We start from the raw sequence: 115,343 nt of genomic DNA, 5'->3' as shown, positions 1-115,343 counted from the left end.
GCGGGTGAAGCTCTTTAGGTTGGTCGACCCCAATAATAAATATTTTTTCAGCCCCTAAATGAATTGATGGGCTGAGCGGCGAAAGCTGATGTATAGAGCCATCACCAAAGTAATGGTTATAAATATTTACGCTTGGGAATACCATAGGAATAGCGCTCGATGCCATTAAATGCTCAACGTTAATACGCGTGGCTTGGCCTTCGCGTTTAGCGCGTTGCCATGGTGTTTGTGTATTTGATTGAAAAAACGCAACAGAGTCGCCCGTGGTATAACTAGAAGCCGTAATTGAAAGCGCATCTAAATAATTTCGGTGTAAGTTACGCTCTATCCGGTGTAAGTCTAAAATCTCATTGAGCAAACCACGTAGAGGGCGATTATTTAGCAAACTCGCTGGTGGGTGATTAATATGCTCTGACTGAAAGCTGGTTAAAATATTACGCGCAATATGACCAAATACACTTAAAAAGTCACTTTTATAAACCATAGAGGTCGAAAAGTTTTTCCAAACTGATTCAAGTTTTCGTACAGCTAAATGAGCACAAGAGGCGTAACATGCTAAAGCCGCAGAGTTAATAGCCCCTGCAGAGGTGCCATTTATTACTCTAAACGGTAATGGAGCTGTACGCGGCATGCTATGAGCGAGCGCTTTAAGTACACCCACTTGATAAGCAGCTCGTGCGCCACCGCCCGTTAATAATAGGGCTATTTTTGGTTTTTTTGGATCGACTTGCTTGATTTTCATATTGGTGTTTAAACAGTTCAACGTCTTTACTTTATTTATTAACTGTAAGTCTTTAAGCTAGAAGAATCAAAGGATAACTGAGTAATAGTAAGTACAGTAAGCTTATGTTTATATTTGTAAGCTAAAATAGTTATGTATTTATAGTTACTACTCATAATGAATTTTTTCCACTCAGGGTACTCTGAGTGATAACGCACTTTTAATTTTTATGGAGTTTGTATGTCAGATAAACCAGAAGCGTCAGATGTTCAAAAACGTCCGCCTAATAACAATTTTCTTTTCGCCGTTATTATTTTAATAATAGTTGTGTGCGCAGCCGCGTTTGTACTATTAAAACCAAGTGATGAGCCACAAACACGCACAGAGGTAGAGCAAGCACCAAAAGAGCAACCAATGATGGAGCTTAAACCTGAAAACGATCCCGTAGTTGACGCGCCATCAGTTATGCCAGAAAAGCCAGCAGAGCTTGAAGTACCAGCACAAAGCCCAAGTGAGCCTGTGCCTGAAGTAAAACCATTACCAACGCTTGATGAAAGCGATGCCGTTGTAGTTGCTAAAATGGACGAGTACCTAAGTGATTCAGTAATGAGCTTAATGGTAACTGACGACGTAATTCGCCGTGGTGTTGTATTTGTAGATAACCTAGCTAAAGGTAAAGTAGCTAAAAAACACACGCCTGTCGTTCAACCAGAAGAAACGTTTAGCGTAAATGAAGGTGATATTTTAACAATTAATCCTAATAGTTATGAGCGTTACACACCGTATGTAAAAATATTTACCAGTATGAGTGCAGCGCAAGCCGTTCGCATGTACGAAGAATATAAGCCACTTATTAATAATGCATACAGTGAAATTGGTTACGGCGATGATGAGTTTAATCAAACGCTAACCGATGCAATCGATTTATTACTTGATACGCCAGAGCCAGAAGGTGACTTACCGTTACTTCGTGATTCAGTAACGTATCAATATGCATTCTCTGAATGGGAACAGCTTCCTGACGCACAAAAGCAGCTTTTACGCATGGGCCCAGAAAATATGAAAAAGGTAAAAGCAGCACTTCGTAATATAAAAGCGCAGTTAGAGAGCAATTAATACGCACTAAAACAGCTAAATACGCCGCGATTGTATATGAAGTATGCAATCGCACTTTCTTTTTAGATTATCCCTTGAATAACAGAGCAAAAGTAGAGATAATCCTTCCCGCGCCAACCAAGGCCCTCAATGGTAGTCTTATTGGTCCTCTCGCAACACTAGCAGGCGAACCTGGTCAGGCCCGGAAGGGAGCAGCCACAGTTTGTGACGTGTGTGCCGAGATGTGGCTGGTAAGACTGCCACCCAAATTCCTCATTTGGGTGTTGTTTGAAGTATAAGTTGACATATTTGTACTAAAAGATGGCATAAATTGGAAGTATAAGGTGGCATAGTCTAGTATTTAACCAAATGGTTAGATGGTTGACTCACATGTACAGAAGAAAACTCAAACACTCCCGTGTAAAAAACCTCCACAAATTTGCTAGTCAAAAAAATAAATCTACCTGTTTAGTTGAATCTTCTTGAATACCCCAACGTAACTCAAGCCTAAATTTCTCAACACTTTTTATATCTAAACCACGCTGAATTAATTCAATTTCATCAAAAGGGTTTGAGCTTAAATTAACTTTTTCATTGCTGAGTGTATCTACAAATTTATGATTAGCATTAGGTCGAATATCGCTATGCATACACGCCTTAAAGCTAGGGAAAGTTATATTTAATAACAGCACTTCTGTTACCCAGCTGATAGTTGGTTAAAGCGATAACCAGTCAGTCAACAATTGTGTTGTATGAATAGGAAATTTGACCGCTATGTAATTCATTGTTGCAATAAAATGATTGCAGTTATTCGGTGTGTAACGTATATAATTGCACCTCAATAGTCTATTTGCTATTTTACGCGCTAATAAAAGGAAATTTTAAGGATTTAAGGATGATTCAACTACAGCACTACCCAATGCCAGATCGACCAAGTAACCCCAGCCCTTTAGAAATGGCTATTTATAATTATGAATTACTAGCAAAAAAACACTACGACGATAAACGCCGTAAATCTGCTGCGTCTAAGGAAAAGCTGCAAAGAGATTACGACCACTTACAAAAAGAACGCAAGCGTTTAGAGCACTTGCTTATCGCGCAACAAAGCTTAGAGTCTTACCGCGCAGAAAACGAAGGTACTTCTGTTAAAGAGCTAGCAGAAGAAGAGCATCATCCAACGGAAAAACTTGCTAAGTTTTTACGAGCGGCAGGCGAGCCAAAACCGACTTCATATCATGAAGCACATCATATTGTGTGTGGTAAGGGACGTTATAGACAGCGCCTTACATATGCTGCGCGTTTAAGAATGCACTCGTTTGGTATTGGTATTAATGATCCAACGAATGGGGTATGGCTAAGAAACTTTGAAAAAAATAAGTCAGATGATTGGGCTACGCCTGACACTGTTTCTCACAGAAGGCTGCATCGCCATAATTATGAAGTGTGGGTGTCTACTAGTTTAAGAACCAAAGTAAATAAGCTCGATTTCATAAATGCATTACGTGGCGTGAAAATAAAAATTAAAAATCATATTATGCCAGCCAGCGTTATGATGCGTAAAAATGCTAATTGGGATGGTAAATCATGAAGTTGTTCTCATTAAAGCCTGTTACTAATTCTTACGACATGGTTGAGTGGGACATACTTTCATTCGCTGAAAAAATACAACCGATGTTGCCAGCTAATCAAGATGCTTGCATGTTTCTACTTGATATCCATATGAATAATGACTCTTTATTAGAGTATTGGCCTGAAGGTTATGAGTTGTCTTTTTTACCTGGGTATCTAAAAGATAACTACGATATAAGTATCATGGATGGATTTATCGCTCTTCGGATGAATGCTTATGAAGCTTTAAAAGATTTATTAGCGCCTTTAGGTGAGTTTATTGAAACAAAAGCTGATGGTGAACCTATTGTAATCTTTAACTTGCGTACATTTGGACAAGAAGATGAAGCAAAATGTGAACGCGAATATTTAGACGGTTATCCTTTAGATTATATCAAGATTGCTTTCATAAATGATGATGTAAAAAATAAGCCTGTTTTTAAGAGTAAATTTACAGGTGGTTCTCGTTTGTATTGTACAGATAAATTTAAATCTGCTGTAGAAGATAATGGATTAACGGGTGTTTATATTGACGAAGATCTCGATAATATTTTTTCTAATTAAGTTAATTTAGATAAAGAAAACATTATTTAGGTAGCGTTATATAAAACGAAAATCAAAACTACCTTTTAAAAACCAACTATTATATTTTAGTAATTTCAATACTCACATGGATGCGGGTATTTTAATGACTGAAATAAATCGGATGCTATATGCCAATAAACTTTAACAGCTTATCCGGTGGTTGTTTTTTACCAATTTTTCTTACATAAAAATTTAATAACAAACTTGTAGTAGTCCAGATCTCAGTTTGAAAAGAGTGTTTTTATTTTATCTGATAGTCCCTAATGAGCGATAACCGGACGGTCATCTTTTTATATCAAATGCATTTAAGATTTCCCTGACTTGATGTAAATAGTAATTTGACTCTTATATAAGGAATGATATGAGTATCGTGAGATAAGGTTTACTTAGCTACTTTATGTTAATGTAAATAAGGTAATAATTAATTTTTAAGGTTGAAGTAATGGAATATAACAATCTATCCAAGCTTGTAAAAAAAGTTCTCAAAACAGATCAAAGTGGTAATACAACAATGCCCTCAAGACGCGAAATGACAAGCAAAATTTTTGCGTTTATTATGCTTATTCCTGGAATTACTAGCATTGTGATGACAGTCACAAGCGAAGGAGGTGAAAGTATTTTCTTCGCGATTTCGGCAAGCTTCTTTTTAGGTATATCTATATTGCTTTTTGGTCAAAAGAGCCGTTTAGAGTTTAACGGGATAGAAAAACAGCTTAATTTAAAAACCGCATTATGGGGTTGCTTTCAAAGAAGTAAAGTTGTTACATCGTTTGATACACTATCATTTGAATTAAGTAGTATAGGCGCGCAAGGCCCTTATCAAATTAAGTTTGTTGATCAGTTATATGAATTTAAACAGTATACAGATGCTAAGATGTTCATTTCGTTTTTATATACGAAATATAATACTACTGCTGTTGAAACCATATCGGATTGGCCTAATAAAACACCGATAAGGTTTGCTCAAAGAGAATTATATAGCTCACCTCAAATTACTCATGATACTAAAAAAGCTAATTCAAACTCTCATCTGGAAGATGTAGATTTTAATAGTGAAGATCTTGTTTTCATTGAAATATGGGATCGCAAATCGCTAATAAAACTATCCCTGCCATTTTTTGTTTTTACAGCCATTGCCGGCTTAGTTAAATACGGAGTGCTGTAATGTATTTTAAAGAACTATCTAGTGAGCTAGCTATTTATCGACAACCAAAGTTAACTAGATTATTGCTAGTTTTGTTGTGTGGTTTCTTTTTATTTATCGGGCTAATTAATGTGTTCAATTCTGATGAAGCAAAATCATTACCGATATGGGTATCTGGGTTTATATGCTGGCTAGGGTGGAGTGGTTCGTTTGGTGGTTATGTATGTCGTTTTGATCTCGCAAAACAAACCTTGGAATTAAAGTCGACTAGTTTATATACTATTTTTAAACGTGTTTATAAATTATCAGATATTAAAGGTTTTAAAGCTATACCTAGAAAAGGCTACACACATAACTATAGATTATATGCAGTGTTAACTGATAATACTCATATTGCTTTCGCAAACTACAAAGGACGAGGATTTGCAGTTAAGGAGTGTATAAAAATGGCTGACTTTGTCAGTAAGCCTTATCAAATCAATATTGATACAGCTCCATTATAATTTTATTAGAACAAAGTAGCGTAGATTAACATATTTTTTAGGAACCAACGCCAGACGCTTACTTCAGGTCTTGCATTGGTTCAAACTTAAGCATCGATCTGTTCTGATACTTCTAACGCATCATCAACTTCTATTCCCAAGTACCTGACAGTGCTCTCTAGTTTTCTATGGCCAAGTAGAAGCTGACAGGCTCTTAAATTTTTAGTTTTTTTGTAAATTAGTGATGGTTTGGTACGTCTCATTGAATGAGTACCATATTGAGTCTTATCTAACCCAATTGAGGTGACCCAAGAGTCAACTATACGTCCATATTGACGGGTTGAGAGGTGTGCAGAAGAATGAACTCGTGACTTAAACAAGTAATCATAAGAATTGAGACTAAATTGCTCTATGAGCGCCACAATTGAGATCCTTGTATTTCCAGTAATTTCAAATTGAACAGGCATACCAGTCTTTTTTTGAACGACTATTGCCCTTGATTGGATTGTTTTACCATGTGCGATGTCGTTAACTTTTAGTGAAACTAAATCACATCCTCTTAGTTTGCTATCTATGGCTAGGTTAAATAGTGCTAGATCTCTTATTTTATGAAAAAGTTCCAGTCGTATTCGGATAGCCCATATTTGCTGTAATTTTAGTGGTAACTTTTGTCCTCAAGCTTATTTTTATTCCAAGGCTCTTTAGGCTGATATATAGTTAACTGGTGCATTAGTTGTACTCCGGTGTTTATGGAGTTTTAAGCTTAGCTCGCTACAAAAGAATTCAGGTATGAGCGATAAGCAGACGGTCGATCAAACTCATTTTTGGACAATTATGAGTTAGAGTCGACGGGCGGCTCTGTGCCAATTTCTAATAACATGTACCTGTATAGCAAACAGTGCAAGACGCGACTCCATGCACCCCTGCACCACATCTAGAGTTCGTTTCGACATCGCTATTTACACTATAAATGCAGCACAACGCCTAACCGGGCTTGTTCAACACCCAGATATGCCCGCGGTTTCGCGCGGCCTATCCTTATTTGCTATGTTCAGTTTGGGCAATGAACTTATGTTCCGGCAATATCTCTTTGCATGCATTTCGTAAACTTTGAAATATGACTTTTAGCCCCTTTTCTGTCTCTAAAATATTTGTTTCCAGTGCTTCTACAGACTGGTATGCAGCCTTAAATATTGGGTGTGGTAGCGCATCTTCATACTCACCAATCGTTGCTTTACGATCAAGCAAACCCAATTCAAACATCTTAGGCTGCAAGATATTTAAGTAGTGCTCATTTCGTATTTTAAAAGATTCAATTGTTTGAATATAACCATCTTGTTCATTATTAATCTCTAGTAACAACTGAGGTTTGGAGGTTAATATTAAGGCAATTTCATTTATATCAACAATGGCATTGTCGTTAAAGTTTTTCTCAGCATTCATCGAAAATGCTTTATCATGTATCGTATTGTACTTATACAACTTTTTCTTCATGTTGCCGATAGTATTCAACTGCATAGCGATGTTTAATAAGGCTTTGTTCAAAATAGCTGCATGTTGTGCTTTCTCTTTTAAATCAATTCTTTCATTTTTAATACCCTCAAGTCGATTGTTAAACTTGAACGCAAGAGTTGCACCAAAGCCAGCGCTACCAGCGACAGTTAAAGCCCGTATAATGTGCTCATAATATATAGGCACTACGCCTTGCTCGATCGCAATACCAGATAAATACCATGCATTTATGAGTAACAATGCAAATAAAACACCCAAAAATTCGGGTAAATAGTTTTTCAAATTCACTTCCTGAACATAACAATTTTAATCTACGAGCGATTCGGTCGTTTTTCTACCGTTAACCGTCTCGAGTTTCCACTTGATGAATTTTTATCACATTGGATAACTTATTGCTACAAATAGCTTTATGCCTTTAAAGCTTAAATTGCTTTGGGATAAAAACGACCAAATAGCTCGTTTTCCTGACTATACGAGAAACTTGTAAATGGACAGCCGACCAGGGAAAAGGTCGAGCGTCTACAAGTCGCTCGATTGAGAGCCTTACTCTAACTCATTTTGGGGCAGAAACTACTTACGCTTTAATGTCCGCTGTTGGCACATAGCAGCCAACTAAACTTGACAGTATTTTTAAGTGGTTGGCTTCATAAAGCCTGTATTTGGTAACTTTATGCCATTATATGCTTCAATATTATGCCAAGTTATACTTCACTTGTACCGTTGTAGCTCAATGAAATCGTATGTGATTATGTCAGCTTATGCTTCAAACAACATTGGGTGTTATAAACTCTTCTTTGATATTACCTAATTTAAATCCCAAGATTACATTTTTACTTAACGATAAAATTTATTTTACTGTCGATATTCGTTCCATCTTTGTTGCTAGACAGTACTTAACTTGTAAGTAATAATGTAAATATTATATAAATAATAATACAGCATGTTAATTATACCAATTGTTTTAAATGAATGAATCACTCAGCGCGTAGAGCGATTATACTTTTAATCAGATTAGTATTCGGTGCCAAAGGTTGATGTAATGCCTCAAAGAAGTAAGTGGATACTCGCTGTTTTACTAGGTCTGTTAGGCGGTGTAGTAAATCTCTCACCGCTATATTTTTTCGACAGTTCTGAGTTTTTATTCGGGCAAGTATTTGTATTATGTAGCTTAGTGTTCATTGGGCTTCGATATGCTTGTTTGAGCCTCGCGATTGTCTCTGGCTTTTTATTGTATAGGTGGGGCCATTGTTGGCCAAGCATCGTATATTTACTCGAGCTTTTTTGGCTTTATGCTTTTTGCTTACGCCGCTCTAAACCAATACTTCCTCTGGGTACTGTATTTTGGCTTTTAATTGGCCTTCCCATCGTGTGGTTTATTGGTCAAATTATAATAGACCTACCTTCGTTAACACTCACCGTTGCAATATGTAAATACCTTATAAATGCGCTAATAAGCTTGGCGTTGGTCGATTTATTTAGTGTGTTTGTACCCCATGCTAGCCGTGCGTATCAGGGCAGGCCACTTGCGCGTATTCTTAGCTATGTAGTAAGCGTAATTATTATATTGGTTGTATTGCTTACTAGTGTAATTTTAGTGAACGATCATCATTCACGTTTAGAATATGAGGTAAACGCGCAGCTTGAAGAAAAAGCTGAGTCTATTAGCACGCAATTAAACGATTATTTAGTGTTTCACAAAAACGCTATTGTAATGAGTAGTGATGTTATAGGAACTGGAGGTTCAACAGCGCAGCAGCTTGAGCGGCTCATGCTGTTATTTCCTGGGTTTACTACCAGCTTGTATGCAAACTCAAACGGTCTGGTCGAAATGAGTGTGCCTAGTGATTTATTAACAGGGCTGAGTGAAGCGCAGCGCTACATAACCGATCGGGAGTACTTTACGCTGGCTGAGCAATATCCTCTTGGCTATAGTAGTGGCGTATTTCAAGGCCGAGGGCTTGGCAATGAAGCCATTGTTGCTCTTTCTGCCCCAATATACCGTGATGGTGAGTTTTACGGTGTAGTTGAAGGCTCATTAAAGCTTGGACGATTAGAGCAGTTTATTCCTAATTTATTTGAATATACCGGTGAATTAGTTGTATTAGATGATCAACAAAAAGTGGTTTTTAGCTCGCTTGAGCAGTTTAAAATATTAACCGACTTTAACGAAGGTGGTTTTAATACACGAAATATGGGCGATAAAAATTTATTTCGTTCCAATAATAACGAGGTTTACCATAGTTCTAAATATGTAAGTCCGCAGAGTAAATGGCAAGTTATCACCTTTTATAACCGCAAACATTTAAGCATGGCAGTGGCTAAAACGTGGTTACCTACTTTTCTTCTTAGCGCAATATTAATTTTAATGGTGGTGCTGTTTATACATCAGCTAGCAAACTTATTAGTACAACCTATAAGCGGTTTAACTAATTTAATGCAAAGCTTTGATAAAACAAAAAAACATACATTTAGTACTGACTCAAGTTGGCAAGAAGTACTGCAACTTCAACAGCAGTTTGAAATGCTGGCAAATGCATTAAATAATTCTATAGAAAATCTGCAAACCTCTAATGTAAAAAACCAAGGTCTAAACAAGCAGTTAAGTGAGTTTAACCAACAGTTAGAACAAAAAGTGGCAGAGCAAACTAACAAACTTAAACAAGCAGTAAGCCATGCTAACTTAGCAAACGTGGCTAAATCGCAGTTTTTAGCAAATATGAGCCATGAATTACGTACCCCTATGAACGGCATTTTGGGTATGGGAGAGGTATTGCTACGCGATAGTTCGTTAACCGACGAGCAAAGAGATCTTTTAAATACCCAACAAAAAAGTGCCCAAAATTTATTAAAAATCTTAAACGATATTTTAGATTTTTCTAAAATTGAGGCTAATGCAATGCAAATTAGCCCGCGTCCAACAAATTTAGAACCTTTCATCGAAAACATTAAGTCGTTGTTTTCACCTATTATAAGTTCTGACGATGTGCAGTTTATAGTTGAGTGCAGTAGTACTTTGCCTGATTGTATTAACGTGGATGATTTACGCTTAAATCAGATCATCATTAACTTGTTATCTAATGCGCGTAAGTTTACCGAGCGTGGGTTTGTGCGTTTATCGTTTGATTATAGTGCCCAGCAGCTATTTGTGAGTGTATCTGATAGTGGTATAGGCATAGCAAAAGATCAGCAATCATTATTATTTAGTGAGTTTACACAAGCTGATGTAGGCGTTGCACGTAAATATGGCGGTACAGGGCTCGGTTTAGCAATTAGCCAAGGTTTGATTAAAAAAATGGAGGGCGAAATTACCCTCAATAGTGCACCTGGCAAAGGCAGTATGTTCAAGTTTTATGTAAATGCACCTAAGGCTGAATATGTTAAGCCTGTTGCTTTAGTTCAGTCGCAATTACTACCTATACTCGGCGATAAAAAAATACTCCTTGTGGAGGACAACCCAATAAACCGTCAGGTTATTGCAAAAATGCTAGAGCCAAGCAAAGCAAAGCTAACAACGGCAAACGATGGTATTAAGGCACTTAAAATATTAGAAAGTCAGTCGTTTGACGTAATTTTAATGGATTGCCAAATGCCGAATATGGATGGTTACGAATGCACACAAGTAATACGTGCCAACGAAGGGCAAAGTGGCAAACACGTGCCAATTATTGCCATTACTGCAAACGCTTACGAAGACGATAAACAGCGCTGTTTAAGTGTCGGCATGGATGACTTTGTATCTAAACCGGTTAATACACAAGATTTGTACGCGGTGATCATTAAGGTTTTAAATTAGTAATACCAATCTGCTTAATTAAGTGATCTATTTTGAGGGCGGAAAAACGAGTTGGTAGCCAGGCAAAAAACTCGCTATTTAGTTGTTCTAATTGAGAATTTTTTAACGCAGGTAGCGACACGTTTAGCCCCGCAAAATGATTAAGTATTATTGCGGATTGGTATAATAAGTTAATATACAAAGCACAAAGCCTGCAGTTGCTAAAAAAATCGGCTATAAGCGACCATAAATATGGGCATTACTGATTTGTATTTGATGCTAAATTACGCCTTATGTTTGCTGTGTACACTACGAGCTAAAAAGTACTCATAAATACCTAATTATTCAAAAAACTATTTATTTAAAAAATAAAACATCATTATTTTAAAGGCTGGTGTGTATAAAATATTGCAGGTGTTACTTACTTGGTTTCTTATTGTAATTTATATGTAAAAGATTTTGTGTTTTTACTGTATTTTCATCCTAATGGCGTAAATGCGACTTAAGTCTATATTGTGTAGTACGAAGTAAGGATTAGAATAATGCCAAATTTAGAAAGGGGCTCAAAATGAACTTGGAACGTATTCGCAATAGTAATCTGCATAATAAAGTTATGTCTGCTGAGCAGGCAAGTCTGTTTATTAAAGATGGAATGACTGTAGGGATGAGTGGCTTCACTCGTGCCGGAGAAGCTAAAGCAGTACCCAGAGCATTAATTGAGCAAGTCAAAAAAAATCCTATCAAAATAAATTTAATGACGGGTGCATCACTAGGTAATGACTTAGATAAGCTATTAACGGAAGCGGGCATTTTAGCGCGTCGTATGCCTTTTCAGGTAGATAGCACTTTACGTAAAGCGATTAATAACGGTGAAGTAATGTTTATTGATCAACATTTATCTGAAACGGTTGAGCATTTACGTAACCACCAATTAACTATGCCTGATGTAGCTGTTATTGAAGCGGTTGCCATTACCGAAGAAGGGCATATTGTGCCTACTACATCGGTTGGTAACTCAGCAAGTTTTGCTATTTTTGCAAAAGAAGTCATTGTTGAAATTAATATGCTGCATAACCCTAATCTTGAAGGTTTGCACGATATATACATTCCATCGTATCGTCCTACTCGCCAACCAATGCCGTTAGTTAAAGTAGACGACCGCATTGGTAGTACTGCAATTGCTATCGATCCTGCAAAAATTGTTGGTATTGTTTTTACTAACCAAAGCGACTCGTTTTCTACCGTAACCGACCCAGACGAAGATACCGCATCTATTGCGCGCCATTTAGTTAACTTTTTTAAAGATGAGGTGGCTCAAAATAAATTGCCAGCTAATTTAGGTCCACTACAAGCAGGCATTGGTAACATTGCTAATGCAGTGATGATGGGGCTACTCGACTCTGACTTTAAAGATTTAACAATGTATTCAGAGGTACTGCAAGATTCGACGTTTGACTTAATTGATGCAGGTAAGATGAGCTTTGCATCAGGCAGTTCAATTGTGTTGTCTGAGCGTTGTAATGCACAAGTATTTAATAATTTAGAAAAATACAAAGACAAGCTAGTGTTACGCCCTCAAGAAATTTCGAACCACCCTGAAATAGTGCGCCGTTTAGGTATTATTGCCATTAATACTGCGCTTGAGTTTGATATGTATGGCAATGTAAATTCAACGCATGTGTGTGGCACACGAATGATGAACGGTATTGGCGGCTCGGGTGATTTTGCTCGTAATGCCCATTTAGCTATATTTGTGACTAAATCGATTGCTAAAAATGGCGCTATTTCAAGCGTTGTGCCTATGGCGAGCCATGTTGATCATAACGAACACGATGTTGATATTTTAGTAACTGAGCAAGGCTTAGCTGATTTACGTGGCTTAGCACCGCGTGAGCGTGCTGTACAAGTTATTAAGCATTGTGTGCACCCAGATTATCGCGAAGCAATGTTAGATTATTACAATCGCGCTTGTGAGCGTGGCGGGCATACGCCTCATTTACTTGAAGAAGCGTTTAGCTGGCATATTCGCCTAGAGCAAGAAGGCAGCATGAAAAAAGCATCTGCAACAGATATTCCAGTGCAACTGTCTGCATAAGCATTTTGGTTTATTAAAATTGAATCAGTAATACCAATTCCATTAAGTATGTGATCTAAATTTTACGCCGAAAAAATAATTCAGTTCTAGGCGTAAATTGATGTAAATGGGTTCCCTTTACGAAATTTACAACAAAGAAATGGGTTGTTTTAGCAAGTAAAATAGATCAGCTATTTGTTGGAATTGGTATAAGTTTTATACTTACTTTTAAACCGTACTAGTGTCAGCTCAATCAGCTGTGATTAGTGCGGTTTAATAAAAACTTTAAGCCCAAAATAATTTTATACCTACTCTTTGCATACCTTTCCCAGCTACCTTTTATTTATATAATCCTACATATACAAAAACATTGGTTTGAGCGGTGGCTTAACTAATACCAGTCTGCTTATATATGGGGTCTATTTACTGTTAAGAAAATTACGCTAGAACTAGGCAAAAGTTTTTATATCTAGTTGTTCTCGGCAATTGCTCCCTGCATTGCTCTACCTCCTGCATCCATGCAGTCGTAAATAAAAACTTTTAACGACGTTATAGTGCAATTTAATTCGTTAAATTGATCAAAGATTTATGCAGGTTGGTATAAGGCTATCTAAATTTAATAACATATCCTTAAGTTTTGCTTGTTCTTGCATAGATAGAGGTAAAAGTGGCTTTCTAGGATCACCAACGTCAATCCCTTGCAGTGAAATGCCTGATTTAACGGCTGCAGCCAAACCCGATTTAACAATAAACTCTAAAAAGTCGTACTGTTGATAAAATAACTCTTTTGCTTTTTTGCTATTACCACTTTGAACAGCTTCAAATAGTTGCTTAGGTTTATCGCCAATTAAGCATGGGGCGGCAGTGCACCAACCAATGGCGCCAGCGTTTAGGGCCTCAAGAGCCATATGATTACAGCCATTAAAAAATGGTACCGCGCCATTGGAAAGCTTATAAATTTTGTGCATACGTTGTATGTCGCCAGTACTTTCTTTAATCATGACTGCATTTTTTATGTTGTTGACCATGTTCAGCATAAATTGAGGTGACATATCAACTCCACACGTCGCAGGGTTGTTATATATCATAATAGGAAGAGGAGTCGCGTCGGATACACTTTGATAATGTGCATAAATCTCATCTTCATTCAATTTATAATAAGAAAATGGCGAAAGCATGATCACATCAGCACCAATGCTGTGCGCATACGTCGCGCGTTTTAATGCTTGCTCAGTGGTTAATTCTGCAATTCCAATAACAACGGGTACTCTACCTGCTACATATTTAACTGTGTAACTGGCAACATTTTCCCATTCGGTTTGGCTCAAATAAGCGGCTTCGCCTGCACTGCCTAAAGCGGCTATAGCATCTACTTTAGCAATAAGTAATGTGTCTATAACAATTTTTAATTTTTCAAAATCAACACCTTGGCCGTTATTGTGAAAAGGGGTTATTGGATAACCTATAATTCCTGATATCTTCATTTTATGCGCCTTAAATACAGTTAGTATGATTTTTTAATGCCTGTCTTGCGTAGTACGCAAAATTGACTTTATTTCGTTTGTCGGTAGAAACCCAGTCGTGAGCTTCTTGAGCTAGTTTGTGAGGAAGCGGCTTAATTTCACCTGCAGCCATTGCGAGTAATTGCAATTTAGCGGCTCGTTCAATCAATATTGCAAGGTTGCACGCCTCTTCAATATTTTTGCCAATAACAAGCTGCCCGTGATGTGCAAGAAACACAGCACGGTTTTTACCCAGTGCTTTTGAAATAAGCATTCCTTCTTCGTTACCAACCGGTACGCCAGGCCAGTCAGCCACAAAAGAACAATCGTTATACAACCCACATGTATCCATTTGAGATATGATCAAAGGGACTTCTAGCATCGATAACGCAGCAATATGTGTTGGATGTGTATGAATAATGCAGTTTACTTCTGGGTGCTCTTTATAAATCCATGTATGAAAACGGTTCGCAGGATTAGCCATTCCTTCTCCATCCAAAGGTTTTAGATCTTGGTCTACTTCAATTAGATTCTTAGCACTTACTTCGTCAAAACCTAATCCAAATCGTTGTGTTAAAAAGGTATTATTTTTCTCTGTACGGCTAGTAATTTGCCCCGCTAACCCAGAGTCGTGGCCTTTATCAAATAAAATTCGGCATGTTAGCGCCAGTTTTTCGCGATCTGTTAAGTTGCTATCTTGAATGAGTGTTTGCATGTCTTGCTGCGCATTTTGCATCAAGGCTTCTTTAGTTGTATTTAGTGTTTCCATGTGGGTTATTCTCTTTTTATATTTTGACAATGGCAGTAAGATAGCGATAATCTGGATTAAAAATAAGAGCCAGAAATGTAAAGTTAAGGGGTCCAGTTATGAGGTGTTTATGTTAAGACCTTGGGATATTCAGTTCACTTTTGAGGATAGCTGCGGTAAAACGCTCCATTCGAAACTATTGAACCATATAACAAAGGACATACAAACTGGGCGTTTAACGCCAGGAAGTATGTTGCCTGGTTCTCGCTCATTGGCTAATCAGTTAGGTATTAATCGAAAAACAGTGCAACAAGTATACGAAGAACTTGAGGTTCAAGGCTGGTTGAAAAGCAAACTGAGGCGCGGTACGTTCGTATCTGAAACACTACCAGAGCAAAGTTTGTCAGCTGCAAATACCAGTTTGATCAGCAGTACAATAAAAACGAAGCCATCATCTAAGTTGGTCGAAAATTTATATCTTGATGCTTTGGCGTTAGCAGATTGTGTATCAATCACAAATGATGGCACACCAGATGCTCGTTTAATTCCATATGAGTTATTGGCGCGTACCTACCGGCGAGTATGCGTTAATTTAAGTCGTCATTCTAAGCTAGGTTACGGCGACCCTCGCGGCGCTATTGAACTTCGTAACTCAATTCAAAAAATGCTCTCCAGCGATCGATTCATGAACTGCTCAGAACAAGAAATATGTATTGTGAGGGGTAGTCAAATGGGCATCTATTTAGCATCTAGGGTATTAGACTCCAAAAAAGGAGTCATTATTATGGAAGATTTATGTTACTTACCTGCAAAAGCCGCGTTTGAATCAAATGGCTTTAAAGTCGTTAAATGTAAATTAGATGACCAAGGACTTGATATATCACATTTGCGCGAAATACTCGAAAATCATAGTGTATCGGGTGTTTATGTTACTCCTCATCATCAATATCCTACAACGGTATGCTTGCCTATGCACAGAAGGCTAGCTTTGTTGGAGTTATCTAAAACACATCAATTTTCTATCATTGAGGATGATTACGATCATGAATTTCACTACGAGGCGAGTCCAATCCCGCCATTAGCGAGCCTTCCTAATTCTGAAAATGTAGTGCATATTGGCTCTATGTCTAAAGTGTTTGCGCCTGGACTTAGGCTTGGATACATCGTATCGGATATTCAGTTTATTGAACGTGCGGCACAAGAAATAGTACTTATTGATAGGCAAGGCAACACAATAACTGAACATGTAATATCTGACTTAATGGAATCAGGTGAAGTAAAACGCCACATAAGAAAAGTAAGGCGTGAATATAAACAAAGAAGAGACTTTACGGCACAAGAGTTTACTCGAGTATTTGGTGAAAAAATCTCTTTTATACTGCCCACTGGAGGTTTAGCTATTTGGGTTGATATTTCTAAACTAGTTGAGGGGAGAGAACTTTCTGACTTTAAAAATAACGATTCGACGTTAAGTACGTTTTTTACTATCGATCAAGAGTCACCGACTCACATACGTTTTGGCTATGGCGCTATTAGTATGAATGAGATAGCTGAATCGATTAAAAAATTATCGCAGCTACTAATAAAATAACGCTTTTATTGAAAACATTAAGTCGTTGTTTTCACCCATTGTAAGCTCTGACGATGTGCAGTTTATAGTTGAGTACAGTAGCACTTTGCTTGAATGTATTAACGTGGGTGATTTACGTTTATCGTTTGATTATAGTGCCCAGCAGCTATTTGTAAGTGTGTCTGATAGTGGTATAGGCATAGCAAAAGATCAGCAATCATTATTACTTAGTGAGTTTACACAAGCTGATATCAGTCGTTTGACCTTATTTTAATGGATTGCCAAATGCCAATTGTTGCCATTCCTACAAACGCTTACGAAGACGATAAACAGCGCTGTTTAAGTGTCGGCATGGATGACTTTGTATCAAAGCTTGTTAATACACAAGGCCTGAATAGCATTATTAGTAAAGTGATTAACGTTGGTTAAAGGCCAACGTCAATTATTTATATATTAAATAAAATCTAGGGTTAGTAATAAGCGTTGCTCGTTTGCAGCTACCGGTGGTGAGCGGTGCACTAAACCTGCACCTTCGTTGTCATCCCAGTACTCTCCTTTAAGCAGGGCAACATCACCTTCAGTTAGCTGGTTAATATTATTTAAGCTTTTAAATAAGCCAGACTCTTCATCTGGTTTACCTAAATTACCGGCACCGAGTTTTGAGCGGTTTACATCGCTGTGATTTAACCACTGCGTAGCAACGCCTTGGTAGGTTGTAACTAATCGGCACGGAATTTTGTCTACATGAAAGCGCGGACACATGGGTTTATCTAGCACTTTTAGTCTTAAACCTGCGCGCTTTAAATCAAACAGGCAGCAAAACATTTCAACAAGTAAAGCAATGTCTTCACAAAGTGTATTAACCTCATCACGGTTATTATCTTCTGGCTTTAGTACCTTTATTAACTGATCAAAAGCGTCATCGGGCGATACAGCAAGTTCTAATGGTTTTAACGCGCTGGTGGCAATGAGTGTATTAACAGCTTTTGTTAGTTTTTCGGCTGCGCTTCTTTGCCAAATAACAATGTTGGTATCTTCGTTATAAATTTGTGGCAAAACACTGGCATCACTATCTTTTGCCGCTCTTCGGTGGAGTTCTTCAGCTGGTTTTATTTGCGCTGTTAACGGGGCTAAGGCGTTCATTATTCTTCCTCCCAAATAGGAAATGGGTCGTTATAGGTTCTCCAAAAGTCCTTACCTTTAAGTACGGCGTCTTCTGATAATAAGCAGTCATCAAGCGCTTTAATCATCGCTTGTTGATTCAAAGACTGACCAATAAACACCAGCTCTTGACGCATATCGCCAAAGGGTTCTACCCATTTATTATTTATGTCAGCAAGCAATTCGGGCTCTGTAGGCCACTCTTTTTGAGGGATGGCTTTAAAAAACATACCAGCAAATCCGTAGTGAGCAATACCGCCTGCTTGGCTCCATTGTCCGCAAAATAAAGGCCGAGTAGCCAGCCAAAAGTAACCTTTTGAGCGAATAAGCTTGCCATATTGTTCGGTACTGTGAAGAAAGTTATAAAACTTTTCAGGATCAAATGGGCGGCGCGCCGTATAGTTAAAGCTGCTAATACCATACTCTTCGGTCTCGGGAATATGTTCACCGCGCATTTCTTTAAGCCAGCCTGGAGCTTGTTGGGCTCGCTCAAAATTAAACAGGCCGGTGTTTAGCACTTCATTAATATTAATATTGCCGTTTGATATAGGAATAATTTTAGCTTGAGTATTAAGCGTATTTAAAATGGCAGTAAGTCGATTTAATTCATCGTTTGTAATTAAATCAGTTTTACTAATTAAAATAACATCGGCAAATTCAACCTGATCAACAAGTAGGTCAGCGACGCTTCGCTCGTCGTCTTCTCCTAACGATTCGCCAGTATCTTGTAAATCGTTTGCTTGTTCGTAATCGTTTAGAAAGTTAACCGCATCAACTACCGTTACCATCGTATCAAGGGTGGCAACATCACCAAGTGAAATACCGTTTTCATCGGCAAAGGTAAATGTTTCGGCAACCGGGAGGGGCTCAGATATACCCGTTGATTCAATGACGAGGTAATCAAAGCGGCCCTCTTTTGCAAGTTTGCCAACTTCAACAAGTAAGTCCTCTCGTAGAGTGCAGCAAATACAACCATTACTCATTTCAACGAGCTTTTCATCGCTGTGACTGAGCGATACACCACTTTTAATTGTGGCGGCATCGATATTTATATCGCTCATATCATTAACTATAACGGCGACTTTTTTACCTTGCCTGTTATTAAGGATATGGCTGAGCACGGTTGTTTTACCAGCGCCTAAAAAACCAGATAATACTGTGACGGGCAGTTTATTTATCATTTTAGAGTCTTGCTAAATTACATTTGTCGGTATGTTATATTATATCAATTTTATATTCTAGTAACGCTAGCCATTTTATTAACCTCTATATAGACGAGAATAAAATAACTCATTGTTTTAAATGCTATTCGTTCTAAAACTTAGGAGGTTTTCGCAGAGCACCTTCATTGATTGTGCAAATAATAAGAGTTATCATTTTTGTTGTTATCTTCTTGCATTCTTCTAGGGACTTTCATGTTTAACCGAACTAATTTGGCGCTGAGTATTGCCGCGTCTTTATCTGCTTTTCCTCATTTGGCACTTGCCGAGCATAATAAAGACATTGAAACAATAGAAGTAACCGGCCGTGCTCAGCAATTTTATCTTGAAACCGAAAGTAAAATTGGAACTAAAACTAATTTAGATCTTATTAAGCTACCTCAATCTGCACAGGTATTAACAGAGCAGCTTATAATTGACCAAGCAGCGCGCGACATTACCGACTTATATCGCTCAATAGCGGGTGTAAGTGAGTACAGTTACTCAGGCGTAACGTTTCGTGGCTTTAGAGATGACGCTAACGTATTTTACGATGGCGTGCGCGGCGACCCATATTCGGGCTTTGGTGTACCGCAGTTATTTAATGTATCGCGCGTAGAAGTATTAAAAGGCCCTGCATCTGCCTTATATGGTGGTGGTGAACCTGGCGGAATGATTAACTACGTCACTAAAAAGCCAAGTTACACGCAAAGCAAAGAGTTAAAATTAACACTTGGCAATTACAGCACGCGTGGTGCATCGCTTGATATGACCGGCGGTTTAAGCGACACAATGGCCTATAGATTAGGTGGTTTTTATGAAGAGCAAGACAGCTTTCGTAACAATGCAGATTCAAAAAACACCGAGCTAACAGGTGGATTGCTATTTGATTTAAGTGATTCAACAACCTTAACCACAAGTGTTGACTACATTAAACAAGACCTAGGCGGAAACCGCTTACGTGGTGTACCGGTAGATGACAACGGTAATTTTTTAGTTGACCCAAGTTATAATGCGAACGAAGCGAGTGACTATCAAAATATGGAAGCGTTGGTGCTTCAAGCCGAGATAAGTCATTACTTCAGTGATGATTTTTCTGTAAGTAGCACATTGCGTTATATGGATAACGAGCGCGACCAAGCCTACCATGAGTCGCAAAGTTGGGTAGATGTAAACGGCGATGGCGTTGCCAATATTGATGACGAAACTATTAAACGCGAATACCGTAAACAATATCGCGCAAACAAAGAAACAAGCTTAACTACCGACTTTGTTTATAGTTTTGAACATGGCCGATTAGCACACCAAGTATTATTTGGCGGTGATTATCACACCGTAGATACCGAATACGATTATCTGCGAGCGCGTTATGAAGCCGATGGCGTTACTAATTTAAACATATTTGACTTAAATTACGGCGAAACCGACCCAAGCACTTATAACCTAACCGACATGAACCGCGATGGTGTAGATACAGACCGCTTTGGAATATACGCACAAGACGTAATAAGCATAGGCGAGCAATGGACAATTATTGCAGGCCTGCGTTACGACCACTTTAAAGAGTTTAACCAAGAAACTGGCTTTAGTTACTCAGATAACGGCGTGACTCCACGTGTTGCTGTGACCTATCAACCTGTTGAAAATACGTCGGTATATATTAACTACTCAGAGAGCTTCAACCCAACATCATCGGCCGATCAAGAAGATGTAGAAAGTGAAGGTAACTTAGAGCCAGAAACAGGTAAACAAACCGAAATTGGTATGAAAAACCAATGGCTTGACGGCAAAATAATGAGCACCTTTGCTATATACCAAATTAATAAAGAAAACGTAGTAATGAGCAACCCCGACGACACTGGTGCAGGGGATGGGATTGCTGCGCTTTTAAATATAGGTGAGGTAGAAAGTCGCGGGTTTGAAACAACGCTCGTAGGCGATTTAACCGAGCATTGGACGGTAACTGCAAACTACGCTTACAACGATACAAAAGTAGTTAAAGGAGTAACGGGCGATACGCTTTCAAATACATTTGGCGATGGCTCGCGCTTTGCTAATGCACCACGTCACCAAGCAGGTTTGTGGACTCGTTATGCTATTGATTCAATTGACTCATCAATTGCATTTGGTGCAAATTATGTAAGTGAACAACTTAGTACAAGTGGTCAAAAAGTTAAACCATTTACTGTATTTGATATGAGCTGGACGAGTCGCTTTGACGATGTGTTATTAAGCGTAAATATTAATAACTTATTTGATAAAGAATATGCAGTGAGTGGCTTTAGCGAACGAAATGGCCACTTTCCGGGGAGCCCGCGTGAAATTGTTGGGCAAATAACCTACAAGTTTTAATACTTATTTAGCGCGAGAGTCACTCGCGCTTTGTTTTAGGTATCGCCTTGCACCTTTTTATCGCTATTAAATTTAGCCGCTTCTTGTGTGGTGTTAATAGCCGTAATAGGGAAGGGGATTACGATACCTTCTTTTTTATAGCGTTTATGTAGGGCTTTAATAAACGCCGATTTAACCCAAAAGCGATTAAAGTATTCTTTAGCTCTAAGCATTACCGTAAAGTTAATGCTTGATCTATCAAAGGTATGAAAAACCACAAAGGTATTGTAATCATCAACGCCCCATTCGTGAGAAATAAGTATTTCACGAGCTACTTCAAGTGTTACTTGCTCAACAAACTCTAAATCTGAATCGTAATGCACACTTATATCAACAGGCACGCTTAGCTCTTTTTCAGGGTAAAAGTAATTAATAATACGTGATTTAGATAATTGGCTATTAGGTATAATAATCATATTATTAGGTAGCATTCTAACCCATGTAGATCGCCAGCCTATATGATCAACAAAGCCTTGTTCTTTTGATTCAAGCTCAATAAAATCACCCACCCTTATCGGTTTATCTATGACTAGCTGTACGCCAGAAAAAAAGTTTTCAAGGGTAGGTTGCAAAGCAAGGGCAACAGCCAGTGATGTTATACCTAACGAGGCAATAATAGGCGTAATAGAAATACCTAACGTGCCCATTAACACCAGTAATCCTACTGACGATAATGTAACGCGTATCACGCCTTTAATTATGCTTTTTGAATTAAAAACCACGGCAGATTGTTCACCATAGTAATTAATAGTGCCAATAATAAAGCGGTCTAAAAACATAATAAGTGCAAGCAGCGCTAATACAATATTAATGCTATTAAAGGGGATCTGTTGAGAAATAGAAGTACTAATAATGAAGGTGTCGTGCTCTAAAATGGTGAGTAGCACAATAATTGTGCACAGTGTTAGCGGCTTAGATATTGACTCTATTAATAAAGTATCGAATATAAACGTGGTTTTTGAAGTCCATTTTTTCAGCCAGTACATTACAAAAAAACGAATTAAAAACAGTAGTATAGCTATAAGTAAAAGGGAGGATGCTGCGCTTAACCAAGGTGTGCTGTTAGAAAATTCCAGCGCTTTATCTAGCATAACTTTAACCTGTTCAATATAGTTTTATATATTGCAGCAAGTTATGTACCTTTGTTTGGAAAAAGTAGCTGCCGATTTTTAGTCGGCAGCAAATATTATACTTTTTTGGCTAACCACATACCGCCTAGTACGGCTGCAAAAAATAATAAAAAATCCATTTTAAGAGACACTAATTGAACCAAGCCCGGGCCTGGGCATATACCACTTAAACCCCAGCCTAAACCAAAAAGTACTGAGCCAATAATTAAGCGCGAATCAACTTTTTTTAAATCACTTAAATTAAACGTTCCTGAAAGAAGTGGCTTCTCTTTTTTTGCAACCCATAACCATGTAAGCATCATTATTAGCATGGCAACAGCCATCACTATAATTAAGCTTGCGTCCCATTGGTTCCCGTAGGTAAGAAAGTTAATTACTTTAGCGGGGTTTGTCATCCCACTAATAATAAGCCCTAAGCCAAATATAAAGCCTATAAAAACCATCATAATTGCTTTCATTATTTATCCTACAAGGTTTGCTGTAATAAAGGCGACGAGCATAAATGTACACGTTGCAACCCAAGAGCGAGTAGAAAAACGCGACATACCACACACGCCATGGCCACTAGTGCACCCATTAGCTAAAGTTGTGCCTGCGCCAACTAAAAGCCCTGCAACAACAATAAGCCAAGGCGGCAACTGTAATTCGCCTTCTAATAAAGAAGGGGCAAATACTCTTACAGCTACACCTGCCAACAACAATCCTAAAATAAAGTATAACTGCCAACGCGAGCCCGAATTTGCTTTAGCAAATACAGATTTAACAATGCCCGATATGCCTGCAATTTTTCCGTATAAAACCAGTAATAACGTACACGCTATACCAATTAATGCACCGCCTATTGCAGCCGATACGGGGGTGAATTCTGTTACCATTTTTTAAATTTCCCAAACAATAGAAACACCTAAACCGGTTTGTTTCATTTCGATTGATATTTGTTGATTAGGCGCTAAGTAGTTAGCACCCGTTACTTTTTTAGCTGGCGAATAAAAAGCCATAGCGTTTAATTGTACCTTGTTGGTAAAAGAATGGCTAAAGCCCGTAGTAAAATGCCACTCTTGAACGCCCGGCGCTAAAATATTTAATATAACTTGTGACGAAGGAATAGGTTGCTCGGTGTAAGACACCCCAAAACGAATTTTTTGTTGCGATGTACGCTGCCACTGATAACCAAGCTTATAAATAGTCATATCGTTCCAGCCAAATCCCGCACCTGCGTTAGCTCCTAAAGGCGCTGACATCAAGTTATCGACTGGGTTTGAAATACTTTTTACTTCGCTGTAATTTATTTTTTGCCAATCAAATACTACCTGATTACTAGGTGTAAGCTTATAAGCTGCACCAATTTGAAACGAACTTGGCAGATCAAATCCGCCTTGCTCTGCAAACAAACCTTTATAGCTATCAAACTCTTGCATAGACACTGATGAGCGGTAACTTGCCCCCCAGCTTAATGACGAATTTATATCTTGGCTAATACCTAGTTGAATGCCCAGGCCTGTGCTTGTATCGGTGCCATTATTTGTAAGCGCTTCTGGTGACTGCGAAAAAGGAGCAAAGTTTCCAAGCCCTTGCGCTTCAAATTGTTGCACCACGTAAATAGGGGATACACCAAGGCGTGTTTGTTCATTCAACTTATAGCTTACTATTGGGCTAATAAAGAGCTGCTTTAAATCAACGCCTGCCGTACCACCATAAAAGGTTCCTTCAGGAGCGGACTCTGCGCCGTACTCAGAATTCATACCGCCATTGCCATACACTAATAAGCCAATATTTACTTTTTCATTTAATTGGTGGCCAATAGCAAATTCTGGAATTGCGAATACGGAGTTGTCGCTTTTTTGTGTTTTTGCTTCAAGATAAAAAGCGTCAGGGTAAAAAGTATCTACTTTCGATGCAGTGTATTTTCGCTCAGGTGAAAAAATTTCTAAGCCAAGAGATAGCTGTGTTCCGTTTGGCAAAAAAGTAGCAGGATTATTAGCGCCAGACATTAACTCTTCTGACAGTGCTACACCTGCGCCAGCCATGCCTTTATGGGTCATGCCGTAGCCGTGAGTAAAATAACCATTAGTAGCAAATGCACTGAACGAACCTAAAGCACACGTTAAAGCTAAGCCTGATATTAACTGTTTTTTCATTTTAGTAGACACATAAAGTTGGAATGGGCGGACAATAGCTAATTATTGATATTCTAAAAAGGAATATAAATAGATTAGTTATAACAAAAGGTAATAGAGCAATGGCTATAAATTAAAATAAATGAACAAAGATTGCTATTTAACCTTTAGGTTATTTAAACAGGGAGTCCATATAAGACCCTAGATAACGCTGCTTTATACAAAGGCAAAGCGGCGACTAGGGTCTGTTGATCTTTCAAGGTTGAATTTGCAGCAGTCTGTTTGGTATTTAGGCAAGGCAGAGCCTATGTAGTGTGGTTATTCCCCATAAATGGGCGATAACGTAGCATTAATGCCAAACAGGCGCTGCCCAAAGGGTTCTTCCTAGGGGCTATTTACTCTTTGTTGCTCGGTTTTTACTTATTCTTACATGGATGTAAGCCAGTAGAATAACGCAGGAGCAGTTATCGAGCCCACTAGGTTACAAACCTCGCGCCGCGATTAAATAGCCCCTAGTTTGAACAAATTTTAATCCGCAAAGAGCAACAGACCCTAGTATCACCGCTTTTAACAATCACATAGATTCGAGCGTTTTACCGCGCGTTTCTTTAATGTATTTAACAACAAAAAAGATGCTTATAAGTGCCGATAACGCATAAAAGCCATAAGCACCGGCAAGGCCTATATTGGCAAGCATAATAGGGAAGGTCATGGTGATTGCAAAGTTAGCAATCCACTGCGCACTGGCAGCAACAGCAAGCGCTGCACCACGAATACGGTTATTAAACATTTCGCCTAATAACACCCATACAATAGGGCCCCAACTTAAACCAAAAAATACCACAAATAAATTAGCCATAATAAGTGCAAACGTACCCATGTTATCGCTAAGTGCAAGTTTGCCTGCTTCATTAAGGCCTGCGCTGCCAAATATATAAGTAAGTGCGCTTAAACTAATAAACATACCAATACTGCCCACTAGCAACAGTGGTTTACGGCCAATTTTGTCAACTAATGCAATGGCAATAAAGGTCGATACAATATTTGTAGTGCCCGCTAATACATTTATAAATAACGATTGCGACTCATCAAACCCAGCTGCTTGCCAAAGCTCAGAGCCGTAATAAAACACTACGTTAATCCCTACAAATTGCTGAAATACACTCAGCGCCACACCTACCCAAACAATAGGGTGTACTTTTTTACTGCCATCAATAAATAAATCGCGAATACTTGGTTTTGTATCGCTATGCAAGGAGCGTTTAACATCGCTTATTTGCGCATCAGCATTATCGTTCGATATTTTACTAAATACCGCTTTTGCATCATCTACTTTACCTTGCGCCACTAAATAACGAGGCGACTCCGGAATAAACAACACACCGACTAAAAACAGTACAGCAGGCACAAGCTCAGCCCAAAACATCCAGCGCCAAGCGGCTATATCAAGCATTAAAATATTTTGCGCACTACCTGCTGCATCAGCTATTAAATAGTTACTTAAAAACGCAGCAAACAAGCCCAGTACAATAGCGAGTTGTTGTAATGTCGCCAAACGACCACGAAGGGCTGGTGGCGCAACTTCAGCAATGTAAGCAGGCGCTAATACCGATGCAGCACCAATCCCTAAACCACCAAATAAACGATAAAAAATAAACTCCGCAGAGCTTTCGCTAATGCCTGAACCAAACGCACTAATGGCAAAAATAATCGCAGTGATAATCATAATTGCACGGCGGCCAAACTTATCAGCCAGCGGCCCTGCAGCAAGTGCACCTAAGGCACAACCAAGTAGCACAGACGCTACGTTAAAGCCCGTAGCCACATTGCTTGAGTTAAACGCATTACCCAGCGCCGACACCGTGCCGTTAATAACGCCCGAATCAAAACCAAATAAAAAGCCACCAATAGCAGCCACGGCCGATATAAATATTACGTAAAAAAGAGAGGTGTTTTCAGCTGTGTTGGCTGAGTGGGAAGGCGGTGTGTGCGTTGTCATTATATGCCCTGAAATCTAAATTAAATATAAAGGAGCATATTATCGTAAAGCGCTATGGCTGAATATGTTTTTGCAGGTATAACTATTTAGCGGGTATAAATTAAGCAAACGTTTTTTTAAATAACAAAGGCTGAATTTCAATAAATAATATGCTTTGTATAGGAAGTGCCTGTTTTTCCAATATCATTGTTCTCACCCTTTTGGTGTGTTTTTGCAATTACATAAATTGATTTTAAGTTAAGTAATGGTTTACATGTGGTTGCTTGGTGGTTAATGTAAATATATTGAATATAGGGACATTATCGGTTTATAAAACGACAAATGTTGTAGATTAGGTTGTTAGAGTAACAGTAATCAAGCATGGATGAACATATGAAGTTTGGTGAAATTTGGGACAAATTCGAATTATACATAATGTCACTTTGGTTCCTGTTTTTTTTAATCATTGTGATAACAGTAGATATTCCAATGTGCTTTGGAGATAGCTGCCAATTCATTGGATTTTGGGAGGTGATTAAAAAGAACACAGTTCCTGTTGTTTCTTTGCTGTTGGTTTTATTCGGGGTTATTTTTTATTTTCGCTTTAATTATAGGGTTTCGGGTAGTAAGAAATTACCCGTTGAAATTATAGATATTGAAGACCTAAATTACGAGCACCTTACATTTCTAACTACTTATATAATTCCTTTAATCTGTTTTAACCTGACAAGTACAAGGTATTTGATAGCTTTAGCCTTTTTATTAATTGTCATAGGTATTATTTATGTAAAAACAGATAAGTTTTATGCCAATCCGACTCTTGCCGTTTTAGGTTTTAGACTATACAAAGTGACGGTCAGAACAAGAACTGGCATAAAAGAAAATATTGTTGTAATTACAAAAGATAGGTTAAGTGAACTTGATCAATTAAAAACATTAGATTTAGATAACAAAGTATATTTTGCGAGGAAAGTCGAATGACTATTGAAAACTTAAAGGAAGAAATTTCATCGGTTATAACAGCGAAAGGATGTTCTGCTGAATTTTTCTTTCTTTTAGATAGCGATGAAGACATGTGTGTTAAATCTGTTGATATTAATGAAGAAGATCAGACAAAATTAGCAGAGATGTTTACGGAGTCATTGAGTAATAATATTCTTCTAAATGATGATCTTTCATTGATTCCAATATCAAGTGCAGACGATAGAAAAAATGCCTTATACGAATATGATTTAGATGATATTCCTGATGAACTGTCGAATTTGAAAAAAATAATTGAAAGTGAAAAGTTTGATACTTTTTCATTTAGTGATGACTCATTAAAACAACTTGAAGGTGTGCTTATTTTAATTGGTAACCAAGACGTACAACTTGCCATCTATAAACACCACTACCCAATAACATTATTACAAAAAGATAGCGGCTTTAGTCTTACAAAAATGCGAGGCTCAAATAGATTTCAGAAACTAGATCAAGATATTCTTAAAATTGATCCCAAGTTTCAATTTATCAAATTGAATGGTAAATATTATATCCTCGACATTAAGGCATTAGAGAGATTTTTCGGCTTCCATGATGCCATTAAAAACATCGCGACTCAGGGAGTAGCAAATATTAAATCATCTGATTTAGTAATGGATTGTGGTGTATTTGAATCACGACTGGATGATATAACCTTTTCAAGAAAGCTAGTTAAAGCGGCCAGCCAATCACCTGTCTTATCAGTAATACCTAATCTTGAAATTTTATCTTTTACAAACACTCACCCTGCGTTAAAAGGTAAGTTTAAATATAGTACTGATGGTTCTCAGTTTGACTTGAAAACTAAAAAATCTCAAAACTTATTTCTTAAACTATTGAACGACGATTTCTTACAATCTGAATTAACTAAGAAATATTATGAGAGTGTGGCAAAGGACAATATTGAAGAAGTTGCTGAAAACGCGGCTTAATGGTTGTTAGCTCATCAACGCTAAATCATTACTAGCATTAAAGTATTTTTAGCACTATTCATAGTGCTAAATTTTTTTCTTACTCCTCAAAGTTATCAAAGCACTCTTTTTGTAATTCTATAGTCAGTGCTTTAGGGCGTATGCCTTGTACTAGGTTGTATACCTCCTCTTCTGTGTAACCTGCCGAATTTAAAATAAGTGCAGCGACCAACCCTGTGCGGCCAGTGCCGCCTTTACAATGTATGGCAATGGTTTGCTTGTGTTGTATAGCTTGTAATATTTTGGTTTTGTGGGTGTTCCAGCTTGATGTAAAAGGCTGTTTTGGTGCTTCGTCGTCATTTATAGGTAAATGAAACCACGTTATATCGTGCTTATTGCACTCACTATTAATTGTTTCTACGTTGTTTTTTTCAAGCTCCTTTTGCGGCATAAGTGAAAGCAGCATATTAGTGCCAGCCGCCTTTAATGTAGCAATTGAATCCGCTAGGTTTTGTGTTTTTGTGCCAGGGCAAGGCGTAAAAATAATATTTGCGCCGTTTTTGAGTGATAAAACATCGTACGGGTGCGCGCTCATGGTAAGTCCTTTATTTTTAATAAATTTACTTTTATACGATCACTACAGCGTGTTTTAGTTACAACTTTAAGATTGAATAATAAGCACAAATTGTGCAAATGATTTTGCCCCCTTTATATAGTCAGTATGTAACTAATAAACAGGAATATTATTACGAGCATTTTGATTTAATCGAGGGTTACAAGAGCTTGCGTGCTTTAATACATTAGCTGAGGCGCAATCTAATTACGTTTTAAAACGTCACAGTTTAGTATTAAAGTATTGGCAAAATCAGGGTAATAAAATAAAGTGACTGTCTTTGTAAAAATGTTCGTTAGCTGAATGACTATGAAAGAATTACTTAAACTCATAAATCGAAACTTCGAAGATAAAGAAGTGCAATCGTTTCTGACATCTTACTCTACTTCATATGGGTATGATGACGATGAAGACGAGTACTACGTATCTCTCGAAAATATTGGCCTTGAAATTATTGGAGACAATAAAAAACGCATCACTACTATCTTCCTGTCTTCTAATTCAAGAGGTGCAATAAAAGAATATTCGCCGATTAAAAATGGCCTAAGCTTTAGCTCAAATAAAAGCGAAGTAAGGGCAGTTATGGGTACTCCTACCTCTTCAGGCAATCCACTTTCAGATACGATTCTGGAAGCTACTGGGGGATTTGACAGATACGACAATGAGAAATACGCAGTACATTTTGAGTATTCCAAAAAAGATAGCACTATTTCATTGATTACACTTATGTGTATAAATGATGCCCCCTAAATATGCATATCTATAGCTTGACTACTAAACACTGAATTGGCTATATAGTTGCCAACAGCTTTAATTATAGACATATGGACTCATCATATTTGAAGCTTATAATCAACTTCACTATGGCACTTTGCTAAAAATGTGCTTAGTGGGGAGTACAGGTATAGAAATTATCATGGGTAGATATTGTAGTGGCATAGTTAATTTGGCCACCCATTATTAAAGTACTCTTTTTGCAGTTCTATAGTGAGTGCTTTAGGGCGAATACCTTGTACTAGGTTGTATACATCTTTTTTTGTGTAACCTACCGAATTTAAAATAAGTGCAGCGACCAACCCGATGCGGTCAGTGCCGCCTTTGCAATGTATGGCAATGGTCTGTTTGTATTGTATGGCTTGTAGTATGTCGTTTTTTAAATTCAGTGCTTATCGACTCTACATTATTTATATATGGCAACTATAGCCATTACTGATTACAACTTTAAGATTGAATAATAAGCGCAAATGCTAGATACTGTTTTTATATACAGTTGTGGCGATATTATGAAAAAAGAATTACCAGCAAAATACTATTTAGCGCATTTTAGAGAGCTTATTGAGTTTGTAACAAGTAAATGTATGCATTTGCTTGAGCCTAAACATAGTGAATTTATTAGTAAAATTAACCAGCTTGATGAGCAAAGCCAGTGCATGTTGGCGCGCGTGTATTCGCGAAAGCCTTATTTGGTGCAAGCGCAATCGCTTAATTATGAAGAAATAACCTCGCCGCATCAGGCTATTTATACGCTAAAAAAAGCCGGTATTTTATTTGAGCCAAACGAGCAGCATTACTCGCAGCTTTTGGCTCATTTAACCAAACCTACTTTGCTTGAGTTACTAAGTAATTACGACGAGCAAATAAGCTTTAAAAAGAGCGCCGCTAAAGGCGCGCTGGTGGATATTGCCCGTGAGTTTTTTAAAGCATGCCCACACGAGCTTGCGCCACTTTATAGCCAATATGTAATTAATAACCGCAGTGATTATTACGAGTATTTTGAGTTTTTATTTGCGGGCAAACTAAGCGGTGGAGATGTGAATCATCAAAACCGTTTTGTAATGCGAGATTTAGGCTTAACCGCTACGCGCGAAGGCCACTGCGAGAGTTTGTCGCGCTTTGAAACACTTGACGAAGCCCAATCAAACTATTTATTAAACCGTTACCGGTTAGCATTTAAAAATATAACCGATGAGAGCGATTACGTTGCTTTAGCGCCGCAGGTTTTACTGCAAGCCGCGCACGGTGCAATAGCTGTTGCGTTCAAAAACAAATTATTAGTAAGGCTTTATCGGCAATTAAAAGGTGTTGATAGCGAACTTGCGTTTAGCTTACTTGAAGGGTGCGTGGATGATAGCGAAGCACAAGAAATTCAGATAAGAGAGCAATACAGGCTTGGTAATAAAGAGTGGGTAAAAGCACGACTAGAAGCCATTATCGAAAATCCGCTTACCGATGATTTACTGTATTTTGCTGACGACTTTTTAATGCGTAAGTTTAATAAAAAAACACGGTCGCGTTTAAGTGCCATGCTTAGCGATACCCAGTGCGTGCTAGAAATAGATGAACTGTACCGAGGTGAAGTAGAGCAGGGTGTAAACGATTATTATACTCGCCAAGGTATGGCTGTATTTAATACCGAAAACACGCTTTGGCAAAGTTTGTTTGGTTTAGTATTTTGGCACGAATTATTTGTGGAGTCGCCTTATCCGCCATGCAATGAGTTTGATATTTATCCGCAAGTATTAAGGCTTGGTAACTTTAATGAGGCGCAGCAAGCACAAATAAATGAGCGCTTAGCGCAGTGCCAAACGTCGCAAGCATTACTTAATTTAGTGTGTAAAAATGCAGCGCAATACTTTGAGCAACCTAATGGTTTATTTAGATGGCATAAAGAGCTACTACAACCGTTAGAAGCACTCATTTTAAATAGCCCGCATGAGGCATTAATTACTCATTTAACCAATATGAGTAAGCATTATTTACAACTAAAAGACGGCTACCCCGACTTAATGGTTATCAATAATGGCAAAGTACATTTTGAAGAAGTAAAAGCACCGGGCGACAAACTTAGGCGCAACCAATTAACCACCATTGATAACTTAAAAAATGTGGGCTTTGAGGTACACATTGCCGCTGTTAAATGGTTTGTAGATCCAAACCGTATTTACAGCGTAGTAGATATAGAAACCACAGGCGGCTTAAAAGGCGGTAACCGCATTACCGAAATTGGCCTTGTAAAAGTACAGCATGGCAAAGTGATAGACACCTGGACGACACTTGTAAATCCACAGCGGCACATACCCGGATTTATAACGTCATTAACTGGTATTAGCGACAGCATGGTGCGAAACGCCCCTGTATTTGCCGAAATAGCACAGCCATTGTTAGATAAACTCGCAGGCAGTATTTTTGTAGCCCATAACGTTAATTTTGACTACGGCTTTATTAAAAAAGAATGCGAGATGGCAGGGCATTTTTTTAAAATGCCAAAAATGTGCACAGTGGTTGAGTCGCGCAAAGCGTTTAAAGGTTTAAAGTCGTATTCGCTAGGTAATCTCTCATCGCATTTTAATTTAAATTTAACCAGCCATCACCGCGCACTTGCCGATGCAACCGCCACTGCAGAGCTGTTATTACTTATTCAGCAATCCCAAAGTAGCGAATAAGCAGTAAATCTTAACGTAAGAAGTAGTGCGAATTTAAGGCACTTAGCTTGTTTTAGCTAAGTGCCTTTTTCGTGGTAAAAAACCAGTAACCAGCATAGTGCCTACAATTACAAATAGTGCGCCTAGTAATGTATTTGGCCCTATTTGCTCATCTAAAAATAAATGCCCCCAAAATATGCCAAATAATGGAATTAAAAAGGTGACAGTGAGTGCTGAAGTTGGGCCTATATCGTCAATAAGTTTAAAAAATAATATATATGCAAGCGCGGTACATACTACGCCCAGTACTAATACACCTAGCATAACGTTGGTGGTTGGAACTTCACGTATTGGCATAAATAAAATAAGTGGCAATACCATAAAACTCGACGCCCACATTGAGCCATGAGCGTTATCGAATGGAGCCAATTTGGGCGCATTTTTAGTGTAATGCGATGCAATGGCATAGCAAAGTGAAGCGCTTAATGCCGCTACTATGGCTATGATTGATTGGCTATTTAATACAAAGTGATTTTGGCCAACAAGTATTGCAACACCTATTAAGCCAAGTAGTAAACCAAGCACCATACTTTTATTGGGCTTTGTTTTCGTCCATAAAATACCTACTACTGCGCCCCATATTGGTGTTGTAGAATTTAAAATTGATAAAGTAGAAGCGCTTATAGTTTGTGCTGCATAGGCAAAAAATAAAAACGGCAAAGCTGAATTAAACGCGCCTATAATAAAAAAGTGTTTTTTGTGTTCAATAAAGGCTAAACGGCGCTTTAAGTATAAGGCAACAATAAATAAAGTAACTGCGGCAAAGCTGACTCTAAACTCAATTAATACTGCAGGCCCCAAGCTGTTAGCTGCCATTCGCATAAATAAAAATGATGCGCCCCAAATAGCGGCTAGAAAAAATAATCGCAGTAAGCTTGCTAAGGTCATGATAGTATTTTAATTATGCTGATTGGCTTTTAGAATAACAGGGTTTATAAAAAGAGTAAGCCATATTCGGAACTGGCATATAAAAACCTAAATTCAAGAAATAATAAATTAAGGATAAGAATGAAAAAGTTCTCAGTAGCTGCAGCTTCTATGGTATTTATCACTTTGTTGGTTGGATGTAATTCTAGCCCAATCAGCCTTTATAGTGATACCACCATGAAAAAGAATGAATACAATGGTATTAAAGCGTATCGAAAAGGGCAGTTTGAGGCCGCTTTCAATTATTTAAAAGAGCCTGCTGGGCTAGGCTATAAAAGCGCACAGTACACATTGGCGTTTATGTTTTTGAAAGGCCAATACTTGGAGCAATCTACTAATACCAATTCCATTAAGTATGTGATCTAAATTTTACGCCGAAAAAATAATTCAGTTCTAGGCGTAAATTGATGTAAATGGTTGTTCCCTTTGCGAAATTTACAACAAAGAAATGGGTTGTTTTAGCAAGTAAAATAGATCAGCTATTTATTGGAGTTGGTATAAACTAGGGATGGGCTGGCTAGGTGTTGCAAAGGAAGCGGGGGTTGAAAATTGGTCTGCGCAATACGATGCATTTTACAGTGCAGCGACTACGCAGCAAAAACAACTAATAGATGAAACAGTTGCGTTGTATATAACGCAATTTGGCGTTAAGGCACAAAATATGACCTGTCGTCGTTCAACTTCGCCTAGGCGTACATTTGGTGAAGTTAAAATTGATTGCACTAAGCACGAAGGTATCGTTACCGAGCACGAAATAAAAATAATAGAATAGAGTTATAGCTTTTCTAGCTTCTTTTCAAAGTCGCTTTTAACTATTTCAAGTGCTTTGAGTACTTCTTCTGGGGTAACATCGTGTTGCTCTAAAATCATTATTAAATCTACTGCGAGCTTAATATGTGTAGGGGCTTGATCAAGTGGGTTTGTCATTTAACTCTTTCTTTTTTGATATTTGGCTTATGGCAACATTTATAGCTGTTTGCACGCGTTGTTCCATATGTATGCGTTCTGATTGCGGTAAATAAAATGCCATATCTACATCGTAGCGAATGTATCGTGGTGGGAGTTGGTTTAGTACTGTACAGCAAAAGTCAGCCATTACGTCTTCATCATATTTTTCGTCAAGTTTAAGTTTTATAACTTCTTCGACTACAATTTTCTCGTAATAGTTGTGTATGTCTTCGTGTAATCGCATATTCCCACCGCTTTAAAAAATAATCCGTTTAACTGAGTCTATACTAAGGCTTGCTATAAATCGATAGCGGCTTTAAAGAGTTGTTTATGAACGTTAATTAGCTCACTTAAATTACGCTGATAACCTCCGCCTAGGGCGCACATTAGTGGAATTTGCTGTTGCTTACAAAAGCTGAGAACAAAAAAATCGCGCTTATATACGCCATCCAGTGACACATCAAATAAGCCTAACTCGTCTTTAGTATAAATATCAGCCCCAGCGTTATACAAAATAATATCAGGGTTATGAATACGCATGCAAAAATCGAGTGCTTGCCTTAATGTAGCAAGGTATTCAGTGTCTGTTGTTTTAGCAGGTAATGCAAAATCGTAAGTAGACTGTTGTTTATTACGCGGGAAGTTTTGTTCACAATGAATTGAGCAGGTAATAATTTGGTCATGGTTTTGAGTGATTTGCGCTGTGCCATCGCCTTGATGTACGTCGCAATCAAAAATTAAAACAGTGTCAGCTTGCTCTGTATCTATTAAATGTGCGGCGGAAATAGCTAAATCATTAAAAATACAAAAACCACTACCGTAATCACTGTATGCATGATGATAGCCACCACTTAAATTAGCCGAAAAACCATGTTTTAGCGCGTGTTCACTACTTTGGATGCTTGCACCAACTGATAGTAATGTGCGCTCTACCAATTCATTTGAATAAGGGAAGCCCATTTTTTTTATGGCTTTATTGCTAAGAGTCCCAGCTAAAAAGTCATCTATATAACGTTGGCTATGACATAGCGCAAGTTGAGGTGCGGTTGCTTTTTTAGGTGCTTGAAAAGCATTTGCCAAAACACCGAGGCTTTCTATTTCGGTTTTAAGTAACTGATATTTTTGAATAGGAAACCGATGACGTTCTGGCAGTATAAGGTCTGAATACAATGGGTGATAATAAAGCTGCATAGTAAAGTGCGCCTTAACGCAGTTGTTGTTTTTCTACTTGTTGTATTTTGTCCTCAGTGGCAGAAATTGCTTTTCTGCAGCGACCTAACCGAGCATGTGTGCTTAATATTTCAAGGTTAAGCTTTTGTGCTTTAGCAGGCGAGGCTTTATCCATTTGCATTTTACGCTCTTCAATCATGAGTACTAACCGACGTTCAAACTCATGGTTTTGTTTTAATTCGTCGTAAAGTTCGTGCGACGATTGCATTATTTTTTGTACAGCGTGCTTATAAACAGTTTGCTTAGGGCGAGGTTTATAATGGCTTTTGTTTTCTTTAACCCAAATAGGCGTTGATTTAATAACGTTAAATACGGCTTGTACTTGTGCGCCAATGCGCTCAAGTGCGTAGGTATAAGCATGACGATGCTCGCTTGGCGGTAATCGTGACACTTCGTCTTCAATTTCTATTACGTAATCGGCTAGGTTCATGCTTTTTGTACTAAAAACTGCGCGGTCAAACAAGCTCGGTTGCGCCTGCATATAACGGTTTTTAGAAAACAGTTTAGCTTTATCAAATTGCTCAGCTTGTTGTTTTAGCGTTGCAACTTGTTGGCGTAGTTTATCTAAAGCCATTGAATGCATATTAAAAGTAAGCCTCGTAAATTAGTTTTAATGCTAAAAGTATAACCATAGTATTAAATACTGGGCGAATAAATTTGCTACCAAAACGTATTGCCGAATGCGCGCCAAACCATGCGCCTAGCATAATAAAAAAGCCCATTGTTATGCCAAGTAAAAAGTTTACATGTCCGAGTGCTACAAAGGTGATGAGCGATATAAAATTAGACACAAAGTTCATTGAACGCGCTAGGCCACAATTGAGTAGCAAGTTCATTTTATAAAGCATGCCATTGGAGGCTGTCCAAAAAGTACCGGTACCTGGGCCTGCTAAACCATCAAAAAAGCCTAATGCTAAACCTTGTAGCCATTGTTTTATTTTCATCGCTTTGTTTAGTTTAGGGAGTTCATCGCCTTCGGTGGTACTTAAATTACCAAATAAGCTATAAGCGGCAACTAAAATAATAATAATAGGCAGTAGCTTGTTTAAAAAGTCGATACTTAAATGGTCAACAATAACAGTCCCTATCAATGCACCTATTGCGGTTGCAATAACGGAGGCTGCCCAAAATTTCGGACTAAATAAGTTCTTTTTGTAATAAGTATAACTGGCTGTTAAAGAACCAAAGCTAGCCGCTAATTTATTGGTGCCTAATGTTAAATGTGGAGGTAAGCCAGCAGTTAATAAAGCGGGCACAGTTAACATGCCACCGCCACCGGCGATAGCGTCTATAAAACCTGCGGCAAGTGCAACAGCACATAAAACAGCCCAGGTTGTTGGATCGAGTGCGAGTTCAAACATTAATAATCTATTTGTCTTTTAAAAGGTGGTAGGGTGTCGAGCATGGCTTTACCGTATCGCTTAGTAACTAAGCGTCTATCGAGAATAGTAATACAGCCTTCATCACTCTCTTTTCGCAGCAGTCTACCACAGCTTTGTACCAATTTCTTTGCGGCATCGGGCACGGTAATCATTAAAAACGGGTTACCACCTTTGCTTTGTACAAATTCTGCTTGCGCTTCTTCTATAGGCGAAGTAGGTACAGCAAACGGGATTTTAGTAATTATTAAGTTCTCTAAATATTTTCCAGGTAAATCAAGGCCTTCTGAAAGGCTTTGTGTTCCAAATAAAATACTGCCTTTGCCTTCGTCTACATTTTTGGTGTGTAACTTAAGTAAAGCTTCTCGCGACATCTCACCTTGTACTAATAAGTTAAAACCTTTTGTTCTAAGAAACTTTGTTACATGGTCCATTTGCCAGTAAGAAGCGAACAATACAAGGTTCGCTTTTTTATCATTTAGGTACTCTGGTAAAGTTTTAGCTAGGTGATCACTAAAGTCTTTATCGGTTGGTTCTACTTTAGATACCGGAATACGTAAAGTGGCTTGTTTGGGATAATCAAAAGGAGAAGGTACTTTTATAAATTTAACGCCTTCTTCTTTAGCAAGCCCTGTTTCGTAAGCAAAGTGATCGAACGAGCCGAGTGCACTTAATGTGGCAGAGCACAAAACAGCGCCTGCGCATTCGCGCCATAATTTATCTTTTAGGTAGTAACCGACCTCAATAGGGCAGTCGCTTAATAAGTGATCGTGATGGCTTTTATATTCAAGGCGTTTTATCCATCGTGCATGCGGAGCACCTTCACCTTTTTTAGCATAACTAAACCATAGTTTGTTTAGCTGCTCTAAGCGGTTTATGTATTGCCCGCTTTCGCCTAGTATTGGGTCGGCAACGTAAGGTTTTATGTCGCCATCGCTAACATCTTGGGTAAGGGTGTCGTGCATTTTGTTTAAACAGCGCAGCGCATCTTGCGTGGCTTCGCTTATGTCTTTTGCTTTACTGTGCAATGATTCTGGAATTTCACCGTGTTCAAAGCGATAAGTATCGTCTTTTGAGTACTCAAAATCGGCATTGTCGAGAATATCACGCACTACTTTTAAATCTTTATTTGCATCGTTAATACTGTCGCAAAGTTTAAAGTTTTGCCCAATAGCTCTTTGCCCCACTAAAACCTTCGCCATTTTTCCGCTAAATTTGGTGAGTTTATCAAGCCATTCTATGGTGCCTTTAATTGTGGCCGCTGCTGATGAAAAGTCGCGAGTGATGTGCGCTAAATGATGCGCTTCATCAATAACATAAATGGTGTTGTCGGGTTCTGGTAAAATTTTACCACCACCTAAGTCTAAATCGGCAAGTAATAAAGAGTGATTAATTACCAGTACATCCATTTGCATAAGCTGGTTACGAGCAAGTTGAAAAGGGCACGTTTGGTGTGCTTTCATTTGGCGTTGGCAAGAATGTTTATCACACGCTATTAAGTTCCACACTCTATCGGGTACTGTGTCAGCCCAGCTGTCTCTATCGCCTTGCCATTTTTTATTTACATAAGCGTTATATAACTCATTTAAACATTTGGTTTCCATTGCGCTTAGTGGTGAAGTAAGCGTTGGCATAAAGTCCATTTGTGTTTGGCTATCGCCGTTTACAGCATTATGTAATTTGTGGGCACAAATATAACGATGGCGACCTTTTACCAAATCAAACTTAAAGTCGAGGCCTGAATGCTTTTTAAAAAATGGGAGTTCTTTTGCTATTAATTGTTCTTGCAGTGCAACGGTTGCGGTAGAAATAACGAGCTTCTTTTTTTGCGCTAAGGCAAGCGGTAATGCGCCTAAACAATAAGCAAGAGACTTACCGGTACCGGTGCCTGCTTCAATTACGCAAATGCGCTGCTTTTTATGGTATTCGCCAGCAAGCGTTTTTGCTATCTCGGCTACAAGGTAGTTTTGACTGCTACGAGGGCGATAATCGTTTAGGTTACTAGCCACATGCTGGTGTACTTGCCTAATTGTTTTTTTTAGTGAGTCAGAAAGCATGGGATGATTTACCTAAAGTATGTATATAATTACAGTGCTATGGATTTTAGAGTTATAAGAGTGTAACTACAAGAAGTGATGAAATTAATTTAGCAAAATAAAGTCTCTGAGTGTTTATTTAGGTTGAGTATATGGCTTTAAAGCATTTTGAATTAAGTAAAAACTTACATATATATGTATAAGGTTTAGTAATAGTGTACCTAACAGCCGGTTTTATTGTTTCCTCTCATGCTTATGATACTGCAAGCGGCATATGCTACGAAGCGTGGTTTTGTAGTGATCAAGGGCCTATAAAAACGGTGTCGGCTAATGAGAGTGCCTTGTTTTTTATTAAAAGCAAGGATGCTGAAATAGCGAATGAAATATTAGTAGCTGAATCACTTAACTTTAATATTAAAAGTCTTGAGCTAAAAAACTTTCAGCAAGAAGATATGTCGGCCTGTTACTTCAAATCACTCAAACACTTTTATTCTGCTGCTAAAGCTTTAAAGCAACGTGGCGTTGTATTATTTGAAGAAGATATTCGACCAATAGAGCGCTATTTAATGGAGCGCTTTATAAAAGGTGGAGCTTGGATAACGGGTAATGTATTTAAACAAGACGGCTATACATTAATAACCGACGCTAAATTAAAAGCGAATGAAGAATATTCCCCAACTCTTAATAAGCTCTCGTTAGACATTGAATGTAACGAAAGTGGGGTTTTGTTTTCTGTTGGATTAGTGGGCTGTAATTTAGACTGTGTTTTAATGATTGGCGAGCCAGATAGAGAGGCTACCAACCTAGAGTTTGATATTATTTGGTGTGTAGATGAGGCTGAGCTGTTAAAGGGGTTAGAGCATTTTATTAAGCTTAGCGATCCAGATGTAATAATTGGCTGGAATGTAATTGAGTTCGACTTTGCTGTTATTCATGAAAGAGCTGAAGCACTCGGGGTTAAGTTATTACTGGGTAGAGGAAATCAGCCTTTATATGTTCGCAAAGGACACTTTACTCGGGTATCGATCCCTGGCCGATGTGTGGTTGATGGAATAGACACATTAAAAAATGGCACATATAGCTTTGAGAGCTTTTCGTTAGCTAATGTTTCAAATCAAGTGTTGGGTGAGTCTAAATTAATCGACACGGCTAATAGTTTGCAGGAAATTATTAGGCAATTTAACGAAGATAAACTTTCTTTAGCAAAATATAATCGACAAGATTGTATTTTGGTAAATAAAATTTTTGATAAATTAAAGCTACTCGATTTTTCTATTATAAGAACAAAGCTTACGGGGTTAGAGCTTGAAAAAAAGGGTGGCTCTGTTGCTGCTTTTATTAATATGTATTTACCGTTACTGCATCGCAGCGGTTATGTTGCTCCAAATATGGGCGATCATGGGCTTACATTTGAAAGCCCTGGCGGTTATGTCATGGAGTCTATTCCTGGCCTTTATAAAAATGTCATTGTTTTAGACTTTAAAAGCCTATACCCCAGTATTATGCAAACTTTTTACATTGATCCTCTCGGACTAATAGAAGGTCTGCAAAATCCTGAACATAGTGTGCAGGGTTTTAATGAAGCCGTATTCTCGCGAGACAAGCATCACCTCCCTCTACTTGTTAAAAGCTTAGCGTCTCAAAGACAGCTTGCCAAAGATAATCAAGATCAAATGCTCTCTCAAGCAATCAAAATAATAATGAATAGTTTATATGGCGTTCTAGGCTCAAAAGGATGTCGGTTTTACGATCCTAGGTTATCGAGTTCTATTACGTTAAGAGGGCACGAAATAATGCTACAAACTAAAAGGTGGATAGAGGAACTTGGTTATAGCGTTATTTATGGCGATACCGATTCTACGTTTATTAAGTTGGATGATGAGCTAACACCAGATGAGTGTAATGAAATTGGTGTGTTTTTAGCTAAAAAGATAACTACAGATTGGGTTAACGAGACTAAACAAACGCACAACTTAACAAGTCATTTAGAAATAGAGTTTGAATCTCTTTATAGCCCTTTCTTTTTACCAACAATAAGAGGGAAGCTCGTTGGCTCTAAAAAGCGCTACGTAGGTAAATTAATTAAACCAAGCGAATCAAAACTAGTATTTAAAGGGCTAGAAACAGTAAGAAGTGATTGGACTAAGCTTGCTCAGCAGTTTCAATATGACTTATTTACAAGTCTTTTTGATGGAAATTTAAATATAAATGACCTTGTTAAAGACTATACAGCAAAGTTATACCAAGGTGATTTTGATCATTTACTCATTTTTAAAAAGAGATTAGGTCAAAACTTAATCGATTATAAAAAAAACATCCCTCCTCATATTAAAGCAGTTAAGAAACATCAGAAAAAAAATAGCGAATTTACAGTTAATAGAGGTGAATTTGTTACATTTGTTTACACAACAGGCGGAGTTGAGCTGTATCAAGGCCTTCATAACTATGACTATGCAATTTATTTAGAAAAGCAAATTGTACCGTTAATTGAAATGGTGGAGCCTGTAATATACGAAGATATAAAAGAAAGTGAGATTAATCAATTTAAATTATTTTAGTTATCATTTTAAATAAATGTGTTTGTTAAACAGGCTGTTATAATGATTTTAAGTTTTGAGGGAAATTCATAATTATATAAAAAACCTCATCTTGTATCATCATATCTTAATTCTCTCTGACCACATTTCTATTGTTGTTATATTTACATTTGTTGTATTTTATAAATAACTACTTTTATTTTTTGTTTTTTTGTAAATAAATTAATTTATTTGGTTAGCTAACTGTTGACCTTTTGGTTGAGTTAAGATTACTATTCAAGTCGGGATAGGTGTTGTAATTAATTACAAACCTATTTTTAAAAATAAAATAATTAAAATAGTATTCTAGGGAGAATCAAATGTTAAATAATAAAGTTTCAAAAGCTGTTCGCTTAGCGATTGCTTTTGGTGCAGCATCAACAGCTGCTTTTTCAGCAAGTACAATGGCTGCAGATGAAAGTATTGAGAAGGTTGAACGTATCCAAGTAACTGGCTCGCGTATCAAACGTACTGATTTAGAAAGTGCAAGCCCTGTATTAGTTCTTAGCCGCGAAGACTTAAATGCAAGCGGTCAATTAAGTATTGGTAATATACTTCAACAAATTCCAGCAGCAGGCGCAGCTTTAAATACAGCATTTAATAATGGCGGTACTGGCGCAACGAACATGGATTTGCGTAATCTAGGTGCTGAACGTCTATTAGTATTGGTTAATGGTAAACGTTGGGTATCATCATTAGGTTCAACTGTTGACTTAAATACCATTCCTGCATCATCTATTGAACGTATTGAAGTTGTTAAAGATGGCGCTTCTGCAATATATGGCTCTGATGCGATTGCTGGTGTAGTAAATATCATTACACGCAAAGACTTTGAAGGCGTTGAATTTTCAGTATATGGCGGCGAAAACTCTAAGTATAATGATGGTCGTCAATATTCTGCAGACATTACAGTTGGTGCAACTTCAGACCGTGGTGGCTTGATGTTTAATGCTAGTCACGTGACGCAGCAACCTATTTGGGCTGGAGACCGTGATATATCTTCAAATGGTAATAGTACTACAACTGGTATTGGACGTATGCGTCTAGATTCGAGCTCTATTTCTTCTGATCTTCGCAATGATTTATTATCGCAAGGTTATACTGAAAACAATGCTGGTGAGACAAATGCAGGGTTTGATATCGTACCAAATGGCGCTGGCAATAATGTTGGTTTAGATTCATTCCGTGACCGTGATGGAGATGTATACAATTACGCTTCAGAAAATTACTTATCAACTCCACAAGAGCGTAATAGTTTTTATGTGCAAGCATTTTACGATATTTCTGATGATGTGAGATTTGTTTCTGATTTCATGATGACAAACCGTAAATCTTCTCAACTACTTGCGGCAATGCCTTTAACTATTGGTGCTTCTTTTGGGGCATCGGCGAGTAAAGTAGATATTCATGAAAATAATATTTATAACCCGTTTGGTGAAACTCTATATGGTGACGCAGCTCGCTCAGGTGTAGATGGTTATACTCCTTATGCAGCGCAACGTCGCTTTATTGAAGCGGGTAACCGTATATACGAACAAAATGATACAACTTACAGAGCTATGGTTGGTTTTGAAGGCAATATTGGTGATACATCTTGGGTATGGGATGCTTCATATATATATGGTAAAAATAGCCAAGATGAACTAACTACAGGTTTATTAAATCTGACACGCATCAACCAAGCCTTAGGCGATAATTGTAATGCTGCTACATCATGTGTACCTTTAAATTTATTTGGTGGTGCGGGATCTATTACTGACGAAATGACTGATTTCGTTACATTTGATAGTGTTGGTCGTTCTGGGTTAGAGCTTAAAGATTACACTTTAAACTTTGCCGGTGATGCATTTGAACTTCCTGCTGGTATCGTTGGAATGGCTGTTGGTTTTGAGCGTCGTGAAGAAACTGGTTACGACACGCCAGATCCTCTTACGGCTACAGGTGAATCATCTGGTAACCAAAGAGATGCTACTGAAGGCGGTTTCCGTTTAGATGAAGCCTATGTTGAGCTTTCAATACCTGTTCTTGAGACACTTACAATATCACCAGCAATTCGTTATTCTGATCATAGTGCTTACGGTAGCAACTCTACGGCTAAAGTAGGTGTGGAATTCCGTCCATCAGACGATTTACTATTACGTGGTACTTGGGCTGAAGGCTATCGTGCTCCTTCAATTTCGAATTTATATGCGGGTAATGCTGATTCTTATCCAACACTTACAGACCCATGTAATTCTGTAGACGGTGCAACACCTAACCTACCAGGTTGTGCTGGCGTTCCTGATGGATATAATCAAGCGAATACACAAATTCGTAAAACAAATGTATCGTCACCAGATCTTAAGCCTGAAGAGTCTGAATCTAAAACGTTTGGTGTTGTTTACAACCCGAGCTATGTTGAAGGTTTAGAGTTCACTATCGATTACTACGATATTGAAGTTGAAAATGCTATCAACCGTTACGGCTCTTCACGCTTACTAAATGAATGTAGCACTGGTGAAAAAAGCTCATCTTGCGATTTCATTGACCGTGATTCAAACGGTAACATTGTAGATATTCGTGACTTCTTACAAAATGCTGGTACTTATAACGTAGAAGGTATCGATTTCTATACGGCTTACAAATTTGACACTCAGTATGGTAACTTTAAAACATCATTAGATATTTCATATGTTATGACGAACGAGTTTGATGGCGATGACCAAGTTGGAATACAGTTTGGTGATGCTGGTTACCCTGAATATAAAGGTACATTTGCAGTCGATTGGTCTATGGGCGACTTTGATGCTCATTGGCAGACTCGTTATGTAGATCGTTTACAAAATAATTACGATATCCTTTACGGTGCTGAGAATTACCCAAGCATGGCTGATTACATTGGATCTTACTTTGTACATGATATTTCAGTTGGTTATGCAATGGATGCATACAACACTAAACTTTCAATAGGTGTTGAAAACTTGTTTGCTAAAGAGCCTTCGAAGGAATATGAGAATAATGACTTTGCAATCTCAACTAACAACTTCTCTGTTACAGAGTATGACGTTAATATGGATCGCTTTGTGTATGTAAGAGCTACAGTTAAGTTCTAAATTATTTAGAATCAATTGTTTATTTAAAAGCCACTTTTTAAGTGGCTTTTTTAATTATGGATTTTTAATGTTTGAATTAAATAAAGAATTAAATACTACCAAGTTGTGTAATGAGTATGTATTAAAAAATAGAATTTTGATTCATGATATTTTAGAAGAAGATTCTTTAAATTTAATTACGAATACCCTTAGAAATGAAGTTAATTACTTAAATGCTTACTCTCTAAACTCGCAATTTATTCAATCTTCAGATGAAGAGTTAAGGAGGATGACTCCAAGTGATAAGAGAGATTTGCAACAAACAATTTATAAGAACGCGAGCAATGGCATTGGCTTTTTTTATGGTCGGTATGAAATTACAAAACGCGAAGAAAACATAGTTCTAAATAAATTGCATAGCTATCTGAATAGTGAACTTTTATTGAGCTTAATAGGTGAAATTACAGGGGTTAAAAAATTAAAAAGTGCGAGTGTTCAATTAACTCGTTACATACAGGGTAACTTTTTAACTCGACACAACGATGTTTTACCTTCAAAGCAAAGAGCGATAGCATTTGTGTTTGGTTTTACCCCAGAATGGCACCCTGATTGGGGGGGGCTACTTCATTTTTATGAGCAAAGTGGTAATTTAACTGAAACATATGTACCTAGCAATAATGTATTAGCATTATTTGACGTAACATTGCCGCACTCTGTTTCTTATGTAACCCCTTTCGCTAAAAATAGCCGGTATTCGATTACTGGTTGGTTTAATCTATCATAAGTATTAAATTGATCATGCTCATTGATAGTTATTTTTTAAATTCCATTTATACTAAAGAGCATATTTAAATAAATCCAATCATATAATTTAGCGAGATATAAATGAAAGAAGTCCGATCTTTTATTAAAACGGCATCATTAACAGAGCTTGAAAAGGCTCAACAGCTTATCAATGATGCAATTTCAAAATATACCCAGCAGCAAAAAGCGAAACAGGAAGTTTTGGATCTTTTAAAAGAAAAAGGACTTACGCTAGAAGATTTACAAGATGGAGCATCTGACAAACGTACCAAAGTTAAGCCTAAGTACCGCATGGAACTTAATGGTGAAACTATTGAATGGACTGGCCGTGGCCGTCGTCCTAAAGCGTTTGAAGGTGTTGAGCTTGAGAAGTTTTTAGCCTAAAGCTAAATATAAGAGAAGCTTCGGTTTCTCTTTTTTGTTTGCCCCTCTATTAATACCAATACCAATTCCAATAAATAGCTGATCTATTTTACTTGCCATAACAACCCATTTCTTTGTTGTAAATTTCGCAAAGGGAACAACCATTTACATCAATTTACGCCTAGAACTGAATTATTTTTTCGGCGTAAAATTTAGAACACATACTTAATGGAATTGGTATAAATAAAATTAAAGTTTAAAACTCCTAGCCATTATTTGCTAAAATCTCCTCATTCAAATCCAATTATTTTCCCATGAGCTATAAACTAAGACCTTACCAGCAAGAAGCCGTAGAACGAACCGTTTTACACTTTAGAAAGAGTAATGATCCTGCCGTTATTGTGCTACCAACTGGTGCAGGTAAAAGCCTTGTTATTGCTGAACTTGCCCGTATAGCTAAGCAAAAAATATTAGTGCTTGCGCACGTTAAAGAGTTGGTAGAGCAAAATTCGCAAAAATATAAAAGTTTTGGTTTAGAGGCGAGTATATTTTCAGCTGGCTTAAAAGAAAAATCATTAAACCATCAAGTAACCTTTGCCAGTGTGCAATCACTTTCTCGTAATTTAAATAAATTAAATGAGCATTATTCGTTACTTATTATTGACGAATGCCACAGAGTAAACGGAGATAAAAAAAGCCAATACGGTAAAGTAATAAACAGTTTAAAAGAGTATAACCCTCATTTAAAAGTATTGGGTTTAACCGCAACACCTTATCGATTGGGAATGGGGTGGATATACCATCACCATTATCATGGCTTTGTTAAAGGGACAAAAGAAAGCCCGTTTAAAAGTTGTATTTTTGAATTGCCGCTCAGGTATATGATTAAACATAATTACTTAACGCCGCCAAACGAAGTTGATGCAGCGATTAGCCATTATGATTTTTCGTCCTTAGATAGTAATGCATTTGGGCAATATACGACTGATGACATGAATGCGCTTTTAAAAAACAGTGAGCGCGCAACGAAAGCTATATTACAGCAAGTAATTCAATACAGTGAGCAGCGTGAAGGTGTTATGGTTTTTGCCGCCACGGTATTGCATGCTCAGGAAATATTAAGCTATTTGCCAGCTCATCAAAGTGCGCTTATAACAGGTGATACGCCAAACACTGAGCGCGATAAAATCATTAAACAATTTAAAGCTAAGCAATTAAAGTATTTAGTTAATATTTCGGTATTAACTACAGGGTTTGATGCACCGCATGTCGACTTTATTGCTATTTTAAGGCCTACAGAATCAGTTAGTTTGTATCAGCAAATTGTGGGGCGAGGCCTCAGGTTATCTGAATTAAAAACGGATTGCTTGGTAATGGATTATGCTGGTAACGGTTTTAATTTATTTCATCCTGAGGTGGGCGATAAAAAAGGCGATAGTGATAATGAACCTGTGCAGGTACTTTGTCCTGGGTGTGGTTTTGCGAATATATTTTGGGGTAAAACTGATTCCGCAGGAAAAGTAATAGAGCACTTTGGCAGGCGCTGTAAAGGGCTGTTAGAAGATGATGATGGCCATAACGAGCAGTGCGATTATCGTTTTAGATTTAAAGAATGTGAGCAGTGCGGTGCCCAAAACGATATTGCTGCACGACAATGCCATGATTGCGGCGCGGTAATGGCCGACCCAGATGATAAACTGCGTAATGCGTTAAACCTAAAAGACGCACTCGTATTACGTTGTAGTGGTTTATCGGTAACTCAACTTAAAGATGATTTAATTAAAATAACGTATTTTGATGAAGATGGCGCAAGTTGCGATGAGGTATATAATCTTGCCAGTAGTGGTGGGCAGTTTATATTTAATAAACAATTTGGTAAACGCGTGAGTCATGGGCAAGCACCGATAGACTTTAAAACGGCAGAGCAGGTAATAAAAGCACAATTTGAATTAGTGCCACCAGATTTTGTTATTGCACGAAAAAGCAAAAAATATGGTTGGAAAGTGGCTGATAAGCTATTTGACTATAAAGGTAACTTTAGAAAGGCAAATCAGTTAAGCCGCTAAGCTTAACTGACAGGATATTTTAAACGAAAGATAATTAAGCTTCTTCTTCACCGTCCATTAATCCCCAGCCGTCGCCGTAGCCATTAAAGCTATTAGCAATGCTTTCAATGTATTGCTCTGCTTGGCCTAGAAGGGTGTGCTCTGGCACCATTTGTACTTGAGTGATCACTTCCCAAACGCCAGTGTCTTTACATTTTTCAAGCTCGGCATTTTGAACTAATGCATCAGATACTATTTCTTTAGCAAATTTTTCAGCATCGGCTTGTTGTTCAAATAAAATAAAAAAATCGACTTGGTGCATTTTATTTAAATCAATGCCAGCAGCGGCTATTTCGGCTAAAAGTTGGCCGTTATCATCATCAGGGAATTGCATTAAAAACTCATTTAAAATTAATTTTGTATTCGTAGGCACTATTGTAACTAAAATATTGTCTTAACGCGTACTAATTTTAATTATATCAACCTTTATAGAATACATAACTTATCATCTTAGATTGCCATTAAGTTAATGTGTTGCTCATTATGGCTATGCTAATATGCTTTTAATTCGTCAATTGTATATTTAAGATATTAAAAGTAAGGATATTTACTTGTTTATTAAGTTTTTACGTTGCATGTGTATTGTAAGCGCTTTAATTGCGACAAATAGCTATGCGGCAGAAAAAGTCATAGAAGATTACGAAATTGAAGGGTTAAGTGGCGATTTAGAAAATAACGTCGCACTTTACCTTAAGCAATTAATTGGTGAAAAACCCACTCGTACACTTCGCCGTTATGCTCAAAAACAAGTACAAAATAGCATCAAAGCGCTTGGCTATTATAGCCCGACCGTCGAGGTTATTTATGATAAAGACGACAGCGAGCTAATTGTTAAAGTTGAACGGGGGCCTGCAACTCGCATAGAAGCAATTAATATTACGCTAAACGGTGATGGTCAAAGCGATACTCAATTACAGGCATTGATTAAAAGCAATCACTTAAAGCAAGGTGATGTTTTAAATCATGGTCAATATGACTCTGCTCATAAAAAAATAGAATCTATGCTACTAGAGCTAGGTTATTTTGATGCTAAGTGGCCGGCGCGCAAATTAGAAGTGTCGCTTAAAAAAAATAGTGCTGTTATTACTTTCATAATTGATACTGGGGTTAGGTATCAGTTTGGCGATATACACATTGCCAGTAGTACACCCGCTGAAAAATACATACGCTCCATAGCACCTTTCTCGCAGGGGCAACCTTATAAATCAACGTATATTGCTGACTATAACCTGGATTTATCAAGTACCCCTTATTTTGCGAGTGTGCGTGTTTATGCTGACATTGCAGCGCGCAAAAATAGCCAAGTACCGATTAAAGTTGAAGTATTACCCAAGCCAGCTAACAGCTATGAAATTGGCGGAGGTTTTAGTACAGACTTAGGTCCTAAAGTGCGTTTTAAATGGAGTAAGCCGTGGATCACAGAAGACGGCCATTACCTCGAAACTAATTTAAATGTGGCACAAAAGCAGCAAGATATTTCCATGGCTTATACAATCCCGGTTGATGATCCTAATGATGATTTATGGCGATTCTCTGTCGGTTATAAATTAGAAGATGAGCTCACAAACGACACTTACAGTGAAATATTAACAGGGCAAATTCAGCGCCAATGGTTAACCGAAAATAAATGGGTGCGTACTGCATTTTTACGCCGCGACCGAGAAACCTACCGTATTGGTGATGAGCCAGAAGAAAGTACCGAAATGTTAATGCCTGGCATTAGCTACGCGCGCAAAAAATCAAAAGGTGGCACGACTCCCTATTGGGGAGAGCAGTGGCTTATATCTGCTGAGTTTGGCTTAGATGATGTGCTTTCGAGTACTAATCTGATTAGAGTGCAAATGCAACATGCATGGCTACGCACTTATTTTGACCGCCACTTGGTGTTTTTAAAAGCGAATGTGGGAGCAATGCTTGTTGATGATATTAATAACGTGCCATTTTCACTTCGGTTTTACGCAGGTGGTGACCAAAGTGTTCGTGGTTTTGCGTACCAATCAATATCGCCCGAGAACGACGACGGCGAGCTAATAGGTGGTAAGTATTTACTATCGGGCACGATGGAATATAACTACCAGTTTGCTAAAAACTGGCGAGCAGCTTTATTTGTTGATGGTGGTACTGCGACTAATGACTTTTCTGATGATTTTGAAGTAGGCGCTGGTTTTGGTTTTCGTTATTTAACACCCGTTGGCCCAGTGCGCATAGACCACGCTTGGGGATTAACAAAAGAAAGTAAAAGCACACGTTTAAGTATTACCATAGGGCCAGAAATTTAATGTCAGTATTAAAAAAGATAACAGCCGCCGTAAGTGCTATTTTTGTCACGTTAGTTGTTGCACTATTTTGTTTGTTATTTACCGCACCCGGTAATCAATTTATTGCTTATGGTGCAAACAAAGCGGTAGATGGACTACATATTGAAATTAAAGATGGCCGCTTTATTTATAATGACGCCTTTAATGTGCGCTTTACTAACAATGGGTTGGATTTTAATGCACAACAATTGAAAATTGATTTGTTTTGGTGGCAGTGCGATGGAATTTGTATAGATAACTTAAGTGCTAAATCTATAAATTTAACATTACCAAAAACTGTAGAGTCACAAGAAGAAGCCGCGGCAGAGCCGCTTGAAAAAATCAGCTTACCTTTTAATATTGCTGTAAAAAACATTGCGATAAATAAATTTACTTTAGAGCATCCAAGTGCAAACGTAAGTGTGGATAACTTTAAACTCTCAGCAAAAGCAGAGGGTTCAAAGCTGACGGTTAAAAGCCTGAATATTCCCAGTATACTTGTTGCCTTAAAAGAGCAAGATGCGAAAACACAAACGGCGCAAAATACTCAAGCGCCTTTAACGCACCTACCAGCATTGCCTAATATAGAATTTACTTCGCCACTTGATTTAGTTGTTGAAGACTTTGAAATAGCTAACATTACGATTGAGCAAAACGAAGCCCAGCATGTTATTGAAAACATCTCGCTGCAATTAAGTGTGGAAGGTGCGGTTATTAATTTAGAGTCATTCTCAGCAAAGTATGATCAGTGGCAGCTTAATACGCATCTTAACGCTGAGCTTGCAGGGAACTTGCCCGTGAAAGGGAATGTTGTTTTACAAAGTGATGAGCACCAAGCCAATTTGCAGTTGAATGGCGACTTATCAAACCTAAACCTAAATTTAGAAACGCAGGGGCAATATCCGCTCAATTTAACTGCAACTGCAAATTTAAAGCAAAAAAACTACCCATTTGAGCTAAATGGCAAAATTAATCAGTGGCTTATTGATGCGCAAAGTAATGAGCTGAAGGTTAAAAATGTTAGCCTTAACGCTAAAGGTAATGCCGACGACTATCAGCTTACACTGCTGGCAAATAGTCAATTAGGCGCGTACCCAGCTGTTGATTTAAATACCCAATTAAAAGGCAGTCTTACCAAAGCAACTTTACAAGCGCTAAGCATTAAAGCGAACGAAAGCAGTGCAACTATAAAAGCCGATGTTGATTGGCAAAAAGGCATACAGGCTAACTTTAATGGGACGCTTGCTAATTTAAAAGCGCAGTATTTAACTGACGCTGTTACCAGTGATATTTCAGGGCAGTTTGAAGGCTCGTTTAATGCAGCAGCTGATGCGTGGCAGCTACAAATGAATAATACAAAGCTAGACGGGCTGCTTAACGATGTACCACTAGAATTTGCCTCAAACTTTAAGCTCGATAATACGTTAAAAGCGAACATTGATAGCTTTTATTTAAGTAGTGGCACCAACAAGTTAGCGCTAAGTGGGCAAGTTGACGACATTTGGCAGGTTGATGGCAAAGTAACGCTAAAAAATGATGAAAAAGCTAATATACCATTTACTGCAGATGGCTTTGCAGATTTAAAAGTGAGAGGCGAGCGATTAACGCCTTCAGTTGATTTAGCGTTAATACTAGAACGCTTTATTTTTGATGAAATAAACATTAATAAGCTTATTGTAAAAGGGCAGTTAGACACCGCTGCCGATTGGCAAACCGATGTATCGGTAAGTGTTGGTTCGGCGCTGGTGGCCGAACAGCAAATTAATAGCGTTAAAATTGATATTAGCGGCGACAAAACAGATCATCAACTTACGGCATCAGTAGATGCAGAACAAGGCAGTGTAGAGCTTGAAGTGAGTGGCAAAATTAATGATACCACTTGGAATGGCGAGCTTAGTAATGTAACGCTCGGCGATAAAAAGCTAAGCTTTAGCAACACTAAAAATATCGCCATTATGTTTAACACTCAAACTAGCGACTTTAATGTAAGCGCGCATTGTTGGGCATCTGAGCAAAGTGAATTATGTATAGACACGCTAGCTCAAACAAAAGAACTTGGTCAGCTAAATGCTAAACTAAGCAAATTAGCACTTGAGGAGCTTAAACATTTTTTACCTCGTAGCATTAGTACTCGCGGTAATATAGCTGGCGATGTAGCACTTAATTGGCAAAGCGGTGCGCTTAAATCATTACGCGCAAATATCGATGCTAGCGACTTAGAAACAGTGCTAACCTCGGAAGAAGATCGTTTTAAATTGCCAATCGAAACTCTAACTATTAGTGCGTTTTCGGATTCTCAAATTGGCAAGCTTGAAGCTAATTTAGAATCAAGTGTATTAGGCAAAATTAATACACAAATTAATATCGATGATATACAAGATACGCAAGCGCTTAATGGCACCATTAATATCGATAAAATACTCCTTTCAGACTTACAACCTTTTCTTGAAACCCTTGAGCAGTTAAAAGGTGATATTAGCGGGAAAGTGGCGTTAGCTGGTACGTTAAAAGACCCTTTATTAAATGGCGAGCTTAATGTTAGCGATATTAGTTTAGAGGGCGAGCAATTACCTATAGCGCTACAAAAATCAAATATAAACGTATTGTTTGATAAAACAACAGCCACAATAAAAGGCAACTTAATCGACAACCAGGGCGGTAAAATAAATCTCACCGGTGATGTTGATTGGCAAGGTGAGCAACCTGCTGTAAATGTTGCGGTAGTTGGCGAGCAGTTTTTTGTACGCGCACAACAAGGCGTTACTTTTAAAGTATCACCAGACTTAAAAATAGGCTTGGCTAATAATGCACTCAAGCTTGCTGGTGAGGTAGTTGTGCCTTACGGTCGTATAATGATTGAAGAGCTTCCTGAGGGCGCAGTGCAAGTTAGCGATGATGAAATTATTGTTGATCAAAAAACAGAGGCCACAGAAACAGTCCCGTTTGATTACGACATAGATTTAAAAGTGATTGTTAAAAACGATGTAAAAGTAGAATCGTTTGGCTTGGAATCAAAGGTTGCAGGTGATTTAGCGATAAAAATGAGTCAGGGCGCGCCAATTATAGCCACAGGTGAGCTTAACTTAATTGAAGGTACTTACTTAGCCTTTGGGCAAGACTTGGTGATCAGCACCGGGCAAGTTGGTTTTAGCGGTTCAATTGAACAACCATTTTTAAATATTAAAGCTATACGTAACCCCGATACGACTGCAAATGGTGTCATTGCAGGGGTTACGCTTACGGGTAATGTTGAACAACCAACGCTCAAAATATTTTCTGAGCCTGCGATGGACCAAGCACAAGCACTTGCATATTTACTTAATGGCCAACCTTTGGGTGATGGAGAAAGTTCGTCAAGCGATGCTATGCTCACGCAGTTACTGCTTTCTCAAGGGGTTAGCCGCAGCGAAGGGGTTGTTTCTAAGGTAGGTGAAACCTTTGGGTTGTCAGATGTAAGTTTAAGCTCATCAGGTAGTGGTGATAGCACCAAAGTAGAAATATCAGGTTACGTAGCACCCAGCTTACAAGTTAAATATAGCGTGGGTGTATTTGATTCGCTCAGTGAAGTGGCTGTGCGTTATCAGGTACTTTCACAGTTATACATAGAGATAACGAGCGGGCTATACCAAAATGTTGATGTGCTATATAAGTTTGATTGGGAATAACCAAGACCAAAACTATAATAATTATAAGGATATAAGCGATGAAAAAAATTATATTGCCAGCTCTGCTTAGTGTTTTATTAAGCGGGTGTGCTCAGCAACTCAGCAATGATGTTACTAATCAAGAGTTACCTTTATTGAGCGCTAGTGAAGTGATTGCCAGTGCAACAGATAATGATTGGCGAGTAGTGAACGCTCAAAATATTTTAAAGATAACGTTGCCAACGGGTAATGCCTATATTGAGCTTAATGAACTGCTTGCTCCAAAGCACGTTCAAAACATTAAAAAGTTAGCGCGAGAAGGGTTTTATAAAAATACTGGCATTTATCGGTTTGTTGAAGGTTTTGTAGCTCAAGGCGGCGACAGCTCGGGTAAAAAGTTAATTAAAACGGCAGATAAAACAGTTCCAGCTGAGTTTTATTTAACAACAAACAAACCCCTTTTTATTACTGAGTTAAATGGTGACGGATATGCGCCAGTTACCGGCTTTTTAAACGGCTTTGCAGTAGCTCAAAACTCAGCACATACGCAGACATGGCAAGTGCATTGTAGTGGCGTGTTTGCAATGGCGCGCGATAACGATATAAATAGTGCGAGCACGGAGTTTTTTGTAACGATAGGGCAGGGCCCGCGCTACCTTGATAAAAACATTACGGTGTTTGGTCGAGTGTTAGAGGGTATAGAGCATTTTAACCGTTTAGCGCGTACGCCAACTGAAGGTAAGGCATTTAACCCAATTACCAATATACAGGTCCTTGGCGATGTACAAAGCGATAGAAGTATATTTAAAGTGATGAAAACAAATTCACCGGTGTTTAAAAACTTAATCAATGCTCGTAAAAACCGTGTTGAACCATGGTTTGTTAAAGCACATAACTACGTTGATGTGTGTGGTATGCCCATACCCACTAAGCGCGAAGTTATACCAATTCCAATAAATAGCTGATCTATTTTACTTGTTAAAACAACCCATTTCTTTGTTGTAAATTTCGCAAAGGGAACAACCATTTACATCAATTTACGCCTAGAACTGAATTGTTTTTTCGGCGTAAAATTTAAATCACATACTTAATGGAATTGGTATTAATTAAATATACAAATAGAAAAGGAGCCTAGGCTCCTTTTTCAATACTCATATACAAGTTTAAAATAACCTACTGACGATTAATTTTAACTGCAAATGGCGTATCGTTATAATGAGTAGAGCGATACGGGTTTATATCAAGCCCACCGCGACGAGTATAACGCGCGTAAACCTCTAACTCTTTAATATTAAGTTGCGTTGTTAAATCGCTATAAATACGCTCAACACATTGCTCATGAAATTCGTTATGCGTTCTGAACGAAATTAAATAACGCAGTAACGACTCGCGACATATTTGCTCGCCAGTGTACCGTATAATTACACTTGCCCAGTCAGGCTGGGAGGTAATTAAACAGTTTGATTTAAGTAAATGGCTATAGAGCGTTTCAGTCATTACTTCATCGCTTTTTGCTTTAAGTGAATTAGCATCAATATCGTAATTATTAATCTCAATATCTAAATCATCAATACATTCGCCTGGCAGCGGTGTACACGGTAAGCAATTATAATCATCAGGATTATATAAAGTCACTTTGACAGGGCTGTTAACCGCGTTTGATAAATCATCAATTAGATGCTGCTTTACTACATCAATGCTTTCAAATCGGGTTTGGTTAAAACTATTTAAATAAAGTTTAAACGACTTTGACTCAATAATATGGCTGCTTTGGCATTCAAAGGTAAATAAGGCCACGGCAACTTGCGGCTTACCTTTAGTATTTAGCCATGAAAGCTCGTAACCTGTCCAAATGTCTTGGCCTTTAAATGGCAGCTCTGCTTCGTCAATATTTAAAGCATCACGATTTAGTTTGCGCGCAATAGGGAAAAGCAAGCTTGGCGTGTACACATCTACATACTCAGTAGATTGGCCTAATACGCTACCTTTAAGGTCTGGAGAATTGCTGTAATCTGTCATGTTTGCTCTTAAATAGTTACAATAGGGACATTATATCTAATTTAAATGAGTTTCACAGTATGTCTGTTGCATTGCTTATAGAACAACTTCATCAAAAATTTAGCGAAAAGACCCTTAAAAATACCGCAAAGTACCCACTTATAGCGCACGATGAGCAATGGCCAAGCCCATCAGAAGTTGGCGAGGTTGACGAGCAAGGAAACATTCAATGGCAGGGGGCGCATCAGCAACCAGCAGGCTCACTGAGTGATTTAGCCAATGCACTTGAGCTTGAATTTCCAAAAGAGCTTAGCGAGTTATATGGGCATATGTACGGTGGAAGTATTTTAGCTGTGATTGATGGGCATCAAGTTGAATTACTACAGGCGTGGAATAGTGACGACTTTGACATGCTGCAGCAAAATATAACGGGTCACGTTTTAATGAAACGCAAGCTCAAGCAGCCAGAAACGGTATTTATTGGGTTAACAGATCAAGATGATTTACTAGTAAGTGTATTGGTGCACTCTGGAGAAGTGTGTTTAGAGCACGTAGGCAAAAACACACACCATGTACTTGCTCCCAATATTAATGCTTTTTTAAAGGCATTAGAGGTTTAAAACGTATTTAATAAATCAGCTTAGCGTTATCACTAAGCTGATTTTAAGCACTTATTAAAGTAGTTACTGAAAATCCCACGATATATTAGACACTAAGCCACATGGCTCACATCTAAAGTCGAATAACCCAAACCACGATTCAGGTAATTTCCAATCGCCATTGCAGCTAGGGCATTTTCGCTCAAGCTCAGACGCTTTATCTACGCCGCCCACACGGTATAAGTAATAGTAAGTTGGTTTTTTGGTTAAAAAACTAATTCGCTTTGTTATGTCTTTTCCGCGTCTATATAAATCGCTTTTAATACTCGATATTTCTTCAAGTGCCGGAAACTCACAACGGGTTGCGCCGTTAATTTGAATTTGATCGCAGGCTTGCCAATCTTCTTGCCATTTAATCAGTGTTTTGTAGTCACCATTAGCAATTGCCGGAATACGAAATAGCGGCACAGGCAAAAAGTCATCACCACAATAAAGCGGGCTACACGTATGCACATAGGTTGTGTATAAAATATAACTCGATGGCTCTTTACAGCAATCAGCCCCGTTGGAATGTATATCTTGTCCAATCACTTTTACTTTTGGCGCAAGTAATCCAGCACTATGTAACTTTTCGATACTGTGCTTAACAAACGGGCTGTTATTTAGCGGGTGCATTGCATCTTCGGTCGGGCACATAACACGGGTAATAAAAAAGCCATCTTTTAAAACGGTTGGAAATTCTTCACCCATTATTTGACCATTAAAACGCAGTGCATTTACTAAGCGGTTTATTGCCTGTTCGGCTTGTTCTAAGGTGGTGTCTTGGTAGCAATCAAAAGTTAAATCAACAACGAACATTTATAGTCTCAAATTATTTTTGTTCTAGCAGCGCAAGAAGTTTATCGAGCTTTTGCTCAATCCTATCTAATTGACTCGTTTTAAGCTCAGTATTATCTGACTGCTGTGGGTTTCTCATGAAGTTATTAATTGAATCAGGATTATTTTTATATTGGCTTACTGCTGCAATAATCATCGGCATAGGAACCGGTTGTGCCAAACGGCTTTTAGTTAGTGCTACAGTAGGGGTTTTGCCTTCATCAAGAAGGACTTTAATTGCATCAAATACAACTGAATTCATTAGATATATAACTCTTTAATAAAATAACTGCGCAGCATATAAATGCTGCGCAGATGCTATGTTAGCAATAAATAAGGGAGGGTACATTAAATAAAGTTACTTACTTTGACGAAGGCGTACATCTAATTCGTCAATTACTTCACTCCAATCACCATCCTGTGCAAGCGATTCAGCTAAAAAGTGCTGTTGCGCTTCATCCCAAAAAGGGGCTTCTTGGAGTAGTGTTGTGTCTTCTAATTCATGTGAGGCAATGAATGCATCTATTTGTTCATCAGAATTAGGTAATCCAAGTTGTGCAAATAGTGTATTGATGTCGTGTTTAGTCGTATCCATGATATTGCTCCTTAAATGATTAAAAGCCCATACTAGAGATTAACTCTACTCCTAGCTAGTTAAACTCTCGCTGAATTTACGGTTAATAATTTTAGGTATATAGTTAACCCAGTCTATAGCCAAAATAATCAAGGAAATACAATGAGTGTAACCACGCCTGCTGATACGTTCAGCGTACAGTATTTAGCCGCAGAAGATATTAGCACTGCAGCGAGCCTAATTTATCAGGCTTATCATGACGATCCTGTATTACAAAAAATGCTTAGCTACAATGACGAAAATAAATCAGTTTACGAAAAAAAATTACGATCATTAATTCGCGAAGAACTTAGTAGCTTTTGGCAAGAAAAACAGCCATTAATTGGTTTATACCGTAACGATAAATTAAAAGCAGTAGCCTGTGTATTTGAATCTAATAGTCAGCTTCAAGCGCAGCGTTATTGGCACTGGCGTTTAAAATTGATGCTGAGTGCGGGCTACTTACAAACGAATCAGTTAATAGACAAAGAACAAACAATTAGAGATGCCCTTAAAGAGAAAGGCAATTACTACTTTTTAGCTTTTATTGCCGTAGATCCGCATTTTCATGGACAAGGGTTTGGTCGTTACTTATTAAGGGGGCTTAATGATTTAGTTAAATGTAATGCGGAGTCAACGGGGATGGCTGTATTTGTAACGCGAAAAGAACACACTGAGTTTTTTAAAACTGAAAAGTTTGAGTCATTTAAACACCTTACTTTTAATCAAGTAGAGGGCGAGTTACTGTTTAAATCAATAATTGAGCCAACTATTTAAAATTATGCTGTAAGCCAATGCGCCCAAACGGACATAAGACCGTGAGATATATCTTACATTGCCGTGAGCATTGTCAGTTAAAGGCTACTGATAAGTAGCCTTTTTAAGTTTAAGTTATTGTTATTTATTGTTTATTTTTGAATTTCATTTTTGTGACGTTTATTTATTTAATGTTAAGTCCTATTACTCCCCCCCAATTGCTTTAAACTTCACTTTGTCAAGACGACATAGCTCAATGATTGAGTTACTGCCAAGGATATGGAATAGGCAACATAGCAGACGCTAGCAGGAAGCATAAAGGACAAGTAAAAAAGGATACAAGGAAGAATAAGGAAGTGCATGAAGCACTTAGTAGCTAGGAGTTACTTTAGGATAATCACGGATGACGCTACAGGAAGTAGCAGGAGCGTTAGTTTACGTAGGACGGCCAAGATGGCAAGTGGACATTGCAGGATGCAAAAGTGGCAGGAGCTACTTAAAAGGATTACCAGGGATGATGCTACGGTATGTAGCCAAACGATAGATTTCGTGGGTTTGCCAAGGTGGCCATGGATATTGCAGGATGCAATGTGAGGGTAAACAAGGTTGTTTACTCGTTCAGGGGATGATAATACGGATTTAAGATAATGGATATCTAGCAGGATGCAGTCCAATTGGGGCGTAACTTTAGTTACGCCTTAGTTTTTTGTATTGAATTAATTTTTACTAAATCAAAACAAACTCCCTTAAGGTATAAGCTTTATATTTTATGCGGCGGAACAACCACACTTTTCAAAAACTCATTTTCCATAATTAACACACCTTGATAAGCATTTTCACCATCGCTTGAAAACTCAAATATAAATTCGCTTTTGATGCCTGGCTTGCCGCTCTTTAAAAAACCAAAGCGGCGTTTAGCACATGCAACGCTCATCAACTGCACCTGTAACTGCTCACTTTGGCGTTTAGCATGTACATTCGCCGCTTCAGCAACCTTTCGATTAAGCCAAAATAAGTAAATTACACTACCAATAAGTATGAACGTCCATAAACTTGCCATTTAAGAGAATAACCTTCCAATTGCACGCGCGAGGGTTTCGCTACGATTTTCTTTACGTAATAAGCCTAATAAATGCGGGCGAATAGTCGGTATTGCAACTAAGTCAGCAAAAATACTTGGAAACAACTCATCAATTTTTTGATGGTGCGCGCAATTATCCATAAATACATGTAAGCGTTCAGGGTTTTCTAATTGCTTAAAACACCGCCCAGCTATTGTTAATAATACATCAGAATCTTGTCCCAATGGTGAGCTTAATACAGTATCAACTAATTGAGCGCATAGTCCTTGAGCTTGACCTTTTGATGCAGATCTTAGTGCTGCTGTTATAGCCACTGTGTCGTTGTTACTAATTGCAGCCTGCGTGTAATCAACAAGTAATTCACTCATTGATGTTGGTATTTCAACGTGTTCAAGCATAGCGCTGAGTGGTTGCAGTACTTCAATGGGTAAATGCGCCCATGCTTTTTGCAGATTACTTAAGTTTGTATCGTTGTCTAAGCGTAGTGCAAAATCGGCAATACCCTGTAGTGCAACACTTTGCCAATTATCAAAACCAATTTTACCGCTAAAGTAAAGCTGAGCATGCTCGTAATACTGTGATGCGGGTTGTTTTAGTAGTACTTTTACTTGAGCGTTAAATGTCGCTAATTTATTTGCGTTTGGCGTAAAAACATAGGGATTATTATCAAGCTTGCCATCGGCTTGCTCACCTGTGATTTCAGTACCTAGCGCTTGAATAATCATATCAGCAAAATGATCGCGACTTGCACTTACTAGTATACTTTGTTCATCAAGCGGAAACTTTAAAAACCATACATAAGGTTCTTTACTGGCCTTAGTATCCCAAAATTGAATAGCCAGCCAAGCATGCCCTGCAAGTGGGTAAGGGTAAGGCACTTGAGCTTGCTCAATAGCTAAAAATTGTTTTTTATCAAGCTTTGTTATGTGCCTGCCAATATCAAAAGCACGCCACTGAGTACCCGCACCATCTAAAAGCTGACCTAATGTAGCTATGTGTTCGCTCATTGTTTTCTCAACTGTTTTTACTGCAAAATTACGTCAATTATACGTCATAGCCGCTTATGAGGGAACAGGGTATAATTGCATTACATATATAAAAGAGGGTGGTTATGTACCAGCAAACCCAAACTTATTTAGTGCAGCTAACGGCACTTTTACAAAAACACGCGCTTTGGCAAAATGAGCCAGTAGACGCTGAAGCACTGCTTTCAAGCACACCTTTTTGTCACGACACAATGGCGTTTGAGCAATGGTTACAATTTGTATTTATTGAAAAAATACAGCAGTTAATAACGAATAAGCAACCATTGCCACGTAACTTTGCTATTGCGCCTATGGCGCAAATGACGCTTGTTAACAAAGCAGGAAGTGCTGAAATTATTGAATTACTAACAGCCCTTGATACCTTTTTAGGAGAACCAAATGAGTGAGCGCCCAGCGCCTATTGAATATGGCGAGCTGACTATTTTGTATCAAGATGAAAACTATGTGGCTATAAATAAGCCTTCAGGTTTATTAGTGCATCGCTCGTTTTTAGATAAACACGAAACCCAGTTTGCTATGCAAATGTTGCGCGACCAACTAGGCCAGCATGTATTTCCAGTGCATAGGCTCGATAGACCTACGTCGGGCGTATTGCTGTTTGCACTGAGCTCAGAGGCCGCTCGCGATATGAACCAGCTATTTATTGAAGGCACCATCGCTAAGCGCTATTTGGCCTTAGTGCGTGGTTTTGCGCCAGAGTCAGTGTTTTTAGATAAACCGCTTAAAGAAGAGCTTGATAAAATAGCAGATAAATTTGCAGATCAAGATAAAGCACCGCAAGAAGCGCAAACACAGTTTAATTGCCTGCACCAAGCTGCATTACCTATTCCTATAGGTAAGTACCCAACAGTGCGTTACTCGTTAGTTGAGTGCTTTCCAAAAACGGGGCGCAAGCATCAAATTCGCAGGCATTTAAAGCACTTATCACTGCCTATTATTGGTGATGTAAATCACGGTGATAACCAGCACAATCAATTTTTTAGAGATCATTTTGAACTAAGACGCTTAATGTTATTTGCAACAGAGCTTAGTTTTGTGCACCCTTATAGTAATGAATCAATAACAATTAAAGCGCCACTAGGTGAAGACATGCTTAAAATATGTAAGCAGCTAGGTTGGCCAGAGCAAGAAAAGGATTATTAATGGCACATATTAGTATTTTTGTAGGCAGCGTTAATGGCGGTGCAGAGCGTTTAAGCGATGAAGTTGCAAGCACAATTGAGCAAGCGGGTCATACTGCAACAGTAATTACTGAAGCATCGCTTGATGATATAAAAAATGCATCGCATATTTTAATCGTTACCTCCACAACAGGCCAAGGTGATGTACCAAGCAATTTGGCTGGATTGTACTTTGCTATGAACAGCACTTTCCCAATGCTTACAGATAAACCATTTGGTGTAATTGCAATGGGTGACAGATGTTACGGCGATACTTTTTGTGGCGCAGGACGTAGCTTTGACGAGTTACTACGCGATTTACAAGCAAAGCCTGTGGGCAACCGCCTAGAAATAGATGCATGTGAAGATTTTGAACCATGGCCAGTAACCGAGCCTTGGTTAAAAGTATGGCTAGAAAAACTACCTGCTTAATCCTTAACTTTAAGGTATTAAAAAAGGAGCGCATGCGCTCCTTTTTGCTTTTTTACTTTTAATATAGCTTTATAAATTAACTACTTCTAACATCTACTTTAAGCTTTAGCTTTTGACCAGGTTGTAAGTATTTTTGACCTGCTAAATTATTCCACTTAATAATTTCGTTAACGCTCAGATTAAACTTAGACGCAATACGTGCTAGTGAATCACCTCGGCGTACTTTATACGTAATAGTACGGTTGGTACTTGCCGTCACTTGTGGTTTATTGGCCGACTTATAAACCGTTAGTTTTTGATTTAGGCGCAGTACAGAGTTTTTCTTTAGTTTATTCCATTTAGCTAACTCATCCATAGTTACGTCATATTCGCGGCTAATGTCCCATAACGTGTCGCCACTTTTAACTGTGTGCGAAAGCTTTGTGCGAGTTGCTTTATTAGCAGCTAAACGCATCTGCTTTGGTAAATGTTCACTATTTATAGCGCCATCAGTAAGGGGGACTAATAGTTCTTGGCCTACTTTAATCGTATTTGATTTGAGTTTATTAAGCGATCGGATTGCACTTGAGCTAGTTGTAAACTTTTTGGCAATTACTGATAAGCTGTCGCCTCGAGCCACAATATAACGTTGCCAGCGTAATCTGTTTTTAACATCGGTGTTTGCTAGTTTTTGGCTAAATTGCTCTGCTTTATCAACAGGCAATAATAAAGAGTGTGGTCCATTAGGATCAGTTGCCCAGCGGTTAAAACCAGGGTTTAATCTGTATAGCTCAGTAAGCGTCATATCAGCCATATCAGCAGCAAGTGCTAAATCTATTTGAGAGCCTACATCAACCACTTCAACCACTTGTGCATTAATTACTGGTTGCCAAGTAACGTTAAAATCATCTGAGCGTTTTAATAAATCGGCTAGCGCTAATAACTTTGGTACGTAGGCTGTTGTTTCACTTGGTAAATCAAGAGACCAAAAATCGGTAGGTAAATGCTTTTTACGATTATTTTTAATCGCGCGCATTAAACGCCCTTCACCTGAGTTGTAAGCCGCAATTGCATTTAGCCAATCGCCGTCAAGTGTTTTATGTAAATACGACAAGTAATCAAGTGCTGCACGAGTCGACTGCACTATGTCGCGACGACCGTCGTACCACCAGTTTTGTTTTAAATCGAATCGCTCACCGGTTGCAGGCATAAACTGCCAAATCCCCGATGCGCTGCGATTAGAATAACCAAATGGGTCAAATGCACTTTCTACAATAGGGAGTAGGGCAATTTCTATTGGCATTTCGCGTTTTTCTACTTCTTCAACAATAAAGTGTAAGTAAGGTTCTGCACGTTTAGAAATGCGATCTAAGTAACTTTGGTGGCGAGCGTAATAATTACGCTCGGTAACAACAGGGCGGTTTTGTGGTATTTCGATAGAAAGTTGGTAGCGAATTCGCTCCCATACATCATCAAATACAGGGGCTTCTTGCTCGTCAGGGTCAACTTGTTGATATTTTGCGTTTACCATCAATGCATTGTTAATGTCGTTTGGACTTGCGCCTTCGAGTTGTTGATTTGCTTGCGAGGCGACTTGAGAATCTGAGTCTAGAGTTGTCACAGTTTGACAACCACTTAGCGTTAACGCCAAGGCTACTAATAGGGAAGATTTATTCATAAATACCAATACATCGGGTAAAAAACTCGGCGAATACTACCTGTTATGAGTTAACATTGCCACTTAATGACTTTTTTAAACGCAAGGATAGAATCATCACTTTAATTTAAGTTAATGATTCTAATTGATTTTTAAACCTATGTCTTAAAAATTGTCTTTGAACTGTCTCAGACTAGCAAAGTTTCCCCAAGGTTCATTGTTTTTTGTAACCGAGATAAATCTCTCCGGAACAAGTTCTGTAATGGTTGGCAAGTCGCTACGCATAAATGGATTTATTTTTAGCTCTTGTCCAATAGAGGTAGGTAATGAGATTTGATCATTACTGCGTAATTCATCTACTTTTTTACTGTACGCGAGTAACTCAGGGTTACGTGGTTCAACTGCTTTTGCAAAAGCAAGGTTAGCTTGTGTGTATTCGTGAGTGCAATACACACTACAGCTTGTAGGAAGCTCTCTTAGTTTATTAAACGATTTCCACATTTGCTCCGGTGTGCCTTCAAATAAGCGCCCACACCCACCGCTAAACAATGTATCGCCTGTAAAAGCAAGTTCATCATTTGTATAACAAATATGATCAAGCGTGTGCCCAGGAGTTGCTAAAATAGTAAAGTTAACATTAAGTACGTTAATGCTCTGACCATCAGTAAGTGAATGAGTGATACCTTTAAATGGGCTATTAGCAGGGCCATAAACCGATATATTTGGATAAGCGTCAACTAATGCAGCTACGCCATCGGTATGATCGTAGTGATGATGCGTAATTAAAATACCACCGAGCGTTAGGTTATGCTCAGCTAAATGCGCTAATACGTTCTGTGCTTGGCCAGGATCGACTACCCATGCTTGGTTACTGTTATCGGTAGTTAAACACCAAATGTAATTATCAGAAAAGGCTTTAATTGCTTTGACTTGCACCATGGTAAATTGCTCTATAAAGTGACAGTTAACACATAGTATAACGAGCTCAAAAAATGAAACCAGCCCTTAGTTTTCAAGAAGGACCCAAACCACTGTCGTGGCAGCAGTTTCCTCATGGGGATTATTTGCGTACAGACATCGAACGAAAGATGGAGCAATGGCTGCCGCGTATGTTTGGCTATCATATGCTTAAATTGGGTAATTTAAGTGGCGAATTAAACACAAGTATAAGTACGATTAAACATCAAGTGTGTGTTGCAGAGCCTGGGCCTTATACAGGCGTAGTGGCTGACATAGACGAATTGCCATTTTACGAGCACAGTATTGATGCCTGCATACTAAGCCACTGTTTAGAGTATCACTCAGACCCACACCATATTTTACGCGAAGCGCATCGCACGCTTATTCCGGGTGGTTATATAGTAGTGACTGGCTTTAATCCGTTTAGTTTGTGCGGACTTGCACAAATGTTGCCTTTTAGTGGTCAGAAATTACCGTGGACAGGGCGCTTTTTTACACCCGCACGAGTTAAAGACTGGCTAAATTTATTGGGTTTTGAAATTGTAAGTGATGAACGTTTTATTTATTCATCATTAGCAAGAGGTAATAGGCTATCAAGGTTTGAGTTTTGGCGTACCTTTGCTAAGCAGTATTTAAAACCGATGGGCAGTGTTTATATGCTGGTGGCACGAAAAAGGGTTGCACCACTTACGCCAATAAAACCTAAGTGGCATGCAAGGCCGCAGTTTGCACCAGTAAAAGGGGCAGGGCTTAGACAAACCTCTAAGCAGCATTACAAAACGTGCGACCAAGAAAATAATCGTTAAGGCTGATAGCCTACATCTTCTAGTAAATCTTTACTGCCAGCGGCATCGCGTGCTAAATCGTCAACTATTTCGTTGTACTTATGGCCGCTATGCCCTTTAACCCATTTCCAGGTCACCTTGTGCTCGCTACAGGCTTTATCTAGGCGTTTCCATAAATCGACGTTTTTAACCGGCTTTTTAGCTGATGTTAACCAGCCACGTTTTTTCCAGTTAGTGATCCACGATTCAATACCTTGCTTAACATATTGGCTGTCGGTTGTTAGGTTTACTTCGCATTCTCGAGTGAGTGATTCTAGGGCTACAATAGCCGCGAGCATTTCCATTCGGTTATTCGTTGTGAGTTTATAACCTTGGCTCATTTCTTTTTCGTGGCCGTTATAAATCATAAAAATACCATAACCGCCGGGGCCTGGATTACCTAAACATGAGCCATCGGTGTAAATCTCTACGGTTTTTTGCACTGTTTTACCTTGATCTTATGTACAATAAAGTGATTATAGAAAGATACCAGAATCAGGCTAAATTCGATATGGCACGTAGACAAATAGTTTTAGATACAGAAACCACCGGCATCGACCCTAAACAAGGGCACCGCATTATAGAAATTGGTTGTGTGGAGTTAGTAAATCGCCGTTTAACAGGCAATAACTTTCACGTTTATATAAACCCACAACGCCCAAGCGAAGAAGAAGCAATAGACGTTCACGGTATCACTAATGAGTTTTTACGTGATAAACCGTTGTTTCATCAAATTGCCCAAGAGTTCTTCGACTATATTGAAGGGGCAGAATTAGTTATTCATAACGCGCCGTTCGATATTGGCCATATGGATAACGAATTTGCGCTACTTAATCAGGGCTTCCCTAAAACAGATACTTTTTGTCAAGTTCTCGACACGCTTAAAATGGCGCGTGACTTGCATCCAGGTCAAAAGAACAATCTTGATGCATTATGTCGTCGTTACGATGTAGATAACGGTAAACGAACGCTTCACGGCGCGCTACTGGATTCTGAAATTTTAGCCGATGTTTACCTTGCCATGACGGGCGGTCAAACAAAGCTGAATTTGAATCAAAACAAAGATGACGGCAGCGAGCAACAGAAAGGCGGTATAAAGCGTTTAAATAGTGATAGAGCCCAATTAGTTGTTCTGCGAGCAAGCGACGCTGAGCAAAGCGCACACGAAGCACGGTTAGATCTTGTAAACAAAGAAGGCGGCCAATGTATATGGCGCGCTGAATAAGGCGATTTAATGAAAACGATGTATTTTGTAATAGCGTTATGTGCAGCTAGTTTATTTACTGGCAATGCATATGGCGTAAAACAAGTAGAAGTGCTCAAACGGGATGGACATCAAAATGAGATCCCTTTACTTGATAATCGTTTTCGTATAGATAGCGACATTGATGAAATAACGCTGCTCTTCTTTAGAAAACCAGGAGCGTCATCTGTTATTTTAGTTAGACCGGATGGAAGTAAGTACTTCACTAGGGATGCTGCTTATAACCCAAATATTGAATGGTTTGATGAACTCAATTACGATTTAATAACCATTAAAAAGCCTACACCTGGTCCTTGGCAAGTAATAGGCAGTATTTTACCCGACAGCAGAATAGTTGTATTAGGAGAAATCTCTCTTGCTGCAGAACCTCTTCCACCTATGTTGTTTAAAGGAGAGACAATAAAAATCACCGGGAAAATACTCAATGATGGAGAACCAATCGACGAAAACTTATTTAGAGACGTTGTAAAGCTCAATGTAGATTTTGTGAGTACTAATAACGATAGTTTTGAGAATTTTGGTGCAGGAGGTCAAAAAGTTGCTGAATTTATAGATGACGGACGCGGATTTGACGAGCACCCGAAGGATGGCGTTTTTACAGGTGAGTTCACATTGGATTTCCCTGCTGGTGAATGGGCTTCTAGGCTTTATATTTCTACACCATTATTAAAGCGTAGAGTAGTTCAAGATAAAGTATTGGTACATGAACCTCCTTTTAGCTATGCAATTACTCTAGCGGATGAAAATGTTAGTGATCATCATTTAATTATTAATATAGACGATGAGATAGTAAAATCTGAAACAGTCATTATTCAGGGTAAAATTTACTATCCAAATAATGAAGAACAAATGTTTACAATTAATGCGTTAGCGGATGCATCCCGCCAACTTGAGATTAAAAATTATGGCTGGGGTAGATATAGTATCGAATTATCTGTTTTTGGCACTAATGTTAATGGTCGTGAATTTATGGCAACGCTACCCACGTACAGATTTGAGGTTGCACATTCGATTGAGGTTTTACCTGAAATAGCTTCTGCTACAGTTATTACGCCAGATAAAATGATTGAGAGTGAACCTGTTGAAGAAAAAATGGCCACATCTACAATTATTAGTTTAATTGCAGGCTGTAATACGCTCATTTTATTACTAGGTTGGTTAGCAATTCGTATTTTTGTGCAGAAAAAACCGATTAAATTTAAAGTGAAGCTACCTTTTTTAAAGAAAAAGAAAACAAGTGAGGCTGATGTTGCCGACACAGAAAAAAATCAAGTCGGTAAAAATGGCTCAAAAAATGACAGATCAGGTGAAATTTTAAACCTTTCGATGACAGATGACTAAAAAACCTATAAAAAAACAAAAAAGCCCTTGACGAAATAGGGGTTGGTTCGTATTATTCACGCCGCTGTCAGGGAGACCTAAACAGCAACGAAAATATGGAGTGGTAGTTCAGTTGGTTAGAATACCGGCCTGTCACGCCGGGGGTCGCGGGTTCGAGTCCCGTCCACTCCGCCATTTTCGTAAAACTTGTAAGTAAAAGCTGGAGTGGTAGTTCAGTTGGTTAGAATACCGGCCTGTCACGCCGGGGGTCGCGGGTTCGAGTCCCGTCCACTCCGCCAACACTTACACAACGTATGGTTGTAAAACATATTCTTATTATGGAGTGGTAGTTCAGTTGGTTAGAATACCGGCCTGTCACGCCGGGGGTCGCGGGTTCGAGTCCCGTCCACTCCGCCAATAAGAAAAATAACAGTTTAAATACGCGCTGGAGTGGTAGTTCAGTTGGTTAGAATACCGGCCTGTCACGCCGGGGGTCGCGGGTTCGAGTCCCGTCCACTCCGCCAACTATTTAAACAATGTTATATTACAAAATTTGTATGCTGGAGTGGTAGTTCAGTTGGTTAGAATACCGGCCTGTCACGCCGGGGGTCGCGGGTTCGAGTCCCGTCCACTCCGCCAACAAATTAAGTAATAACAAGTATAATGATATCTCTGCGGAGTGGTAGTTCAGTTGGTTAGAATACCGGCCTGTCACGCCGGGGGTCGCGGGTTCGAGTCCCGTCCACTCCGCCATTTGATATCATGATTAAAATTAGTAAGTGCATTACCCCATGCACATACCACTGCGGAGTGGTAGTTCAGTTGGTTAGAATACCGGCCTGTCACGCCGGGGGTCGCGGGTTCGAGTCCCGTCCACTCCGCCACTTGTTATTTCCTCAATAACAAGTTTATAAAAATCCTTGATTAAATAATTCAATAAAACATTCTTTGGCTATCAGCTATCAGCTATCAGCTATCAGCTATCAGCTATCAGCTATCAGCTATCAGCTATCAGCTATCAGCTATCAGCTATCAGCTATCAGCTATCAGCTTAAAAATCGACTACTTATACCAATCTGCTTATATATGGGGTCTATTTAACGTTAAGAAAATTACGCTAGAGCTAGGCAAAAATTTTTGTATCTAGTTGTTCTAAATAAAAAATTTTTAACGACGTTATAGTGCAATTTAATTCGTTAAATTGATAAAATATTTATGCAGTTTGGTATTAATGCTAACCTGCTAATATTCCTGCCTATTCTTTAATATTCAGCTTTTTATATCTGCATGAATAGCCAAGAATCTAGTCTCACTTTAAAAAAGGAAGCACTAAAATGAGCACATTAGGCCAACAACTAAAGCAGCTGAGAAATAATAAAAAATTGAGCCAACCTGAATTTGCAGAGCAAGTGGGTATAGAACAAAGTTACTTATCAAAACTAGAAAATGATAAATCAATTCCTTCTAACGACATTTTCAGATCTTTGCTTTTGGCATTAAATATCTCTATTGATGAATTTATGAAACCGCTTATGACCAGTGATGACAAAGTAAGGTTAATTCAAATACCAGATGTGGAGCAGTGGATTAAAAGCCAAGCTATTAATACTGCGGTTAAACAACGTAAGTTTATTTATTGTGCTATGTTTTTAATATCGTTTGGCTGTGCGTTGTTTTATGCAGGTCATAAAAACTATGTGTTTAATGAACGCTTTTATGAGTACCGCTCTATTGGAATTATTAAAGCTGATGAACCACTCAATGTTTTCAATCATTGGAAAAATTATATAATTGATCCCAGTGCTGAAAAGCGTGCAGAAAAACTTAAAGAGATGCTTGCTAGGCGTGTTGAGCTTTTAAAATTAATGGATGAGTATATTGGCGAATCATTTGTTGAAGAAGTGACTGGTGGTAAACGTGTTTATACAACAGATGCTATCCCACGCTTCATCTCACATGCAGGTAATAGCTGGCTTGAATTTATTGGACTATTTGCAGTTGTGTTTGGTTTAGCACTGGCGGTATTTGAACCAAAATTAACGCGTCACCCATAAAAAGCTGCATGCGAATAAGCACACAGCCTTTATCTTAAATGTAGCCCATACTTGTATGGGCTAACGCGCTATTTTAAATAGGTATCTAAAAAGTTTAAGTAAGCATTTGAGGCCGCAATGCGGTTTTCTTTTTTACTAAAACCATGACCTTCATCGTCAAACAATACATACTCTACAGGCACGCCATTGGCTTTTACCGCAGCAACCAGTTCATCACTTTCTACTTGTAAAACGCGCGGATCGTTTGCACCTTGGATCACCATTAATGGTTTTGTAATGTTTTTAGCATGAAATAAAGGTGATATAGCACGATGGCGCTCACCGTCTGTTGCAGGGTCGCCCATCTCATCGTATAGGGCTTTTTTAAAACTCTCCCACCATGGTGGAATAGAGTTGAGCGTTCTTACCCAGTTAGTAACCCCAAAAATATTAATACCTACTTTGAATTCTTCTGGCTCAAAAGCAAGTGCAGCAGCAGTCATAAACCCGCCGTAACTCCCGCCCATAATGCCAATTTTGTCACTATCGACCCAATCTAAGCTTTGAAGATGCTTTTTACCGTACACAATATCTTGTAAGTCATCAGTGCCATGCTTTTTGTCATCCAAGTGAAAAAAGGTTTTACCATAGCCTGAGCTGCCACGGTTATTAACGGCAAAAATAGCGTAACCATGGTTGACCAAATGTTGTTGCATAGCACTATAACCTGTGCGGCTTTGCCCACCTGGTCCGCCGTGCACCCAAATAAGCGCAGGAGCTTTATTTGTGCTGCTTGCTTGTTTTGGTTTGTATAAAACTCCAGGTATTTCAAGGCCATCAAAACTTTTAAAGCGAACGATTGTGCTTTCAACTAAGTCGTTTTGGTTAATTTCTTTACTTAGTGTATTTGTAAGCTGTTTTGCTTGATTGCTGCCAACTTGCCACACAAATAAATTACTTGGTGACGTATCTGAGTTTAGATAAAACGCCATCGCTTTTTCATCGCTTGAAAAGTTAACGCTGCGCAAGTTGCCTGCGGGTAATGTAGGCATCGCAATTTCTTTGCCTGTTTGGGTATCGATCACGGTTACTTTGGTGCTCGCGTCAGCATTTACACCACTTACTTGATAACGGCCTGATTTAGAGAAATAAATAAAACTCACATCCCAATCATCTTTTAATGCAGCGCTATGTTCACCGGTGGCTAAGTCATAACGCCATACCTGTGAAAACTCACCTTTAGCGTCTGTTGAGTAATATAAATATTTGCTGTCAACAGAGAAGGTGTCAGGGCTATATTGCGCTGGTGTGTCATGCTTTGAAATTAATTGCGGTTTGAGTGACTTTTTATAGGTATCAAGAATAAAGGTATCGCTGTCTTTATTGGTATTACTTTTAGATAAAGCGATATAGCGACCATCAGGACTAATGGCGCCGACATCTAATCCGAGCTTATTTTGATAAACCGAGGACATTTTATAGTTGTCACTATCTACGCTATATAAATCCATAAATTTGGCGTCGCGTTGATTACTTGTGATAAAAAATTGGCTGCCGTCCTTTGTAAAACCAGCAAAGCTAGCTCGTGTTTCATCCCCCGGTGTTAAGTCTTTTATTGAGCCATCTAGTTGTTTTACATAAATGTGGTATCGCTCGTTACCGCCAGAATCTTTAGTAAATAGTGCGCGTTCATCATTAGGGAAGTAGCGTACAGGGTAGGTACTGTCTTTAAAATTGGTGAGTTGAGTTTTATCGCCTGTATTTATATCAATTTCATACAGGTTATAAATGCCGCTTTCATCGCTACTTACTAAAACTTTATCACCGCTTGGTGCAAAACTATTGCCCATAATTGATGTAGTATCAAAGAAAGTTTTAGCGCTGTATGTTTCAGCTGTTTGTGCTTTTATGGTTGATTTAGTACCAATATCAGTTGTATTGCTTGATTGGCTACAGCCTGCCAACGCAAGTGTGGTTGCACATGCCAGTGCGCCAAAATTAAGTGTTTTATTCATTAATACAGTCCTTGGAATATAGTTAGCGTTTTCAAGTGTTGATCGTACGTTTTTTAAACGCAAGTTTTGGGCTTAAAGATGAGATAATAAAGTGTTACAAAGCATGTGCTCTATTACTGATTGGGAAGTAAGTTTTTTAAAGTGGTGGTGGGATTTATAGTTCAAGCAGTAGCTAATTGGTAAAAAACACACAAAAAAGCCAGCGCATTAGGCGCTGGCTTTTAATATTCAAATGCTTACTTAGTTAATTAAGCGGCATCAGCTTCTTTTTTAACGCTATTACGTGCTGCTTTGCCTGCAAGTAAGTCCGCAGGGTCAAAGTCATCAACGTTAATAACATCTAAACGAGACTGTTCAACAGCAGCAAGTTTATCAGCTTCTGCTTGGCTTAATATGCCAGCTTCTAGTCCCATTTGCGCTACTTTATCCAGCTGGAAAAATGGCAGTTTAAGGCCTTTTTCTTTACATACACGGTCAAATAACGGTTCAACCTCAAGGATGTCTTTAAGCGTTTGCTCTTGACGACCTACAAGGTTAAGTGGCTCATTTTTTAAGTATATGTAACTTGCTAAACGATTACGTGTTTCGCTTGGTACTTGAAGTAACTTAGCAAGTTTATGCTCAAGCTGATCCGTTGGTTTGCGTACTGGGCGACCAAATGGGAATAACAATACTTTTAATACGCCACGTAGTGGTGCAGAAGGCATGTTATTGATTAAATCAGCAAGTGCACGTTGGCAATGGTAAAGATGATCTTGGCAACTCCATTTTACTAGAGCAAAATCTTCTTTCTTACGGCCTTCGTCGTTGTAACGCTTAAGCGTTGCAGACACTAAGTATAAGTAACTAAGTAAGTCACCTAAACGTGCAGAAATACGTTCTTTACGTTTTAGTGAGCCACCAAATACTGCCATGCTAATGTCAGACATAAGAGCAAGTGATGCACTAAAACGTGACGCTATACGGTAAAATTCAGCGGTTTCGTCGTTGTACGGCACACTTGTAAAACGAGCACCGGTAAGTGCAAGCCACTTAGTACGCACAAGGTTCGACATAGTAAAACCAATATGGCCCATTAGCGCTTTATCAAATACATTAAGCGCTTCTTCGCGGTCTTCTATTTCACATGCACCAAGCTCTGTTAGTACAAATGGATGACAGCGAATTGCACCTTGACCATAAATAATCATATTACGGGTCAAGATGTTTGCACCTTCAACGGTAATGGCAATAGGTGCACCTTGATAGCCACGACCTAAATAGTTATTTGGCCCAAGCATGATGCCCTTACCGCCAAGTACATCCATTGCATGAATAGTTGCATCACGCATTTGCTCTGTAAGGTGGTATTTAATAATGGCAGAAACAACCGATGGTTTTTCGCCTAAATCAACCGCGCCTGTAGACATACTAACCGCAGCATCAGAGCTGTAAGCGTAACCAGCTAATTTAGCTAGTGACTCTTCAACACCTTCCATTTTACCAATAGGTAAACGGAACTGACGACGAATGCGACTATAAGCACCCGTTGCAACAGCAATCATTTTAATGCCACCGGCAGAGTTTGAAGGCAATGTAATTGCACGACCAACCGATAAACATTCAACCAGCATACGCCAGCCTTGACCAGCCATATCTGGACCACCAATAATGTAATCAAGTGGTACAAAAATGTCTTTGCCGCGAGTTGGACCATTTTGAAATGGTACGTTAAGCGGGAAATGTCGACGACCAATTTCAACTCCAGGAGTATCCGTTGGAATAAGTGCACAGGTAATGCCTGGCTCTTTATTGTCGCCAATTAAGCCATCTGGATCTTGTAACTTAAACGCAAGACCAAGTACGGTAGCAACTGGGGCAAGTGTAATGTAACGCTTATTCCACGTTAAACTAACACCCACAACTTCTTCACCGTTCCATTGCCCTTTACACACCACACCGTAGTCTGGAATTGAGCTTGCATCAGAGCCTGCTTCTGGTGAGGTCAATGCAAAACAAGGGATTTCTTGGCCGCTCGCTAAACGCGGTAAGTAATGGTCTTTTTGCTCTTTTGTTCCATAGTGTTGTAATAATTCACCAGGGCCTAAAGAGTTAGGTACGCCAACAGTTGACGAGAGTAACGTTGATTTACTTGTTAGTTTTTGAAGTACACATGATTGTGCAAATGCAGAAAACTCTAAACCGCCGTATTCCTTTTTGATGATCATAGCAAAGAATTTATTATCTTTTAGATATTGCCATACATCTTGTGGAAGGTCGGTTAGTTCGTGTGTTGCTTCCCAATCATCCAACATGGCACACACTTCTTCAACAGGGCCATCGACAAAAGCTTGTTCTTCAATTGTAAGCTTAGGTACAGGGTATTGATGAAGCTTTTTCCAATCAGGGTTACCGCAAAATAAATCTGCTTCCCACCACGTTGTACCGGCGGCAATGGCTGATTTTTCAGTATCAGACATGCTTGGCGTTACTTTTTTAAACGTAGCAAAAATTGGCTTGATGATATATTGCTGACGAATGCCAGTAACAGAAAGAGGAACCGCGATGATCAAAAAGATCAACCAGCTAATTAAACCAAAAGCACCCGCAAAGGTACCAATTAATAAAGTAATAGCTGAAACACCAAGTGCTGTGTTCCAACTTGCTCTGTGGTAAATCGCAGTGCAAAGCAACACGATTAGAACCAGTGTAAATATGAGTGTCATTTTTATTCCTTAATAGAGGTCAGACCACCTCACTTAGAGTAGCGCTACTAACAGTAATTTTCAAGTACATAACGATGTTAAATTGTAGTAAAAAGTAACTTAAATACGATATTTAATTACCCGACAGAGGAACGCTTAATTACTATCGTATAGTCAAAGCGTTAGCTGCAAGTATTGTTAACGTAAAAATAAATAAATCTAATAGCAAAATGACACTTTTTAAGTAAGTATAGTAATTATAGTGGGCTGTAAATTAGTGTACGCCTAATGTAAAAATATAACGCTATTTATTTTTAATGTATGGTTTTTAAGGGTTATTTTATTAATGTGTGAATTACTTGGCATGTCAGCCAACGTGCCTACCGATATTTGTTTTAGTTTTTCAGGCCTTTTAGAGCGTGGTGGAAATACCGGCCCACATAAAGATGGGTGGGGTATTACGTTTTACGAAGGTAAAGGCTGTAGAACCTTTAAAGATCCTGAGCCGAGTTATCAATCTGAAATAGCAAAGCTCGTTAAAGCATACCCAATTAAAAGTGTCTCGGTTATTAGCCATATTCGACAAGGTAACCGTGGGCGAGTGTGCCTTGAGAACACCCATCCGTTTACACGAGAGTTGTGGGGGCGTGAAATCACTTACGCTCATAACGGGCAACTATCAAATTATCATGATTTAAAAACAGAATATTATCGCCCAGTGGGGAACACCGATAGCGAACTCGCTTTTTGTTGGTTGCTTGATAAAATTCGCGAAAAATATCCAAAACGTCCAAGTAATATGGCGTCAGTTTTTAGATACGCTGCTAAGTTGTCGCATACGTTGCGTGAAAAAGGGGTGTTTAATATGCTATTGACCGATGGGGTGTTTGTTTTAGCGTATTGCACTAATAACTTACATTACATAACGCGCCGTGCGCCATTTGGTAAAGCAACCTTGATTGATGCCGACATGGTGGTTGATTTTCAACAAGAGACCACACCAAACGATGTAGTAACAGTAATAGCCACTAGGCCATTAACTAATGACGAGCGCTGGCAAAAAATGGAGCCGGGGGAATTTGCATTGTTTAAAATGGGTGAGCTAATTTAGTGCTAAAGCTTTAAATTTTACATAAAAAAACGCGATTAAAATCGCGTTTTTTTTATTCAATATACACTTTTACCAGTTTGCATAATTAATTATTGCAAATAGGTGTTATAGCGCCTCTACGCTAGCATCGCTTTTGTCTGCTACAGCTGCAGGAGCTGCGACAGGTTGAGTAACAGTAAACGAGTTCATTTGCACTTCAAACTGTTCCATCCCTTTTTCGCCTTTCCACATACGTACCAGCATGTAATCCATTTCTGGCGCAAACCATGCAATTGCTTGGCGTTTATCGTTATCGTATAAACGCTTTACTTTAATAGCTTCTACATTACCGATAGGCAACGAAATCATCTCGGTGCCAGATACTTCAAAGTTGTAGTCGCGGCGATTACCTTTTTTATCAATAAGCGGAAACGAGAAATTAGTTTCGCCTTTTTTTAGGCCTTCACGTACTTGTACTTGGTACGAAATAGCATCCTGAAATTCGTCAGTCCACTCGCATTTTAGCGGGTATTCGCTAGTGCTACTTGTGACCACTTTATTTTGCGTATCAAAGTCTATTTTGTAATCTTTATCTGGGCCTGTGCCTGTACGCACCATGTTGTAATGATGTGGGGTAACTTTGCCATCTTTGTATGTAAACTTTGAGGTTTCTTCACGAGAATCAGAGAAAATCATCCACTCAATATTACTGTGATAAGTAAGTTCGTAGTTGTCTTCGCTTAATTTTTTAAGCTCTCGAACAGCCTCACCATGATTTTTACCTTTGCGTAAAATATCGTAGTTAGCTTGATACTGAGTCAATTCGCCTGCAATTAGGCTAGTTGGAAGTAAAGCGCCCGCACATAACAACAGGGCACTTATTTTTTTATTGTGGGTAGTGCGCGCCGTGTGCAGGAAGTTGTTTTTTGTCAAGAACTGCATAATCTGCTTCCATAGTAAGTCTGTGTTCACTGAACCATTTGACCACCAAAGGATAAATTATATGCTCTTGCTCATGCACGTGTTTTGCTAATGTCTCTGCTGTATCATCCTTGAGTACAGGTATTTGCGCCTGAAGAATAACGGGACCGCCGTCTAATTCTTCAGTAACAAAGTGAACACTTACGCCATGAACATCGTCTTTTGCATCAATTGCTCTTTGGTGGGTATTCAGCCCCTGATACTTAGGCAACAAAGATGGATGAATGTTCAACATTTTTCCAACATATTTTTGCACTAAGCCAGGAGTAAGAATACGCATAAACCCAGCTAATACAACTAGATTTGGCATAAAAGAGTCGATAACGTTCATTAATTGCGCATCGTACGCTTCGCGCGAGTCAAAATCTTTATGACTGAGCACTTTTGTAGCAATACCGGCTTGTTTTGCACGCTCTAGGCCATAAGCGTCTGCTTTATTACTAATAACAGCCGCTATATGTCCGTTTATCTCGCCACGTTCGCAGGCATCTATGATGGCTTGTAAATTAGAGCCACTACCTGAGATTAAAACTACCAGACGAGTCGGTGCCATTACTTAGCACCACCTACAATTTCAACTTGCTCTTCGCCAGCTGCTGCATCTTGAATTTCACCAAGGTGCCATGCATTTTCGCCCAAGTCTTTTAGCATTGTTAAGCTTTGCTCAAGTTTGTCTGCAGGTACAACTAAAACCATACCTACACCACAGTTAAATGTACGGTACATTTCGTGGGTAGTAATATTGCCGTTTTCTTGTAACCAGTTAAAAATTGGTGGCCACTGCCAGCTATCACCTTTAACTACTGCTTTTGCAGACGCTGGTAATACGCGTGGAATGTTTTCCCAAAAACCGCCGCCAGTAATATGCGAAAGCGCATGTACGTCAACGTTTTTGAATAACTCAAGTAACGGTTTAACGTAAATACGCGTAGGCTCAAGTAAAGTTTCGCCTAAAGTTTTACCTTCGAAGTCAGCGCTGGTATCAGCGTTTGACACTTCAAGTACTTTACGAATTAAAGAGAAGCCATTTGAATGAGGACCGCTTGAAGCAAGTGCAATAAGCTGATCGCCTGCTGCTACTTTAGTGCCATCAATAATTTTTGATTTTTCTACAACGCCTGTACAAAAGCCTGCCATGTCGTAGTCTTCACCATCATACATACCTGGCATTTCAGCTGTTTCGCCACCAATTAGGGCACAACCTGAAATTTCACACCCTTTGCCAATACCTGTAACTACGTCAGCTGCTGTGTCTATATCTAGTTTACCAGTTGCATAGTAATCTAGAAAAAACAGGGGTTCAGCACCTTGAACAATTAAGTCGTTTACACACATTGCAACTAAATCAATACCAACCGTATCGTGTTTTTTTAAGTCGATTGCTAAACGTAATTTAGTACCAACGCCATCTGTGCCCGCAACTAATACTGGTTGCTTGTAGCCTTCAGGAATTTCGCAAAGTGCGCCAAAACCACCAATTCCGCCCATTACTTCAGGACGACGAGTTTTTTTAACTACGCCTTTAATACGCTCAACAAGTGCATTACCAGCGTCGATATCTACGCCCGCGTCTTTATAGCTTAGAGACTGTTTTTGTTCGCTCACAGGTTTTCCTCAAAATAGTTGTTTTGGGTTGCTTAGAAACGCGCGTATTTTACAACAATTGCAAGGTCGCGGCTAGCGCAAATGTAGTTTTGAAATAATTAACAAGGACACTTGTCCGCTGCCTGTTGTTTAAATAAACAAAAAAACGCCCGTAGGCGTTTTTTTAGTATTAAAGGCGTTAAATTAACCGCTATGCTTTTGCAGTTAATATTGCTCTAAGTGGAGCAGGGTAGCCTTCAATTGTTTTACTTGTGTCGTTTGGATCTAAAAAGTCGATTAACGACTCGTTTTCCATCCAATCGGTTTTGCGTTGTTCTTCAAGGGTGGTGATAGCGCAGTCTTTTATTTGCACATCTTTAAAGCCAACACGCTCCATCCATAGTTTTAAAGCGGCAGTACTTGGAATAAACCACACGTTGCGCATTTTTGCGTAGCGGTCGGTAGGGACGAGTACTGTGTTTTCGTCGCCTTCAATTACCAGTGTTTCAAGTACAAGTTCGCCGCCTGGGCGAAGCTGTGCTTTTAACTGCGCTAAAAAGTCGATAGGTGAGCGACGATGATAAAGTACGCCCATCGAAAAAACCGTATCAAAGGCTTTAAGCTCGGGTAATGCCTCAACGCCTAGTGGTAATAAATGCACGTTTTCGTCTGGGTTATAGTGTTTAATTGCCTGAAACTGACATAAAAATAAATCAGACGGATCAATACCCACTACAAACTCTGCACCTTCACCGCGCATACGCCATAAATGATAACCAGAACCACAACCAATATCTAAAACAGTGCGGCCTTTTAATGGCTCAATATGAGGAAGTAGGCGATCCCACTTCCAATCACTGCGCCATTCAGTGTCTATTTCAATACCGTGAACACTAAATGGGCCTTTGCGCCATGGCATCATACGCTTTAATAAATGCATCGCTTGTTTTTGTTCGCCATCACTCATCTCCCCAGGCGCGCCTATTTCTACCTTGGTAGAGACATCTACATGCGTAGTTTTTACTTCAGGCAAATTTTTAAGCACTTTTTGCCATTTAGGTAAATCACCATGGCTTGCCTCTAACTGCCAATGTTTTAACTGGGCTGGCAAGGTTTCTAGCCAGTGGCTAAGAGGGCTTTGTGCAATAGATGCGTAAAATTGGTTAAACCATTGAGACATAAGTCACTCTCTTTATTTAATTGCTACCATTGAGCAAAAATTAAAACATTGATACCACACTTGAGTTTGGCTAAAACCAATATCTTGTAAGCGAGTAAAGTGAGCGCTGAGTGTATCTGGGCGCATAACGTTTTCGATGGCGGTACGCTTTTGGCTTATTTCAAGCTCAGAGTAGCCATTGTGACGTTTAAAGTCGTGGTGCAAATCAATCAATAAATTGTCGCATTGCTCATTTTCAGCTTTTACTTTTTCGCTAAGCAGTAATACACCGCCAGGTTTTAAATTAGCGTATATTTTTTCAAGCACGGCTTGGCGCTGAGCATGCGGAATAAACTGTAGTGTAAAGTTCATTGCTACAACTGAGGCGTTTTGAATTTCAAGCTCATTAATGTCACCTAAAGTAACAGTAACGGGCACATCTGATTTAAAACCCTGTAAATGTACCTTGCAACGCTCAACCATCGCTTGCGAGTTATCTACCGCTATTATATGGCAGTTATCGGTGCGAATATTTCGGCGCATGCTAAGCGTTACTGCACCCAGTGAGCAGCCTAAATCGTAAAGATTAGAATTACTTTGTGCGTATTCACCGGCAAGTTTACCCATTGTACTAACAATAGTTGCATAGCCCGGTACAGAGCGCTGGATCATATCTGGAAAAACTTCGACTACATTTTGGTCAAAGCTAAAATCTTTTACTTGTTGCTCAGAGGCATAAATACTGTCTTTTATGGTCACGAAGGCAGTCTCTTTATAAATAATAGAGCTATTTTAACATTTTATACTGGATAGTCAGCGATAAATTCAGTAGCTTAACTAGAATTATGAATAATAAGTATAAAAGAGAAGATTAAATGAGCAAAAGCAAGGTCATCAGCACTGACGATATATTAGCAACCCTTTGTCATTCAGTTACAGGTGTACTTACATCAGCCAGCGGTAACGGTATTAGTTACTCTGCTATGGTACAAAAAATAACGCGTACATGTATGCGACCAGATATTGGCTGCTTTGTTTTATTTGACGGCGGTTTTACCGGCCTTGTAATTACCAACTTTACCTCGCAAGCGGCGATGGAAATTTATGGCGATTATATGCGTAATATGGGTATGCCTGAGAATGAAATAGCGCATAGCCATTTATCAGACGACGTATCAAACGTACTAGGCGAGTTGATGAACCAAATTGTTGGCGACTTTACTTCTAAAGTGCGTGAGCAGTTACATACGTCTATTACACAAAATCAGCCAAAAATGATGGCAATAAACAAGCAAGTGCAAATATCGGTAGATACCACGATGGATCGCCCGCAAGCCCGCCGCGTAACATTCACCACAAGTAAACAAAATATCTTTTACTTGGAATTAGCGATGGATAAAACAGAGTTTATTAAATTACACGACTTTGATATTGCAGAAGCGCTAGACCCAGATGACATAATTGAAAACGAAGCTAAAAAGAAAGCTGAAAAAGAAAGCGCAAAAGCTAAAGACGTTGTGCAAGATGATGCCGACGACGACTTTATGGCAGGCTTAGGACTGTAATATTTTACGTAGGTTGGGTTGAGCGAAGCGAAACCCAACGTTTGCTCAGCTATCAGTAGGTTGATACGACCTCATAAAAACGCGATTTGATATCGCGTTTTTTATTATATTAATAGCGTACTTTTCCTTGCAACTTAGTTATAAGGATTCTCTCCCATCGCCACTACCACACAAAAAATTCTTAAATCTAGTTCTAGTTGGTGATACTGCGGCTCCATGTGGCAGCAAAGTTGGTAAAAGCCTTTGTTATGATCTTTTTCTTTAAAATGGGCGAGTTCGTGTACTACTAATGCTTTTAGTAGTGGCTCGGGGGCGCGCAGCAAATCGCTGTTAATTGCTAAATCGTGCTTACGGGTTTTACCTTGCATACGATATGTATGCGTACCAAGTGCGTTGGTGACCATGTCGCCTTGTTTTTTAAATGCAGCACGGCCAAACGGCGGGGCGTTTTTTAAATACTGTTTTTTAAGATCGGTGGCGTAGCTATAAAGTAACTTATCGCTAGTAATGGTATGTGCTTGCGGATATTTTTTAAGTAAGTAGTTACTTACCTTTTTGTTGTTAATTAGGCTTAATACCTGCTCAACAATGTTTGCAGGGTAGCCGGTAAAGTAACGTGCGTATTCACTCATTTATATTCTCTAATCTTATTGTTTAAAAAAGTGCCGGCTGGTGGGCTTCTTTTTCGCCGCTGAATGGATTTAATACTGGGTGATTGTACCCTAGGTCTTCACAAAATTGACGTGCAAGTAGTGGCGATTCGCGATTATCGGCTGTATGAAAAAACACATACGGTGTTTTACCTTCATCAAGCCATTGTTTTACTTTGCTCAGCCACGGTTTATAAAAGGGTTTATAGTCGTTTTGCAAATCGGCTATTACAAAGCGCGCCATAGGCTGCGAGCCTGTGGCAATGGCATGTACTGGTAAATGTGGCTTTTTTTGTTGTGCATCTATTAGCGCCTCGGTAGTAGGTTTTACCGCAAATAGTGCGCGAGTATCCATTGATATCCGATTTATGTTGTTCGCTATTAATAACTGATTAAGCGCTATTTCGGCTTCACCTTTTTTGAAAAATGCAGTATGACGTACCTCTACACCGTAATTAATCTCTTTTGGTAACAGGCTAATAAACTGTGCTAGCTTGGGTAAGTCGTTTGGGCCAAAGGCTTTGGGCAATTGCAGCATGATTTGCCCCGTTTTTTCTAAAATAGGGGAGAACAAGTTAAGCCAATCAGTAAGCTCAGTTTGTATGTTAGTAAGGTGTAGTTCGTGGCTAAAGCGACGATTAAACTTAAACGTAAATTTAAAATCGTTGGGTACGTTATTTGCCCAGCGCGATACGGAGCTTGGCGATGGATCTGCGTAAAAGCTGGTGTTGCCTTCAACAGAATTAAAATGTTGGGCGTATTGGCTAAGCATATCGGCGTTTTTACATTGGCTTGAAAATAAATTGCCTTTCCATGCGTTGCTCGACCACTGCGGGCATCCAATATATAACATAAAAACTAGCGCCTTATTATAAAGTGGCGATAGTGTAGCAAATAACAAAACGAGCTGCTGTAAATTCAGGGGTAAAAGCCATACACGGCTAGGGCGTGTTGAACTTTGTGGATTGAAATTTGTTCAATCTAGGGACGATTTAATCGCGGCGCGAGGTTTGTAACCTAGTGGGCTAAGTAAAAACCGAGTAACAAAGAGTTAATCGTCCCTAGAAAGAACCCAAAGGGCAGTGCATGTTTGGCATTTATGCTGCGTTATCGCCTATTTATGGGGAGTAACCACACTGCATAGGCTCTGCCTTGCCTAAAAGCCAAACATACTGCTGCAAATACAACCACCAACGTTCAACACGCCCTAGCATCTTAATGTTAGTTGAGTATAATGCAGAGCTTAATTTGATTATTTTTAGATTGCTAACGGCTTTATTTGTATTGTGGTGACCTGTTTTTTAAATCACACGCCTTAAAACAAATAACTTTAACCGTTTAAGCCTTTTATCTGACAGGAAAACTATGCGCTCTATATATTGCGGACAGCTAAATAAAACTCACGTAGATCAAGAAGTAGAACTATGTGGCTGGATCAACAAACGACGTGACCTTGGTGGACTTATCTTTGTCGATTTACGCGATAGAGAAGGTTTAGTACAAGTTGTATTCGATTCTGACATTGAAGAATTAATGAGTTCAGCTAATACACTTCGCCAAGAATTTTGTGTTCAGTTAAAAGGTGTTGTTCGCGCACGCCCAGACAGCCAAGTAAACAAAGACATGGCAACAGGGGAGATCGAAATTTTAGGTAAAGAGCTTAATATTATTAACCGCTCTGAACCGCTTCCACTTGATTTTAACCAAGTAAACTCAGAAGAGCGTCGTTTAAAGTACCGTTACTTAGATTTACGTCGTTTAGAAATGAGTGACCGTATTAAATTACGTGCTAAAGCAAGCAGCTTTGTTCGTCGCTTTTTAGATGAAAACGGCTTTTTAGACATCGAAACACCTGTACTTACTAAAGCAACGCCAGAAGGCGCGCGCGATTACTTAGTACCGAGCCGTGTTCATAAAGGTAGCTTTTACGCATTACCGCAGTCGCCACAGTTGTTTAAGCAATTGTTGATGATGTCGGGTTTTGACCGTTACTACCAAATTGTTAAATGTTTCCGTGATGAAGATTTACGTGCCGATCGCCAACCAGAATTTACCCAAATAGATATAGAGACCTCGTTCATGAGCTCTGATCAAGTACGTGGTATGACTGAAAAAATGATCCGCGAAATGTGGCAAACATTGCTAAACGTTGATTTAGGCGATTTCCCAATCATGCCTTACAGCGAGGCAATGAGCCTTTACGGTTCTGATAAGCCTGATTTACGTAACCCAATGAAATTAGTTGATATTGCTGATTTAGTTAAAGACGTAGAGTTTAATGTTTTTTCAGGTCCGGCTAACGACGAAAAAGGCCGTGTTGCTGTATTAACAGTACCAGGTGGCGCTAAGCTTTCTCGTAAACAACTTGACGATTACACTAAGTTTATTGGTATTTACGGCGCTAAAGGCATGGCGTGGATGAAAGTAAACGACCACACTGCAGGCGCTGAAGGTGTTCAATCGCCAGTGGCTAAGTTTTTAAGCGAAGACGTAATTACTAAATTACTTGAGCGTACTAATGCACAGTCTGGCGATATTATTTTATTCGGTGCCGATAAGCGCAACACAGTAAATGAAGCTATGGGCGCACTGCGCGTTAAGATTGGTGTTGATTTAGAAATCACTAACCTTAATAGCTGGGCACCACTTTGGGTTGTAGACTTCCCAATGTTTGAAGAAGATGACGAAGGCACATTACATGCTGTGCATCACCCATTCACTGCACCAAAAGATATTACTGCAAGTGAGCTTGAAGCAAACCCAGCAGCAGCAATTTCAGATGCCTACGATATGGTATTAAACGGCTACGAAGTGGGTGGCGGTTCAGTACGTATTCATAATGCAGAAATGCAAGAAACTGCATTTAGAATTTTAGGTATTAACGAGCAAGAGCAACAAGATAAGTTTGGCTTTTTACTTGATGCACTTAAATACGGCACACCACCACATGCAGGTTTAGCATTTGGTCTTGACCGTTTAGCAATGCTTTTATGTGGTACCGATAATATTCGTGACGTTATTGCTTTCCCTAAAACAACACAAGCGTCGTGTTTATTAACTAACGCGCCAAGTAAACCTAACCTTGATTCGTTAGCTGAGCTTGCAATTAGTGTTGTAGAAAAAGAAGTATCAAGCGAAGAGTAATTTTTGCTTAGCTTTTAAGCTAAATTTAAAAACCCTTAAGTTATATGCTTAAGGGTTTTTTTGTGGTTAAATTTAAAGCAGTTTAAAGATTTGTGCCGATTGCTATTATCCATATTGAAAAGGAGTTCTTATGTCGTTTCATCTAACCTTATTTGGTGAGTTTTTAGCTTTTTTTATTATATTATGCATCCCTATTTTTGCTGTAATTAGCTACAAAATAGGTAAGCGTAAAAGTACTATGCCGGGTGTTTTAGCGTTTGTGGGTGGCTGTTTTGCGCTATTTCCATTGTTTGGTTTGATTTTTATTGCAGTGCTTGCGCTCAAAAAAGATTTACCTAAAAATAATGGCTACGCAGGTTAAATCTAATAGGTAAATTGTGTTGTTAAGTAACAATAAACAGTATTTTGATGAACAATTTAATGCTTTGCAGTATGCAGAGCAGCTAACTGAACACTCTGAGTTTGAAGAGTGTACGTTTACCGATTGCGACTTTTCAGACGGGCAGTTTAAAAATTGTCGATTTATACAGTGTAACTTTAAAAACTGTAACCTGTCGTCTCTTAAATGGAACTACAGCTCACTTGAAGATGTAAGTTTTAGCCATTGTAAGTTAAACAGTTTGCAGTGGGGCGATGTAGATTGGCCAGCGCTTAGTATTAACGCACCGGTGAGTTTTAATTATTGTGAGCTCAGTAATAGTTCTTTTTTTGAATTATCTCTTAAAGCCCTCAAACTAACACATTGCTTTGCCAAAAATATTGATTTTAGACACGCTGATTTAAGCGGTAGTGAATTTACAGGAACAGATTTTCGCGATAGTGAGTTTTTTCAAACTAATTTATCAAAATGTGATTTTGTAGGTGCTACAGCGTTTAATATAGATTTGAATAATAATATGTTAGCGAATGCTAAGTTTGATCGCTTCGAAGCACTAAATTTGCTAACCAGCCTTAATATAGAGCTGTGTGATTAATTTAAATGATTACATATCTAGAAGCGACAGCCTGGCTGAGCTTCTAGATACTGCGTGACTGCGTAATTAACGGCTTGGGCCATTTTTATTACGTGCACTGGCAAGTTGTCTTGCTATTTCTAATAACGCGGGTGAAATATCTTCAGCGCCATCTTTAATTAGTTTTGTAACGTCACCTGATGAAAACAAACCGTCACGTGGTGATTTAATACCTAACTCACGTACAAAGTCCTTCGTTTTACCAGTGCTGCCTGTTTCGATGAACTTAAAAATAATACGTTCATTGTTATTTTTAGCAGGTGCTTTTAGTGTTTCTATTTCGTCATGTATTGCAGTTAGCTTGTCTTCTAGGATTTCTATACGTTCTTGAATGCTATTGTATGATTTCATTTATTGGATCTTTTACTAAATATATTAAAACAATGGCGGCTATTATCGCATAGTTTGACAATAGAGAATGCAAACCTATAAAGTAAAAGTTATTTTTAATTAAAAACAATAATTTATATAAGTTTAAATATGCAAAAAACACTTAAAAAGCTTTTCATATTAAGCACACTCACCTTAACTACATCAATAATAAGCACTACAAGCTATGCAAACGACGATGTTATAACCGATGATAGCCGCAACCGCACTATTCCTATCAATATTACATTACCAAGTAACAATACTAAGTGTTCAGAGCAAGCAAAGTGCCCCGTGGCGTTTATTAATGCGGGCTACGGTATTAGTCATAACAAGTATACATTTGCTAGTAATGTGTTTAATCAACGCGGATACTTAACAATAGCTGTTGCACATGAACTAAAAACCGACCCTTACCTAAACCGTGAGCAGCCTTACTTAACCACTCGTATGGAAAACTGGCATCGTGGCGTAGTGACGCTTAAGTTTTTAGTTAATGAGCTATCGAACAAATACCCAGCGTACGACTTTACAAAGCTCGCCTTATTTGGGCACTCAAATGGTGGTGATATTTCGGCATTATACGGCTCTATTTATCCTAATGAAGTTAGCACTATTATTACGCTCGATCATCGTCGTATGTTGATCCCACGCAATAAAAATATACGCGTGCTTACTCTACGCGGTAGTGATTACCCAGCTGATGCGAATGTGTTGTTAAACGATTCAGAGCTGGATAAGTTTCCTGTTACACAAACACTAATAGAAAAATCGCGTCATAACGATATGTATGATGGCGGACCAAAATGGCTGGTGGATAGAATGAGTAAAGAAGTAGGGGCGTTTTTAGATAATTAGCCAAGATATAATCAAACCAACTTTAAGCTAGCTTGATATATAAAGGTTTAAGCTGACGCAAAACTTTGAGTGGTATTAAACAAAGCATGTATATTGTTGCAGGTTACCCTTGCGGCGTAGCAAACTGTTTTATTGGTCGTTCTTTTATTTCCATATCTTCAGTAGGAATAGCTAAAAGTGAATATCTGGTTCTTATGGTAATGATATCAGCAAATTTACCGTTAATGTACAAGTTGACGAACGGTGTAATCGTACTTACTAAGTATTTTTTTTCAGGGTGTAAAGCAAACCTTTCTTCCATGCCTTTTAGCTCAATAAACTTTACTTCAAGCGGTTCGAACTCTATAGAGGATAATTGCTTGTGAGCACGCCGCCGTCCTTGTATAGGTTGTTCAGGGACTTTTGCACCTGGATTTTCCGCTCTTAATGAGAAGTATTCATCCACTTCATATATAAACATTGAGTTTAAGTCGATTCCCTGCTTATCGAAAGCGAGAGAGCTTAGCTTAACTTGATAAGGCGTAGTATTCGCCAATCTTATACTAGTGATACATTTAGTATCTAGATGACAAAATGTATAAGAGGATGCAGCAATAGGACCTTCGATAATTTCTTCAGAGTTGGCTAAAGTAGAGTAACTAATTAAAAGAAATATAATATTTACTAAAATTTTCATTGAGCTGCTCGCACTGCATTTTCAAAAAGATATGATCGGTATAACAAATTTGTTCTGCCACTACCTTCATATCCACTAAACAGAGTTAGTGGATTATTACTACTGATTACCCCTGTGGCGTAGCAAACTGTTTTATTGGTCGTTCTTTTATTTCCATATCTTCAGTAGGAATAGCTAAAAGTGAATATCTGGTTCTTATGGTAATGATATCAGCAAATTTACCGTTAATGTACAAGTTTACAAATGGAGTAAGTGTTCCCACCATATACCTTTTCCCTGGCTCTAATGCAAACCTCTCTTCTATGCCCTTTAGCTCTATAAACTTGACTTCTAGTGGCTCGAATTCTAATGATGATAATTGCTTGTAGGCACGTCTGCGTCCCTGTATGGGTTGCTCTGAAATACCTGTATCTAAATTATGCTCTTTTAAATCGTAGTATCTACTTTCTTCAAATACATACATCGAATTTAAATCGATTCCTTGTTCATTAAAAGCGAGAGAGCTTAGCTTAACTTGATAAGGCGTAGTATTCGCTAGTCTTATATTAGTAATACATTTAGTATCTAGATGACAAAATGTATAAGAGGATGTAGCGATAGGGCTTTCGATAATCTCTTCAGAGTTAGCAAAAGTAGAATAACTAATTAAATAAAATATTATATTTACTAAATATTTCATTGAGCAGCTCGAACCGCACTTTCAAAAAGATATGATGAATGTAGCGAGGTTATTCTACCTTTATCAGTTTTGTCTTTTCGTACGTAGTAAGTATTTTTATTCATACCTATCCTTGGTTATGTAATGTTATTGTAAATTACTAGAGCAGTACCTATTGTTCAACCTCTATATTTTATCTCAGATTGTGAGATTGCTTTATTGAACATCTAATATAGCGCAGTGTTAGCTGCGCCATACTAATTCTACGGTAGTTACTTTACCAGTTCACTTACAATAACAGGGTTGTTATGTAGTGTTTTATGCACAGGGCATTTGTCGGCTATTTCGAGTAAACGCTGGCGCTGCTCTTGTGTTAAATCACCGATTAAAGTGATTTTACGGGTAATTGCTTCAAGGTTACCGGTTTGCTCACAATCGTCGCAATCTTTGTTGTAATCGCGAGTGTGATCAAGCTCTACTTTAACATGCTCTAGCGCTAAATTTTTACGTGTAGCGTACATACGTAGTGTCATTGCTGTACAAGCACCAAGCCCCGCTAATAAGTGATGATACGGATCGGGGCCTAAGTTTTTACCGCCTACCTTTATTGGCTCATCTGCAAGCCAAGTATGATCTTTAGTGCTCACGTGCTGAGTAAATACATGGTCTTTTTCTTCAACGAGTACATTGCCACCTGTTAGGCTTGCGGCGTATTTAGTTTTGTCATAATTGACGTAGCGATTAGCCCACGTTGCAATAATTTCTGCAGTGTAGTCGGCATCGTTTTTATTAGTAAGTAAGTGATCGGCGTTATCCAGGCTAATAAAACTTTTAGGGTGCTTAGCTGATGCGTAAATTTTTTCGGCTTCGCTAATATTTACCGTTGCATCAATAGGGGAGTGCATGACTAACAATGCGCGCTTAAGTTTACTAATGTGGCTTTTATCGTACTTGGCTATATCGTCTATAAACTGTTTTTTAATGGTAAATTCGCGGCCTGCTAGGCTTACCTTAGCTTCACCGGCTGCGTTAATTTCATCAAGGTGTGCTTCAAAGTTATGGGCTACGTGCTGTGCATCTGACGGCGCGCCAATGGTTGTAATAGCGGATACTTCAGGAATATTCTCAGCAGCAGCAAGTACCGCAGCGCCGCCTAAACTGTGACCAATAAGTAATTGCGGTGCTGCAAAATGCTCACGCAGATGATCAGCCGCTGAAACTAAGTCTTGAATGTTTGATGAAAAGTTACTGTTAGCAAAGTCGCCATCGCTATTACCTAAACCCGTAAAATCAAAACGCAGTACGGCTATGCCTTGTTGCGTAAGTGCACGGCTTATACGTGTGGCTGCTGCTATGTCTTTTCCGCATGTGAAGCAGTGTGCAAATAGCGCATAAAACTTTATGTCGCCGGCGGGGCGTTCTAGTTGGCCGGCAAGTTCTAAATCGCCGCTTTTAAAAGATACTTTTTGTCGCATGGGGAGCCTTATTTACACAAATAAAATACATTATAGTAGTAGACCAGATATAAGTACTAAACCTTGCAAATTCAACGTTTTTTTATAAGTTGATCTTGATCAAGCCTAGTGGTGGAAACGTTACTTTGCGGACATATGTCCTTATTTTTTTGAGGCCATTTGTCTATCCTCGCACAGCGCAATAATGAAGGCTTTGCTACTTTATCTTGGCAACTTGCTACTATTAAAGCAGTCCACTTCACACAACCTATTCACTGGAACGTACAATGCAATTACCTACTGTTGATTATAAAGCTCCCGATGCGGCTGCACACTTTGTTGAATCGTTAAGAAATACTGGATTTGGCGTTTTAAAAAACCACCCAATTCCACAGTCTTTAGTTGAATCTATTTACAAAAATTGGCAAGACTTTTTTAACTCAGAGCAAAAGCAGGACTTTTTATTCTCTAAAGAAACTCAAGACGGTTATTTTCCGCCTTCAGTATCTGAAGTAGCGAAAGGCTTTACAATAAAAGACATTAAAGAGTACTTTCATGTGTACCCTAAAGGCCGTGTTCCTGCAGAGCTCGAAGCTGATGTACGTGAATACTATCGTTTAGCGAGTGAATTTGCTGGTACTTTACTAAGCTGGGTTCAGGCTGAAGCGCCAGCTGATGTGCGTGCTAAGTTTTCGATTGATTTAAAAGACATGATTGCCGGTTCTGAGCAAACATTGTTACGTATCCTACATTACCCACCAATGACGGGTGATGAAGAGCCAGGTGCTATTCGCGCTGCTGCTCACGGTGATATTAATTTATTAACGGTATTACCAGCTTCTAATGAGCCTGGTTTACAAGTTCAAAAAACAGATGGCGGTTGGTTAGACGTGCCATGTGATTTTGGCAGCTTAATTATTAATATTGGCGATATGCTACAAGAAGCGTCGGGCGGGTATTTCCCATCGACAATTCATCGCGTGATTAACCCAACGGGTAAAGCATCTACTAAATCGCGTATATCACTACCGTTATTTTTACACCCGCATCCAGATGTTGTGCTTTCAGAGCGCTACACGGCAGATAGCTACTTGCAAGAACGTTTACGCGAGTTAGGTGTTAAGTAACTCTTATACTTAGAGTAATTAAGTATAAACAAAAAACGGCTTATGGCCGTTTTTTGCATTTTTAAGCAACTTGATCACCGGTTTTATTTTATTAAGCTATGCTCAATTGCCCGCAACGTAAATAATGGCATGCATTCTTAGCTACTACAGGTATAATGCGCGCAACTGGCTAACGTAGCCTAATTTAAAAGAGAGTTTATATGAGTTTTGAAGGTTTAGGTTTATCACAGTCTTTGGTTAATGCGGTTTTAGAAAAGGGCTATGAAACGCCAACGCCGATTCAGGCTCAAGCAATTCCTGCAATTATTGAACGCCGTGATGTTATGGCAGCAGCGCAAACGGGTACTGGTAAAACTGCGGGTTTTACATTACCACTTATTGAGCGCTTGTCGTCGGGCCCTAAAGCTAAAAGTAACCACGTACGTGCACTTATTTTAACGCCTACGCGTGAACTTGCTTTGCAAGTAAGCGAAAACGTTGAAGAGTACGCTAAGCATTCGGATGTGAGCTCATTTGTAGTTTACGGTGGCGTTAAAATTAACCCACAAATGCAGCGTCTTCGTAAAGGTGTTGATATTTTAGTAGCAACACCGGGTCGTTTAATCGATTTACATAATCAAAATGCCGTTAAGTTTGATAGCGTTGAAGTGCTTGTACTTGATGAAGCTGACCGCATGTTAGACATGGGCTTCATTCACGACATTAAACGCTTAATTGCTAAAATGCCTGCTAAACGTCAAAACTTGATGTTTTCGGCTACATTTTCAGATGAAATTCGTGCATTAGCAAAAGGGTTAATTAATGACCCTGTTGAAATTTCAGTTGCTGCAAAAAATACCACTGCAAAAAGTGTTACTCAGTGTGTTTACGCGGTAGATAAAACACGTAAAACAGCATTGCTAAGCCATTTAATTCGTACTAACGACTGGCAACAAGTGTTAGTGTTTAGCCGTACAAAGCACGGTGCTAATCGCTTAGTTAAACAACTAGAGCGCGATGACATTGTAGGCGCGGCTATTCATGGTAATAAGTCACAAGGCGCACGTGTTAAAGCACTTGATGGCTTTAAAAGTGGTGAAGTACGCGTATTAGTAGCAACAGATATTGTTGCACGTGGTTTAGACATTGTTGAATTACCGCACGTTGTTAACTACGACTTACCAAACGTATACGAAGATTACGTTCACCGTATTGGCCGTACAGGCCGTGCTGGTGCGTCGGGTCATGCTATTTCGTTTGTAACAACAGAAGATGCTGTTGATTTATACGGTATTGAACGCTTTATTGGTGAGCTTATCCCACGTGCTGAAGAAGACGGTTTTGAGCCTATTAACCCAGTAGCAGAGCGCGCATTAGATGCTCGCCCACTGCCGTCTAAAAAGCCTAAGAAAAAGCAGCCTTTTAATAAGCCTAAATCTGATAGCAGCAAGCCTAACAGCAAAAAGCCGAACAATGGCGGAAATGGTACAGGCCCTCGTCGTGGTGGTTCTAAAAAGCCAGCAGCTAAAACAGATGATAACGCGCAAAACCCATGGGCAAAGCGTGAATCTGTTGGTGGTAATGGCCAACGTCGACGTCGCACAAATAACGACTAATCATTATTAGTGATTGCACTAGCGTTTAATTAATTTAGAATTTATTTAAACGCTGATACAAAAAACGCGCTACCTTCTTTATGAAGTAGCGCGTTTTTTATTATCTGTAATTTGTACTTATACCAATCTGCTTATATACGGGGTCTATTTAACGTTAAGAAAATTACGCTAGAACTAGGCAAAAATTTTTGTATCTAGTTGTTCTAAATGAAAAATTTTTAACGACGTTATAGTGCAATTTAATTCGTTAAATTGATCAAAGATTTATGCAGGTTGGTATTACTGTATTGCCTACCTAATTAAATAGTTAACACCTAAACCTACAAATAAAGTCACACTTACGCTAAGTAGTGTGCCAAGCATAACGTACTCGGTGAGCTTTTTATCTTTACTGGCACTTAAATCGCCAAACCTAAATACCGATTTTGCGGCAAGCAAAAAGCCAAGCCCTGCAAATTGATCAAGTAATATAAAGCTCAGCATAAGAACGCGCTCAAGCATGCCAATGCTTTGCCCTGCAAGCACTAAGCTACCAGTACTTGAAAAGTTACTTGTTAAACGCTCTAACATCATTCTTATAAATACGGCGCTGGGGCTTAATATAATTAAATAACCGCATACCACCCAGAGTACTTTGGGATCAGTGAGCATATTATTAGTTTCAGCCATAAAGCTGCTGTTATCAGTTAGCCAAATACTGAGCGCAATAATAACGAGTATGTGCGCTATTTGATCTAGTAAAAAAGGCACCACGCCTTTATTAGAATACGATTTAGCTATATCAATAAAGTAATGGCTCAACATAATGCCCGCCGTTGCAATTAAAACACTGCTGAGTTGCTGCCAGCCAAATGTGTATTCCCAAACGGTAATGATGACTGCACTTGTTACACCATGCACGAGTACATGAAAATAAAGCTTACTGGCTTTAAAGTGACGGGTGTTTCTGTCGTTTACCCAACTCATAGGTTGCCAGTAAAAGTCAGCAAGTAAGTGGCCAATAATAAGCGCGACCAGTAAAAGTGAAAACTCCATTATTCACCTCCTTTAATTATATTTTTTATAACGTGCTGTGTGTGCTTAATAAAGCGTTCTATAAGTTGGTAGTGCGCTAAATTTAGTAGTTTGGTTACATTTTCTCGGCTTGTTTTAAGCTCTTTAGCCAGTGCCGCATGGCTGTTGTCTGGCGAGGTTAAATAAACATACAGGGCATTTGCTTGTTTTTGTGTGATTTTAGTGAGCAATACGTCAGCAAAGGCTAAATTAATATTTAAGCTTTCATCGAGCTGCTGCTTGTTAATATTAAAAACAAAGCGTTGATTACCTATTTTATCAAGGCCTTGCCCTGAAAGGGTAAAAGCAGAACCGGTTGCTGTTTTTATATCGCTGCGTGGGTTATCTATTTGCCCAAGCGCCAAGCTTTGGCGTAGCTCATAACCTGACGATTTAAGGTGCAAATATACCAATATGGCATTTTTAAAAAGATGCTCAGGATTATTAACCTGTAATTGAAAGGCGTCGCCTCGGTATATGTTCCAAAGGGGTTGCTCACCCGAAATGTTTCGCAAACTTTGCTCTAGTTGATAAAGCATGGCATCGTATTGCTGCTTAGGGATTGTTTGCGATTTAATAATATCGCCGCTGATCACACCAATCATAAAAATCTCAAAATGGTTACTTTTTAATATGTAACCAATATTGGTTACATATGGGTAAGTAACTAATTTAGGTTACTTAAATATAAATTGCAAGGTACACTTATTTTATAACGTTACTTTAATTGCTATTAATCCTCACTAGGACACTAAATGACTTTACAAAACGAGCAGCAGAGCACTAAACCACGGGTCGGTATTTTTGTTGATGTGCAAAACATTTATTACACGTGTCGCGAGAGTTACGGAAAAAACTTTGACTACAATGCGTTTTGGCGGGTAATGCAGGCGCAATACAATATTGAATGTGCTTTTGCGTATGCTATTTATCGAGGGGATGAAAAGCAAAACCAGTTTCAAAATATTTTGCGTGCGATTGGTTTTGACGTAAAGCTAAAGCCATTTATTCAACGCCGGGATGGAAGCGCTAAAGGTGATTGGGATGTAGGCATAACAATAGACATGTTAGAACAGGGTAAAAATCTCGATAAGGTTATTTTGCTTTCTGGCGATGGTGACTTTGCTTTATTACTTGGGCATTTAAAAAATCAATATAACGTACCGTGCGATGTTTACGGTGCAGAAAAATTAACTGCTGAAGCATTAAAACAAAGCGCAGAACAATTTCACTTAATTGACAATACCTTGCTCCTTTAACAGCAAAAAATAGCTAAAGAAGTGTAAGCTAAGTGCCTGCAACATGAGAGATTTTAATACAAAGCCGTTATAGATTAATAAAGCCTTATATAGGATTTTTTTATTGCTGTAATCAATTGGGTTTGCTAAATGATTATGGTAATTTTAAAGCATAACGAGTTACCAAGGACTTACATGCTTCATTACAGCAATATGCCACTAGACAGAGGCTCAAATTTTCGTAAAGACCCATCGTGGTTTAAAGCGCAAATGTCGGCGCAAAGTAAATGGGTTTTAGTTAATAATAATCAAACCTTATTTATTAAAGATACCCCCAAAGTAAGCTATTTAACGTATCAACAAGTGGCACATTTAGATTTATCGAGTGCTATTTTTGTTGGCTTAAACAATGCTAAACATGGTGTGTTTGCATTGGATGTATCTGATTTGGATGAAAACGTACTTACGCCTTTAATTGAGGGCGCGCAATTTTTTGATATTCGCCAATATGGGCCTCAAGTAACCATTAAATATGCCTCAATAGCCGCACTTGCAAGAGGTTTATGTTATTGGCATGCAACGCATCGTTTTTGTGGGCGCTGCGGTAGTAAAAACCGTTCAGTGGAAGCCGGGCACTCTAGAGTGTGTGAAAACGAAAACTGTAAGCATCCTACCTTCCCGCGCACCGATCCTGCGGTAATTATGGTCGTTACTAAGGTATTTGCTGACGGAGTAGAGCGATGCTTGTTAGGTCGCCAAGCTGCGTGGCCTACTGGTATGTATTCGTCGCTTGCTGGGTTTGTAGACCCAGGTGAAACACTGGAACAAGCGGTTGCGCGTGAAGTTAAAGAAGAGGCAGGTATAGAGGTTGATAACGTACGTTATGTTGCATCTCAGCCGTGGCCGTTCCCATCGTCAATTATGCTAGGTTTTTTTGCAGAGGCGACATCGGAGGAAATTAACGTAGATAAAGAAGAGCTAGACGATGCAAAATGGTTTAGTCGTGAAGACTTAGCACAATTTGGTAATTGGCATGAAGACGGCGAGCATTTAAAGCTGCCTAGAACCGATTCTATCTCTCGTTATTTAATTGAGCACTGGCGCACAAACCCTTAAGGATTAACAATGTCGAGTAAAAGTAATAAAAACACTCAGCTGGTGTCATCAGGGCGCAAAAAAGCGTATACACACGGCGTAGTAAACCCCGTTGTACAACGTGCATCGACTATTGTATTTGATACCGTAGCCGATTTAAAAGAAGCGGCTAAAACCCGTGGCGATAAAACGTTATTTTATGGACGCCGGGGCACAACTACTCACTTTGCACTACAAGAAGCGATTACAGAACTTGAAGGCGGCGAAGGCTGTGCATTATATCCATGTGGCGCAGCAGCGATCAGCCAAGTGTTTTTATCGTTTTTAAAAACCGGTGATCATATTTTAATGGTTGATAACGTGTACGAACCAACCCGCGACTTTTGCGATAAAATTTTAGCAGGACTTGGAATTACTATTACATACTATCCGCCAACCATTGGCGCAGGTATTAAAGACTATATTAAGCCAAATACTAAAGTGTTGTTTTTAGAGTCTCCTGGTTCTATTACGATGGAAGTGCAAGATGTGCCGGCTATGGTAAAAGTAGCCAATGAGCATAGTGTAATGACCATGCTTGATAACACCTACGGTAACGGCTTGCATTATCGCCCATTAGAGCACGGTGTTGATATTAGTATTCAAGCTGCAACGAAGTATATTGTTGGCCATTCAGACGTGATGATGGGCGTAGCTGTTGCTAATAAAAAGTACTGGCCAACACTTCGTGAAAACTCATACTTGCTAGGGCAGTGTACCAGTGCTGATGATGCGTATTTAGCGCTTAGAGGCCTTCGTACAATGGGTGTACGTTTAAATCAACATGAAAAAGCAGCAATAGAAGTGGCTAAATGGCTTGAGCAACATGAGCTTGTTGACCATATTCGCCATCCTGCATTTGAAACCTGCCCAGGGCATGAGTTTTTTAAACGCGACTTTGATGGCAGTAATGGCTTGTTTTCATTTGTAATGAAAACCGGTAATCAAACAGCGATTGATGCATTTTTAGATAGCCTTGAGCATATTAAAATGGGCTTTTCGTGGGGCGGTTTTGAAAGTTTAGTAACGGCTAATTTAACCATGAAAGGGCTTCGCTCAAATACAGGTTGGGATTTAGGGCCGGTTATTCGCCTGCACATTGGCCTTGAAGATGTAGAAGATTTAATTAGCGATTTAAGCCAAGCACTTGAGGTTTATAAGCAGCATTTATAATTTATATCGCAATTTATGCTGTTACATTTAAATGTATTGTTACAAAGCTCACCACAGGTGAGCTTTTTTTTGCTGGTAATTCAAGGTGTTTACACTTAGTGTGGATAAATATACTGAAAATAAAAAGTCATTAAGGATAGTCAATGGCAACACCATTACCGATAAACGTAGGGCGATTAACGCAAATAGCGGGATTTGAGCTTGTACGTATGTTTTTAACTAAACATGGACTTATTGCATTAGCTGCCTTTGCATTGGTGTGGCTAATAATACTGCGCTACCCAATAGGGCAAGCGGTAGGCATTGTAAGTGCTCCCGATTTTGAACAAATAGCCCGCGATATATCAGGCTCGATTGGTTTAAGTAAGTTACTTGATTGGCCTGAGGCCGAGTTTGCTATGTATTGGTTAATAGCCCTGTATAGCTTTCCTGTTTTTGGTTTATTTATTTGTAGCGACCAAACGGTAGGCGATAGAGAGCGGGGCACGCTAAGGTTTTTATCACTGCGCTCCACTCGCTTTGAAATACTCTTTGGTCGTTTTTTAGGGCAATTAGCGGTATTAGCGTGTTTGGTGGGTATTACTCTCGTGGCTACGCTTGCTGTACTAGGGTTTAGAGATCCTAGTTTACTTGCTGGTGGTGTTGTTCGTGCGCTTTCTATATTTTTAATATTAGTTGTTACTTTATGCCCATTTGTAGCACTTATGACATTAATAAATACCTTTGCTCGCTCATCGCGCTTGTCTATTGTGTTGGCTATTTTATATTTCGCAGCAGGCGGTATTGTTGTGGGTATATTACAGTGGCAAATACCTGCATTAGGTCTGCTTGATTATCTATTTCCGGGTGTACAAATAGAGCTATTAGCGGGGCAAAATTTACCCTTGTTAAGCGCGGTGGCTATTCCTCTTATTCAAACAACGATTTTATTGGCTATTGCGCAACGTATTTTTGCAAGGAGCTCACTATGAGACCATTAATTACAGCTAGCGGTTTGAGTAAATCGTATGGCGCAAAATTGGCGCTTAATAATGTGAACTTTGAAATTAATAAAGGCGCGCCAGTGGCACTTGTTGGGCCAAATGGCGCGGGTAAAACAACCTTATTTAGTTTGTTATGCGGCTATATAGCGCCAAGTAAAGGCAGCCTTGAAATATTAGGACATAAGCCTGGCAGCGCAGCTTTATTTAATAAAGTAAGTGCACTACCGCAAGACGCGCAGCTTGACCCCCGTTTTAATATAGATAAGCAACTCGCCTTTTATGCAAAGCTACAAGGTATGGGGGCAAAGCAAAGCCAAACTGAGGCGCTACGTGTACTTGATTTAGTTGGCCTAAAAGAAATTGCAAAGCAGCGCGCAGGGGACTTATCCCATGGTATGCGTAAACGCGTTACGATAGCGCAAGCACTTATTGGCGCGCCACAAATTGTAATGCTTGATGAAGCAACCGCAGGGCTTGATCCGATTCATGCCAGAGAAGTGCGCGAGCTAGTATCTGAATTAAGTGAGCAGGCTACGTTTATTTTAAGCTCTCACGATTTAACTGAGCTTGAGCGACTATGCTCACAGGTACTTCATTTAGATAAAGGTGTACTGAGCGAGCATCAAACAAAAACAAATAATACCGATAAACATTTTTATACATTAATGCTAAATGAAGCTTATCAAAATGTTGAGCAACAACTGCAAGCAATTGCAGGTGTGAACCGCGTGTATATGAGCCAACATAAAGAGTATGTTGTTGAGTATCAGCCAACAGGTGAGCCGCTCGATATTGCACTACTGAACTTTTGTCATCAGCACAATTGGCAGTACAGACAGTTAGTTAATGGACACACATTAGAGAATCAAATATTTAAACAGGAGAAAGTATAATGGGTTTACTTAGCGGACTTATGGGTAATGCAAGCGAAGTTGACGATTCTGATTTAGAAAAAATACTCGCCAATACATTAATTGAGGGTGAGCAAGTAGAAAAAGCATATAAAGTAGTACGTGATATGTTTATTTTTACTAATAAGCGCTTAATACTAATTGATAAGCAAGGTATGACCGGCTCTAAAATGGAAATGGTGAGTATTGCTTACTCTAAAATAACAAAGTTTAGTAAAGAAAGTGCAGGCCACTTTGACCTAGATGCAGAGCTTAAAATATGGGTGGGTTCAGATCCAACACCCATTAGTAAAGAGTTTAAATCTGGCGATAATATTAACGACGTTTACCGGATTATTAGCCAGCACGCGCTTTAATAGGGTACATATTTTAAGTAGTTGTTGACTAAATGTAGCAACTACTTTAATTTTACAGTTTACAACACTTCCTTACAATTAACTTAATAAATACAAATGGTTAGTTAAGTTTTCATTCAGTTTCCAAGCGTTAGCATGTGCATCGACTTTGGCAATACAGCTAGAGCATAAAAAGCAATGTACATAGGGAAGTCTTACAATGAAAAAATTAGCAGTTATTATTTCGAGCATTTTATTATCTAGCACTGCGGCTGCTGCAGATAGCTATAACTCAATTAGCAACCTTAGCTATAAAAATAGCGATAACAACGACACCGTTGCTGTAGATTCTATTTACTACTTATCTCCTAAAAAAACCTTAGGTCCGTACGATCAGTTTGAATACATCAATAAACAAACTAACGTATATGGTGGCTACGCTGATGACGACTCTGGTGATGTTACAAAAGTTGGCGGCGAATACTTTATTAATGAGTTTGTTGTTGGTGCATCTTACGAGAATACAGATCCAGATTCGGGTTCTAACGGTGAACTTTACAAATTAACGGGTGGTTACTTTTTCAACCCTGATTTACTTGCAAAAGTAACACTAGTTGAAAACAAAGACGGCGATGATTACGCATTATTTGATTTAGCTTACAACCACATGCTAAACAGCACTGATTACGTAGGTGTTACACTTACATCAGACGACGACTTTGATTACCGCGCAGTTGCAGCTAAATACTTCATTGATTTACAGCAAGGTAATTACCTAACGTTTGAAGGTAAATACGAAAGCTTTGATGATGCAGAAAACCAATGGGTAGCAGAAACTAACTACTACTTCTCAAAAGCAACATCTGTATTTGCTAATTACAACAAGCAAGACACTTACAGCTTTGGTGCTCAACACTTCATCAATAAAAATATTGGTGTAAAAGTGGGTTACGAGAACAACGCTGATGATTCTGATAACGATGCGTACTTTGCTAACATGCGTTTTCAGTTTTAATTAAGTCCCGTACTTAGTTAATCCAAAAGTAATATTAAAAAGCCCGCTAAATTTAGCGGGCTTTGTCGTTTTTATATAAATGCATTATTACCAACCGCAGTTAAGGCCTTCGATTTACTTATCTAAATATGTTTGTAATGGTAAAAAGCAATCAAGTATTGCTGTTGCATCCGTTTGCGGTTTGCCTGTTACAGTTTCAAGCGCTTCTTGCCAAGGACGAAACAAGCCCATTTCAAGCATGGCGTTTAGCTTATCCCTGCTTCTTTTGAGTTATAAATTGCGCAGCGACGAATAGCTTTACCGTTACCAAAGCCAATTTTTTAGTTATAAAGTACTGGTTGAAGTAGTTATTTTTACTAATAAATAATGGTTATTATGAAGGGGTAGATAAAAATACGCACTGAAACAAACCTGTTTGTTTCTATAAATTCAGAAATAATAAATAAAAGAGAGTGATTTTTTGAAAAATTAAAAAAAATATAGTGAAAGGAAATAATATTGATGAGGTTTATCGAATAATTAAGTTGTATTCAATTTAGCGACAACTTATACCGTATTTTTTACTTTTTTTAACTCAAGTAATGACATGCTACTGTTCAGTATATTTAAGAGATACTTTATAGTTACATTTGCATGCAAATATTTACAATTAAATCACTTTGATGAGGTTGTAATTTGACCTTTCATTCAGTTTTTGTTCATTTTTTTGGCGTTAGGATGCGCCCCGACTTTGGCTAGACAGCCCAAGCATAAAAGTAATATTTATAGGGAATTTAAAATGAAAAAATTAGCCGTTATTATTTCGAGCATTTTATTATCAAGCGCTGCAACCACTGCAATGGCTGCAGATACTTACCAATCAATCAGCCATGTAGGATACATGGACATTGATGGCAACGACACGGTGAGTGTTGACTCAACTTATTATTTCTCTCCAAAAGCGACTTTAGGTCCTTATGATCAATTTGAGTACATCAATAAACAAACAAATGTTTATGGTGCATACAGTGATAATGATGATAGCGATGTTACTAGCGTTGGCGGTGAGTATTTTGTACAAGATTTCGTATTAGGTGCGCAGTACAATAATTACGATAGTGATTTTGGCTCAAGCACGGATGTAATTAAACTTTCAGCGGGTTACTTCTTTAATCCAAACCTTGTATTAAAAGCAACGTTTGTAGATTTCGAAGATGCTGACAATCAGTTTATGTTTGATTTAGCATATAACCACCAATTAAACAGCACTGATTATATCGGCTTTACAGTAACGTCAGATGATGAGTTTGATTACCGTGCAGTAGCTGCTAAGTACTTTGTTGATTTACAGCAAGGTAACTACTTAACTGTTGAAGGTAAATTTATAGATATTGATGGCGGTTCAAGTAACTGGGAATTAGCATCTAACTACTACTTCAGTAAAGCAACATCGGTGTTTGTTACAGTTAACAAAAATGATGACTACACTTTTGGTGCTCAACACTTTTTCAATAAAAATGTTGGTTTAGAAGCAGGTTACGGCAATAACTGGGATGATTCTGATTATGATGCTTACTTTGCAAATGTAAGCTTACAGTTCTAATTTAACAGAAAATTAGAATATGAATAAAAAGCCCGCTCATTTGAGCGGGCTTTTTGTTCAGCGCTATTTACCAGCCGCAGTTACGGCCTTCGTTTTGCTTATCTAAATATGTTTGTAATGGTGCAAAGTAATCAAGCATGGCTGTTGCATCCATTTGCGGTTTGCCTGTTACAGTTTCAAGCGCTTCTTGCCAAGGGCGAGATGAACCCATTTCAAGCATTGCGTTTAGCTTATCGCCTGCTTCTTTTGAGTTATAAATAGAGCAGCGATGAATGGCTTTATCGTTACCGGCAATTTCACATAAGCTACGATGGAATTCAAACTGTAAAATATGCGCTAAAAAGTAACGTGTATAAGGCGTGTTACCCGGAACGTGGTACTTAGCACCCGGATCAAAGTCATTTTCGCTACGTGCGATAGGCGCTTGAACACCTTGGTATTTTTCACGTAGTTCCCACCATGCTTTATTGTAATTTTCTGGTGCTATTTCACCTGAAAATACCTGCCAGCGCCACTGATCAACCATTAAGCTAAATGGTACAAAAGCGACTTTATCAAGTGCCATTTTCATTAATAAGCCGATATCTTTAGATTCGTCAGGTACTTGTTCAAGTAAGCCGATTTCCTTTAAGTAGCCTGGTGTAACCGATAAGGCAATAGTGTCGCCAATGGCTTCATGAAAACCATCGTTTGCACTTTCTTGATAAAATAAAGGCTGCTTTTTGTATGCGCGTTGATAAAAGTTATGCCCTAGCTCATGGTGAATAACCGAAAACTCTTCGCCGGTACGTTGAATACACATTTTAATGCGTAAATCGTCTTTGCTATCGATGTTCCATGCTGATGCATGACACTGTACATCTCTGTCTTTTGGTTTTACAAATAGTGAGCGCTCGTAAAATGTATCAGGTAGCGCGTCAAAACCCATTGAGGTAAAAAAGTTTTCAGCGCCTTTTACCATTTTTAGTTCGTCGTAATTATTTTGAGCTAATAACTCAGTAACATCGTAACCCGGATCGGCATTTTCTGGCGCAACTACATCGTAAATATTCCCCCATGCTTGCGCCCACATATTACCGAGTAAGTGCGCTGGAATGGGTTGATCTTGCGGTACTTTGTCGGTGCCGTATTTTTCACCTAGCTTAGCGCGAACATGACAGTGTAGCGAGTTATACAGTGGTTTAACTTGGCCCCAAATACGGTCAAGCTCGGTAGTAAAATCGTCTGCAGGCATATCATATTTACTGCGCCACATAGCACCCGTGTCGGCATAACCAAGCTCTTTTGCACCTTCGTTAGTAAGTGTTACTTGTTGCTCGTAAAGTGGGCGCATTGGTTTTGATATTTGACGCCAGCCTTGCCATAAATCAAGTAGCTCGTTGTAATCTCGGCTGGTGGCCATTTTTGAGGTCATGTCGCCAAGGCTTAAACAGCTGCCGTCTTCTTTACAGTATTTACCTTTACCGTATAGCCCGCCAAGCTCTGCGACAATTTGTGAAAGTTGCGCTGTTTTATCTTCGTCTTGTGGGGCAGGAAGCGTAAGTGCGAGTTTTAGTTTATCAAGCTTACGGCGAGCATCGTAATCAAGCTCTAGTTCGTCGTATTTTGCGGCTTCATTGGCTAAACGCACGACTGTTTCGGTCATTTTACGGTTAACTTCAGCCGATAGAGCAGATGTATCATGAGTAATAAAGTTTGCGTAAATCCATTCTGCACGGCTCGATTCTAAATAAAGTGCACTTAGTTCTTTTTCTGTGTTTGTTATAAATGTATTTGCATCTTTAGCTGTTACAGCTTTTTTAGTGTGTGCTGAATCGGTAGTGTCTATCGTTACTTGCGCATCGCAGGCCGTTAAAGCAAGGGTACTTGCTACCATTAAGGCGCTCATACTTAGTTTAAATCGAAAGGGGGTCATACTATTCCTTTAATTTATTGTTATTAAAACGTTGATAATAGCAGTGATGTTTAAAACAATAAAATGAATGCGTTAAGGCTCACGACTCGTCGTGCAATGATTGTATTTAAATTAAGATGGGTCATAATTAAGTTACTATTTTCATTCAATGTGTAAGGAATGTGCGCATGTTAATATTTATAATATTACTGGTCGTGGTGGTGGTTATTTTTGCGGTTAAAGATATTCGCCTAAACTTGATTAGTCGCCCTACGTTTAAAATGTTCAAAAAGGTACTTCCGCCATTATCGCAAACAGAGCGCGAGGCAATGGAAGCAGGTGATGTTTGGTGGGATGGTGAGTTATTTAGTGGTAACCCAGACTGGCAAAAACTGCACCGTTTTCCTAAACCAGAGCTTAGCGATAAAGAAAACGCATTTATGGCTAACCAAGTAGAAACCTTATTGGCAATGCTTGATGATTATCAAATTGTACAAAAAGACAAAGACTTACCAAAAGAGGTGTGGGGTTACCTAAAAACAGAAGGTTTTTTTGCGCTGATCATTCCAGAAAAATTTGGCGGGCGAGAGTTCTCCGCAATAGCTAATTCAACAATAGTGTCAAAAATTTCGACAAAAAGCTTAACTGCTGCAGTTACTGTAATGGTGCCTAATAGCTTAGGCCCGGGCGAGTTACTTCTCCATTATGGTACTAAAGAGCAGCAAGATCGTTGGCTGCCAAGTTTAGCCAATGGTACAGATGTTCCTTGTTTTGCATTAACGGGCCCAGAAGCGGGCTCTGATGCTGGCAGCATTCCAGATTCAGGCGTGGTGTGTATGGGGGATCACAATGGCGAGCAAGTAATTGGCCTGCGCTTAAATTGGTCAAAGCGCTACATTACGCTTGCACCTGTGGCTACTGTATTAGGTTTAGCATTTAAGATGTACGACCCAGATGCTTTGTTAGGTGATAAAAAAGAGTTGGGTATAACGTGTGCGCTTATACCAACCGATCACCCTGGTGTTGAAACAGGTGAACGTCATTATCCGCTTAATATGGCCTTTATGAATGGTACCACTTACGGGAAAGACGTATTTATTCCACTGGATTGGATTATTGGTGGGCAAGAATGCGCAGGTCGTGGTTGGAGAATGCTTGTAGAGTGTTTAAGTGCAGGGCGTGGTATATCACTACCAGCATTAAGTGCAGCAACTGGGCATTTAGCGTCTAAAATGACATCGGCATACGCCATGGTACGCCAGCAGTTTGGTGTATCTATAGGGCAATTTGAAGGTGTGCAAGAGGCACTTGCGCGTATTGGTGGTTTAACTTACACACTTGAGTCGTGTCGATTAATGACCGCAGGTGCAATCGATTTAAAATTAAGCCCGTCGGTTGTAACAGCTATTGCTAAATACCATATGACAGAAATGGGTCGTACAGTAATGAACGATGCTATGGACATTCATTCAGGTAAAGGAATTCAAGTAGGACCTAATAATTATTTAGCGCATGGCTATATGGGTATTCCGGTATCAATTACGGTTGAAGGCGCAAATATTTTAACGCGTAATTTAATGATATTTGGCCAAGGTGCAACACGCTGTCATCCATTTGTTTTAAAAGAAATGGAAGCCGCTGCAATGGAAGATGACGACGCAGCACTTGAACAGTTTGATGGCTTATTAATGAACCACATACTATTTGCTGCAAGTAATGCAGGTATGGCATTTGTGCATGGTTTAACACGTAGTTACTTTGCAAAAGCCCCTGTAGGTGGTGAAACCGCTGTTTATTATAAACAACTGAGCAGAATGAGCCGAGGGTTAGCTATTTGTACAGATGTTGCAATGTTAATGCTAGGCGGTGAACTTAAACGTAAAGAAATGATATCGGCACGTTTGGGTGATGTACTTAGTCATTTATATTTAGCATCAACCGTTTTAAAACGTTATGAAGACGAAGGGCGCCAACAAGCAGATTTACCATTTGTTAAGTACGCCATAGAAAACTCATTATTTGAAATTGGCCAAGCGTTTGATGGTTTTTTCAAAAACTTTTCAAATCCTGTTGTTAACTTTACCCTTAAACGCATTGTGTTCCCGCTTGGAAACCATTACCACAGACCAAGTGATGAAATAGCGCAAAGTATTTGCGAGCGTATGACTCAGCCGGGTGTATTTAGAAACCGCTTAACACACTTATGTTATGTAGATGAAAATGCAGGCACTGGCGTAATGGAAAATGCATTTTTAGCAATGCACGACATGCAAGCGCAGTTTAAAGATTTAAAACAGTGGCAGCGCAAAAGCAAAGTGCCTGCAACGCTTGATATTGAAGACGCGATAAATTATGCGCTTGAAAATAAGCTATTAGAGCAAACCGATGCTGATGCAATGCATCATGCTAATAAGTTACGTAAGCAAGCCATCGCGGTTGATAACTTTCAGCCGGGTGAGCTGTAGCGCAGTACTTTAAATACTAGGGCGTGTTGACCTTTCGTGGTTGAATTTGCAGCAGGCTGTTTGGTTTTTAGGCAAGGCAGAGCCTATGTAGTGTGGTTATTCCCCATAAATAGGCGATAACGCAGCATAAATGCCAAACATGCGCTGCCCTTTGGGTTCTTTCTAGGGCCGATTAACTCTTTGTTGCTCGGTTTTTACTTAGCCCACTAGGTTACAAACCTCGAGCCGCGATTAAATCGCCCCTAGATTGAACGAATTTCAATCCACAAAGATCAACACGCCCTAGCTAAAGCGAAAAAGGCCTTACAAATGTAAGGCCTTTATATGTGTAACTCATTTATTTTAACGAGCGTAAGGGTCAGCAATTATCTTATCTATGTACCATTTTCCCTTTTTGCGAACCATTTCAACGCTACGGAAATTATCTACCTTATTGCTATTTAAATAACCGGTAAATATAAGATTTATTTTAGCATTATCTCCGTATTGCTCTCGAACACTCATGTTGGTTCTATCGACTTCTATAATTATTTTATCGTATTGCATATTTACTAAGTTGCGCGAAAATTGCTTTGCAGTGCCATAAGACTTCATTATACGAGTAAGGTGTGGTGTTGCCATGGTGCTGGCTTTTTGAAGGTCCTGTTGGTTATAAAGCGCATCAAAATATGCTGTGGCAGTGTCACCTGGAGTTGCACTATCTGATTTTGTAATATCACCACAACCAAATATAAATAAACTGGTTACTATAGCTATCAAAGTTATTAATTTTTTCATCTTACCTTCATCATTGTTATTATTTAGATTAAGCAAATTGTGTGTTTAAAAAAAGAATATGTAAAGAGTAAGATAAGAATTAGTTACTTATATTAAGTTAGGCTAATAAAAAAGGATGCCTAAAGCATCCTTTTAAAACGTAATAAAATTAATTATTGTACTAGTTCTTGCTCACTAAATTCTTCATCAAACATTGGGCTTGATAAGTAACGCTCAGTGGCACTAGGTAGAATAACAACAATGTTTTTATCAGCATTTTCAGGTTTTTCAGCAATTCGCTTAGCGGCAACAACCGCGGCACCAGATGAAATACCGACTAAAATACCTTCTTTTTTCATTAACTGATGCGCCATTGCAATTGCATCTTCGTTAGATACAAGCGCAGCTGCATCAATCAAATCCATATCTAGGTTACCAGGAATGAAGCCAGCACCAATACCTTGGATTTTATGAGGACCTGGTTTAATTTCTTCACCAGCAAGCGTTTGGCTAATAACTGGAGAGTTAGTTGGCTCTACAGCGATAGATTTAACGTTTAAACCTTTTTCTGTTTTAAGGTAACGACTAACACCTGTAATAGTACCACCAGTGCCAACACCCGCTACAAAAAAGTCTACTTTGCCGTCAAGCGCATCGTAAATTTCTGGGCCTGTTGTTTCAAAGTGAATTTTAGGATTTGCAGGATTTTCAAATTGTTGTAATAAAATATACTTATCAGGTGCGGTTGCCTGAATTTCTTTTGCTTTTTCAATTGCGCCATTCATACCTTTAGCACCGTCGGTAAGTACTAGGTTTGCACCTAGTGCTTTTAATAGCTTGCGACGTTCTAGGCTCATAGTGTTAGGCATAGTAAGCGTTAACTTGTAACCACGTGCAGCTGCAACAAATGCAAGTGCAATACCCGTGTTACCTGATGTTGGTTCAATAAGTTCTTTACCTTCAACAAGCTGACCTGATTTTTCAGCTTCCCAAATCATTGATGCACCAATACGGCATTTGATACTAAAGCTTGGATTACGAGATTCAACTTTAGCGTATACATTCCCACCCGTAACACGGTTAAGTTTTACTAGCGGCGTATTACCAATAGTTAGTGAGTTATCTTCAAAAATAGTAGACATAATGTTCCTTTGGATACAATCTGATCAACGTGCTAATAGCCTTTGCTACTAACTATACATACACACTTTACTGTGAGTTTAAAAAAACTAAAGTAAAGTTTGGCTATAACATATATCTATTGGGCTTATAACCTGGTGAAATAAAAATCAATTATTTACGGTGCTTTAGTTATTAAAGGTGCGGGCTAAATTCAAAATTTAAAGAGTAAGAATTCAGCTAAATTAAAAAATATGCAAAAGAGAGGTTAAATTGAGCCGCATTTGTGTGTTATTTGTGCATATGAATATAACTTGAATAGTTTTATCACACAATGTGCCTAAAACATGATAAAAACACGTATCTAAATTCAATTAAGCAATCAAAATGAAGTTAATCTTAAAATTAATTGCCGGTATTGTGGCCGGTATTTTGGTCGGACTCTACGTACCTATCACTGGTGTTGAACTTTTATTCACAGTAAAAGAGCTAATTGGTCAAATTATCTCATTTACCATTCCTCTTATTATTTTATTTTTTATTGCATCGGGTATTGCTGGCCTTCCAAAAGGGTCTGGGCATTTACTTGGTAAAACAGTTGGCTTTGCTTACAGCTCTACCATTATTGCCGGTACGCTTGCATTTTTATTAGTGAGTGCCGTAATTCCGTTTTTAAGCGGTGGTATTACGTTTGAAGCTGAAGTAGCAACCGAAATTGGTAGTTTTATTGATTTAGAAATCCCGCCACTTATGGGCGTTATGACTGCACTTGTTACTGCTTTTGTATTTGGCATAGGCATGAGCCAGCTAGAGCTTGATACGCTTAAAAAGGTGTCAGATCAGGGTCGTGATGTAGTTGATGGTTTACTTTCGAAAGTAATTATTCCAGCTTTACCATTTTACATTGCTGGCGTATTTGCCGAAATGACGGTAGCGGGCACTGTGGTTGATACATTGCAAACATTTGGTGTAGTTTTAATAGCAGCGCTTGTTATGCATTGGTTATGGCTAAGTGTTTTATATATAGCGACAGGTATATTACTAAAGCGTAATCCAATTGAATTAGTTAAAAATATGCTGCCAGCGTACTTTACGGCATTAGGAACTATGTCGAGTGCGGCGACCATTCCGGTATCGCTTCAATCAAGTAAAGCGAATAATGTTAAAGAAGATGTTGCTAACTTTACAGTACCACTGTGTGCCACTATTCATTTATCAGGCTCAACAATTACAATCGTTACTTGTGCTATGGCTGTGATGTTTTTATCGCCAAGCATGGTAGTGCCTTCATTAGTAGGTATGTTGCCGTTTATTATGATGTTAGGTGTAGTAATGATTGCAGCACCGGGTGCGCCAGGTGGCGCGGTTATGTCGGCACTTGGGCTATTAACAAGCATGCTTGGGTTTAACGAAGGCGCGGTTGCATTAATGATTGCACTTTATTTAGCACAAGATAGCTTTGGTACTGCGTGTAATGTAACAGGTGATGGTATCATTGCATTATGGGTTGACCGATTTAGCGAAAAATCGTCATCTTAAATTATTAGAGCGGGGCAATAATATTAGTTATTGTTTCGCTTTATGTATGTTACTGTGGCAAATTAATTTAATTAAATTGCATGTTGTTAGGTAAGTGAGGATGTTCCATTGATTAATGTACTTTTAGTTGATGACCATGAACTTGTACGAACAGGTATCAAGCGTATTCTTGATGACGTACGAGGGTTTAAAGTAGTAGGTGAAGCTAAAGATGGCGAGCAGGCGGTACAATTTTGTCGTCAGCACTCACCTAACATAGTACTTATGGATATGAACATGCCAGGAATGGGCGGATTAGAGGCGACTAAAAAGATTTGTCGTTACTGCCCAGATGTAAAAATTATTGTGCTTACCGTTAATTGCGAAGACCCGTTTCCAAGCAAAGTAATGCAAATTGGTGCACACGGCTTTTTAACTAAAGGTGCAGGCTCTGATGAAATGGTACGCGCTATTCGCTGCGTTCATGCAGGGCAGCGTTATATTGCACCAGAAATAGCACAGCAAATAGCACTTGCGCAAGTGACAGGCCGTACTGACGAAAACCCTTTTCAGAGTTTATCTGAGCGAGAGCTGCAAATTATGCTTATGATCACCAAAGGTGAAAAAGCACAAGATATAGCAGAGCGTTTAAATCTAAGTTCTAAAACAGTAAATAGCTATCGCTACCGTATGTTTGAAAAGTTAAATGTAGGTGGTGATGTTGAGCTTACCCATTTAGCTATTCGTCATAAAATGATTGATATAGATATTTCGTACTAACCTATAATTTATGTCTGAATTTGATCACGTACATTTTCTTAAAACGCTATCAAGCGAACCCGGTGTATACCGCATGCTTGATAGTGACAGCCAAGTTATTTATGTTGGTAAAGCCAAGCACTTAAAAAAACGTGTAAGTAGTTACTTTAGAAGTAATATTACCGATAGCAAAACACGCGTATTAGTAAATAATATTTGTGATATTGAAGTCACGCTTACCAATACCGAAACCGAAGCACTGCTGCTTGAAAATAACCTAATAAAAAAATACCAGCCTCGCTATAACATATTATTGCGCGACGATAAGTCGTATCCTTATATTTTACTGACTAATCATAAGCATCCTCGTTTAGCGTTTCATCGTGGAAGTCGTAAAATTAAAGGTGAGTACTTTGGGCCTTTCCCAAGTGCTGGTGCGGTATCTGAAAGCTTGCGTCTAATGCAAAAAATCTTTCCTGTTCGCCAATGTGAAGATGCTTATTACCGTGCTAGAAGTCGTCCGTGCCTACAATATCAGCTTAAGCGTTGCTCAGCTCCGTGCGTTAATAAAGTAACGGATGATGACTACAGTGAGCAGGTTGATTATGTTCGTAAATTTTTAACGGGTAAATCTCACGAAGTTATTGCTGATTTAATAAAAAAAATGGAAGCGGCTAGCCAGCAATTAAACTTTGAACTGGCGGCAAAAGTTCGCGATCAAATAATGCTACTTCGTAAAATGCAGGAACAACAGTCTATTTCCGGCAACTTTGCAGAAATGGATGTAGTCGGTTTTGCTCATTTAAACGGATTAAACGGCATTCATTTATTAATGATCCGCGATCATAAGGTACTTGGAAGTAAAACGTACTTCCCTAAAGTCCCTAAAGACTCGAGTGAACAAGAAATACTGACCTCATTTTTAGGGCAGTATTATTTAGCACCGGGTGCTACAGGGCGAATTGCAAAAGAAATTATACTACCGTTTGAAATAGAAGAGAGCGAAGCATTAGGTGAGGCACTCACACAAGTAAGTGAACGCAAAGTAACATTTAAAGTAGTTACTCGTGGTGAACGCGCTCAATACTTACAATTAGCGAATAAAAATGCTTTAAACAGTATTGCAGTTAAGCAAAGTACTCAAGACTCTATTAATAAACGTTATGCACAATTAAAAGCAACACTGCGACTTGACGATATAACCCGAATGGAGTGTTTTGATATAAGCCACACCATGGGGGAGAACACCGTCGCAAGTTGTGTTGTATTTGATTCACAAGGGCCAAATACAAAAGAGTACAGGCGTTACAATGTAACGGGCATAACCGGTGGTGATGATTATGCTGCCATGGAATTTGCACTTAACAAACGCTATAACAAGTTAGTAGACGAAGACAAAATCCCTGACGTTATCTTTATTGATGGCGGTAAAGGGCAGTTAGGGCGCGCTGAGCAGTACTTTTCTAATTGGCCGCACACTAAAATGCCTTTATTAGTGGGTGTTGCAAAAGGGACTAGCCGCAAACCCGGTCTTGAAACACTATTGATTGACGGTGGACGCAAAACCATTCCGATGGATTCAGATGCGCCTGCGCTTCATTTGATTCAACATATACGCGATGAGTCTCATCGTTTTGCTATTGCAGGACACCGTAACAAACGCCAAAAACAGCGTACACAATCACTATTAGAAGAAATAAATGGAGTAGGTTCTACACGCCGCCAAACATTATTAAAATATTTAGGGGGCATGCAGGGAGTAAAAGCTGCTAATATAGAACAGTTAAAGAAAGTTCCTGGGATCAGCCCTGACATGGCTGAGAAGATATTTAACCATTTGCATGACAAGGGCTAGCCCTTCATGCGAATATAGCAAAAAAGACATATCCAAGTAGTTATGTGGAATATTCCAAACACACTTACAACATTTAGACTTTTTCTTATCCCCGTTTTTTTGGTGATATTTTATTTGCCTTATAGCTGGGCTTTTTTTGCTGCCGCCTTTATTTTTTGGCTTGCATCGATCACCGATATATTAGACGGTTATTTAGCAAGAAAGCTTGAGCAATCAACCCCCTTTGGTGCTTTTTTAGATCCTGTTGCTGATAAAGTAATGGTATGTGCTGCGCTTGTTGCATTAGCTGATCAGTACCAATCAATGTATATGACAATACCCGCACTTATTATTATAAGTCGTGAAATTATTATATCTGCACTTCGTGAATGGATGGCAGAGCAGGGTAAGCGTGGTAATGTTGCTGTATCAAACATGGGTAAAATAAAGACGGCTGCACAAATGTTAGCCATTATCGGTTTGATTTGGCAATACGATACCTGGATGAACTATTTAAGCTTTGCACTATTGTATATTGCGACCTTTTTAACCTTGAGTTCTATGATGCAATATTTACGTGCAGCATGGGGTGAATTGACTAAAAATTAACTCTAAATGTATAATAACGCACCGTTTTAGATAAAAAACAAGCAAACAGTTCAAAACTAGCATTTTTTGTATTGACGCGTTTAATAATCTCTGTAGAATGCGTCCGTGTTGAGAGGGCATAGCCCCCGAGATAAACGAAACGGTAATTAATCAGTTGCCTGAATGTTCACATAAATCATCATGTGCTTATTCAATTAATTGATAAATAAAATGCGGTACTAGCTCAGTTGGTAGAGCGCGACCTTGCCAAGGTCGAGGTCACGAGTTCGAGCCTCGTGTACCGCTCCAAGTTTATCTCAAGGTTAATACCCCGTACTGGGGCGGAATGGCAGAGTGGCCATGCACCGGATTGCAAATCCGTTTACCTCGGTTCGACTCCGGGTTCCGCCTCCATTTCAACACTCCACACGCTTTAATTAGCAAACTCGATGCCCGAGTGGTGGAATTGGTAGACACAAGGGATTTAAAATCCCTCGACTAACAAGTCGTGCCGGTTCAAGTCCGGCCTCGGGCACCACTTTGTGGTTTAATTGCATTACCAATTGTAATTTATAAAATGATTAATTTAGAATTAATATGATGCGGTACTAGCTCAGTTGGTAGAGCGCGACCTTGCCAAGGTCGAGGTCACGAGTTCGAGCCTCGTGTACCGCTCCATATTAGTTTTATCCACTTGCTTTTAATAGCAAACTCGATGCCCGAGTGGTGGAATTGGTAGACACAAGGGATTTAAAATCCCTCGACTAACAAGTCGTGCCGGTTCAAGTCCGGCCTCGGGCACCACTTTAATTTATTTTACCAAGATAACTTAAAGTTGATAAAACAGTATTTTGCGGTACTAGCTCAGTTGGTAGAGCGCGACCTTGCCAAGGTCGAGGTCACGAGTTCGAGCCTCGTGTACCGCTCCAAATTATTTGGATACATTTAGGCGGAATGGCAGAGTGGCCATGCACCGGATTGCAAATCCGTTTACCTCGGTTCGACTCCGGGTTCCGCCTCCATATAATTTACTCCACACGCTTTAATTAGCAAACTCGATGCCCGAGTGGTGGAATTGGTAGACACAAGGGATTTAAAATCCCTCGACTAACAAGTCGTGCCGGTTCAAGTCCGGCCTCGGGCACCATCTTTATATTAAGCACTCTGCTTATAAAGTACCTTCTAATAAATACCTTTATTCTGAAACTCTAAATTTTTATCATCTAAATCTTCAAATACTAATTTTATTATTCATCTCCAATCTTATTAAAGAATGATCATTTTATCGCATTAAATAGCTCACTCACCGTGTTATACCAATTCCATTAAGTATGTGATCTGAATTTCACGTCGAAAAAACAATTCAGTTCTAGGCGTAAATTGATGTAAATGGTTGTTCCCTTTACGAAATTGACAACAAAAGAATGGGTTGTTTTAGCAAGTAAAATAGATCAGCTATTTATTGGAATTGGTATAATATAAGAGTTGATATTTATAGAGCTTACAGGCGTCAGACTTATTAAAAATGTAAAAGCGACCCATATAGGCTAACACCACTCGTTTAAGAACG

At 38.8% G+C, this 115,343-nt stretch carries 103 protein-coding genes, 15 tRNA genes, 1 other RNA gene and 3 pseudogenes (1 of these 122 running past the window's edge); 71 read left to right on the top strand and 51 right to left on the bottom strand.

Going from position 1 to position 115,343, the window contains the following annotated elements:
• Positions 1-742: the 5' portion of a patatin-like phospholipase family protein gene (locus PX700_RS12365; RefSeq protein WP_479520863.1), read on the bottom strand. 404 nt of this gene lie to the left of the window's left edge; only the first 742 of its 1,146 coding nucleotides appear in the window; its start codon is at positions 740-742; its stop codon lies off the left edge, out of view.
• A 219-nt stretch (positions 743-961) separates the two neighbouring features.
• Here PX700_RS12365 and PX700_RS12360 point away from each other — a divergent pair, with 219 nt between their 5' ends.
• Together PX700_RS12360 and ffs are read left to right on the top strand one after the other, a co-directional pair.
• Complete coding sequence (locus PX700_RS12360) at positions 962-1,837, top strand: DUF3014 domain-containing protein (protein WP_479520862.1); 876 nt, start codon at positions 962-964, stop codon at positions 1,835-1,837.
• Positions 1,838-1,976: 139 nt separating this feature from the next.
• Positions 1,977-2,073: signal recognition particle sRNA small type (gene ffs / locus PX700_RS12355), an RNA gene on the top strand.
• Positions 2,074-2,262: 189 nt separating this feature from the next.
• Here ffs and PX700_RS12350 read toward each other — a convergent pair.
• The gene (locus tag PX700_RS12350; protein ID WP_479520861.1) at positions 2,263-2,466 is read right to left on the bottom strand and encodes a hypothetical protein; all 204 of its coding nucleotides are present in this window, start codon (positions 2,464-2,466) and stop codon (positions 2,263-2,265) included.
• Between the two features lie 245 nt (positions 2,467-2,711).
• Here PX700_RS12350 and PX700_RS12345 point away from each other — a divergent pair, with 245 nt between their 5' ends.
• From PX700_RS12345 to PX700_RS12330, 4 genes are all read left to right on the top strand, one after another.
• A complete protein-coding gene (locus PX700_RS12345; protein ID WP_479520860.1) occupies positions 2,712-3,404 on the top strand; it encodes an AHH domain-containing protein in 693 nt (230 codons plus the stop codon).
• Positions 3,401-3,988, top strand: coding sequence for a hypothetical protein (locus PX700_RS12340; RefSeq protein WP_415638232.1), 588 nt, complete (start codon positions 3,401-3,403; stop codon positions 3,986-3,988). Before PX700_RS12345 ends, PX700_RS12340 begins: the two co-directional genes overlap by 4 nt.
• 463 nt (positions 3,989-4,451) lie before the next feature.
• Complete coding sequence (locus tag PX700_RS12335; protein WP_415636623.1) at positions 4,452-5,174, top strand: hypothetical protein; 723 nt, start codon at positions 4,452-4,454, stop codon at positions 5,172-5,174.
• Positions 5,174-5,656 (top strand): hypothetical protein, encoded by a 483-nt coding sequence (locus tag PX700_RS12330; RefSeq protein ID WP_415636624.1) that lies wholly within the window; start codon positions 5,174-5,176, stop codon positions 5,654-5,656. The genes PX700_RS12335 and PX700_RS12330 overlap by 1 nt, the downstream gene beginning before the upstream one ends.
• Before the next feature lie 86 nt (positions 5,657-5,742).
• Here PX700_RS12330 and PX700_RS12325 read toward each other — a convergent pair.
• Both PX700_RS12325 and PX700_RS12320 read right to left on the bottom strand, forming a co-directional pair.
• Positions 5,743-6,365: pseudogene (locus PX700_RS12325) on the bottom strand (tyrosine-type recombinase/integrase).
• A 308-nt stretch (positions 6,366-6,673) separates the two neighbouring features.
• A complete protein-coding gene (locus PX700_RS12320) occupies positions 6,674-7,429 on the bottom strand; it encodes a hypothetical protein (RefSeq protein WP_415636625.1) in 756 nt (251 codons plus the stop codon).
• A 757-nt stretch (positions 7,430-8,186) separates the two neighbouring features.
• Here PX700_RS12320 and PX700_RS12315 point away from each other — a divergent pair.
• Positions 8,187-10,940 carry a response regulator gene (locus PX700_RS12315; RefSeq protein ID WP_479520859.1) on the top strand — a complete coding sequence of 918 codons (2,754 nt, stop codon included), beginning with the start codon at positions 8,187-8,189 and terminating at the stop codon, positions 10,938-10,940.
• 547 nt (positions 10,941-11,487) lie between these two features.
• A complete protein-coding gene (locus PX700_RS12310) occupies positions 11,488-13,014 on the top strand; it encodes an acetyl-CoA hydrolase/transferase family protein (RefSeq protein ID WP_479520858.1) in 1,527 nt (508 codons plus the stop codon).
• A 557-nt stretch (positions 13,015-13,571) separates the two neighbouring features.
• Here the strand turns inward: PX700_RS12310 and PX700_RS12305 are convergent.
• A complete protein-coding gene (locus PX700_RS12305; RefSeq protein ID WP_479520857.1) occupies positions 13,572-14,477 on the bottom strand; it encodes a dihydrodipicolinate synthase family protein in 906 nt (301 codons plus the stop codon).
• A 10-nt stretch (positions 14,478-14,487) separates the two neighbouring features.
• Complete coding sequence (locus PX700_RS12300; protein ID WP_415638238.1) at positions 14,488-15,264, bottom strand: aldolase; 777 nt, start codon at positions 15,262-15,264, stop codon at positions 14,488-14,490.
• 109 nt (positions 15,265-15,373) lie between these two features.
• Here PX700_RS12300 and pdxR point away from each other — a divergent pair, with 109 nt between their 5' ends.
• Genes pdxR through PX700_RS12285 form a run of 3 tightly spaced genes read left to right on the top strand, consistent with a single transcriptional unit; the run spans position 15,374 to position 17,242 of the window.
• A complete protein-coding gene (gene pdxR / locus PX700_RS12295) occupies positions 15,374-16,834 on the top strand; it encodes a MocR-like pyridoxine biosynthesis transcription factor PdxR (protein ID WP_479520856.1) in 1,461 nt (486 codons plus the stop codon).
• Between the two features lie 25 nt (positions 16,835-16,859).
• Positions 16,860-17,087: a hypothetical protein gene (locus PX700_RS12290; protein WP_479520855.1), complete on the top strand. Its 228-nt coding sequence runs from the start codon at positions 16,860-16,862 to the stop codon at positions 17,085-17,087.
• A gap of 11 nt (positions 17,088-17,098) precedes the next feature.
• Entirely contained in the window at positions 17,099-17,242 is a 144-nt protein-coding gene (locus tag PX700_RS12285) for a hypothetical protein (protein ID WP_479520854.1), read from the top strand.
• Between the two features lie 24 nt (positions 17,243-17,266).
• On the opposite strand, the gene PX700_RS12280 is transcribed toward PX700_RS12285, so the two are convergent.
• Together PX700_RS12280 and zigA are read right to left on the bottom strand one after the other, a co-directional pair.
• Positions 17,267-17,956 carry a DUF1826 domain-containing protein gene (locus PX700_RS12280; protein WP_479520853.1) on the bottom strand — a complete coding sequence of 230 codons (690 nt, stop codon included), beginning with the start codon at positions 17,954-17,956 and terminating at the stop codon, positions 17,267-17,269.
• The gene (gene zigA / locus PX700_RS12275) at positions 17,956-19,155 is read right to left on the bottom strand and encodes a zinc metallochaperone GTPase ZigA (RefSeq protein ID WP_479520852.1); all 1,200 of its coding nucleotides are present in this window, start codon (positions 19,153-19,155) and stop codon (positions 17,956-17,958) included. Before zigA ends, PX700_RS12280 begins: the two co-directional genes overlap by 1 nt.
• 234 nt (positions 19,156-19,389) lie before the next feature.
• On the opposite strand from zigA, the gene PX700_RS12270 reads away from it, so the two are divergent.
• A complete protein-coding gene (locus tag PX700_RS12270) occupies positions 19,390-21,525 on the top strand; it encodes a TonB-dependent siderophore receptor (protein ID WP_479520851.1) in 2,136 nt (711 codons plus the stop codon).
• A gap of 35 nt (positions 21,526-21,560) precedes the next feature.
• Here PX700_RS12270 and PX700_RS12265 read toward each other — a convergent pair whose 3' ends face one another.
• From PX700_RS12265 to PX700_RS12245, 5 genes are all read right to left on the bottom strand, one after another.
• Positions 21,561-22,655, bottom strand: a complete 1,095-nt coding sequence (locus tag PX700_RS12265) for a mechanosensitive ion channel family protein (RefSeq protein ID WP_479520850.1) — start codon at positions 22,653-22,655, stop codon at positions 21,561-21,563.
• 95 nt (positions 22,656-22,750) lie between these two features.
• Positions 22,751-23,152, bottom strand: coding sequence for a DUF6691 family protein (locus PX700_RS12260; protein ID WP_479520849.1), 402 nt, complete (start codon positions 23,150-23,152; stop codon positions 22,751-22,753).
• 3 nt (positions 23,153-23,155) lie between these two features.
• Complete coding sequence (locus tag PX700_RS12255) at positions 23,156-23,569, bottom strand: YeeE/YedE family protein (RefSeq protein ID WP_415638247.1); 414 nt, start codon at positions 23,567-23,569, stop codon at positions 23,156-23,158.
• A gap of 3 nt (positions 23,570-23,572) precedes the next feature.
• Positions 23,573-24,832 (bottom strand): OmpP1/FadL family transporter, encoded by a 1,260-nt coding sequence (locus PX700_RS12250; protein WP_479520848.1) that lies wholly within the window; start codon positions 24,830-24,832, stop codon positions 23,573-23,575.
• 553 nt (positions 24,833-25,385) lie between these two features.
• The gene (locus PX700_RS12245; protein WP_479520847.1) at positions 25,386-26,810 is read right to left on the bottom strand and encodes a sugar porter family MFS transporter; all 1,425 of its coding nucleotides are present in this window, start codon (positions 26,808-26,810) and stop codon (positions 25,386-25,388) included.
• A gap of 372 nt (positions 26,811-27,182) precedes the next feature.
• On the opposite strand from PX700_RS12245, the gene kwaA reads away from it, so the two are divergent.
• A complete protein-coding gene (kwaA, locus tag PX700_RS12240; protein WP_415638250.1) occupies positions 27,183-27,770 on the top strand; it encodes an anti-phage protein KwaA in 588 nt (195 codons plus the stop codon).
• Positions 27,767-28,741 carry an anti-phage protein KwaB gene (kwaB, locus tag PX700_RS12235; protein ID WP_479520846.1) on the top strand — a complete coding sequence of 325 codons (975 nt, stop codon included), beginning with the start codon at positions 27,767-27,769 and terminating at the stop codon, positions 28,739-28,741. Before kwaA ends, kwaB begins: the two co-directional genes overlap by 4 nt.
• Before the next feature lie 79 nt (positions 28,742-28,820).
• Here kwaB and PX700_RS12230 read toward each other — a convergent pair whose 3' ends face one another.
• Positions 28,821-29,315, bottom strand: a complete 495-nt coding sequence (locus PX700_RS12230) for a phosphatase domain-containing protein (protein WP_479520845.1) — start codon at positions 29,313-29,315, stop codon at positions 28,821-28,823.
• A gap of 327 nt (positions 29,316-29,642) precedes the next feature.
• Between PX700_RS12230 and PX700_RS12225 the strand changes: the two genes are divergently transcribed.
• Complete coding sequence (locus tag PX700_RS12225; RefSeq protein ID WP_415638253.1) at positions 29,643-30,083, top strand: hypothetical protein; 441 nt, start codon at positions 29,643-29,645, stop codon at positions 30,081-30,083.
• Between the two features lie 191 nt (positions 30,084-30,274).
• On the opposite strand, the pseudogene PX700_RS12220 reads toward PX700_RS12225, so the two are convergent.
• A pseudogene (locus PX700_RS12220) lies at positions 30,275-30,487 on the bottom strand (tyrosine-protein phosphatase); the annotation flags it as partial.
• Between the two features lie 90 nt (positions 30,488-30,577).
• Here PX700_RS12220 and PX700_RS12215 point away from each other — a divergent pair.
• A complete protein-coding gene (locus tag PX700_RS12215) occupies positions 30,578-32,776 on the top strand; it encodes an exonuclease domain-containing protein (protein ID WP_479520844.1) in 2,199 nt (732 codons plus the stop codon).
• Positions 32,777-32,818: 42 nt separating this feature from the next.
• On the opposite strand, the gene PX700_RS12210 is transcribed toward PX700_RS12215, so the two are convergent.
• Positions 32,819-33,703 carry a DMT family transporter gene (locus tag PX700_RS12210; RefSeq protein WP_479520843.1) on the bottom strand — a complete coding sequence of 295 codons (885 nt, stop codon included), beginning with the start codon at positions 33,701-33,703 and terminating at the stop codon, positions 32,819-32,821.
• A 120-nt stretch (positions 33,704-33,823) separates the two neighbouring features.
• On the opposite strand from PX700_RS12210, the gene PX700_RS12205 reads away from it, so the two are divergent.
• On the top strand, positions 33,824-34,108 hold the full coding sequence (locus PX700_RS12205) for a hypothetical protein (protein ID WP_479520842.1): 285 nt from the start codon (positions 33,824-33,826) through the stop codon (positions 34,106-34,108).
• Between the two features lie 142 nt (positions 34,109-34,250).
• Entirely contained in the window at positions 34,251-34,514 is a 264-nt protein-coding gene (locus tag PX700_RS12200; protein ID WP_479520841.1) for a hypothetical protein, read from the top strand.
• Between the two features lie 2 nt (positions 34,515-34,516).
• On the opposite strand, the gene PX700_RS12195 is transcribed toward PX700_RS12200, so the two are convergent.
• The 6 genes from PX700_RS12195 to dinG are packed head-to-tail and all read right to left on the bottom strand — an operon-like array spanning position 34,517 to position 39,356.
• Positions 34,517-34,669 (bottom strand): DUF2496 domain-containing protein, encoded by a 153-nt coding sequence (locus tag PX700_RS12195; protein ID WP_415638258.1) that lies wholly within the window; start codon positions 34,667-34,669, stop codon positions 34,517-34,519.
• Entirely contained in the window at positions 34,653-34,934 is a 282-nt protein-coding gene (locus tag PX700_RS12190) for a late competence development ComFB family protein (protein ID WP_166420264.1), read from the bottom strand. The genes PX700_RS12195 and PX700_RS12190 overlap by 17 nt, the downstream gene beginning before the upstream one ends.
• Before the next feature lie 53 nt (positions 34,935-34,987).
• Entirely contained in the window at positions 34,988-35,881 is an 894-nt protein-coding gene (locus tag PX700_RS12185; protein ID WP_479520840.1) for a histone deacetylase family protein, read from the bottom strand.
• A 13-nt stretch (positions 35,882-35,894) separates the two neighbouring features.
• Entirely contained in the window at positions 35,895-36,503 is a 609-nt protein-coding gene (locus PX700_RS12180) for a primosomal replication protein (protein ID WP_165740536.1), read from the bottom strand.
• Position 36,504: 1 nt separating this feature from the next.
• Entirely contained in the window at positions 36,505-37,281 is a 777-nt protein-coding gene (locus PX700_RS12175; protein WP_010553699.1) for a sulfite exporter TauE/SafE family protein, read from the bottom strand.
• Complete coding sequence (gene dinG / locus PX700_RS12170; protein ID WP_479520839.1) at positions 37,281-39,356, bottom strand: ATP-dependent DNA helicase DinG; 2,076 nt, start codon at positions 39,354-39,356, stop codon at positions 37,281-37,283. The genes PX700_RS12175 and dinG overlap by 1 nt, the downstream gene beginning before the upstream one ends.
• A gap of 194 nt (positions 39,357-39,550) precedes the next feature.
• Between dinG and PX700_RS12165 the strand changes: the two genes are divergently transcribed.
• The 5 genes from PX700_RS12165 to radD all read left to right on the top strand — a co-directional run bounded on the left by PX700_RS12165 (position 39,551) and on the right by radD (position 48,215).
• Positions 39,551-41,893 (top strand): DNA polymerase II, encoded by a 2,343-nt coding sequence (locus PX700_RS12165; RefSeq protein ID WP_479520838.1) that lies wholly within the window; start codon positions 39,551-39,553, stop codon positions 41,891-41,893.
• 338 nt (positions 41,894-42,231) lie between these two features.
• A complete protein-coding gene (locus tag PX700_RS12160) occupies positions 42,232-45,003 on the top strand; it encodes a TonB-dependent receptor plug domain-containing protein (RefSeq protein ID WP_479520837.1) in 2,772 nt (923 codons plus the stop codon).
• A 67-nt stretch (positions 45,004-45,070) separates the two neighbouring features.
• Positions 45,071-45,766 (top strand): 2OG-Fe(II) oxygenase family protein, encoded by a 696-nt coding sequence (locus PX700_RS12155; protein ID WP_415638265.1) that lies wholly within the window; start codon positions 45,071-45,073, stop codon positions 45,764-45,766.
• A 101-nt stretch (positions 45,767-45,867) separates the two neighbouring features.
• Positions 45,868-46,170, top strand: a complete 303-nt coding sequence (locus PX700_RS12150; protein WP_002958250.1) for an H-NS histone family protein — start codon at positions 45,868-45,870, stop codon at positions 46,168-46,170.
• A gap of 293 nt (positions 46,171-46,463) precedes the next feature.
• A complete protein-coding gene (gene radD, locus PX700_RS12145; RefSeq protein ID WP_479520836.1) occupies positions 46,464-48,215 on the top strand; it encodes a DNA repair helicase RadD in 1,752 nt (583 codons plus the stop codon).
• 34 nt (positions 48,216-48,249) lie between these two features.
• Here radD and PX700_RS12140 read toward each other — a convergent pair whose 3' ends face one another.
• Positions 48,250-48,588: a ribonuclease E inhibitor RraB gene (locus tag PX700_RS12140; protein WP_341594019.1), complete on the bottom strand. Its 339-nt coding sequence runs from the start codon at positions 48,586-48,588 to the stop codon at positions 48,250-48,252.
• Positions 48,589-48,805: 217 nt separating this feature from the next.
• Between PX700_RS12140 and PX700_RS12135 the strand changes: the two genes are divergently transcribed.
• Genes PX700_RS12135 through PX700_RS12125 form a run of 3 tightly spaced genes read left to right on the top strand, consistent with a single transcriptional unit; the run spans position 48,806 to position 55,160 of the window.
• Positions 48,806-50,533, top strand: a complete 1,728-nt coding sequence (locus tag PX700_RS12135) for an autotransporter assembly complex protein TamA (protein ID WP_479520835.1) — start codon at positions 48,806-48,808, stop codon at positions 50,531-50,533.
• Positions 50,533-54,216: an autotransporter assembly complex protein TamB gene (gene tamB / locus PX700_RS12130; RefSeq protein ID WP_479520834.1), complete on the top strand. Its 3,684-nt coding sequence runs from the start codon at positions 50,533-50,535 to the stop codon at positions 54,214-54,216. Before PX700_RS12135 ends, tamB begins: the two co-directional genes overlap by 1 nt.
• 38 nt (positions 54,217-54,254) lie before the next feature.
• Complete coding sequence (locus PX700_RS12125; RefSeq protein WP_479520833.1) at positions 54,255-55,160, top strand: peptidylprolyl isomerase; 906 nt, start codon at positions 54,255-54,257, stop codon at positions 55,158-55,160.
• 208 nt (positions 55,161-55,368) lie between these two features.
• Here PX700_RS12125 and queF read toward each other — a convergent pair whose 3' ends face one another.
• Positions 55,369-56,214 (bottom strand): NADPH-dependent 7-cyano-7-deazaguanine reductase QueF, encoded by an 846-nt coding sequence (gene queF, locus PX700_RS12120; RefSeq protein WP_479520832.1) that lies wholly within the window; start codon positions 56,212-56,214, stop codon positions 55,369-55,371.
• Between the two features lie 59 nt (positions 56,215-56,273).
• Between queF and syd the strand changes: the two genes are divergently transcribed.
• Entirely contained in the window at positions 56,274-56,813 is a 540-nt protein-coding gene (syd, locus tag PX700_RS12115) for a SecY-interacting protein (protein WP_415638270.1), read from the top strand.
• A 63-nt stretch (positions 56,814-56,876) separates the two neighbouring features.
• Here syd and PX700_RS12110 read toward each other — a convergent pair whose 3' ends face one another.
• The 3 genes from PX700_RS12110 to PX700_RS12100 all read right to left on the bottom strand — a co-directional run bounded on the left by PX700_RS12110 (position 56,877) and on the right by PX700_RS12100 (position 58,263).
• Complete coding sequence (locus tag PX700_RS12110; RefSeq protein WP_024599765.1) at positions 56,877-57,650, bottom strand: Zn-ribbon-containing protein; 774 nt, start codon at positions 57,648-57,650, stop codon at positions 56,877-56,879.
• A gap of 13 nt (positions 57,651-57,663) precedes the next feature.
• Entirely contained in the window at positions 57,664-57,930 is a 267-nt protein-coding gene (locus PX700_RS12105; RefSeq protein WP_165728585.1) for a hypothetical protein, read from the bottom strand.
• A 96-nt stretch (positions 57,931-58,026) separates the two neighbouring features.
• Positions 58,027-58,263 carry a DUF2789 domain-containing protein gene (locus tag PX700_RS12100; RefSeq protein ID WP_479520831.1) on the bottom strand — a complete coding sequence of 79 codons (237 nt, stop codon included), beginning with the start codon at positions 58,261-58,263 and terminating at the stop codon, positions 58,027-58,029.
• 141 nt (positions 58,264-58,404) lie between these two features.
• On the opposite strand from PX700_RS12100, the gene PX700_RS12095 reads away from it, so the two are divergent.
• Positions 58,405-59,058 (top strand): GNAT family N-acetyltransferase, encoded by a 654-nt coding sequence (locus tag PX700_RS12095; RefSeq protein ID WP_479520830.1) that lies wholly within the window; start codon positions 58,405-58,407, stop codon positions 59,056-59,058.
• Between the two features lie 739 nt (positions 59,059-59,797).
• Here the strand turns inward: PX700_RS12095 and PX700_RS12090 are convergent.
• A complete protein-coding gene (locus PX700_RS12090) occupies positions 59,798-60,097 on the bottom strand; it encodes a DUF3301 domain-containing protein (protein ID WP_166420279.1) in 300 nt (99 codons plus the stop codon).
• Positions 60,098-61,126 carry a DUF3549 family protein gene (locus tag PX700_RS12085; protein ID WP_479520829.1) on the bottom strand — a complete coding sequence of 343 codons (1,029 nt, stop codon included), beginning with the start codon at positions 61,124-61,126 and terminating at the stop codon, positions 60,098-60,100.
• Between the two features lie 104 nt (positions 61,127-61,230).
• Between PX700_RS12085 and PX700_RS12080 the strand changes: the two genes are divergently transcribed.
• From PX700_RS12080 to PX700_RS12070, 3 genes are read left to right on the top strand one after another with little or no spacing between them, the layout of a single operon-like run.
• Positions 61,231-61,551: a YqcC family protein gene (locus tag PX700_RS12080; RefSeq protein ID WP_479520828.1), complete on the top strand. Its 321-nt coding sequence runs from the start codon at positions 61,231-61,233 to the stop codon at positions 61,549-61,551.
• A complete protein-coding gene (gene truC / locus PX700_RS12075; RefSeq protein WP_415638274.1) occupies positions 61,544-62,308 on the top strand; it encodes a tRNA pseudouridine(65) synthase TruC in 765 nt (254 codons plus the stop codon). Before PX700_RS12080 ends, truC begins: the two co-directional genes overlap by 8 nt.
• Positions 62,308-62,757 carry a flavodoxin gene (locus PX700_RS12070; protein ID WP_197176773.1) on the top strand — a complete coding sequence of 150 codons (450 nt, stop codon included), beginning with the start codon at positions 62,308-62,310 and terminating at the stop codon, positions 62,755-62,757. The genes truC and PX700_RS12070 overlap by 1 nt, the downstream gene beginning before the upstream one ends.
• Before the next feature lie 76 nt (positions 62,758-62,833).
• Here the strand turns inward: PX700_RS12070 and PX700_RS12065 are convergent, their stop codons facing one another.
• Positions 62,834-64,414: a LysM peptidoglycan-binding domain-containing protein gene (locus PX700_RS12065; RefSeq protein WP_479520827.1), complete on the bottom strand. Its 1,581-nt coding sequence runs from the start codon at positions 64,412-64,414 to the stop codon at positions 62,834-62,836.
• Between the two features lie 144 nt (positions 64,415-64,558).
• The gene (gene gloB / locus PX700_RS12060) at positions 64,559-65,332 is read right to left on the bottom strand and encodes a hydroxyacylglutathione hydrolase (protein WP_479520826.1); all 774 of its coding nucleotides are present in this window, start codon (positions 65,330-65,332) and stop codon (positions 64,559-64,561) included.
• A 53-nt stretch (positions 65,333-65,385) separates the two neighbouring features.
• Here gloB and PX700_RS12055 point away from each other — a divergent pair, with 53 nt between their 5' ends.
• On the top strand, positions 65,386-66,159 hold the full coding sequence (locus PX700_RS12055; RefSeq protein ID WP_024593678.1) for a class I SAM-dependent methyltransferase: 774 nt from the start codon (positions 65,386-65,388) through the stop codon (positions 66,157-66,159).
• Here PX700_RS12055 and rnhA read toward each other — a convergent pair.
• Positions 66,156-66,620 (bottom strand): ribonuclease HI, encoded by a 465-nt coding sequence (gene rnhA, locus PX700_RS12050; RefSeq protein ID WP_165728592.1) that lies wholly within the window; start codon positions 66,618-66,620, stop codon positions 66,156-66,158. The genes PX700_RS12055 and rnhA overlap by 4 nt on opposite strands.
• A 68-nt stretch (positions 66,621-66,688) precedes the next feature.
• Between rnhA and dnaQ the strand changes: the two genes are divergently transcribed.
• The 10 genes from dnaQ to PX700_RS12000 all read left to right on the top strand — a co-directional run bounded on the left by dnaQ (position 66,689) and on the right by PX700_RS12000 (position 70,815).
• Positions 66,689-67,402: a DNA polymerase III subunit epsilon gene (dnaQ, locus tag PX700_RS12045; protein ID WP_479520825.1), complete on the top strand. Its 714-nt coding sequence runs from the start codon at positions 66,689-66,691 to the stop codon at positions 67,400-67,402.
• A 9-nt stretch (positions 67,403-67,411) separates the two neighbouring features.
• On the top strand, positions 67,412-68,782 hold the full coding sequence (locus PX700_RS12040; protein WP_479520824.1) for a TIGR03503 family protein: 1,371 nt from the start codon (positions 67,412-67,414) through the stop codon (positions 68,780-68,782).
• Positions 68,783-68,879: 97 nt separating this feature from the next.
• Positions 68,880-68,956 (top strand) — tRNA-Asp (locus PX700_RS12035).
• A gap of 27 nt (positions 68,957-68,983) precedes the next feature.
• Positions 68,984-69,060 (top strand) — tRNA-Asp (locus PX700_RS12030).
• Positions 69,061-69,101: 41 nt separating this feature from the next.
• A tRNA-Asp gene (locus PX700_RS12025) sits at positions 69,102-69,178 on the top strand.
• Between the two features lie 30 nt (positions 69,179-69,208).
• Positions 69,209-69,285, top strand: a tRNA-Asp gene (locus PX700_RS12020).
• A 38-nt stretch (positions 69,286-69,323) separates the two neighbouring features.
• Positions 69,324-69,400: transfer RNA gene (locus tag PX700_RS12015), tRNA-Asp, on the top strand.
• A gap of 37 nt (positions 69,401-69,437) precedes the next feature.
• A tRNA-Asp gene (locus tag PX700_RS12010) sits at positions 69,438-69,514 on the top strand.
• Between the two features lie 54 nt (positions 69,515-69,568).
• Positions 69,569-69,645, top strand: a tRNA-Asp gene (locus tag PX700_RS12005).
• 450 nt (positions 69,646-70,095) lie between these two features.
• On the top strand, positions 70,096-70,815 hold the full coding sequence (locus PX700_RS12000; RefSeq protein WP_479520823.1) for a helix-turn-helix domain-containing protein: 720 nt from the start codon (positions 70,096-70,098) through the stop codon (positions 70,813-70,815).
• A gap of 68 nt (positions 70,816-70,883) precedes the next feature.
• Here PX700_RS12000 and PX700_RS11995 read toward each other — a convergent pair whose 3' ends face one another.
• Together PX700_RS11995 and fadE are read right to left on the bottom strand one after the other, a co-directional pair.
• Positions 70,884-72,809, bottom strand: a complete 1,926-nt coding sequence (locus tag PX700_RS11995; RefSeq protein ID WP_479520822.1) for an alpha/beta hydrolase family protein — start codon at positions 72,807-72,809, stop codon at positions 70,884-70,886.
• A 248-nt stretch (positions 72,810-73,057) separates the two neighbouring features.
• Complete coding sequence (gene fadE, locus PX700_RS11990) at positions 73,058-75,514, bottom strand: acyl-CoA dehydrogenase FadE (RefSeq protein WP_479520821.1); 2,457 nt, start codon at positions 75,512-75,514, stop codon at positions 73,058-73,060.
• 325 nt (positions 75,515-75,839) lie between these two features.
• On the opposite strand from fadE, the gene PX700_RS11985 reads away from it, so the two are divergent.
• The gene (locus PX700_RS11985) at positions 75,840-76,604 is read left to right on the top strand and encodes a class II glutamine amidotransferase (protein WP_182738784.1); all 765 of its coding nucleotides are present in this window, start codon (positions 75,840-75,842) and stop codon (positions 76,602-76,604) included.
• A gap of 105 nt (positions 76,605-76,709) precedes the next feature.
• On the opposite strand, the gene PX700_RS11980 is transcribed toward PX700_RS11985, so the two are convergent.
• The 5 genes from PX700_RS11980 to cmoA form a co-directional block, all read right to left on the bottom strand.
• The gene (locus PX700_RS11980; RefSeq protein WP_479520884.1) at positions 76,710-77,453 is read right to left on the bottom strand and encodes a DUF3108 domain-containing protein; all 744 of its coding nucleotides are present in this window, start codon (positions 77,451-77,453) and stop codon (positions 76,710-76,712) included.
• A 16-nt stretch (positions 77,454-77,469) separates the two neighbouring features.
• Complete coding sequence (gene purN / locus PX700_RS11975; protein WP_479520820.1) at positions 77,470-78,117, bottom strand: phosphoribosylglycinamide formyltransferase; 648 nt, start codon at positions 78,115-78,117, stop codon at positions 77,470-77,472.
• Positions 78,117-79,169, bottom strand: coding sequence for a phosphoribosylformylglycinamidine cyclo-ligase (purM, locus tag PX700_RS11970; RefSeq protein ID WP_479520819.1), 1,053 nt, complete (start codon positions 79,167-79,169; stop codon positions 78,117-78,119). The genes purN and purM overlap by 1 nt, the downstream gene beginning before the upstream one ends.
• Positions 79,170-79,359: 190 nt before the next feature.
• Positions 79,360-80,328 (bottom strand): tRNA 5-methoxyuridine(34)/uridine 5-oxyacetic acid(34) synthase CmoB, encoded by a 969-nt coding sequence (gene cmoB / locus PX700_RS11965; protein WP_415638674.1) that lies wholly within the window; start codon positions 80,326-80,328, stop codon positions 79,360-79,362.
• 12 nt (positions 80,329-80,340) lie between these two features.
• Complete coding sequence (gene cmoA / locus PX700_RS11960; protein WP_479520818.1) at positions 80,341-81,066, bottom strand: carboxy-S-adenosyl-L-methionine synthase CmoA; 726 nt, start codon at positions 81,064-81,066, stop codon at positions 80,341-80,343.
• Positions 81,067-81,182: 116 nt separating this feature from the next.
• Between cmoA and PX700_RS11955 the strand changes: the two genes are divergently transcribed.
• Positions 81,183-81,872, top strand: a complete 690-nt coding sequence (locus PX700_RS11955) for a DUF3334 family protein (protein ID WP_165729298.1) — start codon at positions 81,183-81,185, stop codon at positions 81,870-81,872.
• A gap of 134 nt (positions 81,873-82,006) precedes the next feature.
• Here PX700_RS11955 and PX700_RS11950 read toward each other — a convergent pair whose 3' ends face one another.
• Positions 82,007-82,504 carry a M48 metallopeptidase family protein gene (locus PX700_RS11950; RefSeq protein ID WP_479520817.1) on the bottom strand — a complete coding sequence of 166 codons (498 nt, stop codon included), beginning with the start codon at positions 82,502-82,504 and terminating at the stop codon, positions 82,007-82,009.
• Between the two features lie 22 nt (positions 82,505-82,526).
• Complete coding sequence (locus tag PX700_RS11945) at positions 82,527-83,375, bottom strand: DUF72 domain-containing protein (protein ID WP_479520816.1); 849 nt, start codon at positions 83,373-83,375, stop codon at positions 82,527-82,529.
• Between the two features lie 512 nt (positions 83,376-83,887).
• On the opposite strand from PX700_RS11945, the gene aspS reads away from it, so the two are divergent.
• From aspS to PX700_RS11930, 3 genes are all read left to right on the top strand, one after another.
• Positions 83,888-85,666: an aspartate--tRNA ligase gene (gene aspS, locus PX700_RS11940; RefSeq protein ID WP_479520815.1), complete on the top strand. Its 1,779-nt coding sequence runs from the start codon at positions 83,888-83,890 to the stop codon at positions 85,664-85,666.
• Positions 85,667-85,796: 130 nt separating this feature from the next.
• Positions 85,797-86,027, top strand: a complete 231-nt coding sequence (locus tag PX700_RS11935; protein ID WP_165729303.1) for a hypothetical protein — start codon at positions 85,797-85,799, stop codon at positions 86,025-86,027.
• 16 nt (positions 86,028-86,043) lie between these two features.
• Entirely contained in the window at positions 86,044-86,640 is a 597-nt protein-coding gene (locus PX700_RS11930; protein WP_479520814.1) for a pentapeptide repeat-containing protein, read from the top strand.
• A gap of 66 nt (positions 86,641-86,706) precedes the next feature.
• On the opposite strand, the gene PX700_RS11925 is transcribed toward PX700_RS11930, so the two are convergent.
• Entirely contained in the window at positions 86,707-87,030 is a 324-nt protein-coding gene (locus tag PX700_RS11925; protein WP_010555318.1) for a hypothetical protein, read from the bottom strand.
• Positions 87,031-87,159: 129 nt separating this feature from the next.
• Here PX700_RS11925 and PX700_RS11920 point away from each other — a divergent pair, with 129 nt between their 5' ends.
• On the top strand, positions 87,160-87,906 hold the full coding sequence (locus PX700_RS11920; protein ID WP_479520813.1) for an alpha/beta hydrolase: 747 nt from the start codon (positions 87,160-87,162) through the stop codon (positions 87,904-87,906).
• A 103-nt stretch (positions 87,907-88,009) separates the two neighbouring features.
• Here the strand turns inward: PX700_RS11920 and PX700_RS11915 are convergent, their stop codons facing one another.
• From PX700_RS11915 to PX700_RS11905, 3 genes are all read right to left on the bottom strand, one after another.
• On the bottom strand, positions 88,010-88,582 hold the full coding sequence (locus tag PX700_RS11915; protein ID WP_479520812.1) for a hypothetical protein: 573 nt from the start codon (positions 88,580-88,582) through the stop codon (positions 88,010-88,012).
• 106 nt (positions 88,583-88,688) lie between these two features.
• Positions 88,689-89,261 (bottom strand): hypothetical protein, encoded by a 573-nt coding sequence (locus PX700_RS11910; protein WP_479520811.1) that lies wholly within the window; start codon positions 89,259-89,261, stop codon positions 88,689-88,691.
• Positions 89,262-89,512: 251 nt separating this feature from the next.
• Complete coding sequence (locus tag PX700_RS11905; protein WP_479520810.1) at positions 89,513-90,715, bottom strand: bifunctional alpha/beta hydrolase/OsmC family protein; 1,203 nt, start codon at positions 90,713-90,715, stop codon at positions 89,513-89,515.
• A gap of 266 nt (positions 90,716-90,981) precedes the next feature.
• Here PX700_RS11905 and PX700_RS11900 point away from each other — a divergent pair, with 266 nt between their 5' ends.
• Together PX700_RS11900 and PX700_RS11895 are read left to right on the top strand one after the other, a co-directional pair.
• Positions 90,982-91,821 carry an isopenicillin N synthase family dioxygenase gene (locus tag PX700_RS11900; RefSeq protein ID WP_024594124.1) on the top strand — a complete coding sequence of 280 codons (840 nt, stop codon included), beginning with the start codon at positions 90,982-90,984 and terminating at the stop codon, positions 91,819-91,821.
• A gap of 200 nt (positions 91,822-92,021) precedes the next feature.
• Positions 92,022-93,416, top strand: coding sequence for a DEAD/DEAH box helicase (locus tag PX700_RS11895; protein WP_121954342.1), 1,395 nt, complete (start codon positions 92,022-92,024; stop codon positions 93,414-93,416).
• Between the two features lie 291 nt (positions 93,417-93,707).
• Here PX700_RS11895 and PX700_RS11890 read toward each other — a convergent pair whose 3' ends face one another.
• Positions 93,708-94,451, bottom strand: coding sequence for a DUF3307 domain-containing protein (locus PX700_RS11890; RefSeq protein ID WP_479520809.1), 744 nt, complete (start codon positions 94,449-94,451; stop codon positions 93,708-93,710).
• The gene (locus tag PX700_RS11885; RefSeq protein ID WP_479520808.1) at positions 94,451-95,074 is read right to left on the bottom strand and encodes a hypothetical protein; all 624 of its coding nucleotides are present in this window, start codon (positions 95,072-95,074) and stop codon (positions 94,451-94,453) included. Before PX700_RS11885 ends, PX700_RS11890 begins: the two co-directional genes overlap by 1 nt.
• 150 nt (positions 95,075-95,224) lie before the next feature.
• Here PX700_RS11885 and PX700_RS11880 point away from each other — a divergent pair, with 150 nt between their 5' ends.
• From PX700_RS11880 to PX700_RS11850, 7 genes are all read left to right on the top strand, one after another.
• Positions 95,225-95,728 carry a LabA-like NYN domain-containing protein gene (locus tag PX700_RS11880; RefSeq protein ID WP_479520807.1) on the top strand — a complete coding sequence of 168 codons (504 nt, stop codon included), beginning with the start codon at positions 95,225-95,227 and terminating at the stop codon, positions 95,726-95,728.
• A 174-nt stretch (positions 95,729-95,902) separates the two neighbouring features.
• Positions 95,903-96,823 carry an NAD(+) diphosphatase gene (gene nudC / locus PX700_RS11875; protein WP_479520883.1) on the top strand — a complete coding sequence of 307 codons (921 nt, stop codon included), beginning with the start codon at positions 95,903-95,905 and terminating at the stop codon, positions 96,821-96,823.
• 9 nt (positions 96,824-96,832) lie between these two features.
• Positions 96,833-98,014 (top strand): cystathionine beta-lyase, encoded by a 1,182-nt coding sequence (locus PX700_RS11870; protein ID WP_479520806.1) that lies wholly within the window; start codon positions 96,833-96,835, stop codon positions 98,012-98,014.
• A gap of 143 nt (positions 98,015-98,157) precedes the next feature.
• Positions 98,158-98,985, top strand: a complete 828-nt coding sequence (locus tag PX700_RS11865; protein ID WP_479520805.1) for an ABC transporter permease — start codon at positions 98,158-98,160, stop codon at positions 98,983-98,985.
• Positions 98,982-99,890, top strand: coding sequence for an ABC transporter ATP-binding protein (locus PX700_RS11860; RefSeq protein WP_479520804.1), 909 nt, complete (start codon positions 98,982-98,984; stop codon positions 99,888-99,890). The genes PX700_RS11865 and PX700_RS11860 overlap by 4 nt, the downstream gene beginning before the upstream one ends.
• Positions 99,890-100,264 (top strand): PH domain-containing protein, encoded by a 375-nt coding sequence (locus PX700_RS11855; protein WP_008172599.1) that lies wholly within the window; start codon positions 99,890-99,892, stop codon positions 100,262-100,264. The genes PX700_RS11860 and PX700_RS11855 overlap by 1 nt, the downstream gene beginning before the upstream one ends.
• A 199-nt stretch (positions 100,265-100,463) precedes the next feature.
• A complete protein-coding gene (locus PX700_RS11850; RefSeq protein WP_415638688.1) occupies positions 100,464-101,258 on the top strand; it encodes a putative porin in 795 nt (264 codons plus the stop codon).
• A gap of 114 nt (positions 101,259-101,372) precedes the next feature.
• Here PX700_RS11850 and PX700_RS11845 read toward each other — a convergent pair.
• Positions 101,373-101,566: pseudogene (locus PX700_RS11845) on the bottom strand (M2 family metallopeptidase); the annotation flags it as partial.
• Positions 101,567-102,036: 470 nt separating this feature from the next.
• Between PX700_RS11845 and PX700_RS11840 the strand changes: the two are divergent.
• Positions 102,037-102,840 carry a putative porin gene (locus tag PX700_RS11840; RefSeq protein ID WP_415638689.1) on the top strand — a complete coding sequence of 268 codons (804 nt, stop codon included), beginning with the start codon at positions 102,037-102,039 and terminating at the stop codon, positions 102,838-102,840.
• 67 nt (positions 102,841-102,907) lie between these two features.
• Here the strand turns inward: PX700_RS11840 and PX700_RS11835 are convergent, their stop codons facing one another.
• Positions 102,908-104,755, bottom strand: coding sequence for a M2 family metallopeptidase (locus PX700_RS11835; RefSeq protein WP_415638690.1), 1,848 nt, complete (start codon positions 104,753-104,755; stop codon positions 102,908-102,910).
• 167 nt (positions 104,756-104,922) lie between these two features.
• Between PX700_RS11835 and PX700_RS11830 the strand changes: the two genes are divergently transcribed.
• Entirely contained in the window at positions 104,923-107,199 is a 2,277-nt protein-coding gene (locus PX700_RS11830) for an acyl-CoA dehydrogenase (protein ID WP_479520803.1), read from the top strand.
• A 342-nt stretch (positions 107,200-107,541) separates the two neighbouring features.
• Here PX700_RS11830 and PX700_RS11825 read toward each other — a convergent pair whose 3' ends face one another.
• Together PX700_RS11825 and cysK are read right to left on the bottom strand one after the other, a co-directional pair.
• Positions 107,542-107,976: a hypothetical protein gene (locus PX700_RS11825; RefSeq protein WP_479520802.1), complete on the bottom strand. Its 435-nt coding sequence runs from the start codon at positions 107,974-107,976 to the stop codon at positions 107,542-107,544.
• Positions 107,977-108,128: 152 nt separating this feature from the next.
• Positions 108,129-109,097, bottom strand: a complete 969-nt coding sequence (cysK, locus tag PX700_RS11820) for a cysteine synthase A (protein ID WP_415638693.1) — start codon at positions 109,095-109,097, stop codon at positions 108,129-108,131.
• Between the two features lie 364 nt (positions 109,098-109,461).
• Here cysK and PX700_RS11815 point away from each other — a divergent pair, with 364 nt between their 5' ends.
• The 12 genes from PX700_RS11815 to PX700_RS11760 all read left to right on the top strand — a co-directional run bounded on the left by PX700_RS11815 (position 109,462) and on the right by PX700_RS11760 (position 114,920).
• Positions 109,462-110,613: a dicarboxylate/amino acid:cation symporter gene (locus PX700_RS11815; protein ID WP_415638694.1), complete on the top strand. Its 1,152-nt coding sequence runs from the start codon at positions 109,462-109,464 to the stop codon at positions 110,611-110,613.
• 108 nt (positions 110,614-110,721) lie between these two features.
• Positions 110,722-111,372, top strand: coding sequence for a UvrY/SirA/GacA family response regulator transcription factor (gene uvrY, locus PX700_RS11810; RefSeq protein ID WP_149594787.1), 651 nt, complete (start codon positions 110,722-110,724; stop codon positions 111,370-111,372).
• 10 nt (positions 111,373-111,382) lie between these two features.
• Positions 111,383-113,206: an excinuclease ABC subunit UvrC gene (uvrC, locus tag PX700_RS11805; protein WP_166421889.1), complete on the top strand. Its 1,824-nt coding sequence runs from the start codon at positions 111,383-111,385 to the stop codon at positions 113,204-113,206.
• Between the two features lie 42 nt (positions 113,207-113,248).
• Positions 113,249-113,794, top strand: coding sequence for a CDP-diacylglycerol--glycerol-3-phosphate 3-phosphatidyltransferase (gene pgsA, locus PX700_RS11800; RefSeq protein WP_309168655.1), 546 nt, complete (start codon positions 113,249-113,251; stop codon positions 113,792-113,794).
• Positions 113,795-114,006: 212 nt separating this feature from the next.
• Positions 114,007-114,082 (top strand) — tRNA-Gly (locus tag PX700_RS11795).
• Between the two features lie 31 nt (positions 114,083-114,113).
• A tRNA-Cys gene (locus PX700_RS11790) sits at positions 114,114-114,187 on the top strand.
• A gap of 37 nt (positions 114,188-114,224) precedes the next feature.
• Positions 114,225-114,311: transfer RNA gene (locus PX700_RS11785), tRNA-Leu, on the top strand.
• Between the two features lie 64 nt (positions 114,312-114,375).
• A tRNA-Gly gene (locus PX700_RS11780) sits at positions 114,376-114,451 on the top strand.
• Between the two features lie 39 nt (positions 114,452-114,490).
• Positions 114,491-114,577: transfer RNA gene (locus tag PX700_RS11775), tRNA-Leu, on the top strand.
• 49 nt (positions 114,578-114,626) lie between these two features.
• Positions 114,627-114,702 (top strand) — tRNA-Gly (locus PX700_RS11770).
• A 19-nt stretch (positions 114,703-114,721) separates the two neighbouring features.
• Positions 114,722-114,795 (top strand) — tRNA-Cys (locus tag PX700_RS11765).
• 38 nt (positions 114,796-114,833) lie between these two features.
• Positions 114,834-114,920: transfer RNA gene (locus PX700_RS11760), tRNA-Leu, on the top strand.
• The last annotated feature ends 423 nt before the right edge of the window (positions 114,921-115,343 follow it).

The sequence above is a fragment of the Pseudoalteromonas sp. TP27 genome (assembly GCF_056470645.1).
This window is presented reverse-complemented; position numbering and strand designations above follow the sequence as displayed.

Coding starts and splice junctions, on each gene's coding strand:
- PX700_RS11985 (WP_182738784.1), top strand. CDS start 75,840: ATGTGTGAATTACTTGGCATGTCAGCCAACGTGCCTACCGATATTTGT.
- uvrC (WP_166421889.1), top strand. CDS start 111,383: ATGTCTGAATTTGATCACGTACATTTTCTTAAAACGCTATCAAGCGAA.
- PX700_RS12250 (WP_479520848.1), bottom strand. CDS start 24,832: ATGAAAAAACAGTTAATATCAGGCTTAGCTTTAACGTGTGCTTTAGGT.
- PX700_RS12195 (WP_415638258.1), bottom strand. CDS start 34,669: ATGACAAACCCACTTGATCAAGCCCCTACACATATTAAGCTCGCAGTA.
- PX700_RS12140 (WP_341594019.1), bottom strand. CDS start 48,588: ATGCAATTCCCTGATGATGATAACGGCCAACTTTTAGCCGAAATAGCC.
- PX700_RS12340 (WP_415638232.1), top strand. CDS start 3,401: ATGAAGTTGTTCTCATTAAAGCCTGTTACTAATTCTTACGACATGGTT.
- PX700_RS12310 (WP_479520858.1), top strand. CDS start 11,488: ATGAACTTGGAACGTATTCGCAATAGTAATCTGCATAATAAAGTTATG.
- PX700_RS11905 (WP_479520810.1), bottom strand. CDS start 90,715: ATGCGACAAAAAGTATCTTTTAAAAGCGGCGATTTAGAACTTGCCGGC.
- PX700_RS11920 (WP_479520813.1), top strand. CDS start 87,160: ATGCAAAAAACACTTAAAAAGCTTTTCATATTAAGCACACTCACCTTA.
- PX700_RS12200 (WP_479520841.1), top strand. CDS start 34,251: ATGGGCTGGCTAGGTGTTGCAAAGGAAGCGGGGGTTGAAAATTGGTCT.
- PX700_RS11945 (WP_479520816.1), bottom strand. CDS start 83,375: ATGTTATATATTGGATGCCCGCAGTGGTCGAGCAACGCATGGAAAGGC.
- PX700_RS11925 (WP_010555318.1), bottom strand. CDS start 87,030: ATGAAATCATACAATAGCATTCAAGAACGTATAGAAATCCTAGAAGAC.
- PX700_RS12125 (WP_479520833.1), top strand. CDS start 54,255: ATGAAAAAAATTATATTGCCAGCTCTGCTTAGTGTTTTATTAAGCGGG.
- PX700_RS12205 (WP_479520842.1), top strand. CDS start 33,824: ATGAAAAAGTTCTCAGTAGCTGCAGCTTCTATGGTATTTATCACTTTG.
- PX700_RS11865 (WP_479520805.1), top strand. CDS start 98,158: ATGGCAACACCATTACCGATAAACGTAGGGCGATTAACGCAAATAGCG.
- PX700_RS12230 (WP_479520845.1), bottom strand. CDS start 29,315: ATGAGCGCGCACCCGTACGATGTTTTATCACTCAAAAACGGCGCAAAT.
- PX700_RS12345 (WP_479520860.1), top strand. CDS start 2,712: ATGATTCAACTACAGCACTACCCAATGCCAGATCGACCAAGTAACCCC.
- cmoB (WP_415638674.1), bottom strand. CDS start 80,328: ATGTCTCAATGGTTTAACCAATTTTACGCATCTATTGCACAAAGCCCT.
- PX700_RS11995 (WP_479520822.1), bottom strand. CDS start 72,809: ATGAATAAAACACTTAATTTTGGCGCACTGGCATGTGCAACCACACTT.
- PX700_RS12270 (WP_479520851.1), top strand. CDS start 19,390: ATGTTTAACCGAACTAATTTGGCGCTGAGTATTGCCGCGTCTTTATCT.
- PX700_RS12225 (WP_415638253.1), top strand. CDS start 29,643: ATGAAAGAATTACTTAAACTCATAAATCGAAACTTCGAAGATAAAGAA.
- dnaQ (WP_479520825.1), top strand. CDS start 66,689: ATGGCACGTAGACAAATAGTTTTAGATACAGAAACCACCGGCATCGAC.
- PX700_RS12190 (WP_166420264.1), bottom strand. CDS start 34,934: ATGCGATTACACGAAGACATACACAACTATTACGAGAAAATTGTAGTC.
- PX700_RS12100 (WP_479520831.1), bottom strand. CDS start 58,263: ATGGATACGACTAAACACGACATCAATACACTATTTGCACAACTTGGA.
- radD (WP_479520836.1), top strand. CDS start 46,464: ATGAGCTATAAACTAAGACCTTACCAGCAAGAAGCCGTAGAACGAACC.
- PX700_RS12160 (WP_479520837.1), top strand. CDS start 42,232: ATGTTAAATAATAAAGTTTCAAAAGCTGTTCGCTTAGCGATTGCTTTT.
- PX700_RS11890 (WP_479520809.1), bottom strand. CDS start 94,451: ATGGAGTTTTCACTTTTACTGGTCGCGCTTATTATTGGCCACTTACTT.
- PX700_RS12155 (WP_415638265.1), top strand. CDS start 45,071: ATGTTTGAATTAAATAAAGAATTAAATACTACCAAGTTGTGTAATGAG.
- PX700_RS12065 (WP_479520827.1), bottom strand. CDS start 64,414: ATGAATAAATCTTCCCTATTAGTAGCCTTGGCGTTAACGCTAAGTGGT.
- PX700_RS11910 (WP_479520811.1), bottom strand. CDS start 89,261: ATGAAATATTTAGTAAATATAATATTTTATTTAATTAGTTATTCTACT.
- PX700_RS11885 (WP_479520808.1), bottom strand. CDS start 95,074: ATGATTGGTGTGATCAGCGGCGATATTATTAAATCGCAAACAATCCCT.
- syd (WP_415638270.1), top strand. CDS start 56,274: ATGTCTGTTGCATTGCTTATAGAACAACTTCATCAAAAATTTAGCGAA.
- PX700_RS12285 (WP_479520854.1), top strand. CDS start 17,099: ATGCCAATTGTTGCCATTCCTACAAACGCTTACGAAGACGATAAACAG.
- PX700_RS12000 (WP_479520823.1), top strand. CDS start 70,096: ATGAGCACATTAGGCCAACAACTAAAGCAGCTGAGAAATAATAAAAAA.
- zigA (WP_479520852.1), bottom strand. CDS start 19,155: ATGATAAATAAACTGCCCGTCACAGTATTATCTGGTTTTTTAGGCGCT.
- PX700_RS12040 (WP_479520824.1), top strand. CDS start 67,412: ATGAAAACGATGTATTTTGTAATAGCGTTATGTGCAGCTAGTTTATTT.
- PX700_RS12175 (WP_010553699.1), bottom strand. CDS start 37,281: ATGTTTGAACTCGCACTCGATCCAACAACCTGGGCTGTTTTATGTGCT.
- PX700_RS12315 (WP_479520859.1), top strand. CDS start 8,187: ATGCCTCAAAGAAGTAAGTGGATACTCGCTGTTTTACTAGGTCTGTTA.
- PX700_RS12070 (WP_197176773.1), top strand. CDS start 62,308: ATGGCACATATTAGTATTTTTGTAGGCAGCGTTAATGGCGGTGCAGAG.
- dinG (WP_479520839.1), bottom strand. CDS start 39,356: ATGCTTTCTGACTCACTAAAAAAAACAATTAGGCAAGTACACCAGCAT.
- PX700_RS12150 (WP_002958250.1), top strand. CDS start 45,868: ATGAAAGAAGTCCGATCTTTTATTAAAACGGCATCATTAACAGAGCTT.
- PX700_RS12280 (WP_479520853.1), bottom strand. CDS start 17,956: ATGAACGCCTTAGCCCCGTTAACAGCGCAAATAAAACCAGCTGAAGAA.
- PX700_RS11950 (WP_479520817.1), bottom strand. CDS start 82,504: ATGAGTGAATACGCACGTTACTTTACCGGCTACCCTGCAAACATTGTT.
- cysK (WP_415638693.1), bottom strand. CDS start 109,097: ATGTCTACTATTTTTGAAGATAACTCACTAACTATTGGTAATACGCCG.
- PX700_RS12350 (WP_479520861.1), bottom strand. CDS start 2,466: ATGCATAGCGATATTCGACCTAATGCTAATCATAAATTTGTAGATACA.
- truC (WP_415638274.1), top strand. CDS start 61,544: ATGAGTGAGCGCCCAGCGCCTATTGAATATGGCGAGCTGACTATTTTG.
- nudC (WP_479520883.1), top strand. CDS start 95,903: ATGCTTCATTACAGCAATATGCCACTAGACAGAGGCTCAAATTTTCGT.
- PX700_RS12360 (WP_479520862.1), top strand. CDS start 962: ATGTCAGATAAACCAGAAGCGTCAGATGTTCAAAAACGTCCGCCTAAT.
- pdxR (WP_479520856.1), top strand. CDS start 15,374: ATGTTAAGACCTTGGGATATTCAGTTCACTTTTGAGGATAGCTGCGGT.
- PX700_RS11935 (WP_165729303.1), top strand. CDS start 85,797: ATGTCGTTTCATCTAACCTTATTTGGTGAGTTTTTAGCTTTTTTTATT.
- PX700_RS11855 (WP_008172599.1), top strand. CDS start 99,890: ATGGGTTTACTTAGCGGACTTATGGGTAATGCAAGCGAAGTTGACGAT.
- kwaB (WP_479520846.1), top strand. CDS start 27,767: ATGACTATTGAAAACTTAAAGGAAGAAATTTCATCGGTTATAACAGCG.
- PX700_RS12300 (WP_415638238.1), bottom strand. CDS start 15,264: ATGGAAACACTAAATACAACTAAAGAAGCCTTGATGCAAAATGCGCAG.
- PX700_RS12255 (WP_415638247.1), bottom strand. CDS start 23,569: ATGGTAACAGAATTCACCCCCGTATCGGCTGCAATAGGCGGTGCATTA.
- PX700_RS12095 (WP_479520830.1), top strand. CDS start 58,405: ATGAGTGTAACCACGCCTGCTGATACGTTCAGCGTACAGTATTTAGCC.
- PX700_RS11900 (WP_024594124.1), top strand. CDS start 90,982: ATGCAATTACCTACTGTTGATTATAAAGCTCCCGATGCGGCTGCACAC.
- PX700_RS12185 (WP_479520840.1), bottom strand. CDS start 35,881: ATGCAGCTTTATTATCACCCATTGTATTCAGACCTTATACTGCCAGAA.
- fadE (WP_479520821.1), bottom strand. CDS start 75,514: ATGACACTCATATTTACACTGGTTCTAATCGTGTTGCTTTGCACTGCG.
- PX700_RS12085 (WP_479520829.1), bottom strand. CDS start 61,126: ATGAGCGAACACATAGCTACATTAGGTCAGCTTTTAGATGGTGCGGGT.
- PX700_RS12110 (WP_024599765.1), bottom strand. CDS start 57,650: ATGTTCGTTGTTGATTTAACTTTTGATTGCTACCAAGACACCACCTTA.
- PX700_RS11915 (WP_479520812.1), bottom strand. CDS start 88,582: ATGAAAATTTTAGTAAATATTATATTTCTTTTAATTAGTTACTCTACT.
- PX700_RS12215 (WP_479520844.1), top strand. CDS start 30,578: ATGCTAGATACTGTTTTTATATACAGTTGTGGCGATATTATGAAAAAA.
- queF (WP_479520832.1), bottom strand. CDS start 56,214: ATGACAGATTACAGCAATTCTCCAGACCTTAAAGGTAGCGTATTAGGC.
- PX700_RS11835 (WP_415638690.1), bottom strand. CDS start 104,755: ATGACCCCCTTTCGATTTAAACTAAGTATGAGCGCCTTAATGGTAGCA.
- kwaA (WP_415638250.1), top strand. CDS start 27,183: ATGAAGTTTGGTGAAATTTGGGACAAATTCGAATTATACATAATGTCA.
- purN (WP_479520820.1), bottom strand. CDS start 78,117: ATGGCACCGACTCGTCTGGTAGTTTTAATCTCAGGTAGTGGCTCTAAT.
- gloB (WP_479520826.1), bottom strand. CDS start 65,332: ATGGTGCAAGTCAAAGCAATTAAAGCCTTTTCTGATAATTACATTTGG.
- PX700_RS11825 (WP_479520802.1), bottom strand. CDS start 107,976: ATGAAAAAATTAATAACTTTGATAGCTATAGTAACCAGTTTATTTATA.
- PX700_RS12080 (WP_479520828.1), top strand. CDS start 61,231: ATGTACCAGCAAACCCAAACTTATTTAGTGCAGCTAACGGCACTTTTA.
- PX700_RS11830 (WP_479520803.1), top strand. CDS start 104,923: ATGTTAATATTTATAATATTACTGGTCGTGGTGGTGGTTATTTTTGCG.
- tamB (WP_479520834.1), top strand. CDS start 50,533: ATGTCAGTATTAAAAAAGATAACAGCCGCCGTAAGTGCTATTTTTGTC.
- PX700_RS12265 (WP_479520850.1), bottom strand. CDS start 22,655: ATGCTAGATAAAGCGCTGGAATTTTCTAACAGCACACCTTGGTTAAGC.
- PX700_RS11850 (WP_415638688.1), top strand. CDS start 100,464: ATGAAAAAATTAGCAGTTATTATTTCGAGCATTTTATTATCTAGCACT.
- PX700_RS12330 (WP_415636624.1), top strand. CDS start 5,174: ATGTATTTTAAAGAACTATCTAGTGAGCTAGCTATTTATCGACAACCA.
- aspS (WP_479520815.1), top strand. CDS start 83,888: ATGCGCTCTATATATTGCGGACAGCTAAATAAAACTCACGTAGATCAA.
- PX700_RS12305 (WP_479520857.1), bottom strand. CDS start 14,477: ATGAAGATATCAGGAATTATAGGTTATCCAATAACCCCTTTTCACAAT.
- PX700_RS12210 (WP_479520843.1), bottom strand. CDS start 33,703: ATGACCTTAGCAAGCTTACTGCGATTATTTTTTCTAGCCGCTATTTGG.
- PX700_RS11880 (WP_479520807.1), top strand. CDS start 95,225: ATGACTTTACAAAACGAGCAGCAGAGCACTAAACCACGGGTCGGTATT.
- PX700_RS12105 (WP_165728585.1), bottom strand. CDS start 57,930: ATGAATTCAGTTGTATTTGATGCAATTAAAGTCCTTCTTGATGAAGGC.
- PX700_RS12260 (WP_479520849.1), bottom strand. CDS start 23,152: ATGAAAGCAATTATGATGGTTTTTATAGGCTTTATATTTGGCTTAGGG.
- pgsA (WP_309168655.1), top strand. CDS start 113,249: ATGTGGAATATTCCAAACACACTTACAACATTTAGACTTTTTCTTATC.
- PX700_RS11840 (WP_415638689.1), top strand. CDS start 102,037: ATGAAAAAATTAGCCGTTATTATTTCGAGCATTTTATTATCAAGCGCT.
- PX700_RS11895 (WP_121954342.1), top strand. CDS start 92,022: ATGAGTTTTGAAGGTTTAGGTTTATCACAGTCTTTGGTTAATGCGGTT.
- PX700_RS12090 (WP_166420279.1), bottom strand. CDS start 60,097: ATGGCAAGTTTATGGACGTTCATACTTATTGGTAGTGTAATTTACTTA.
- PX700_RS11815 (WP_415638694.1), top strand. CDS start 109,462: ATGAAGTTAATCTTAAAATTAATTGCCGGTATTGTGGCCGGTATTTTG.
- PX700_RS12180 (WP_165740536.1), bottom strand. CDS start 36,503: ATGCATTCAATGGCTTTAGATAAACTACGCCAACAAGTTGCAACGCTA.
- PX700_RS11870 (WP_479520806.1), top strand. CDS start 96,833: ATGTCGAGTAAAAGTAATAAAAACACTCAGCTGGTGTCATCAGGGCGC.
- PX700_RS12055 (WP_024593678.1), top strand. CDS start 65,386: ATGAAACCAGCCCTTAGTTTTCAAGAAGGACCCAAACCACTGTCGTGG.
- PX700_RS11955 (WP_165729298.1), top strand. CDS start 81,183: ATGAGCAAAAGCAAGGTCATCAGCACTGACGATATATTAGCAACCCTT.
- PX700_RS12245 (WP_479520847.1), bottom strand. CDS start 26,810: ATGACAACGCACACACCGCCTTCCCACTCAGCCAACACAGCTGAAAAC.
- PX700_RS11860 (WP_479520804.1), top strand. CDS start 98,982: ATGAGACCATTAATTACAGCTAGCGGTTTGAGTAAATCGTATGGCGCA.
- PX700_RS12335 (WP_415636623.1), top strand. CDS start 4,452: ATGGAATATAACAATCTATCCAAGCTTGTAAAAAAAGTTCTCAAAACA.